Consider the following 107401-nt stretch of genomic DNA (forward strand, 5'->3'; position numbering starts at 1 on the left):
GAGCTGGCGGGGGGTCACCCGGCCCAGGAAGGAGGCGAGCGGCCCGTTGTCCGCCAGGTCCGCCAGCGCCTGCGCCGCCCGGTCCGTCCGCCGGGGAAAAGATCAAGCCCCGCCCGGCAGAGATCGAGCCCCGCCGACGCCGGAGAGTACCAACCCCCTCGGCCCCCACCCCGAATCAACCCTCCACCCGAATCCCCATCTCCGCCGCCAACACCGGTGCCAGATCCACCAGTTGACCCGGACTGATCACGGCCCCCGCCAGCCGGTCCACCCCCCGCGCAATGCCCAGCTCGGCCGCCGCTCTCAGGTCCACGTCCTTCAGAGTCGCCGCGGTGAGGTCCGCCTCCTTCAGGACGCAGTCCACGAACTCCACGCGCTCCAGCCGGGCGCCCCCGAAGTCCGGCTCCACCAGCACGCAGCTCTCGAAGACGACGTCCTTGAGCCGGGCCGCGCGCAGGTTCAGGTAGTCGATCTTGCCGCCGCGGACGACCACCCGCTCCAGGACCGCGCCGTGCAGCTGCACCCCGCCGAGACGGGCGTCGACCAGCTCGACGTCGCGCAGGGTGGCTTCGGCGAGGTTCGTGCCGACCCCGCGCAGCCCGGTCAGGACCGAGTCGAGGATCCGGGCGTGCTGCAGCCCCGTCTCGTCCAGCGCGCATCCCGTCAGCGCGCAGTCCATGAAGCGGGCGCCCCCGCCGTCCTGCCCCGCCAGGTCCGTCTCCCGGAACTCCAGCCCGTCGTAGTCCCCGTCCGGCTCCAACTCCCCGACCCCGAACGGCTCCAGCGCGGGCAGCCGCACCTCCGGCCGCCGCGCCCCCTTCACCGCCGTACCGCTGGAACCGCCCATCCCGCCCGCCTCTCTCCTCGCCATGCCCCCATGGTGCACTCCGCCACTGACAACGACTCTGACCAGGCAGAACGCCACCCATGTCACATTCCGGGGGCCCAATCCGTCGTATGCACAGAAAGGCGGACCCGACACGAGGGAGACCCGGACCCATGCACCGCATCAGCGTCATAGGCGGCGGATTCGCCGGACTGACCGCGGCCGTCACCGCTGCCGAGGCCGGCGCCAAGGTGACCGTGTTCGAAGCCCACCACACCCTCGGCGGGCGAGCACGGACCGCGGAAGGCCCGTACCGGACCAACGACGGACCGCACGCCCTCTACAACGGCGGCCCGCACTGGACCTGGCTCAAGCAGCGGAACCTGATCGGACCGCTCGCCCCGATCCCGCCCCTGGAGGCGGCCCGGCTCCGGCTCCGCCACCAGGGCGGTCTGCGCCGCACGCCACCCTTCGCGATGCTCAAGCTGCTGCGCCCCGGCCTCCAACAGGCGCCGGTCGACGTCGACTTCATGAGCTGGGCGACCGGTGTCGCGGGGGAGGATGCCGCACGCGCGGCCGCCCACTACTCCGCCGTAGCCCTCTTCCATCATGATCCGGGTGCCCTGTCCGCGGCGTTCGTGCAGGAGCGGCTGCGCCGTGCCACCAGGCTCCCGCCGGAGGCGCACTATCCGCGCGGCGGCTGGGCGAACGTCATCGACCGGATGGCCGCCCGGGCGTGGAACCTGGGCGTGCGGATGGAGACCCTGTCCCGCGTCGACTCCCTCGACGCCCTTCCGGCGAACGGCGGCCCGGTCGTCGTCGCCACCTCCCTCGACGCCGCCCGCCGACTGCTCAAGGACGACTCCCTGGCCTGGACGAGCGGCCGTACGACGCTCATCGATCTCGCCGTGCGGACCCGGCGCGGGGACGCCTTCGCCGTGTGCGACCTCGACTCCCCGGGGTGGCTGGAAAGGTTCACGGCGCAGGACCGGTCGCTCGCCCCGGCCGGCGAGCAGCTCGTTCAGGGCCAGATCCCCATCGCCCCGCACGAGACGAAGGCCGACGGCGTCACCCGCGCCGAGGAACTTCTCGACCTGGCCTTCGAGGGCTGGCGCGGACGCGTCACCTGGCGGCGCGAGGCCGTCGCGAACGGCCGTACGGGCGCCGTCGACCTGCCCGGCACCAGCTGGCGCGACCGCCCGGCCATCGACCGCGGTGACGGCGTGTACCTGGCAGGCGACCAGGTCGCGGCCCCCGGCGTCCTCTCGGAGGTCTCCTTCAACAGCGCCCTCGCCGCGGTGTCACTGGCGCTCGGCCGCCGGGCCGTCGGCCCTCTTGACCTCAAGCATGCTTGAGGTTGAAGGCTGGGGTGCCTGACAAGCAATCGCTGGGGGATTTCACCATGCATGCCATCCGGCTCCATGCCTTCGGTCCCGCCGAGAACCTCCGCTACGAGGAGGTGGCGGACCCGTTGCCGGGCCCCGGCCAGGTCCGTATCGCCGTTGCGGCGGCGGGAGTGCACCTGCTCGACACCGCCCTCCGGGAGGGCGAGCAGGGGCCGCTGCCCGAGCCGACGCGGCTGCCCACCGTCCCGGGGCGCGAGGTCGCCGGTGTCGTCGAGTCGCTGGGCGAGGGCGTCGCCGCGCTCTGGCTCGGCAGGCGCGTGGTCGTCCACCTCGGTTTCGCCCCCGGAGGCTACGCCGAGCTGGCCGTCACCGACGTCGACCGCGTGCACGAGATCCCCCCGAACCTGGACTTCGCCGAGGCCGTCGCCATGATCGGTACAGGCCGCACGGCGATGGGGATCGTGCAGTTCGCCGAGCTCGGCCCGGACGCCGTGGCCGTGGTCCCGGCCGCCGCGGGCGGCATCGGCACCCTGCTCGTGCAGTACGCGAAGAACGCCGGCGCCACCGTCATCGGCCTGGCGGGCGGGCCGGAGAAGACGGCACGGGTGGCGGCCAACGGCGCCGACCTCGCCGTCGACTACAAGGAACCGGGATGGCCGGACGAGGTCCGCGCCCAGCTGGGCGAGCTCCCCCAGTCTCGACTTCGCTCGACCGGGGGGACCCCCATCGCCACCGTCGTCTTCGACGGCGTGGGCGGCGAGGTCGCACGCGAGGCCGTGGCCCTGCTCGGCCCCGGCGGCAGACACCTCGTCTTCGGCTGGTCGGCCGCGGGCATCCGCGGCGGCGAGCCCTACCTGGTGGACGGCGTCTCCGAACGGGTCCTGGGCCCCGTGATGATGCAGAAGGCCGGCGGCCCCAACCCCGTACAGACCCTGGAACGGCGCGCCCTCGCCGAAGCAGCCGCAGGCAGGCTGACCCCCGCCGTACAGCGCTTCCCGCTCGCCGACGCAGCGGCCGCGCACCGGGCGCTCGAGACGCGCAGGACAACCGGAAAGGTGGTACTGGAGCCATGACCAGGCACAAGGCATCCGCAGATGCGATACGTGCCGATTCATGGTCTTCTGGCGAAGTGAGCGTCACCCGGTCGGGCGAGGCCGCCCCTCCCGTGGACGCCGACCCCCGCCGCTGGTGAGGCCCGGTGATCATCGCGCTCCCATCAGCACAGCGCGACCTGGGCATGTCCGACGGCAACCGGGCGCCGGCACCGGAGCCCGTCGGACAGGGGGCACAAGAACGGGGAGGGGCCGCACGGACCGCGGGCCCCTCCCCTTCCGCCGCCAGCAGGAGCGCCCCTATAGGGGCGCGGGGAACTGCGCGACAAGCCATGACGACGCCGCAGACGACCAACGACGCATCCGGCCCTCCCCAGCGGAGCGCTACCGCAATCGCCGTACGTCGATCGCCCAGATCCCGCGCCCGTGCGTGGCCGCGTACAGCCGCCCGTCCGGGCCGGTCCGCAGCTGGAGCACCGCGGTGGTCGGCAGGTTGTCGCCGGCCACCTTCCAGCCCTTTGCGCCCGGCGTCCGTACCAGCACCCCGAGATCCGTGCCGAGCGCGATGGTCCCGCCCTTCAGCAGGGCCACCGAGTCGGCCGGTACGTCGGGCAGGTTCCCTGAGACGTCCTTCCAGGTGACCCCGCCGTCCCGGGTCTCGAAGAGGTGCCCGACACCCGCGCCCGGGCCCTCCGTCCACTTCCGTGAGAAGCCGTTGACGGCGAGCAGGACGTGGTCGGAGTTGGCCGGGTCGATCGCCAGACCCGAGAGATAGCGGTTCGGGACGGTCCCGTCGACGGGCAGGCTCAGCTGGTGCCAGCCCGTGCCGTCGGCGTTGCCGACCGCGATGCCGCGCGTGAAGCCCTGGTTGTTGCAGGGCCCGCACCAGGCGGCGTACACCTTGCCGCCGGAGGAGGCCACCGCCGTGGCCGTGTGCCCCGCACCCAGGTCGAACGCGCCGAACCACTCACTGCCGCTGCGGATCGCGTAGCCCTTGCTGTTGATCCACACATGGCGGCCGCCCGCGACCCAGACCTTCGGGTCCTTGATGTCGGCGTTCAGCGGCGCGATGAAGCGTGCCTCGCCGGTCGCGTTGTCGGGCGGGGCGACGGAGTACGTCGTCGCCTTCGACGGGTCGGTGACCCAACTTCCGTCGTTCACCGCGCAGTTGTTGGTCACGGAGACCGCGAGGTAGACGTACTCCTCGGCGATGTTGCACCCGTTCGCCGGGTCGGCGATCGTGTCGCCGCCGTCGCCGCCGAAGTTGGAGCCCATCACGCGGTCACCGGCCCGAAGCTGCGACTGGCCGTTGTCCTGGAGGCCGCCGGTGATCGCCAGACCCCGCCCGGCCGGATCGGCGCCCACGCCCACCGAGTAGTACTGCAGGACGTCCATGGTGCCGTCGTTCAGGGAGGTCCAGTCGGTCGCGTGGCCGGAGGCGTCCGCGCTGCCGTTCAGCGGCCGGCGGAAGGTGCCGCCGTCGTCGCCGACGATCACGTACGGCGCTCCCCCGTTGCTGCCGATCGCCACGGAGTGCTGGTCGGCGTGGACGGTCTGGTGGCAGTCACCGGTCTGCTTGCTCGGGTCGATGGACCAGCAGGGGAACCCGAAGTTCCAGTACGGACCGGGCACCGACCAGGACTTGCCGCCGTCCTTGGTCTCGAAGACCTCCTCCAGACCGGCGTACACATGGTCCGGGTTCTTCGGATCGACGGTGAGGAACTGGTCGTACCAGGCCTGGATCCCGGGCTGGTATCCGTCACCGGTGAGCGCGGAGCCGGAGTCCCGCAGCTGCTTGTAGTCGGCGATCTTCGTCCAAGGGCCGGTCGGGGAACCGGACTTGGAGACGAAGATGCCCGCAAGGCCGCTGTCCGGGTTCTCCGCGGTCTGCTCGGGCGACTGGTCGATGGCGTAGTACCGCGACCCGTCCGCGCTGCGCGCGAAGGTGACGTTGCCGACGTCCTCGGCGTTGCTCGGCAGGTCCCCGAGACCGGTCAGCCGCTGCCAGCTGCCGCCGGACTTGGCGTAGAAGCCGTTGTAGGTGTCCCCGCCGCGCCAGCCCACGGCCAGCACGACCTTGCCCGGGTCCTTCGGGTCGATCGCGATGTCGCTGGTGATGTTCTTGTACGCGGCCGACGGATCGCTCGCCTTCGAACCACCGGGCAGATAGTCCGGGTTGGGCGCGAACTCCAGCTTCCAGTGGCCCTTCAGCGTCTTCGTGGAGTGGCTCCACACGCCCTCGGTGGTCGCGGCCCACACCTTGTCGCCCGCGAAGCGCAGGGCGTTGATGGACTTCGACTCCAGTTCGTCGCCGCCGACCCGGTCGCTCGGGCTGAAGCTGCCCTTGCGCGGATCGTCGAGGACGTAGACGCCGGTCCCGAGGAAGGAGGTCGCGCTGGTGTTCGCCTCACCCGTGGCGTACCAGAGCCGCCCCCAGCCGTCGAGCTGCAGATCGCCCGTCGACAGCGCGGGCAGCCCGTCGGAGATGTTCGTCCAGTGACCGCCGCCGGTTCGCGACCGGAAGACCCCGCCGTTGGCCGAACCCGCGTACACATAGCCGTGCCGGTCGGCCGCGAGCCCGGTGACCCGGCCGGTCACCTTCCCGGCTCCGCCGCTGGAGTTGGAGTTGATGTCCCGGTACCGCGGGTCGTCCGAGTCGTAGGGAAGCCGCGTCAGATCGCTCCAGCTCCCCTTGGTGTGCGGCAGGTCCACCAGAGCGTCGTACGCCGCCCCGTACGCCCCCGGTGCCACGATCCCCGGCGAGGTGCGCGCCTCGGCGTACTGGTCCGCCTGCTCGGCCTCCTCCTGCGCCTCTCCCCCGTCATCGTCGTCCCCCGCCTGCGCGAAAGCCGACAGGCCCTTCTGCTGCTGATGCAGAAGGGCCTGTCTGTGAAGTTCCCGCACGCCGAAGGGGTCGCGGCCACCGTGCGCCGCCTGTGCCTGAGTGACCGTCAGGCCCAGCGCGGCGGTGGTGGCCAGCACCGCCCACACCCGTCTTCTTCGCCAGCCATTGGCTGCCATCGATTGCCCTCCCCTGGGAGCAGTGGCGTACATGACACGAGCTGGCCAACAGCTTCGACGGGAAGGCAGTACTGAGAGATCCCTGTGAGCGCAATCAGATGGCAAAAAATCGTCAGTGCCGCCCCGCCACCCGGTCCGCGAACTGCGCCAGCTTCGACGACTCGGCGCTGTACGTGGCGCGTTCCCGCCGGTCCGCGGCCCGGTAGGTGGCGTACATCCCCTGCACCCCGAGCCACCGCAACGGCTCCGGCTCCCACTTGCGCACCTTGTGCCCGACCCACGGCAGATCCGTCAGCTCGGTCCGGCCGCCCTGCCCCGAGTCGAACTGCACCAGGTCCCTGAGCGTCCGCGCCGCGAGATTCGTCGTCGCCACCCCCGACCCGACATAGCCGCCCGCCCAGCCGAGCCCCGTCGACCGGTCCAGGGTCACCGTCGCGCACCAGTCCCGCGGCACCCCGAGCACCCCCGACCAGGCACGTTCGATCCCCACCCCCGCCAGCGAGGGGAAGAACCGCACCAGGATCTCCCGCAGCGCCTCGACCGTCTCCGCCTGCGTCCGCCCGTCGTTGTCGGTCTTCGACCCGAAGCGGTACGGCACTCCGCGCCCGCCGAGCGCGATCCGCCCGTCGGCGGTCCGCTGGGCGTACATGTACGCGTGCGCCATGTCCCCGAGCGTCTCCAGCCCGTCCCAGCCCACCGACTCCCACTGCTCGGCGGTGAGCGGCTCGGTCGCGATCATCGAGGAGTTCATGGGCAGCCAGGTGCGCCGCTGCCCCTTCAGACTCGCGGTGAACCCTTCCGTGCAGCGCAGGACGTAGGGCGCCCGGACCGTCCCGTACGGCGTCACCGCATGCTTCGGCCGGATCTCCGCCACCGGCGTCAGCTCGTGAATCGTCACCCCGAGCGCCTCGACGGCGGCCGCCAGCCCCTTCACCAGCTTCACGGGGTGCAGCCGCGCCCCGTGCGGGGTCCAGGTCGACCCGACCGCGTCCGCGACCCGGATCCGCTCGGCGGTCTCCCCGGCGCCGTACAGCTCACGGTCCTTCTCCCCGTACGACAGCTCCAGCTCATGGAAGGCCTTGAGCCGCGCCAACTGGGCAGGGGTGGTGGCGACTTCCAGCACCCCGCCCTTGTGGATGTCGGCGTCGATGCCTTCCGCTTCCGCGGCCCGGACGACCTCGTCCACGGTCTCGTTCATGGCCTTCTGCAGCCGTACCGCGGCCTCGTGCCCGTGCAGCTTCGCGTACCGGTCGCGCCCGGCGATCCCGTTGTACAGCCAGCCGCCGTTGCGCCCCGAGGCCCCGTACCCGCAGAACTTCTGCTCCAGGACGGTGATCCGGAGGAAGGGCGCCGCCTTCTTCAGGTAGTACGCGGTCCACAGCCCCGTGTACCCGCCGCCGACGATCACGACGTCGGCGGACGCGTCACCGCCGAGCGGCTCCCGCACCGCGGGGAAACCGTCGTCCGCGTACCAGTGGGAGATACCGCCGTTCACGACACTGCTCACCGAGCTGCTCATGGCCGGAAAGCTAACCCCTCAGGGCCGAAACTGTCTCCCTCGGATCCCATGCCTTCCCCCGCCCCCTGACCAGGGGATAGCACGCGAGCCCGATCAGCACCGACAGGGAGTGCCCGAAGTCGGTGAAAGTCGGCGAGCCCAGGAGCGGGGTCCCGTACACGAAGACCACGGCCGCCAGATACCCGTACCGCCAGGGCGCCGCGATCCGGTACGTCAACACCCCGACCACCCCCGCCAACGCATAACTCACCCCGAAATCAAGGGTGTTGACGACCGAGTGTGACACCGTCCCGTCCCGCACCCGCTTCAGCAGCGCGGCCTCGCTGATCAGCGTCGCCAGCACATGCGCGGCCACGCACACCATCAGCCACCGCACCGTCCCCAGCCACCGCTCGGCCTGCGCATGGAAGACGGTGTACTGGAACGCGGTGTAGAGGAACGTATACGGAAACCAGTCGCCCCCGTCGATCCACATCGCGCTCTGCACCAGCACCCGCACGGGGTCGTTCGACAGCTCATGGATGTTCGTGGACCGCTGCCGCATGAACTCCTGCTCGAAGTGCGGCGACATGCGGTGCAGCGCGAAGGTGGTGACGAACAGAATGGCCAGCCAGACGTACGTGCCCGGAGCACTGCGGACGTACGCCCACACCCTCTCGCCGAGCCCCCGGTCAATTCGCATGAAGCGATTCACGCACGCAAGTATCGTCGACTCGGTGATCGACATTCCGGGCGAGCTCGCGGCGGCACAGGAGAAGTTCAACGGCGAGGCGGGCCGGACCTTCATCGCGGGTCTGCCCCACCTGGCGCAGGAGTTCCTCGATCGCTGGGAGCTACGACTCGACGGCGACGGCATGCACGGAGTCAGCGCCCTCGTCCTCCCGGTCCTGCGCTCCGACGACACCCCGGCCGCGCTGAAGCTGCAGCTGCTGGACGAGGAGAGCGAAGGCGAGCCGGTGGCCCTGCGCCTGTGGGACGGCGACGGCGCGGTCCGTCTTCTCGCCCACGACGAGACGACCCACACCATGCTCCTGGAACGCCTCGACGAGACCCGCGTGCTCTCCCACCTGGAAGACACCCGCGAGTCCGTCCTGATCATCGCCCGCCTGCTCGCCCATCTGACGACCACCCCGGCCCCGGAAGGCATGCGCCGCCTCGGCGACATCGCCCAGGCCATGCTGGACCGGACCCCCTGGGCACTTGGGCGCATCCCGGACCCCGAAACCCGCAGCCTGATCGCGGACTGCGCAGCCGCCGTACGAGAAGTCGTGGACGAACCGGGCGACCGCCTCCTCCACTGGGACCTGCACGACGAGAACGTCCTGTCCTCCGACCGCGCCCCCTGGCTCGCGATCGACCCCAAACCCCTGTCGGGCGACCCCGGCTTCGACCTCTGGCCGGCCCTCGCCAACCGCTTCGAGCCCGACGACACCCTCTGGCGCTTCGACGCCATGACGGACGTACTCAGCCTGGACCGCCCCCGAGCCCGAGCCTGGACCCTGGGCAGACTCCTCCAGAACACCCTCTGGGACATGGAGGACGGCCGCGCCCCGGACCCCCGCGACCTGGAAATAGCCAGACGCCTGCGCTAAGCGAAGTGCGCGAAATCCTCTACGGTGCGACAGCGCCCTTAAGGGGCGCGGGGAACTGCGCGACCAGCCACAACGGCGCAGCAGACAAAAAACACCCCACCCGGCTAACCTCACGGGAGTGATCCGCACAGCAACCCCCGCCGACATCCCCGTCATCCACACCCTGATCCGCGAACTCGCCGCCTACGAGAAGGCCCCGCACGAGGCAAGGGCCACCGAGGCCCAGCTCCACGAGGCTCTCTTCGGCGACCGCCCCGCCGCCTACGCCCACATCGCGACCGACGACACCACCGGCACCCCGGTCGGCTTCGCCCTCTGGTTCCTGAACTTCTCCACCTGGCGCGGCGTGCACGGCATCTACCTGGAGGACCTCTACGTCCGCCCCACCGCCCGAGGCACCGGCCACGGCAGAGCCCTCCTCACCGAACTCGCCCGCATCTGCACGGAACGCGGCTACGAGCGCCTCGAATGGTCCGTCCTGAACTGGAACACCCCGGCCATCGCCTTCTACGAGTCCCTCGGCGCCCGCCCGCAGGACGAGTGGACGGTGTACCGACTGACGGACGGCCCGCTCAAGGACCTGGCTGGACAGACCGACTGACGGTGTGAAGCCGAAAACGCCACGAAGCGGATGGCGCCGTGAACGTGTGAAGGCATCCCGCATGCCCCTCACCGAATGGGCACGGCTTCCCGGTATGAGCACTACGAATGCGCCGCCCTTCGTCCCCCGCCTCGACTCTCCCGCCGCCTCTACATCGAAGCCGTCCGCTCCTTGCTCGATGAGGCCGCCCCCGGCATCCCCCACTCGGCCGCCCGGCTGGGCAGCGGTTCCGGACACATCCTCGCCGCGCACCTGCCGAAGACCTTCCACGGTCATCCCGTCCGCCACGAGGTCGAAGTCACCCACATCCCGGCGTGGTTCACCACCGAACTCGGCTCACTCCCACCCCCGACATCACCCCGGCGGACTGGCTCGCCACCCCCACCCAGCTCCTCGCCGAGGTCACCGCGGGCGCGGTCCTCCACGACGGCCTGCGCGAACTCACCCCCATACGGCACGCACCTCCGCAGGCCACCACCTCACCCCGGCCCTCACCGCCACCCTCGTGGCGACGGACTGGCGCACCCGTGAGAAACATCTCGCGAGGCGTACGAGAGCGTCACGGACCCCGCCCCGCCCAGAGGTCGCCCGTGCCGTCCACCGGGAAGCGCAAAAGCCCAGGCCGGATTGCTCCTGACCTGGGCGAGAAGCGGCAGCGCGGCTGCTCAGAGGGCCTTGCTGTTGCAGCCCATGTCCGCACCGAGGTGGCTTTCCTGGGCACCCGGGTTGCCTTCGCCGTTCAGCGCGCCGCCCAGCAGGCCGTTGATGGCACCGACATCGCCGAGAACGTCGATGTTCATGTCGTGCGAGCGGCACTCGATGCCCTGCGTGATGTCGATGTCGTGCCCCGGCTCGCCGTGTGCGAAGGCCGGGCCGACCCCGAAGGAGCCGATGCTGCCGAGGACAGCGGCGCCCACGATGGCGACCTTCTGAAGCTTGCGCATTTCTTCTCCATTGATCGAGCGGAAGTGATCTGCAGCAGATCGAGTTGGGACGAGGGACAACTGCCGGGAGGCCATCAGCCGAGTCGGGGCAGACCCAGGTTCCCGACGGGAGGCGCCGCGACCTGTCCGAGACCGAGCCCGGGCACCTGCGGTGCCGCGCTGGCGGGCGAGACCAGCGGGTCGATGAGCGGGTTCACCTGAGGGTTCACCTGCGGGTTCACCTGCGGGGCCACGTGCGGCGCGGGCTCAGGGTTGAAGACCTGGGGCATCGCGACCTGCGGGGCGACCTTCGGCATGACCTCGGGCGAGGACTGCGGGGCGACCTGCGGCTGGACCAGCGGCTGCTGCTGCGGCGCGGCCTGCGGGGCGGACGCCGGCGCACCGGCCTGCGCACCACCCACCGAGGAGGCGACGGCGGTGGCCTGGCTGGGCTGCGGCGCGGCCTGCGGGGCGGGCGCCGGGGGCGCGTACTGCGGCGCCGGCTGGGAGTACGACTGCGGGCCGCCCGACTGCGCGGTGCTGTCCGCGGTGGACGCGGCAACGGCCCGCGCCGGAGCGCTCTGCGGGGGCGGCGCCGGGGCCGGGTAGTACTGGGGAGCCGGGGCAGGGGCCGCGTAGTACTGCGGGGGTGGCGCCGGGGCCGGGTAGTACGCGGGCGCCGGGGCCGCGTACTGGGGCGCCGGGTAGTACTGAGGCGCCGGGGCCGGGTAGTAGGGGGCAGCCGGAGCGCCACCGGGGTACCCGGGGTAAGCGTCGGCATGGCTGACGCCGGCGCCGATGGCGGACAGACCGCCGGCCGCTGCTACGACGAGCGCGGCCTTGTGAATCTTTCGCATGGAACCCTCGGCCCTTCAATACCTGTGCAGGGAAATCCGTTGTATTCAGTGCTGTGTTGCGTGCGCTCAGTCTGATGTTCACGCCGGAGCCGACAGCGGATCCCCTTGCCCCTCTCACCGGTTCATGGTCGCTGCCCTCTCCCAGCTGGCAACGACATTTCCTTCCGCACGGTCACGGGATCGAGAATTCCGTCACCCATTTGGAATTGATCCGATTACCGGTCCGCCGGGGGCAAATGGGTGACCGCTCCCCGACTCCCGTGACTGGCCCCGCACTTGCTTCGTTCCCCACGGGGACAGAGCGATGATCCAAAACCCACTGCAGCCGCCCAGGGCAGAAGCAAGAACAGCCACAACTCCACTGGCTCATCTGCTTTTTCAGTACGTTCCATGCCAGGTCAATGAAGGGCCGAAGGTTCCATGCGCAAGTTCCAGCACGTCGCGCTCGTCGTAGCAGCGGCCGGCGGTCTGTCCGCCATCGGCGTCGGCCCCAGTGTCGCCGACACTCCTGTCTCCTACGGCAACAGCGCTCCGCCCCCGGGCCCCGCCGTGGCCGGCGCCTTCACCGCCACCCAGGCCACCGCCCACGCGTCCGGCGGGCCCGTCCAGCGACAGGCGGCCCCCGCGCAGCCCGCCGAGGTTGCCCCGCAGGTCAACCCGCAGATCAACCCGCAGCTCAGCCCGCACATCTCCCCGCAGTCGGCGCCGACGCAGTCCGGCGGCTCGGCCGACCAGTTCAACCTCTTCCGCCCCGCCCAGGAGTGCAGCCCGCAGTCCGTGCTCAACGCGAACCTCCCGGTAGCCGTGCTCGCCGCCGCCGAGACCAAGGGCGTCGCCTGCACCCAGGCCAACAGCCAGGCGAACGCCCTCGCCAAGGCCCACGCCCACTGAGGGCACCTGTACCGACGGACGTACTTCAGGGAGCTGCCGCAACAAGATCACAGGACACGGCGCGTCGCTAGGTGATTGTCGGTTATTTCCTATTATTCTCCGTAACTGTAAGAAGTCGATCTGTTACAGATCGCACCCACTCACTCCACCGGAGATGACATGCACCAGCTTCGCAAGGCTGCCGTCCTGGTCGCCGCCCTCAGCACCGTCGGACTCCTCGGTGCCGGCACCGCTCAGGCTCACGACGACGGGGGCAAGGGCGGCAAGGGTGGCGACAAGTTCAACGTGCTGCAGAGCTCCAACTGCAAGTCGCACGACCTGAACGTCGACGTCCTCGGCCAGGTCGGCATCCTCAACGGCCTGCTCGGCAACGCGCTCAACGGCGAGGGCAACGCCGGAGGCCAGGACACCCACATCGGCTCGAGCATGGGCTGCAACAACAGCGCCTTCTAGTCGATTGACGGCCGCATAGGCGGCCGAGAGCGGGAAGCAGGTCCCGGCACCGAGCTCCAGACTCGGTGCCGGGACCCTTTTTTTGCGTCACGGCAGGGGCATTCACGGGCGTCGACCAGGACAGTGAGGATTCCCCCGAATTCGGCGCGCCGCACAGTCTTTTACGGGTATTTCTTATTAGCCTCCGTAACTACACGAAGTCGATCCGTCACGGATCGCATCCACTTCACTCCACCGGAGATGTCATGCACAAGCTTCGCAAGGCTGCCGTCCTGGTCGCTGCCCTCAGCAGCGTCGGACTCCTGAGCGCCGGCGCCGCCCACGCCGATCAGGGCGGCTTCGGCTCGGGCGAAGGCGGCCATCGCGGCGGTGGCTTCAACATCCTGCAGAGCACCACCTGCCGTTCGCACGACGCCAACGTCGACGTCCTCGGCCAGGTCGGCATCCTCAACGGCGTCGGGGGCAACCTGCTGAACGGCGAGGGCAACCCGGGCGCTCAGGAAACCCACCTGGGCTCGGACGCGGGCTGCAACAACACCGTCGGCAAGTAAGTCGGCAAGCAAGAACCGTCCTTGGTGCCCCGGCCGTTCGGCCGGGGCACCAAGGCTTTCACGGGGACGGCATGCCGAAATGCCGGATCGGGAGCGGCCCCGGTCCGGCACTCGCCGGTCGCGCCTCAGAAATCGAAGAGCGGCGTCGTGACACGGAACGCCTTGACGTGCGGCGCCTTGACGTGCGGCGCCTTGACCTGCGGCGACTTGATGTGCGGCGCCGTGATGTGGGGCCGCTTGAATCCCTTGGGCGTCGGGGCCTTGTTGGAGCAGTCCACCACCGACCCCAGCTTTGTCGACCCGTTGTTGAGCAAGCCGTCCTCGGGCAGCACCAGGCGGGGCCGCGTCGCCGTCGTGCAGCTCTGCATCTGGTTGACGACGATGGTGCCGTGCCTGTCCTTGTGGACGGTCTGGCTCTTGTGCACGCAGGTGGTTTCCCCTGCGGCATTGGTCTTGCAGCCTCGCGGGTTCTCATCCGCCTGCGCGTGCACGGCTCCGACGCAGATCACGGCGATACTTCCGAGGATCCCCGAGACGGTTGCGATTTTCTGCCGACTGAACATGCGCTGTGTTCCTTTGATCGAATACCGGTACAGCCCGGACGCGCACCCTGATGGGTTTGCTGCGCGTCCGGGCTGCCTTTGCCGTTGAGGGTTTTCGTTCAGGTCGTTGCGCCAGGGGCTTCTTTACCTGGAGCCGTACGGGGCGGCGTACTGCGGCGCGTACTGCGGCGCGGGCTGGGGTGCGGCGTACTGGGGCGCGTACTGCGGCGCGGCGATGTACTGGGGGACGATGTACTGAGGCGTGAGGTACTGGGGCGCGGGCTGAGGTGCGGCCATCGGGGCGGCCTGCGGCGCGGCCTGCGGCGCGGCTTGCGGCGCGAAGTTGACGTTCATCGGCGCGAAGTACGGAGCCGCCTGCGGGGCAGCACCGTACGGAGCCGCCTGCGGGGCGTCGTGCGGAGCCCAGCCCCCGCCACCGCCGTAGGCCACGGCGTTCGCCTGCGAGGAAGCCACCGCAGTGGCCCCGCCGCCCCAGCCGTCGGTGGCGCTGCTGACGCCGGCCCCGACGGCGGAGAGCCCCGCGACCGCTGCAATTACTGCCGCGGCCCGCTGAAACTTGCGCATGATTAGACCCTTTCCTAGCTGGGCGGGAAGCCCTGGCTTGACTACTTAATGTGAGCATATACACACGAAACGTAGTCATTTGGGATCTTGGGCCCTTCTGTGCACCGTGTCGGCTTATGCCAAAGCAACCTTCCGCCCGCTCGGCCGCGGACCCGGAGAGGGAAAGGGAAAGGGATGTGGCGGGATGGGCAGTTGATGATGCGGTTCGGTCGCGCACTCGGCGCTCTCCCGTAAAACGACGATTCCCCCGGCCCAAGTCACGGTCGCCGAGCGGCAGTCACCCATCTGCCGCGCACACAGAAAAAACCCGCACAGAAAAACGGACGGCCGGTCCGGGTCGCCCCGGTCCGGCCGTCCGCCGCTTGGAAGTGCGGGCCTCAGCCCAGAATGCCACCGGGCAGTTCCGAGGGGGTGTCCCTGTCGTCGACCCCCGTGTCATTGGGGGAACAGGTCACTGCGGGGCCGATCTTGGTGCTCCCGCTGTTCAGCAGGGGGATGACGGGCAGCTCCATGGGCTTCTGCGGTGTGCAGGTGTTGGCGCGACGGACGATGAAGTCCTCACCGTCGGACGTCTTGCCCGCGAACCGCTGGACGCAGGTGACGTCGCCGGACGCGCTCACCGTGCAGGCCCCCGGGCCCGCTGCCGCATACGCCTGAGCGACTCCGGTACAGGTCACGGCGAGGCCGCACAGAAGCCCCGAGACGGCCGCGATCTTCTTCCTACTGAGCATGTGATCCGTTTCCTTTGTGAGGGGCACCCGGGCGCCGTGCGCCGCGGACCGGCCCGTTTCGCCTACGAAGTGAAGGGCTGACCTGCTGAAGGAACTTCCAGAGCCATCACGAACGCATGCGGGCCACCGGAGCGGCCTCGCGCCCCGGGCGGCCACACGTGAACGGGCCCCTGCGGGGGGTGACCCCGAGGGGCTCGCGGAAAGCGTCGCGCACGATTACGCCGTGAAGGCGTTGTTGAACTGACCGCAGGTGGTGTCGAAGGTCTCGGAGAGACCGAGTACGCCGATGGGGAGGTCACCGTCGGCCACGGTCTGCGGACTGCACTCCTGGTACGGGCGGTACTGCTCCGTCACCTTCGGCTTGGTGTCGCGAACGTGGCCGTGGCCGTGGGCGTAGGCGGTGCCGGCGCCGGCACCGATGACGGAGAGGCCTCCGGCCGCCACTGCTGCTGCGACCATGGCCTTTTGAAGCTTGCGCATGAAACCCTCGGTCCTTCATTGCCTGGATGTCGAGGCAGATTGCCTACTGTGACTGGACGAACACTAGCAGTAACAACCAGGCATTCCACACTGCCGGATATCCCGTGTCCACTCGACGCGCGGCAACTCCGGCTTACGCAAAGTCCGTTCGAAGAAGGGCGTATTCTCCACGTACGAGAACGGGGGCCGCTCGCCCCCGGCCGGGTTGAACTCCGGTTTCTCGAGCGCGACTTGTTCGTATGTTGAAATGCCCGGACCAGTGAATAGCGGTGTTCCGCCAACCGATTGGCTCACATCCGCCGATCACTCAATCCACTCAAAAGTGGGAACACCCCATGTTCCGGGTATCTCCTTTCGCGGTCGCGGCATTCCCTTGATCGGGTCCGCCCGATTCGGGCTCCAACTGCGACAGGAGACGCCCGTGCGAATCACCGACATCCAGCGCTGCGAAGTCCGGCCCGGACGGCTCGTCGAGTGGGCGCTCAGTCCGGCGACCGTCACAGTGGCGGCGGGCCTTCCGGAGGACCCCCGGCCGCCGGCGTACGTCCAGGAGTCGCACATCAGGACCGCCCGATCGGTGCACGAGGACGGCCTGTTCGTGCCGACCTGGGTCGGTACGGCATTCGACATCCCGGGCCGGGTCGACCTCGACGCGCTGCAGGACGCGCTGCGCAGCTGGACGCTGCGGCACGAGACGCTGCGCAGCGGATTCCGCTGGGACGGTGACGAGATGCGCCGTTTCACGCTCGACACCGAGGACGTGTTCCTCCAGCGGGAGGACGTCGGCGACTTCCCCGACCCGGCGCAGCTGGTCCAGCACCTCCAGGACCGCTTCGATTCCTCCGCGAGCGCGCTGAGCTGGCCCAACTTCCTCTACGCGGCGGTCCTCAGGGACGACTGCACGAGCCTGTACATTGCGTTCGACCACAGCAATGTCGACTCCTACTCCATCCAGCGCATGCCCGCCGAGATCAACGAGCTCTACACGGCGGCCGCCGAGGGGCGCCCCGTGGAGGACTCACCGGTCGGCAGCTACGTCGACTTCTGCGAGATCGAGCGGGCGGACGCGGACCGGATCGACGGGACCCACGCCATCGTCGGACGCTGGCGGGACTTCATCCGGCGGTGCAACGGGAAGCTGCCCAACTTCCCCGTCGACCTGGGTCTTGAGCCCGGCGGTGAGCTGCCCAGGCAGAAGCTGATGCGCGAGATGCTCGTCGACGCGGACGCCGCCGCGGCGTTCGAGTCGTACTGCCGGCCCTTCGGCGGCAGCCTCGTCGGCGTCCTGGCAGCGACCAGCCTCATCGTCCACGAGATCGGCGGACAGCCCGTCTACCGGGCCGTCGTGCCGTTCCACACCCGGGTGAAGTCCAAGTGGTCCAACTCCGTGGGCTGGTACGTCGGCGGCGCCCCGATCGAGGTCGCCATCGACGAGGCGCCCGACTTCCCCACCGCGCTGACCGCCGTGCGCGCCGAACTGCAGGCCAACAGGTCGCTGGCGCGTATGCCGCTCGCCCGGGTCCTGCGTCTGCTCGGCGAGGACTTCCGGCCGACCTCGCCCGACCTGTACTCGATCGTCTCGTTCGTCGACGCACGAGGCATTCCCGGCGCCGAGCGCTGGGACGAGCTGGCGGCCTACGGACTGGTGCGGGTGTCCTACGGCGACCAGGTGTGCATCTGGCTGAACCGGCTCCACGAGGGCCTGTGGTTCACCTGCCGCTACCCCGACACCGACATCGCGTACAAGAACATGCGGCTGTACGTCGAGCGGCTGCGGGACGTCATCCTCACCGTGGCCGCCGAGCAGCGCGCCAGCGAGCTCGCACCGCACGAACTCGCCGGGTGAACGGCACGAACAGGGGCGGCCGACCCGGGCTGCCCCTGTTCGGCGTCACACGACGCACGCACTCACCGCCGGGCAGACAGGCATCGACGGACCGCGCCGCGGCGCAGGCCTGCTCAGGGAAGCTCGCGTCATGGCTGACGCCCGGGGCCAGCCGCCAGCCGTCCCCGATCAGGGGGAGCACCCGGTGCCCGGCTGGCGGTCGGGGACCACGACCGTACCGCCTCCTGCGACGGCGATCACGCCGGTCACCCGGCATGCCCCGCTGAGTACGTCGGCTACCACTCGTATCTGCCGGACGTCGTCGAGACCGAGCAACTGATCGACGGAAACGCCAAGTTGGAGCTCGCGCGGTCCGCGTCGCAGTTGACCGGTCCCAGCACGGGCGGCTGACTGATCCCGGTGCTGAGGGCCGAACGGGAGAAACCGGTGACGGAGGGCGGCAGCCGGGCGACCTGGTCGGTCCTGCGGGAACGAGTCGACTGGAGTGATGCCGCAGCGCGTCTTCGGGTCGTCACCGCTGACTGTGATCACGGGCCTCGCTGCCCGCGCCGGCTGCCGCATCAGATCACCCTCATCGCCCGCTGTCTGGCCGAGGCATCGGCCCTGCGGACAGCACGTCGGCTCCAGTCCGGCGCCGATGCGGTGGTGATCCTGACCGCGGGCTAGGCCCTTCACGGGGCCGCCGCACTCCTCGGCGGCATGCCGCACCTGCGGTTCGTTCACGAACAGGTCACCACCGAGGACGCTCCCCTACGGCTCCTCGGGCGCCTTGCCCGCCGCGGCGAGGGGCGTGTGATCGCGGTGTGCCCGACACGGGCGGTAGGCGATCAGATGGCGGCGGCCTTCCCCGAGCTGCCTGCAGTGGTGCGGGCTTTCGCGGTCGACGACGGCCGCCGCCTGACCGAAGCCGAACGCGAGGGCGGCCGGACGGCCTTCGACATCCGCGCCGCCGAGGCCGTGGTGTGCCTGGTGGGCGGCTGGTGGCCCTACAAGGACAGCGCCGTCATCGATGCCGCCCTGGCCCGGCTGAAGGAACCGCTGCACCTCGTGGTCACCGGAGATCCTCTCGACGATGCCGTTCTTGAGCGGTGGCGGGGTCTCCCCGACCTGCATCTGCACACTGTGCCCGGCCCTGTCGCGGACAGCGTGCTGCGGCTGGTCTATGCCGCCGCCGATGCCGCCCCTGGTCGCCCGGCACCCTGGCGTCGGCAAGGAATCCGGGCTCGTGTTGGACGCCGCCCGCGTCGGTGTCCCCCTGATCGTCTCCGACCACGATGACTCCCTCACCAGCCTGCTTCGCGGCCGGCCCTGGGCCCTGGCCTTCCCCGCCGGCGACCCGGACGCCCTCACGGAAACCCTGCACACCGTCGTCCGCCAGCCACCCGAGCGGCCCGGCCCCGAGGCTCCGCGCCTGCTGGGCTATGGCGTGGACTATCCGGAGCGGGACTACTTCGCCTTGGAAGCGCCGGTGGTCGCCGAGGTCCGTGAGCGTCTGGTGGAGCTGGTTGCGGCTGGCCGGGACGCGGTGCTGGATCACGGGCTGTGGCTTCGCTCGGCTCGCGAGGGGTGGAAGAAAGAGGAGAGCGCGGGTGAAGGCGGTGGAACCCTGCCAGGCGGCCGACCGTCGCCCGTCTGATCAAGATCGATATCGAGGGCGGCGAAGCGGCGGCCGTGCGCGGGCTGGCCCCCGTCCTGCACCGGCTACGGCCCGAAGCCGAGCTGGTTATTGAGGTCACCCCCCGAATGCTGGCCGAGCAGGGGCAGCAGGCCGACGATGTCCTTGCACCCCTGCGCGAGCAGGGCTTCCACGTCTACCGGTTGGCCGACGACTACGCCGCAACCAGCTACCCGGCCGCCCTGCGCAGCCCCGCGCCTGCCGTGCGCTGGCATGGGCCCATCACGGAAATGAGTGACCTGATCTTCTCCCGCACCGACGCCGAGACGCTCTCGTGAGCGCCCTGAATCAGACCACAGACGCGCGGACACCAAGTATTGCTTGACGCAGATTGGCCGTCGGCGAGAGCCGACGGCCAATCAAAAAATCGAGCCTTAGAGCAACCCCTAAGGGTCACTTCCAGCGCTGATTCTTACCATCGTTGTCGGGCAGCGTGTAGACAGATCCGGATGAATTGCCATCCAGGATACGTCCGGTTGACTTATTCTTCAGGCGCCATCCGGTAGAGGTCTTCTTTTCGTACCACCTCTGATGGTCATTGCCGTTGCAGGAAATCGCGTAGACAGACCCCGTGGACTTGCTGTCCAGGCAGTGAGATCCGGTGCTGAAGCCGTCCCATTCGAGAGTGAACGTACCGTCGGAGTTCTTGGTTTCAGCCCAGTCATGGCAGCCGTCGAAGCCGGAGTCGTTCGTGAACACCTTGCTCCCGGTGCCGGTTATGCCGGTGTCCACGGCAAGGCAGCGGCCAGTGGCAACGTTCTGCCACGTAACTTTCCTGTCTGCAGCGAAGGCGCTACCTGAAGTCGCCACCAACACTGCGGAGGTCAACGCGGTGGTCGACAGAACCATCGTCAAACGCCTGAGGTTCATAACACATCCCCCATAAAATGACTCTGTTAGCACGCGGCTAACCGGGGCGTCCAGACCTCGCCTCTCCATTGCGGCAGGCGAGATGTTGCATTGCTGGTCAGGCAACGCAGAAAAACTAACAGGACGTGATCACCCTGAGTAAATTCCTTAATGTGTGATTCTACTTACTCCACTTAAGGCAAATTCTTCATGCAGTGTCCAAAAAGTCCTGATTGCGTATCGTCAATCACTCAGGTTGAATCGGCGGTGTCCGGTTCGTTGATCAGCCTGTCGAGATTCAGACCGGTGGTCCGTCACCCGCAGCTCCGCGCCAACCTGCGCCGTGCCGCCCCGGCCTCGATACACCTGGCCGCCTCCACTCGCACGGCCTCACGCTTCTCCTGGTCCGCGGGCGTCAGCCCGCCCCCTTACGCATACCCCATGAGATCGTGAGCAGAGATTCACCACTCGTCACGACCACCCGGACATCACCGATTCAACCTGAGCAGCAGCTCCCCATGCGGGCATTCGGCGGGGCTCCCTGCCCTCCGGTAGCCGATCCACAGCGACATCGGGGCTCTGATAGGATCAAATAATGTCTATTCTCGGACTCGAAAAATCCGAGCTTTAGGTGCCCGAGCTGGAGGCGAAGAAGTGAAAGAAAGCCACCTTGACAAGGTGCTGACAATCCCCAATGCATTGAGCGCCTTGCGTGTCGCCGGAGTTCCGGTATTCCTATGGCTTACCCTTCAGCCCTACTTCGGTAATGCGAATCTTGACAAGTGGGCGATCGCCCTTCTGGCAATAAGTGGCGCGACCGATTATCTCGACGGAAAGCTGGCTCGTCGCTGGAATCAAGTGACCCGACTTGGTCAAATTCTGGACCCGGCAGCTGACCGGCTCTATACGCTTTCGACGCTGCTTGCGCTACTGCTACGGGGCATTATCCCTTGGTGGTTCCTCGTAATACTTCTCGCGCGTGACGTCTTCATGGCCGCCAACATTGCATCCTTGCGCAAGATTGGGCATGGCCCCTCAAAGTGAACTTCATCGGCAAAGCGGCCACCTTTAATCTGATGTATGCATTCCCCCTGCTTCTCTTGGCTGACGGAGGGGACCGGTTGGCTTACGTTGCGCGGACAGTTGGATGGGCGCTAGCGATTTGGGGGGCTGGGCTTTACTGGTGGTCCGCGGGGCTTTACACGACTCAAGTGCGCAGACTGAAGTCATCCGCGCTTGGCGTAGGCGAGACACATAGCGCGGATTCCAACTCAGCGGAAGGCTCCGCTTTTCTGCCGTGATCGTTAAAACTGGAGCCTATTAGCCCTACCCAGAGCCCCCCATGCGCCCTGTTCGCGGGGGTAGCCGCCGGGACAGCCCGCTATCCTCACGACCCCTGGAACCATCCGAGCCCCGTGGACCGGGGCAAGCCGGGTTCCAAGATGCACGTCCTGACGGACGCGAACGGACTGCCCCTTCTCGTCAGCGTCTCGGCCGCCAGCACCAACGACAGCGAAGCACTGAAGCCCATGGTCGAGGGTCACCAAACGAGACACGACCCCCACTGCGGCCGCCACTTCAAGCCTCAGCGCCTGCACGCCGACAAGGCGTCTGACATCCCCCACCTGCGCAAATGGTTACGCGGCAAGCGCATCGGCGTGCGCATCGCCCGCAAAGACATCGAGTCCAGCGAACGGTTTGGTTGGGCCGCCGAAGGCGGGTGATCGAGCGCACGATGTCGTGGCTGTCCGGCTACCGCAGACTCAGCCCACGCTACGAACGCAATCCCAGCAACTACCTGGCCTTTCTCGGCCTGGCCACCGCCCTGGGCTGCTGCAAGCGACTCGCCCGCGTCACCACATAGGGCACCGTCTAAACGTGATCTCGAACACATAGTCGACAGAATCGCGTTTTCCAGACAACCATTCCCGTCTCCTGCGGATCTGGTCACACGAGTCAACCGGCTCCATGACCACTCCATGCGGGGGAACCCACCCATGCGTATCCGAGCCGCCGGCGCCATCGTCACCGGCGCCCTGGCCCTGTCCGCCTTCGCCGTCCCGGCCGCCCACGCCGACGCGGGCCGCGGCGACACCAAGATCTCGAACGTCGTGGTCAACGGGGGCAAGCCCGTCGTCGTCGGCGCGACCGGGAGCAAGACCTTCTCCGTGACCTTCACCGTCACTGACGACTCGGGCGTCGACTGGGCGCAGGCGATCCTGTACCACGGCCCGAGCATCGATGAGTCCGACAGCGGTGCGGTGGCCAACACGAGCGACCACCGGTCCAAGTGCACCGAGGTCAGCGCCACCACGTCGACCTGCACCGCGACCTACACCCTGAAGGCCCACGCCAACCTCATCAACAAGGTGGCCGGCACGTGGAAGGTCTGGGCGGTCGCCCGGGCCAAGGACACCAACTACGTCCAGCGGGACAACGTCAAGACCTTCCAGGCCCAGCGTCAGTCCAAGCTGACGGTCAACGCCGCCCCGGAGCCCGTGAAGAAGGGCAAGACTCTCACCGTCACCGGTGCGCTGACCCGGGCCGACTGGAACGCGGCCAAGTTCTCCGGCTACAGCGGCCAGTCGGTCAAGCTCCAGTTCCGCAAGAACGGCTCCAGCGGCTACACCACGCTGAAGACCGTCAAGACGGACTCCAGGGGCAACCTGAAGGCCACGACCACCGCGACGGCGGACGGCTTCTACCGCTTCTCCTTCGCGGGCAACGCCGGCACCCCGGCGGTCGCCGCCGCGGGTGACTTTGTTGACGTGCAGTAACCGGTGAGCAGTAGGCAGTACCAATCCGGCCCCGGAAGCATCCAGCCTCCGGGGCCGGAACCTTTTGACGTCATGGGGTTTGGACTGCACCGGGATCTGCGGAAGATCCGCCAGGACTTCAGGCGTGCGACTCCACGTTCGACCGATGCCTTTGCCGTGGACAGCGCCCGGTTGACGGTCTTCTCCGTGAGGGTGAGTTCCCGCAGGGGTTTGCACCTGTCCATGGCAGAGGGGCACCGGCGCACTGCGTCACGGCGTCTTGCGGGGCCGGTCGTCCCGTCTCGGGGCGGGTGAGACGGAACGCCCGCTGCCCCTGTCCCAACACCATCCCGGTCGGCAAAGCTCTCCGAGTGGCTGCCGTTCTGGCTCGACGAATACATCCGCCCCAACCGGAAGCGGACGACGTACATCAAGTACGAGATGCACGTGCGGCTGTACCTCGTGTCGCTCCTGGGTAGTCGGCGACTGGAATCGCTCACTACCGCGAACGTCCGGCAGATGCTCTCGAAGGTCACAGCGCAAGCGTCGGCCGCAACCGCGAAGGAAGCGCACCGAGTTCTGCGAACAGCCATCACAGCGGCGTGCCGTGACGAACTGATCAGCCGAAACGTGGTGCAGTTGGTTCCCGCGCCCCGAGTCGAGTCGCGCGAACTGCACCCCTGGTCGCTGGAGGAGACCCTGACCTTCCTGGAAGCTGCGCGCACCGATCCGCTCTACACCGCGTTCGTCCTGGCGGTCGCTCTCGGCATGCGCCGCGGGGAGATCCTCGGATTGCAGTGGCGGCACGTCGACCTTGACCGCCGCACCCTCACCGTGCGGACGACGCTGCACCGTGGCGGCAAGGAGCTGTACCTCGACACGACCAAAGAACCGGCGGGCGCGAGTGATCCCGATTCCGCTGATGTGCGTGGCACGCTCCGGTGGCAGCGTCTGCGGCAAGCAGAGCGGCGTACGGCAGCGGGCAAGGACTGGCACGAGAGTGATCACGTGTTCACCACCCGCAGCGGCCGGCCGATCGAACCTCGGAATCTGTACAGGTCGTTCCTGCGCATCGCAGAGTCCGCCGGCCTCCCGCAGGTTCGTCTGCACGACACCCGCCACGGTTGCGCATCCCTGCTCTTCGCGGCAGGTGTGGCTCCCCGAACCGTCATGGAGATCCTGGGACACTCCCAGATCGAGGTGACGATGAACGTCTACACCCACGTGAGCGACGGCGATCGTCGGGAGGCCATGGGCCACATGGACCGCCTGCTCAAACGGCGCCGTTAAGCGGCACTGCCGTCAAGAACTACCGTCAACGCCCCCGCTGTCGATGACCGCGGGGGCGTTGTCCCAGCTGGGGAAGTGAGCCCCCTGTCGGATTCGAACCGACGACCTTCGCTTTACAAGAGCGGCGCTCTGACCAGCTGAGCTAAGGAGGCCTGCACGCAAGCTTCGCGTGCGTGCCCGTGCAGTGTACCCAGGTCCCGGCCCGCCCCCGTCGAAAATTTCCGCGAAGTTCACAGCCCCGGGGGTACTGACAGATCAGGCGAACGGCAGGTAGCGTCCTGAGCCAGTCCGCTCTCGTGGACTACACCACCACCTTCCTACAACGGATCGTCCGGCACGTTCCTGCCGGTAGAAGGGGGCCCATCACCATGGCCACTGTTACGTTCGACAAGGCGACCCGGATCTACCCGGGCACCGAGAAGCCCGCCGTCGACGGTCTGGAGATCGAAGTCGGGGACGGCGAGTTCCTCGTCCTCGTCGGTCCGTCCGGCTGCGGCAAGTCCACCTCGCTCCGCATGCTCGCGGGGCTCGAGGACGTGAACGCCGGCGCCATCCGCATCGGTGACCGCGACGTCACGCACCTGCCGCCGAAGGACCGGGACATCGCCATGGTGTTCCAGAACTACGCGCTGTACCCGCACATGACCGTCGCCGACAACATGGGCTTCGCGCTCAAGATCGCCGGCGTCAACAAGGCGGAGATCCGCAAGAAGGTCGAGGAGGCCGCGAAGATCCTCGACCTCACCGAGTACCTGGACCGCAAGCCGAAGGCCCTCTCCGGTGGTCAGCGCCAGCGTGTCGCCATGGGCCGCGCCATCGTCCGTGAGCCCCAGGTCTTCCTCATGGACGAGCCGCTGTCCAACCTGGACGCCAAGCTCCGTGTGTCGACCCGTACGCAGATCGCCTCGCTGCAGCGCCGTCTCGGCATCACCACCGTCTACGTCACCCACGACCAGGTCGAGGCCATGACGATGGGCGACCGCGTGGCCGTACTCAAGGACGGTCTGCTCCAGCAGGTCGACTCGCCGCGCAACATGTACGACAGGCCCGCCAACCTCTTCGTCGCCGGCTTCATCGGCTCCCCCGCCATGAACCTGGTCGAGGTCCCGATCACCGACGGCGGCGTGAAGTTCGGCAACAGCGTCGTCCCGGTCAACCGTGACGCCCTGAAGGCCGCCGCCGACAAGGGCGACCGCACGGTCACCGTCGGTGTCCGTCCCGAGCACTTCGACATCGTCGAGGAGGGCGGCGCCGCCGCCACCGCCCTGTCCAAGGACACCGAGGACAAGCCGGCCGGTCTCGCGGTCTCCGTGAACGTCGTCGAGGAGCTCGGCGCCGACGGCTATGTCTACGGCACCGCCGAGGTCGGCGGCGAGACCAAGGACCTGGTCGTCCGTGTCGAGGGCCGCCGGGTCCCGGAGAAGGGCTCGACCCTGCACGTGGTGCCCCGCCCGGGCGAGACCCACGTCTTCTCCACCTCGACGGGTGAGCGTCTCACCGACTGAGGCCACTCGGCCGACCGGCAACTCCCGAAACACCCATCCCGGGTAATTCACCCAGGTTGACGAAGATGGGCCCCGCAGACCCCTGCGGGGCCCATCTTGTTGTCGACATTTACCCCGGCACACCGGTCATTTCGAGCAGCGTGCGTCAACTTCACGCCCAATTCGAAGCGGCTTTCCGTCCCCCGAATTGATTACTAAATGTCGCCAAATCATCACCTGGCGCTACTCTCACTCGCGTGAAGCACTCCACTAACCAACAGACGCGACGCGGCCGGGGCCCCGCCCGCCGTATCGGCCGCACGCTCGCCCTTGTCCTGCCCGTCGTCCTGGTGCTTTCCGGGACCCTCGCGGTCACCCGAGTCAACTGGACGGGGAACCCCTCGGACTCGGTCCTCACCGCCTCGGACGCGTCCGCCATCACCTCGGACGCCAAGGCCGCCCACCGCGCCCCGCAGGACGTGCTGCGCGACAAGCTCCTGGGCGAGCTCCAGGAGGAGGACCCGGGCACGGTCCTCACGCACCTCCAGCAGGCCGTGAACGAGCGCCCGTCGCTCGCCAAGCACTGCGTCTCCATCGCCCGGTCCCTGGGCCGCGCCGCGGTGCGCATGTACGGCCCCACGCGCGCCCAGTCCTACGCCCGCCCGGTCTGCGACACGTCCTTCGCCTCGGGCGTCGCGGCGGCGCTCAGCTGAGCCGGAACCGTCCCTCCTCCGCCGTGGACCCCACGGACGGTTCGGAGGAGGGTAACGGCTGATTAAGGAACGGTTGCAGGCTCCGGACGCGGGCGGGACGCACCGTACAGTTCGGTCATGACCCATCCGAGCGCCGCGTCCCGCCCCGTTCAAGCCGTCGTCCTGGCCGGTGGCCAGGGCTCCCGGCTGCGTCCCTACACCGACGACCGGCCCAAGCCGATGGTCGAGATCCCCGGCACGGGGACTCCGATCATCGGCCATCAGCTTGTCTGGCTGGCCGAGGAGGGTGTGACGGACGTGGTGGTCAGCTGCGGCCATCTCGCCGAGGTGCTGCAGGACTGGCTGAAGTCCGCCGACCTGCCGGTGAAGGTGACGACGGTCGTCGAGACGGAGCCGCTCGGGCGGGGCGGTGGACTGAAGTACGCCGCCGCCCATCTCCCGCACCCGGACCAGCCCTGGTACGCCACCAACGGCGACATCTGGACCCGCTTCTCGCTGCGGGACATGGCGGACTTCCACACGGAGCGGGACGCTGTCGCCACTCTGGCGCTGGCCCGGCCGCGCATCCCCTGGGGTGCGGTGAAGACCGACGGCTTCGGGCACATCACGGACTTCATCGAGGCGCCGCCGTCGACGTTCGAGATCAACGCGGGTGTGTACGTGTTCTCGCCCGGGTTCGCGGATCTGCTCCCGGAGCGGGGCGATCACGAGCGGACGACCTTCCCTCATCTGGCCCGTGAGCGGCGGCTGGCGGGGTTCCCGATTCCCCAGGGTGCGTACTGGCGCGCCATTGACACGGCGAAGGATCTGACCGAGGCCGCGAAGGAGCTGGCCGCTCTGGGGCGGTGAGGGCGCTCTTGGGCGGGTGAGAGCTCGGGGGGTGCGGTCGTCTTCTGACTGCGGGTCGGTGGGGGTTGATCGCGCCCACGCGGCGGAGCCGCACATTGAATACGCCCGGCGCCCCTTCCGAGCGCTGCAGCACCGCATGCTGAAAAGGTCCCGCACGTTTGTGTGCGGGACCTTTTCGTATGGACCCAAGGCTGAGCGGCTCTGGCTACCCCAGCAGGCCGCCCACCAGGCCCGGGTCGCCCGAGGAGGAGCCTCCGGAGCCTGTGCCGCCTTCTCCGCCGCCGGAGGTGGGGCCGGAGCTGGTGCTGGGGGCGCCGCCGGACGGGGAGGAGTGCTGGGGCGGGGTCCGGCCCGCGGTGCCCTGGGTCTGGCTGGGCGCGCCGCCGGTCGCGGTGGCGCCCGGTGTGGTCGCCCTGCCGGAAGGGGTGGAACCGGCGGTGGCGCCCTGGGTCGGCGTGTTCGAGGCCGAGGGCGACTGGCTGTGCCGCTTGTGCGGCTCCTGCGGGAGCGGGGATCCCGGCAGTTCGTTGCGCGGGGCCTCGCCGGGTCCGGGGACGATCACACGGTCGGCGTCACGGACCGCACCGCCGAGCAGCGAGCCGACGAGCAGGGTCAGGCCGGTCACGATCGCCGTGACGAGGGCGCCGCGGCGCAGGACGTAGGCGCGCAGGTCCCAGATGTCGGAGCAGGGTCCCAGGCGCCGCCAGGCGCTGCCGGCGAGGCGGCCGTCGATTGAGTAGACGGGGGCGCCGGCGATGATCAGCGGGGACCAGGCGGCGAGGTAGATGATGTCGGGGGCGTCGTAGGCGGGAACGGTCTTCCAGCTGACGGTGACGATCAGCGCGGCCGACAGCAGTGCGCCGAAGACGGCGGCGACCCGCTGCCAGCAGCCCAGGACCGTGAGCACGCCCACGACGACCTGTGCGAAGGCGATGACGAGACCGGAGCCGACGGGGTGCTGCAGGGCGAACTGCCGCAGCGGCTCGGCGACTTCCCAGGGGTGCAGGGTGTTGAGCCACTTGACCATGGAGCCGCGCTTGCCGCCGTCGAAGTAGACGGGGTCGCACAGCTTGCCCATGCCGGCGTAGATGGAGATGAAGCCGAGGAAGATGCGGAGGGGGAGGAGGACGACGCCGAGGTTCATACGGCGGCCCGGGTAGTAGGCGTGCCGTGCCGGATCGACGCCCTGGCGCCTGGCGGGCCGGTCGGTGTCCTCCTCGTCGAACTCACCGAACTCGTCGGGGTCCTCGAACTCGTCCGAGTCGTCGAACTCGCCGGTCTCGTCGAAGTCCTCGAACTCCTGGGCGCCGTAGGCGTGTTCCTCGTCGTACGTGCTGCCCGCGGTGCGCATGCCGGGGAGGAGGCGGGTGCCGACGATGTCGTCGACGGGGCGGCCGCGCTGGGCGCCGACGATCGGGGTCTCTACGGTCTGTTCCAGCTCGTCGTAGGCCTCGTCGTAGCCGCCGACCTCCACGCGCGGGATGACCTGGGTGGCTCCCGCGTCGACGGACGGGTCGTCGCCGTGCCGGACGCTGCCGCCGCGCACGGCCTGGAGCAGGCGGTGCGCGCCGGTGTCGTCGGGGGCCGACCGGCCGCTCCAGACGACGGGCCGCCGGCGGGCGCCCGCGCCCGCTCTGCTTGCGGCGGTACCGACGGCGGGCGTGCGGGTGGCGTCCTGGGTGGCGGTCAAGTGCCGTGCGATCCGCGGAGATCGGGTGCGGGCCGAGGCGCCGAGCTGCACACGGAAGCTCGCATGATTGACGATGACCTGCGCCGGATCGCTCGGCACCTTCACCATGCTCAGCGCGGGAGCGTCATCGAATCCCGACGGGCCGTCCCCCGGGGGCGTGCGGGGTGTTCTGGTGTCCACACTCATCTAACCGAGTGACGTGTGGTTAGGACACTGCTTTGACCCGCCGGATGTGTCCGGATCGCGTCAACGTTGTCCGGGACGCCCAGATTGACCCGTACGAGTGATGACACGAACGCGCGTTCAGTCGCGCCGACGAGCCGCCACACCCGCATTCAACGACTTCGCCCACCCGGCATCGGAGTCCGCACCCCCAAAGCCACAGGCCCCCTCCTGCCCGCCGCCCTCGCAGCTTCGCGCTTCGGACAGCTGCCCCCGGCCTCCGACCGGCAGGCTCCGGCCTCCGCCGACCGCCCTCAGCCCCGTCGACGAGCCGCCTCGTACAGCACGATCCCGGCGGCCACACCGGCGTTCAGCGACTCGGCACCGCCCGGCATCGGAATCCGTACCCGGAAGTCGCAGGTTTCGCCGACGAGGCGGGACAGGCCCTTGCCCTCGCTGCCGACCACGATCACGACGGGGCCCTCCAGGGCCTGAAGTTCACCGATCTCGTGCTCGCCGTCGGCGGCGAGGCCGACGACCGCGATGCCCTGCTTCTTGTACGCCTCCAGGGCGCGGGTGAGGTTCGTGGCGCGGGCGACGGGGGTGCGGGCCGCCGTACCCGCCGACGTCTTCCAGGCGCCGGCGGTCATGCCGGCCGCGCGCCGCTCGGGTACGACGACGCCGTGACCGCCGAAGGCGGAGACGGAGCGGACGACGGCGCCGAGGTTGCGCGGGTCGGTCACGCCGTCGAGGGCGACGATCAGCGGGTCCTCGCCGTCGTCGTGGGCGGCGTTCGCCAGGTCCTCGGGGTGGGCGTACTCGTACGGCGGGACCTGGAGGACCAGGCCCTGGTGGTTGAGGCCGTTCGTCATGCGGTCGAGCTCGGGGCGGGGGGCCTCCATGAGGTTGATCCCGCCGCGCTCGGCGGCGAGCTGGAGGGCCTCGCGGACGCGCTCGTCGTTGTCGATGAACTGCTGGACGTAGAGAGTCGAGGCCGGTACGCCCTCGCGCAGTGCCTCGACCACCGGGTTGCGGCCGACGACCAGTTCGGACGACGACTTGCCGCCGCGGCCGCGCGGCACCGGACGGCGCTGCGTCTGCTTGGCCTTGGCGGTCGCGATGCGGTTCTTCTTGTGCCCCTTGCGCATCTCGGCGGGCGGGGTCGGGCCCTTGCCCTCCAGGCCCTTGCGCCGCTGGCCGCCACTGCCGACCTGCGCGCCCTTCTTGCCGGACATGCGGCGGTTGTTGGCTGCCATGACCTACCTGTCTGCTCTCAAAAGGGTGAAGCGTGCGTTCGTACGTCTATGAAGTGTGCCGCCCGGACGGCCGGGCGGCACAATCGATCTTCTGATCAGCTGCTGGGTCAGCGCGGGCCGAGGCTCCAGCGCGGCCCCTGCGGGCCGTCCTCGATGGCGAGACCGGACTGGTTGAGCTGGTCGCGGATGGCGTCCGCGGTGGCCCAGTCCTTACGGCCGCGGGCCGCCTCGCGCTGGTCGAGGACCAGGCGTACGAGGCTGTCGACGACGCCGTGCAGATCGTCGCCGCGGTCGGCCTCGCCGGCCCAGTGCTCGTCGAGCGGGTCGAGCCCGAGGACGCCGAGCATGGCGCGCACCTCGGCGAGGCGGGCCACGGCGGCTTCCTTGTCGTCGGCGGCGAGGGCGGAGTTCCCCTGCCGGACCGTGGTGTGCACGATGGCGAGGGCCTGCGGCACGCCCAGGTCGTCGTCCATCGCCTCGGCGAAGGCGGGCGGCACCTCGGCGGACGGCTCGACGGCGCCGGCCTTCTCCACCACCCGCTGCACGAACCCCTCGATGCGCGCGAACGCCGACTCGGCCTCGCGCAGCGACTCCTCGCTGTACTCGATCATCGAGCGGTAGTGCGGGGTGCCGAGGTAGTAGCGCAGCACGATCGGCCGCCACGTCTTGACCATCTCGGAGACGAGGACGCTGTTGCCCAGCGACTTCGACATCTTGTCGCCCGCCATGGTCACCCAGGCGTTGTGCACCCAGTACTGCGCGAAGTCGTCGCCGTAGGCCTTGGCCTGAGCGATCTCGTTCTCGTGGTGCGGGAAGATCAGGTCGAGGCCGCCGCCGTGGATGTCGAAGGCGGTGCCCAGGTACTTGTGCGCCATCGCCGAGCACTCCAGGTGCCAGCCGGGACGGCCGCGGCCCCAGGGCGTCGCCCAGGTCGGCTCGCCCGGCTTGGCCGACTTCCACATGGCGAAGTCGCGCGGGTCGCGCTTGCCGGTCTCGCCGACGCCCGAGGGCTGCTGGAGGTTGTCGAGTTCCTGCCGGGACAGCTCCAGATAGCCAGGGAAGGAGCGCACGTCGAAGTAGACGTTGCCGTCCGCCTCGTAGGCGTGACCGCGCTCGATCAGGCCCTGCATCATCTCGACCATCTCGGTCACATGACCGGTCGCGCGCGGCTCGTACGTCGGCGGGAGGCAACCGAGCGCGGTGTAACCGTCGTTGAACGCGCGCTCGTTGTCGTAGCCGATCGACCACCACGGGCGGTTCTGCTCGGCCGCCTTCGCGATGATCTTGTCGTCGATGTCCGTGACGTTCCTGATGAACGTCACGTCATAGCCGCGGTACTCGAACCAGCGGCGCATGATGTCGAAGTTGAGGCCCGACCGGATGTGCCCGATGTGCGGGGCCGCCTGCACGGTGGCACCACAGAGGTAGATCGAGACACAGCCCGCTGTGAGCGGGACGAAGTCACGGATCTGCCGGGCGTTGGTGTCGTACAGGCGAATGGTCACCACTCCAGGGTAGTGGGCGCCGGGTAGTGCGTTGCGCCCCTTCCGCTCAAGGGGCACGGTTTCGTGACGTTCACCCCCGGTCGGCCCGCACCACCAGCGCCGTTGCCACCGCCATCAGGCCCTCCTCGCGGCCAGGGAACCCGAGCCCGTCCGTCGTGGCGCCCGATACCGACACCGGCGCACCGGCCGCCTCGGACAGCAGTTTCTGCGCCTCGTCGCGGCGCTTGCCGATCTTCGGGCGAGGTCCTACGACCTGTACGGCGATGTTGCCGATGCGGAAGCCGGCCGCGCGGACGATGCGGGCCGCCTCCGTGAGGAGGGTGATGCCGGACGCGCCCGACCACTCGGGGCGGCCCGTGCCGAAGTGCTGCCCCAGGTCACCGAGGCCGGCGGCGGAGAAGAGGGCGTTGCATGCGGCGTGTGCGACGACGTCCGCGTCGGAGTGGCCGGCCAGCCCGGGGCCCTCGCCCTCCCACTTCAGGCCCGCGCACCACAGCTCGCGGCCCTCCTCGAAGGCGTGGATGTCGGTGCCGATGCCGACCTGGGGCAGCGGCATGTCGAAGGAGTCAGAAGCCATCGTTCAGCCTCCGGCGGGCCAGGACCGCCTCTGCCAGGACCAGGTCCAGCGGGCGCGTGACCTTGAAGGCCTCCTCGTGGCCGGGTACGACCACGACCTGCAGGCCCAGCTGCTCGATCATGCTGGCGTCGTCGGTGACGTCGTCGGTCACGGTCTCGTGGGCACGGACGAGCGTGGCCCGTGCGAAACCCTGGGGGGTCTGCACGGCGCGGAGGCGGGAGCGCTCCGGGGTGGCCACCACCGGCTCCGGGTCGCCCGGTGCCGCCGCCGGCTCGACCTCCTTGACGGTGTCGGCGAGGGGCAGTGCGGGCACGACCGCCGGCGCACCTTCCCGTACCGCCTCGATCACCGCGTCCACCGTGTCCACCGGGACCAGCGGCCGCGCGGCGTCATGCACCAGCACGATGTCGAAGTCCGGCGGCAGCGCGTCGAGGCCGAGTCTCACGGACTCCTGGCGCGAGTCGCCGCCCGGTACGACGAGGAAGTCGGTCCGCTCGGGCAGCGCGTGGGCGTCGAGAAGCGACTTGACCTCGGGCGCGCCGTCGGGCGGTGCCACCACGACGACCAGGGAGACCGCGCGGGACGCGGCCATCGCCCGCACCGCATGGATCAGCATGGGGGTGCCGCCCAGCGCGCGGAGCGCCTTGGGGGCGCCCGGACCGAGGCGTACGCCCCGTCCGGCGGCCGGAATCACCGCGGCCGTGCGGGTTCCGGCGGGCGAAGGGCGCGAATCGTCAGACATCGGTTCCTGTCAGGTTTGTGTGCTGGCCTTGCGTGGGTATGGCCTGGGAAGTGCCGGGCGCGACGCCTTGACCGGACCCTTCCGTGACACCGGTCGAGCCAGCTGCCCGGGCCCGGCACGCCAAGTATCGCGGGGGAACCTCCCCGCCAGTGACGGCGTACGCAAGGCGTGCCTGGGTATGGACATGCCGCAGCGCCCGGCGACAGAAAATACGTCATCGGGCACCGCGGCATTTCAATGTACTGAGTGCTGAAGCGGGCTTGCGCCTGCTGTCAGGTTCAGGACGCGAGAACCTCGTCGAGCAGGGCCTCGGCCTTGTCCTCGTTCGTGTTCTCCGCGAGGGCGAGCTCGCTCACCAGGATCTGGCGGGCCTTGGCGAGCATCCGCTTCTCACCCGCGGACAGTCCGCGCTCACGCTCACGACGCCACAGGTCACGCACCACTTCCGCGACCTTGATGACATCGCCGGAGGCGAGCTTCTCCAGGTTTGCCTTGTATCGACGCGACCAGTTCGTGGGCTCCTCGGCATACGGCGCGCGCAGCACCTCGAAGACCCGGTCCAGCCCGTCCTGACCGACCACATCACGTACGCCGACGAACTCCGCATTGTCCGCTGGCACACGCACCGTCAGGTCACCCTGGGCGACCTTCAGCACCAAGTAGGTCTTGTCCACGCCTTTGATCTGGCGAGTTTCGATGGCCTCGATCAGCGCGGCCCCGTGATGGGGATAGACCACGGTGTCGCCAACCTTGAACGTCATGTGACAGGTACCCCTTCCGTGGCTATCCAGAGTAACACGGAAACCGCGGGTTCTGAATGGCGTTTTCGCAGGTCAGGGCATATCTCGGGGCTTGACAACAGCAACAGGAACGTGCTGCGCGGCCCCAGCGGAAGAAGGTATTCGCAGGTCGGAGCGGCTCTCCGGGGGAGGTGAAACCCGTACGTTACACACATCCGGAGGCCCACCCAAGGGGACGAACGTCCACATATGTCCGGTTCCAAGTGTGCGACTTCCGCTACTCCGTTCGGTGCCAGGAGTCACTTCCGCGTCGATTCCGGAATTGATCACAGGCGCCCGACTACGTGGCCTGTTGTTCTGTGGCTTGTTCCGCGTCGTGATCAATTCCGGGGGCGGTCGCGCATTCCTTCACGGAAATTTTGCGCCCCGCCGGACGGGGTATGCCAGGGGGACTTATGTGAATGCCGGACGGGCGTGGCTACCCCCTGTGGACTACTCCCTGGTGAGCCATGCCGGGGCCAGAGGGAGGGTCGGGTGCGGCGACTCGGGAACGGCTCGGTAACCTAAGGCCGCTGACAGACACTTAGGGCGGCTTTATCGGTCGCCACGCTCGAGTCAAGGAGTTGCCGCCGCCGTGAGCAGCAGCCTTCGACGCGGTGCCCTCGCCGCCGCCGTCATCGCGTTCTCGATCGCCTCGCTCGCCGCGTGCGGTGCGGGCGGCGACGCTCAGACGCTGGAAATCAAGCCGGACAACGCGGCGACCAAGGTCGGCGACATCAAGGTGCAGAACGCCCTGGTCATCACCCAGCCGGACGTCCAGGCTGCCGGTCCGGCCGTGATCTCGGCGACCCTGTTCAACAACGGTGGCACCGCGCAGACGGTGGACTCGATCACCCTCCCGAACGCCAACGCGACCGCCGAGATCAAGCCGGCCAAGGGCAGCGGCAAGCTCGTCGTGCCGGCCCACGGCTCCTTGGTGATCGGCGGCAAGGGCAACGCGAGCGCCGTGCTGGCCAACGGACGCGAGGCGGTCCAGGACGGCAGCGTCCGCAAGGTCACCTTCACCTTCAGCAAGACCGGCGACGTGAGCCTGAGCGCCTTCGTGGTCCCGGCCAAGAGCTACTTCGAGTCGTGGGGCCCGAGCGAGATCCCGTCGGCCCCCGCCTCCCCCACCCCCAAGCCGGGCAAGAGCACGACGGCGTCCCCGAACCCGTCCACCTCGGCCTCGAAGCCGTCCACGTCGGCCACCCCGACCGACGCGGCCTCCGCGAGCGTGTCGCCGTCGAAGTCGACCGCCGGTCACTGAGCAGCAGTCGTTACGACGAAGGGCGGGACCTCTCCAGGAGGTCCCGCCCTTCGTCGTCACGACGTAAGGCCCGGTGGCCGGCCTACGGCTCAAATTTGTAGCCGAGACCGCGGACCGTCACCAGGTACCGGGGCGCACCCGGGTCCGGCTCGATCTTCGCGCGCAGGCGCTTGACGTGGACGTCCAGGGTCTTGGTGTCGCCTACGTAGTCGGCGCCCCAGACGCGGTCGATGAGCTGCATGCGGGTCAGGACGCGGCCTGCGTTGCGCAGGAGCATCTCCAGGAGGTCGAACTCCTTGAGGGGGAGGTCGACCTTGGAGCCGGAGACCGTGACCACATGGCGGTCCACGTCCATACGGACCGGGCCGGCCTCCAGGGCGGCCGGGGTGACCTCCTCGGGCTCGCCGCGGCGGCGCAGGACGGCCCGGATGCGGGCGACCAGTTCGCGGGACGAGAACGGCTTGGTGACGTAGTCATCGGCTCCTATCTCCAGGCCTACGACCTTGTCGATCTCGCTGTCCTTGGCGGTCACCATGATGACGGGGACGTTGGAGCGGCCGCGCAGCTGACGGCACACCTCTGTGCCCGGCAGCCCGGGCAGCATCAGGTCGAGGAGGACGAGGTCGGCGCCGTTGCGCTCGAACTCGTCGAGTCCGTCGGGGCCCGTGGTCGCGATGGCGACCTCGAAGCCCTCCTTGCGGAGCATGTACGACAGGGCGTCGGAGAAGGACTCCTCGTCCTCGACGACAAGCACTCGGGTCACGGAAGGACCTCCGGGGCGGGAAGCGGTTCGTACGGGGATGACTGGGGGGTGGTTCGGCCGGCCTCGTCGTCGAGATCGTCCGGGTCGGGGTGGTGGTGCGCGCGGTCGCGGGCAACCCCCGCCTCCGGCAGCCTCAGGGTGAAAGTGGAGCCCTGACCCTCGGAGCTCCACACCGTGACCTCCCCGCCGTGCGAGGCGGCCACGTGCTTGACGATCGCGAGTCCCAGGCCCGTGCCGCCGGTGGCACGGGAGCGGGCCGGGTCCACGCGATAGAAGCGCTCGAAGATGCGCTCCTTGTCCTTGTCGGAGATGCCGATGCCCTGGTCGGTCACGGCGACCTCGATGTGGTCACCGCCGGGTGCGGTCACCCGGCGGGCGGCTATGCCCACGCGAGTGCGTGCGGGCGAGTAGTTGACGGCGTTCTCGACAAGGTTGCCCAGGGCGGCGGCCAGCTGACCCCTGTTGCCCCAGACGTACAGGTCGGCGGTGCCGCCTGCGGCCATGGTGATCTGCTTGGTGCCGGCCTGGTGGCGGCAGCGGTCGATGGCCTCGGCGACCAGTTCGTCCACCCGGACGGGTTCGGCGTCCTCCAGGGGGTCGTCGTTCTGCACCCGGGACAGGTCGATGAGTTCCTGCACCAGGCTGGTGAGCCGGGTGGCCTCGATCTGCATACGGCCGGCGAAGCGCTCCACCGCCTCCGGGTCGTCCGAGGCGTCCATGACGGCCTCGGAGAGGAGGGAGAGAGCGCCGACCGGGGTCTTCAGCTCGTGGCTCACGTTCGCGACGAAGTCGCGTCGTACCGCCTCGATGCGGCGGGCCTCGGTGAGGTCCTCGACCAGCAGGAGCACCAGGCGGGAGCCCAGTGGGGCCACCCGCGCGGAGACGGCGAGCGCCTCGCCGCCCCGCCCTGTGCCCCGCCGCGGCAGGTCCAGCTCGACCTGGCGTATCTCCCCGTCCCGCCGGGTGTCCCGGGCCATCTGGAGCATCGGTTCCACGGAGAGCCTGCCGCCGCGGACCAGGCCCAGGGCGTACGCCGCGGAGCTCGCCTTGACGACCGCGTCGGCCTCGTCGAGGACGACGGCCGAGGAGCGGAGCACGGACAGGACGGTGTCCACTCCCGGCGGAAGCACCGGGTCCGTATGCAGGGAGGTGCGGGTGGGGCGCTTCTGCTCCCGCTCGCTCCAGCGGAACGCCAGCATGGCGATCACGCCGGTGAGCACCCCGGCGATCGCTGCCGCTGCGGCGACCGCCGCGTTCACGTCCATGCAAACAGGTTAGGCATGGGGTAGGACATCCCCACAGCCGTCGAGGTGCGAGCTCGAACACTCGTCGCCCAGAGTTCACCTTGGAGCCAGTGATGGTTCATTTGGGGTGACGGAAACGGACGCGTACGGGCCGGAACGTGGGAGCGTGGGGTGCGAAGCGCCGTTTCTGGACGGCCGGTTTCGGCCGACGGACGCACGGGCCCCTGCCCCGGCAGCCCCGAAGGACACGTAAGAGAGGGATCCCTGATGCGGGACGCGTACCACGAGGAACTGGATTCGATCGGCGACGGTCTGGTGGAGATGGCCCGGCTGGTCGGGTCGGCGATCGGGCGCGCCACGACCGCCATCCTCGACTCCGACCTCAAGCTGGCCGAGAGCGTCATCGAGGCCGACAAGAAGGTCGACGACCTCCAGCACGATCTCGAAGCCCGGGCCATAGCCCTGCTGGCCCGTCAGCAGCCGGTGGCCACGGATCTCCGTATCGTCGTCACCTCGCTCCGTATGTCGGCCGACCTGGAGCGTTCGGGCGACCTGGCGCAGCATGTCGCGAAGCTCGCCCGCCTCCGCTTCCCGGAGCGTGCGATCCCGCACGACCTGCACGCGACCATCCTGGAGATGGGCCAGCTCGCGCAGCGACTGATGGCCAAGGCGGCCGAGGTGATCATCACGAAGGACGTCGACCTCGCGCTCCAGCTGGAGCAGGACGACGACGAGATGGACCTGCTGCACCGCACCCTCTTCCAGCACCTGCTGGACGATCGCTGGAAGCACGGCATCGAGACGGCGGTGGACGTCACCCTCATCGGCCGCTACTACGAGCGGTTCGCCGACCACGCGGTGTCGGTCGCCAAGCGCGTGGTGTTCCTGGTGACGGGTGAGCACGCGGACGAGCTGCAGGGCGACGTCCAGCCGGAGATCCAGCCGGTGGCCGGGGGCGACGGGGCGTAAGGCCAAGGGGATCCCGGGGGGCGTACACCCTGACGGCGGGGCGTGTGGACGCCACAGTGCGCCGTTGATGCGCCCAGCCCAGCGGGCATGCAATGGGCACAGGCACCAGCCTCTAGGCCTCCAGGAGGACCCATGGCCGAAGCCCCGACCACGCCCGACCCGACGCAGGAGCGCGAGACGGACCAGCCCGCCGAGATCAAGAGCCTCCCGCTCTTCGGCGCGTGCGGCTGCGGCTCGGGCTGCGGCTGCGGGTGCCAGTCGGGTAATCCCTGTCAGTGCGGCTGACCGCTCCGGTTGATTTCGAACGACTCGTACGACCGACTCGTAACGAAGGTGAAGGGCCCCGGTGCCAGTGCCGGGGCCCTTCGTCATGAGCGCCGAGGTCGCCCCGGACTCCCTACGAGCGCAGCATGGAAGCGGAAGGAGGTGCGATGCCATGGCGCAGTTCATGGACGTACACCACGGGATGAAGGGCATCACGGCCGAGCAGCTGCAACAGGCCCACCAGGCCGACCTCGACATCGAGAAGGAAGAGGGCGTCCACTTCGAAAGGGCCTGGGCGGACCCCGAGTCGGGCACGGTCTACTGCCTCTCGGAGGCCCCCTCGGCGGAGGCGGTCCAGCGCATCCATGAGCGGACGGGTCACAAGGCGGACGAGGTGCACGCGGTACCGCTGTCGGTCTGACGGCACGGCTCGCCATCCGTGAACGGCTCCCTGCCCGCGGGAGTACGCGGGCAGGGAGCCGGAACAGCAGGGGGGTGCCCCCGGATGAAGGCGCGGCTCATTCGGCCTTCCGGGTGAACATGGCGATCAGGTCGCGGGCGTTGTTGGTCTCGGAGTCGATCCCGGGCATCTCTCCGCCCTCGAAAGTGGCGGCCTCGGCACTGCGGGGGAACATGGCCTGCTCGTACTCGGCGAGCGCGGCCTCGGTGTCGTCGGGGTGCGCGGCTATGGCCACGGCGAGTTCGGCGCCGTCGAGCATGGCGAGGTTGGCGCCTTCGCCGTTGGGGGCCTGGAGGTGGGCGGCGTCGCCGAGCAGGGTCACGCCCGGCACCCGGTCCCACCGGTGCCCGGTCGGCAGGGCGTGGATCGAACGCAGAACCGGCGCGGTGTCGCTCTCGGTGATCAGCGCGGTGAGTTCCGGTGCCCAGCCCTCGAACTCCGCCGCGATCCGCGCGGTCGCCGCGGCGGCATCGGTGAAGTCGATGGCGGCGAACCAGTCCACCGGCTTGGACAGCGCCACGTAGGCGTGCAGGGTGTCGCCGCTCTCCCGGTGGGCGAAGATCTCCCTGCCCGGCGAGGGCGCGATGAGCATGCCGCCGCCGACCGCCTTCGCGGCGGCGGGGTGCCGGGTGTCGGCGTCGTACAGGTAGGTCTCGACGACCGACTGGCCGGTGTACGCGGGTGTGGCGTCGGAGAGCAGCGGCCGGACCCGTGACCACGCGCCGTCCGCGCCGACCAGCAGGCTCGTGACGACGGTGGTGCCGTCGGCGAAGGCCACCTCGTGGCGCCCGTCGCCGAGGGCACGTGTGCTGCGGACCTTGTGCCCCCACCGGACGGTGCCGGCCGGGAGCGAGTCGATCAGTATCTGCCGCAACTCGCCGCGCATCGCCTCGGGGCGTCCGCCGTCGCCGTCGTCGGGCTTGTCGAGCAGGATGGTCCCGTCCGTGTCGAGGACCCGCATCGCCTCTCGGCCCTCCAGGACGATGGCGCGGAACTCGTCCATCAGCCCTGCCGCCTGGAGGGCGAGCTGTCCGTTGTAGTCGTGGATGTCGAGCATCCCGCCCTGCGCACGCGCCGACGGGGAGGCCTCCGCCTCGTAGACGGTGGCCTGGATGCCGTGGACATGCAGAACGCGGGCGAGGGTGAGTCCGCCGAGTCCGGCGCCGATGATCGTGACAGGTGTGTTCATGGTGGCTCCTCAGGGACTTGGGCCGTCCGGCGAGCTCCGGCCGGCCCGTCCCTGGAAGGTGTCAGCCACCACCGACGGGCCACCTATATCCACCCGACAGCCCCTGTCGGTCGCCGACATCCGACCGACACCCCGATGTGAGTGGCCTCAGAAATCGAACACATGCTTGAATTCGGCCATGCGACCGTTCCCCGACGACCTCGCCCAGGCCCAGCAGGACTGGACTGCCACCTACCGCCGGCTCGCCGAGCAGCCCGGCCGCACCGAGCTGCGCCGGCGCCTGCACCGGCTCTCGGCCCAGCTGTACTTCCACTCCTACTGGCAGCAGCGGCGCCCCAGCCCTGCGGCCTGGTGGGAACTCCGTGACCTGGGACGGTCGGACGGAACCGGTAGTGAGCGGCTCCCTCGATGACGGGCTGGAGTGCAGGCCGGCACATACCGGATGATCCTGAAGACATGTCCGGACCGATTCGCGTGATCGTCCATCCGCCGTCCCCCACCGGCGGCCGACGCGTGCGCGTGGACGGCGAGATCCTCGGGCTGGCGCACAACGTGGCCGATGTCGCGGAGTTCCTCCGCCGGGCCGGACTGGAGATCGATCCGGCGGACGTGGCGCAGTCGCCGTGGATCGACTGGCGAGGGGTGGGGCCGGAGCGCTGGGGCCCGGAGACGTGACGGTCGAGAAAGTCTGACCGGCAAGGCAGTCGAACTCCCTTCCGTACCCGTCTTTACAGGGGAACGAGGGAGGGCGCATTGAACGCCGACGAGGAACGCCAGTTCCGCGAGTTCGTGGCGGCGCGGTCGAGATCGCTGCTGCACACGGCCTACCTGCTGACCGGGGACTGGGAGCAGGGCCGGGACCTGCTCCAGACCGCGCTTGCCTCCACCGCTCGGCGTTGGTCGAAGCTGCGCGACCGGGAGCAGCCGGAGATCTATGTCCGCAGGGCTCTCTACCACGCCCAGGTGGATCGCTTCCGGCTCCTCAGCTGGAAGCGAGAGACGGTCACGGACACCCTGCCGGACCAGCCGTCCGGGCAGACCGCCGACTGGGCCGACACCGTGGTCCAGCGGCAGGACATCATGGCCGCGCTGCGGCGGCTGCCCAAGCGCCAGCGTGCGGTGATCGTCCTGCGCTACTTCGAGGACCGGCCGGACCACGAGATCGCCGCGATTCTGGGCGTCGCCCAGGGGACGGTTCGCAGCCAGACCCACAAGGCCCTCGCCTCTCTCCGCACCACCCTGGCCGAGGCAGGGCCGTCGGCCGCCTCCTCCACCGCCGCCGGAAGGGGCACCATCGCATGAACGACTCGGCCGAACACCCGCTGCACGATGCCCTGCACGCCCATGTCCGGGAGAGCGGCAGGGACACCGCCGGTGCCCATCTGGTCGGCCTGGCCGACGGCGCGTTGCGGGTCGCCCGGCGGCGGCAGTGGCTGGCCCGCGCCGGCGTCGGCGTCGTCGCAGCCGCCGTGGTCGCCACCGCCTGGGTGGCCGTCGCGGACGGCGCGACCCCCCGCGCGCACGTGGTTCAGCCCGCCACCGGGGGCGGCACCCACAACACCGGGAAGGCGATCCCGGTCTCCCTCCTGCCGGTCACCTCGTCCGTGGAGCGCGTCTGCACCCAGGAGAGCGGCGGCTACACCGTGCCCGCGACCGCGACCCAACCGGCGTTCTGCGTCCACACCGACCGGGCCAAGGGCATGACCGACGTCCGCGCCACCTCCGCGAAGGCCGAGAAAAGCACCATCGACGGCACCTGGCAGGTCGAGGTGACCCTCAGCCCCGCCGACCGGGCCCGTTTCGCCGCCCTCACCGGCTCCATTGCGGCGGCCCCGATCCCGCGCAACGAATTCGCCATCGTCATCGACGGCAAGCTCTGGGGCAACCCCCACGTGGCCTCCTCGATCACCGGCGGCCGCTTCGAGATCGTCGGGGCCCACGTCGGGGACCTCACCAGCGCCACCGCCCACGATCTCGCCCACCGGCTGGATCCCGGCAGGTAAGTGGCCGACTGCCGCTACGGCGTCGGCACGGCGAAAGGCCCCTGCCTGCGGGAAATCCGCAGGCAGGGGCCTTCATCGGTGCTGCTTACTTCTTCTTGCCCTGGTTCTTGACCGCCTCGATGGCCGCAGCGGCCGCCTCCGGGTCGAGGTACTTGCCGCCGGGGGTGACCGGCTTGAAGGCGGCGTCGAGCTCGTAGTAGAGCGGGATGCCGGTCGGGATGTTCAGGCCCGCGATGTCCGCGTCCGAGATGCCGTCCAGGTGCTTGACCAGGGCGCGGAGGCTGTTGCCGTGGGCGGCGACGAGGACCGTGCGGCCGGCCAGGAGGTCCGGGACGATGCCGTCGTACCAGTACGGGAGCATGCGGACGACGACGTCCTTCAGGCACTCCGTGCGGGGGCGCAGCTCCGGCGGGATCGACGCGTAGCGCGGGTCGTCCGACTGGGAGAACTCCGTGCCGTCCTCAAGGGGCGGGGGCGGGGTGTCGTACGAGCGGCGCCACAGCATGAACTGCTCCTCGCCGAACTCCGCGAGGGTCTGCGCCTTGTCCTTGCCCTGGAGGGCACCGTAGTGGCGCTCGTTCAGGCGCCAGCTGCGGTGGACCGGGATCCAGTGGCGGTCCGCGGACTCCAGCGCGAGCTGCGCGGTGCGGATCGCGCGCTTCTGGAGGGACGTGTGGACCACGTCGGGGAGAAGGTCGGCGTCCTTCAGAAGCTCGCCACCGCGGACTGCCTCCTTCTCGCCCTTCTCGTTGAGGTTCACGTCCACCCAGCCGGTGAACAGGTTCTTCGCGTTCCACTCGCTCTCGCCGTGGCGGAGGAGGATCAGCTTGTACGGTGCGTCGGCCATGTCCCAGAGCGTAATCCACGCATTAGGGCCACAGGAGGCCCGCCCAGCAAGCGGACAGTTGACGGCATCTGTTAATTGAGTGGCCGCACCCCTCAGCCCGTGCGTAAGTTGTGCCTGCCACCTGCGCCACTTACGTCCATGGGGGATTTCCGATGTCAGTCGCCAGTCTGAGACGCGCCGCCCGGGAGACCGTCTCCGGACTGCCCCGCGAGTTCTGGTGGCTGTGGACCAGCACCCTCGTCAACCGGCTCGGGGCTTTCGTCGCCACCTTCATGGCTCTGTACCTGACGATCGACCGCGGGTACTCCGCCTCCTACGCCGGTCTCGTCGCGTCCCTGCACGGGCTCGGCGGGGTCGTCTCCTCGCTCGGGGGCGGAGTCATGGCCGACCGGCTCGGGCGGCGGCCCACCCTGCTGATCGCCCAGTCCTCGACCGCCGCCTCCGTCGCCCTCCTCGGGTTCGTGCACGATCCCGTCGCCATCGCCGCCGTCGCGTTCCTGGTGGGCATGGCGTCCAACGCCTCCCGGCCCGCCGTCCAGGCGATGATGGCCGACATCGTGCGGCCCGAGGACCGGGTGCGGGCGTTCTCCCTCAACTACTGGGCGATCAACCTCGGGTTCGCCGTCTCCTCCATGGCCGCCGGGTTCATCGCCGAGTTCAGCTATCTCGCCGGGTTCCTGATCGAGGCCGGGATGACGGCCGTCTGTGCGGTCGTCGTCTTCCTGAAGCTGCCCGAGTCCCGGCCGGTCGCCGGCGTCTCCAAGGGGGCGAAGGAGGACGCCGTCGGTCTCGGTGCGGTCGTCCGCGACAAGCGGTACATGGGTGTCGTCGGGCTGTCCTTCCTGGTCGCGCTCGTCTTTCAGCAAGGGTCCGTCGGACTGCCCGTCGCGATGGGGCAGTCCGGGTTCACCCCTGCCGACTACGGCATGGCCATCGCCGTCAACGGCGTACTGATCGTCGCGCTGCAGATCCCTGTCACCCGGTTCATCGAGCGCCGGGACCCCCGGCGACTGCTCGTCGTCTCGTCCCTGCTGGCCGGGTACGGCTTCGGGCTCACCGCCTTCGCCGGGTCGGTCGGCGTCTTCGCGCTGACTGTGTGCGTGTGGACGCTCGGCGAGATGGTCAACGCTCCGACGCAGACGGGGTTGGTCGTTCGGCTGTCGCCCGTGCACGGGCGTGGGCGCTACCAGGGCGTGTACACGTTGTCCTGGTCTCTTGCTGCGCTGGTCGCTCCGCTGATGTCCGGTGTCGTCATCGACCGGTTCGGGGCGGAGTGGTTGTGGGGGATGTGCGCGCTCGTCGGCACGGTGGCCGCTGTCGGGTACGGCGCGCTCATGCGGCGCCTTCCGGCAGCGGAGGAGGCGGCTACGGTTCCGGCCGCCGCCGGGGCGGAGGTGGCGGCGGGGTGAACTGTCCAACGCCCGGGCTGGGTCAGGCTTCGGAGGCGTACGTCACGAAGTCGGCCCAGGCCTGGGGGGCGAGGGCGAGCTGCGGGCCGTCCGTGGTTTTGGAGTCACGGACGTGGATGGTGCCGGGGGTGGTGGCCACTTCGACGCAGGAGTCGCCTTCGCTGCCGCTGCTGTAGCTGCTCTTGGACCAGTCCAGCGCGACTTCGACGCAGGAGTCGGCTTCACTGCTGCTGTAGCTGCTCTTGAACCAGGCCACGGCCACTTCCACACAGGAGTCGCCATCAGGCCCGCTGCTGTAACTGCTCTTGAACCACGCCAGTTCGGAGGCGTCACCGGCAGTGGACTTGCGGATCATGTTTCTCCCAGCAGTTGCTCGATGAGAGCCAGTGACTCTCCTGGTGGCAGAGCCAGGGCCCGGATGGTGCCATACCTCAGCTCAAGGATGCGCAACTGCTTCAGGTCGGAGACCGGACGGCCGTTGAAAGCCCCGTCGGAACGTCCAACGGCTCTGCCGTCCTCGAACTTCAGCAGTTCGATCCTGCCGCTCATGCCTGGGTGCGCCGCGCTGTTCATTGGCATCACCTGGAGCGTGACGTTGTTCAACCGCCCCACCTCCAGCAGGCGCTCGAACTGTTGTCGCCGCACCATTGTGCCTCCAACGTTGCGATGCAGCGTTGCTTCTTCGAGCACGAACCCGAGGGCCGGTGCCGGCAAGCGCTCGAACACAGACTGCCTGGCAATGCGAGCAGCCACCCTGCGTTCCAAGTCCTCGGGCGAGTAGGCAGGTTGCCACGACTCCAAGAGGGCTCGCACATACTCAGGTGTCTGCAAGAGACCGGCGATGTTGGTGCACTCGTACACCCCGATCTCAACCGCCTTGGCCTCCATGGCGGCCAGGTCCCGCACCTTCTTCGGGTACCGAACCTTCTTCACGTCCTCCCACGTCGCGGAAATGAGCCCACCCGCCCCCAGCACCTCGTCCGCCGTGTCCAAGTACTGCTGACGCGGAATCCGCCTCCCCGCCTCGATCTTGTAGACCATGTCGTCGCCGTACCCGACCGCCGCCCCGAACTCGGGTACCCGCATCCCCACCGCCTCCCGCCGCAGCCTCAACTGCCGCCCCACGGTGGCGATGACGGCCACGCCCCACTCGTCGTCCGGGTCCACCTCCCAACCCGGCTCGTCCGCCTCGGTCCTGAGCCGTACCGCCTCGCCGTCCACCGACATCCCGCACCCCTCCGTCGTACGACCGTGCCGCGACGCCCCTACCCGTACGCACCGCCCCGACAGCTTGGACACCCTGGACAAGCCCTGGACAGTCGCTCTACGCAACCGCGTCGTCACTGTTCACGGTAAACAGATGCGGCCACGCTGAGTGATGTGAATCAAGAAACCGCCACCTCCATCCGCAACTTCAGCGTCCTCCTCTCCCCGACGCCCCGCGGAGCCCGCCTCGCCCGTCTCCTGGCCACCGAGCAACTCCGCACCTGGGAGCTGCCGTTGGACCCGGGGGCACACATCGTGGCGGAGCTGGCGGCGAACGCGGCAACGCACGGCCGCGTACCGGGACGCGACTTCCGGCTCACGCTCTACGTCGTCGGCGGCACCCTCCGTATCGAGGTCACCGACACGCGCGGTGACCGGCCACCGTGCGCCCAACTTCCCTCCCCCGACGCCGAGTCCGGCCGGGGGCTCGTCCTCGTCGACGCGCTGGCCGACCGCTGGGGCGCCGCACCGGGACCGTATCCGCGTAAGACCGTCTGGGCCGAAGTCGCTCTCCCGGAACCGGTATTGGTACCGGAACCCGGCCGCCCGTGCTGCGGTGCCACGGGCGGTCTTTTCCAAGGAACTCAACGGTGAAAGAACCCCACCAAGCCCCACCCCTCCCGCCCACGGCGCACGCTCACCCTCGCGAGTGAACATCGCCAACTCAGCTGGATTTCGGCCCGGTTGCCTGCTCTACGCTCAGCGCGACACAGCACAACCGCAGACATGCGACGGCCCCCGCCGGGACTGCAATCCCAATGGCGAGGGCCTGACCACCGAGGAAGTTAGGGCCTTCCCGATGGACACCGAAAACACTAGCGCGCCCACGCGCGCCCGGTCCCGTATCCCGGGCAAAAACCACCCCCACCGGGACTCCCCGTCCGGCGGCGGCCTCACCCACGACAACACCCGCCACACCACCCGCTTCACGGTGATCGGCAACCACCTCACCCAACACGCCGAACTCTCCCTCCTGGCGATCGGCCTGGCCTGCCACATCCAGTCGCTACCCAAAGGCTCCCGCGTCGACATCAAGACCCTCGCCGCACGCTTCCCCGAGGGCGCCACCCGCATCGCCGCCGCCCTCCGCGAACTCGAAGCCCACGGCTACCTGCGCCGCGAACGCACCCGCGCCCCCAACGGCCGCATCGTCACCCGCACGGTCTCCTGCAACCAGCCCGGCCATCACCGCCGGGCCGCCGAGAACCACGGATCCGCGACCCCGAAGAAGCCGAGGCCACTCCGCAAGAAGGCCCTCCCCGCCGTACCGCAACCGGCCTGCCCGGCCCCCGCCCTCCTCCAACAGGCCACCGACCTCCTCGCGGACCTCCGCCGCCACGACCCCCGCCTGCTGCTCTCCACCAGCGACGCAGCCCATCTCGCGCCGGGCGTGGCCGCCTGGCTGGAACGCGACGTCAGCCCCACGGCCGTACGTCACGCGCTGACCGCGGACCTGCCACCCGAACCCCTGCACCGCCCGGCGGCCCTCCTGGCCCACCGCCTCGCAGCCCAGCTGCCACCACCGCCACCGTTCCGGGCCCCGGCACCACCGCCGACCGTCCGTCACCCGCTCCGAAACTGCGACGGCTGCGATCGCGCCTTCCGCTCCCCCACCCCAGGACGTTGCCATGACTGCCGCACTCCCGTTGCGCCGAGCGGGTCGCACTGGTCGCCTGCCTGACCGGTGATCCTCCGGCTCGTTTCGGGCATGGTGAACCGGCCGGCATCTCACGGAAGAGCCCTCGGGCGGCCACCGGTGTTCTCCGGTGGCCGCCCGAGGGCCGACGCATCAGCCGTCCAGTGCGCGGATCGCGAACGCTGATGCTGAGCACAGAGGCTGTCAGGTTGACTTGTACAACAGCATGAGGAAGTAGATGGCCGCGGTGTTGGCGAGTGTCTGGAAGTTGTACCGGCCGATCGAGGCGGCCGGCTGTACAGTCTGGTCCCGGAGTCGCCGCTGGAAGTTGTCGCCGATCGCCTGCCAGTTGGTTGTCAGGCCGTCGTCGGCCCAGTCGAAGCTGTATCCCCAGTCGTCGTTCCACGCGTTGATGATCCGGTCGGAGATGGCGTTGAACCGGGCGCCCTCGGCGACAGCTTCAACGAACCACAGGAGCGCTCCGGCCCTGTTGCTGTCTGCTTGGTTCGTGTCAGCGAGCACGTTCGCGTTGTCGCGGGCATAGCGGGTGCAGAATATCGGGCTCGTTTTGCTGTTGCCGGAGAAGTTGGTCAGGCCCTGCGCCGTCCCGCCACCCGGCACCTGGGTCGTGCCGGCGTAGTTGCCCGAGAACGGGAGTTGGATTGCAATCGGCCGGGTCGACGACGTGGACGGCAGCCAGTTCGCGTCTCGGAGGTCCGCGGTCGCGGTGTAGCGGTAGGTGCTGTCGTTGGGGTTGTAGTAGCCCTGCACATACAGGTTGTGGGCGTTCAGGACGAGCCGGGTCAGCAGGTTGGGCCCGTCGAACACGTTGACGAGGAAGTAGTCCCCGGCGTTGGACTCGGTGGTGAACACCGTCCCCGGCGAGCCGTTTCCGTAGATCGCCTGCTGCTCGACTCGGCCGCGGACATCTCTGATCATCTGCGCGTAACCGGACCGACCTTGGCTGATGTCCCAGGTGACGTCACGCGCGTCATCGATCGCGAAGGCTTTCGCGGCACCGAGGGGGCTGAGCAGGGCCAGGCACAGTGCGAGCAGTACCGCGCCGACGGTGGCTATGGTCATTCTGCTGCGTCGGCCGCGCAGAGGGCTGCCGACTGCGATCTCAGTACTCATGTGCTCCTCCTGATGTGCGGTGGCGCACCGTGCCCGCGTTGTCCTGCGCTTGCCCGGACGTGCGGCAGCAGGACTTGGTGTGCGACAGCACGACTTGGCGTGCAGCGCTGACATGGGCACCACGTGTGGGGGGACCGGATCCTTCCTGTGTCGGATGGGACCCTGGTGTTGCACGGCGGTGGCCTCAGCGTGGGGGGCGAGGCGGGCCGGCGTCTTGAGCAGTTCCGCTCAAGGTGGACATCTGCTCCCTTCTGTCCGGTGGGTACGCAACCGACTTTCCGGCGGGAGCGGGTTGATCGGCGAGCCGAATCGGGGAGCCAATCAAATTCCGAGCGCCCCAATCAACGGGTTCAGCACCTGTACGTAGTTGATTGATCACATTCGGTCGGGAGAATCAGCCGGCTGCGGTGGCCTCGTCAAGGAACGGCGTCCTGCGCGTGCTCTGGAGGTACCCGTGGAAAATCCTCCGCCCCACACCATGAACGTCACGGTGCGGGGCGGGGTGAGGCGGTGCGGGGTGGGGTGGGGCGATAGAAATTACGGCCCGGCGCTCAGGGCGCGGAAGCCTAGTTGAAAGTCCCCTCGAACTTGCCGAAGTCGGGGTCGCCGTTGACCTTGGCCACGTCGTTGAGCGGGTCGTCGTCGGGGCCGTCGGCGAGGGCCTGGGCCGCGCCTCCCAGCAGGACTGCCCCGGCGAGCGCGAGGGCGGCCAGCACGGCACGTGCACGCATAAGCGTCTCCTTCGGTAGGGGTGTGCTTGCCGGAGGTATGCCGCCCCGCCCCCGTGCCAGAAGCACCGACGCACACACAAGCACCCGAATGCAGCGCACATGGCGGCGCCCGCATGGGCGTAGGGGAAGGCATGACAAAGCCCCCCACCTGCGGTTGTCCGCCGGTGGAGGGCTTGTCGCCGTGGCTGTCGACCGGTGCCGGCGCTGTCAGGTCGCCGGCCGGGCGATCAGAAGCTGCCCGGCGATCAGAAGCTGGCGCTCAGGCCGACCTGGTGCGGGAGGGCACCGAGGGTGCCGCCGAGGGTCCCCAGGGCCGTGGCCTTGAGCGTGTCGAGCTCGGCCAGGGCGTCAGCGCTGCTGAGCGTCGTGGAGCCGGCGGTGAGGGAGACCTGCGGGGCCAGACCGCCGGAGACGGCGTCGAGGTCGGCGTCGGAGATCTCGGCGGTCTGAACCTGGGGAGCGGAGTTCATGGTGAAACTGCCCTTCGCATGGATGTGCCAGAGGGGGGAGCAGCCCCGCAGGGGGGACAGAAGGCGGGGCTCGGTGCGGAGGATCAAACCACGGTGCGTGCCCGGCATCCAGTGCGAAGGCGCCCGGAGCCGGGCCGTTGAAACGGCCGGCCACCGAAGCGTGTGGGTATGCACACGGATCGGTGGCAGCTTCTCTACACCGAGCGCCGCACAGGAAGCCGACAGGTATTGCCCCGGCTGCCGCGAACAGGACAACTCCGCATCAACAGAACTCACTCGGCACTCACTCGTACCGAGGTTGCGCATTGAGTGTGCAGATTCGGTCAGGGATGCATCCGCGCCCCTTTCAGCACCTTGTCCACGGCGTTCCTCGGCCCGTGGACCGCCATCCCCACCAGGTCCAGATCACCGGTCCGCACGGCCCGTACCGCCGCCCGGTTGTCGCGGTCGTTGCCCGTGGCGAACAGGTCGGACGTGAAGACCGACCGCGGGAGGGCCCGGGACAGCGCGCGCCCGTGGGCCGCCGTCAGCGTCTCCTTCGTACCCTCGAAGACCAGTACCGGCTGACGGAACATGGGCAGGTACCGGACGCCGTCCGCGTCCTCGTACGGCTCGCCGATCACCTCGGGAACCGCCGTCCCCAGGCCGCTGACCAGGAACGCGGTCACGTTCAGCCGCTGCCAGGGCTCCAGGTCCTCGCGCAGCAGGACGGCGATCTTGGTGTCGAAGCGCATCGGTTCAGTGCTCATGCACCGAGACTGCCGACCGCCGTACGAGCCCGTCTTGTACGTTCTTTGCATGGCCGCTCAGCGCCCCCGGCAGGAGGTCTCCGCCTGGCGCCCCCGGATACCCGGCGTCGTGGAGGTCTTCCACGCGCACTTCACCGAGTACGCCTACCCGATGCACGTCCACGAGGCGTGGACGCTGCTCATCGTGGACGACGGCGCCGTACGGTACGACCTCGACCGGCACGAGCACGGCACCCCGCACGACACGGTCACCCTCCTCCCGCCGCACATCCCGCACAACGGCTCCCCCGCCACCCCGCACGGCTTCCGCAAGCGCGTCCTCTATCTCGACGGAACGCACCTGAGCGACGATCTCATCGGGGCCGCCGTCGACCAGCCGGACCTGCGGGATCCCGTGCTGCGGCGGCGCGTCGCACAGTTGCACACGGCCCTCGCGCACGCCGGGGACGAGCTGGAGGCCGAGAGCAGGCTGACGTTCATCGGGGAGCGGCTGCGGTCCCAGCTGCGGCCGAGTGCCCCTCCCACCAACTCCCGGCCCGATCCCGCCCTGGCCCGCCGTCTGCGCGAACTCCTCGACGAGCGCGTGGTCGACGGCCTCACCCTCGACGAGGCAGCGGGGCTCGTGCACGCCCATCCCGCGCATCTCGTAAGGGCGTTCAGCACCGCCTACGGCATCGCACCGCACCAGTACCTGAACTCCCGCCGCGTCGACCGGGCCCGACGGCTCCTGCTCGACGGCCGGTCGCCGGGGGAGGTCGCGTCCGCCACCGGGTTCTTCGACCAGTCCCATCTCACCCGGCACTTCAGGAAGTTGGTGGGGGTGACCCCGGGGCGTTATGCGAAGAAGGTGTGACAAGGCCACCCATGCCCGACCCGCGGCCGTATCTTCCGGCTCATGGACTGGCATGAGTGGCACGACGCGTACGACTCACCCGACTCCTATCTCGGCCGGCGCCTGGCCCTTGTCCAGGAACGCATCCGGCTCGCTCTCGACGAGGCCCCGCCCGGCCCGCTCACCGCGGTCAGCCTCTGCGCCGGACAGGGCCGCGACCTGATCGGTGTGCTCCACGACCACCCCCGGCGGGCCGACGTCCGGGCCCGGCTGGTCGAACTGGACGAGCGGAACGTCACGGTGGCGCGGGCCGCGGCGCTGGCCGCGGGGCTGCCGGACGTCGAAGTCCTCGCCGGGGACGCCTCGTTGACCGACCACTACGCCCCGCTCGTGCCCGCCGACCTCGTCCTGGTCTGCGGGGTGCTGGGCAACCTGGTCGACGCCGACGTCGAGCGGACGATCGACCACCTCGCACAGCTCTGCCGGCCCGGCGGCACGGTCGTATGGACCCGTACCCGGCACTTCGAGCCCGACCTGGTCCCCCAGATCTGCGCATGGCTGGAGGAGCGGGACTTCCAGCGGCTGTGGGTGTCCGACCCCAGCCTCGGCTACGGCGTCGGGGCCCACCGATTCGCGGGTGAACCCCAGCCGCTGAGGCCCGGGCAGCGCATGTTCGACTTCATCGGCTACGACGCCCTGCGCCGCGCCTTGGTCACAGCTCCCGCTGCGCCTCGTACAGGTTCCGAGGCCGGACCTGGTCCGTCGTGGGATACAGCTCCAGCGCCGCATGCAGGTCCCCGGTGAAGTCAGGCACGTCGATCTGATCGAACTCCGTGACCTCGTTGACGCCGACGGTCGCGGAGTACGGCGCGAGTCCGTCGATCTTCACCAGGCCCGCCCTGCCGTTCGTCACGCGGATGTTCCAGTGGGTGAAACGGGCGCCGTAGAGGGGGCCGGCGTTCGCGTCGCCGCCGTGGCGGCCGTTGTTGTCGACGGTGATGTCAGTGCGGACGTTCGCGAAGGGCAGGCCCCGGTGGGAGTCGAAGGTGCCCATCTGCATGTCGCCGCGCGACCAGACGTTGTAGGAGGACAGGCCCTCGACGTTGATGCCGTGCAACTGCGTCCCCTCCGGGGCCGGGACCGTGCGCTGTTCGATCGTGAAGTCCTCGATGAGGTTGTCGTGCGAGCCCTCGCGGCAGAAGTAGGGGTGGTGCTCGCCGCGACCGCCGACCCGTGTGCGGCGCAGGGTGCAGGAGGACGCGGCGATCAGGCCGAACCCGTTGTCGACGTTGCGTACGGTCACGTCGTCCACCCAGCAGTCGTAGGCGCACTGCAGCGCGACTCCGTTGTAGCCCTTGTCGAGGAGGTGCGGAGACTGGGGGGTGTCCATGACGTCGAGGGTGAGGCCTTCGACACCTGATCCGGTCAACTCGCGTACATGTGTGGTGAATTGGGGGTTCCATTCGGGGCGCAGGTCGAGCGGGAGCGGGCGCTCCAGGGTGACCCTGCGGCCGCGGACGCGGGCCACCCGGACCGGCCACTCATAGGGGACGTACGACAGCAGCTTGGTCTTGTCCTGCCAGGAGTACGCCGCCGGGCCGGGGCCGCCGCCCGACATGTGCTGGAGGAGGGTGTGGCCGGCGTCGTCGGCGATGCGGAGCAGGACCAGGCGGCCGGGGCGCAGCCGTGACGGGTCGGCGACCGTCACCGTCCAGTCCCCTTGCCGCGCGGGCTCCACGGCCGTCAAGAGCTCCCACTCGTCCCGCTTGTTGCCGGTCCAGCCCTCGAAGGGCCAGGCCTGAGCCCTGATGGCGGCGACGAGTGAGTCCCAACGGGCCGTGGGCGCCAGCCAGATGAGGCCTCCCGCCCAGGACCAGGCCGACTTGGTGCCGCCGTATCGGGAGCCGTAGACGCCGATCAGCTCGGTGAGGCTCTTCGTCGCGTACAGCGTCGTACGGCCGCTTCCGGCACCCCGCAGCACGACGTTGTCGTACCCGATATGGATGAGGCCGTCGATGCGGAAGGTCCCCGGCGGGATGGTGACCGTGCCGCCGCCGGCCCTCCCGACGGCGGCGAGGGCACGGTTGATCGCGGGGGCGCAGTCGGTCGAACCGCCCGCCTCGGCGCCGTGGTCGCGTACGTCGGCCACGGCGGGGCGGCGGGGGAAGCGCGCCGCCCCGCGCAGGCAGCCGGCCCGGCCGACGTACGGGATCTGCGGGTGGGTGAAGGGGGTGCGGGTGAACTCCCGCCAGATGCCGGGGATCTGGCTGCCGGTCGGGTCGGCGGAGGCGGGGGTGCCGGTGACCGCGGCGGCGGCCACAGCGGTGGCGCCGGCGAGAAGGCTCCGTCTGGTCATGCCCTGGTGCGCCGTGCTCATTCCGTACGTCCTTTCCATGTGACTCTTCATGGATATGAACGACGTTCAGATCTGCGTCGGGCGTGAGCATGCCACGGAGCTCGGTGGTCGAGAAGGGGGTGTGCAGGAGTTATTCGGCAGAGCGCTGGGTCAGATGTGTGAACGCGTCCAGGTTCCGCGTCGACTCTCCCCGCGCCACCCGCCACGCGTACTCCTTGCGGATGGCGGACGCGAAGCCGAGTTCCAGGAGGGTGTTGAAGCTGCCGTCCGCCGCCTCCAGGACCTGGCCGAGCAGGCGGTCGATCTCGTCGGGGGCCACGGCGGAGAGGGGGAGCTTGCCCGCGACGTAGATGTCGCCCAGCTGGTCGACGGCGTAACTCACGCCGTACAGCTTGAGGTTGCGCTCCAGGAGCCAGCGGTGGACGCCGGGCTCGTTCTCGTCGGGGTGGCGGATGACGAAGGCGTTGAGGGAGAGCGAGTGGCGTCCGACGAGGAGGGAGACGGTCGTCTTCAACTTGCGGGTGCCGGGGAGCTGTACGACGTAGTTGCCGGGAGCGGGGCTCTCCCATTCGAGCTCGGCGTCCTTCAGGACACCCTCGATCACCTGGGCCGCTTTCTCTGCATCAGCCATGGTGGGAGCGTACGCGACGCCGGTACGACTGCATCGCGGCCGTATAGACGTCCGCCGTCGCGGCGGCCGCGGTGTCCCAGCCGAAGGACTGCGCGTGCCGGGCGGCGGCCGCGCCCATGCGGGACGCGAGTGTGGGGTCGTCGGCGAAGTCCGACAGCACGCGCGCGTAGTCGGCCGGATTGTGGCCCCGTACAAGGAATCCGGTCTCCCTGTCGCTCACGGCCACCGGCAGTCCGCCGACCGAGGCCGCGAGGACCGGAGTACCGGCCGCCTGCGCCTCGATGGCGACCAGGCCGAAGGACTCGCTGTAGGACGGCATGACGAGGACGGACGCGGCCCGGAACCAGTCCGCGAGCTGCTCCTGGCCGACCGGGGGACGGAAGCGCACCACGTCCGCGATACCCAGACGGGAGGCCAGCTTCTGCAGGCCCTCGGGCTTGGCGAGGCCGCTGCCGCTGGGGCCGCCGACGATCGGGACGACTATGCGGGAGCGCAGCTCGGGGCGCTCGTCCAGGAGGACGGCGACCGCACGCAGCAGCACGTCCGGGGCCTTCAGGGGCTGGATACGGCCCGCGAAGAGGGGGATCAGGGCGTCCTGCGGGAGGTCGAGGCGGGCGCGGGCGGCGGCGCGGCCGTCGGCGGGACGGAAGCGGTCCAGGTTGACGCCCGGGTGGACCACGGCGACCTTGCCGGGGTCGGCGCTGTAGTGCCGTACGAGCTCGTCGGCTTCCTCGGCGGTGTTGGCGATGAGCCGGTCGGCCGCCTCGACGATCTGGGTCTCGCCGATCACACGGGCCACGGGCTCGGGGGTGTCACCGTCGGCCAGGTTGGCGTTCTTGACCTTGGCCATGGTGTGCATGGCGTGGACCAGGGGGGCGCCCCAGCGCTGGGCGGCGAGCCAGCCGACATGGCCGGAGAGCCAGTAGTGGGAGTGCACGAGGTCGTAGTAGCCGGGGCGGTGGCCCGCCCAGGCCTGCATCACGCCGTGCGTGAAGGCGCACAGCTGGGCCGGGAGCTCCTCCTTGGCCAGGCCCTCGTACGGGCCCGCGTCGACATGGCGGACGAGGACGCCCGGGGCCAGCTCGACGCTCGGCGGGAGGGCGGCCGTGGTCGCGCGCGTGAAGATCTCGACCTCGATGTTGATCGCGGCGAGGCGCTGCGCGAGCTCCACGATGTAGACGTTCATGCCGCCGGCGTCGCCCGTGCCGGGCTGGTGGAGCGGTGAGGTGTGCACGGAGAGCATGGCGACGCGGCGGGGGCGGCGGTGCAGCCTGAGCCGAGGGGGCGTTGCCTGGGAGCGTCGCCCGAGCCTGCTGACGTACTGGCTCACGTGGCGTTCCTCCTTGTGCGGGCATGCCTGGGCGAGGGTGTGGGGCGCCCTCCAAGGGAGGCAACATCGCAGGGATGTGTTCCCATCCCCGGCGAAGGGGATTTTGCCGAGGCATTACCGGAGATCGCTCAACCGTTCGACACGCGTGTGCGTTGACCGCGTACCGTCCGCATACCCTCGTACGCATGACTTCCCGCGCCACGCCCCGCCCTGTGGGAACCGTGACACGCGGGACGACCAACCCCAACCGGCTGCGCCGCATGGACCGCTGGATCGCGGCCACCCACGGCGCCGAACTGCGCCGCGCCGCCGATCCCGTCGCCGTCGACCTCGGCTACGGCGCCGCCCCCTGGACGGCCGTCGAGCTCCTGACCCGGCTCCGCACGGCGGCCCCCCGCACGCGCGTGGTGGGCGTCGAGATCGAACCGGCCCGGGTGACGGCGGCCAAGCCGTACGAGCGCGACGGACTCGCCTTCCGGCACGGCGGGTTCGAGATCCCGGTCCCGCAGCGGCCGCATCTGGTCCGCGCGGCCAACGTGCTGCGCCAGTACGACGAGGCCGAGGTCGCCGCGGCGTGGCAGCGGCTGTGCGCCCGACTGGCCCCGGCGACCGAGCATTCCCGCGGCGGACTGCTGGTCGAGGGGACCTGCGACGAGATCGGGCGTCGGCACGTATGGGTCGCGCTCGGTCCCGAGGGGCCGCGGACGGTCACCTTCGCGACCCGGCTCGGCTCCCTGGACCGGCCCTCGGACCTCGCCGAACGCCTCCCCAAGGCGCTCATCCACCGCAATGTCCCCGGCGAACCCGTGCACGCCTTCCTGCGCGACTTCGACCGTGCCTGGTCCGCCGCCGCGCCCTACGCCTCCTACGGCGCCCGCCAGCGCTGGATCCGTGCGGTGCGGGATCTGACGTCCGACTGGCCGGTGACGGACGCGGCCGGGCGGTGGCGGCAGGGTGAAGTGACGGTGGCCTGGGAGGCGTTGGCGCCCCGCAGCTGACCGGCCGCCGCCCTTGACCTGCGGGGAACGATCTCCGTGAGTCGTTCGTCACAAAGGCGGGGAGATCGCGTACGGCAACGGCGAGGGGGGAAATCCGACTGGCGTGCAGCTCTGTCGCTTTGCGCGTCGGCGTGGCACGATCCCCCAGGCGTCGTAAGTTACTGACGGTAAATCAGATTTGGGGGTAGCGGTATGGGTCTGGGCAAGCGCGGCCTCATCGCGACGGCCGTGACCGTGGCCTGCGCGGTCACCGTGCTGGCAGCGCCGGGGACGGCGTTCGCGAATGCCGGCCGGACGCCCTCCCCCAGCACGTCTCCCTCTCCCAACACGTCCGCCTCCGTGACTCCCGCGGCCGACAAGGACCTTGAGGCGATCCGCGAGAAGCTCGACCAGCTCTACCACGACGCGGCCGTCGCCACGGACGCGTACAACGCGGCCGAGGAGAAGGCCAAGCAGCAGTCCGCCGCGATCGTCGACCTGGCGCAGAAGATCGTCAAGGGCCAGCAGAGGCTGGACGAGTTGAAGCAGCGGGCGGGCGCCGCGGCCGCCGCCCAGTACCGCACCGGCGGACTGCCCGACGAGGCACAACTGCTGCTCAGCAACAACCCGCAGCAGTTCCTCGACGGCGCGGGCCGGGTGCTGCAGGGCGAGCGCGCGACCAAGGGCCTGATCGTGGAAATGACCCGCACCCAGCAGGACTTGAAGCAGTACGCCGCCGACGCCGCCGACCAGTGGAAGAAGCTGGAGGCGGGCCGCAAGGCGAAGGACGCCGCCCGAAAGAGGATCAAGCAGCAGATCGCGGCCGCCGAGAAGCTGGAGAGCCGGCTGGAGAAGAAGGAGAAGGAGCGGCTCGCCAAGCTGGAGCAGGAGGCCGCCCTCCAGGCACAGACCGCCTGGCTCGACTCCGGGATCCTCGACGAGATCAACGGCAAGGCTTCCGAACTGGGCAAGAAGGCGGTCGCGTACGCCACGGCGCAGATCGGAAAGCCGTACGAATGGGGCGCCGAGGGCCCGAAGAGGTACGACTGCTCGGGGCTGACCTCACAGGCCTGGGCGGCTGCGGGGCACGGCATTCCGCGCACCTCGCAGGAGCAGTGGAAGCAGCTGAAGCACGTCGACATCAAGGACATGCGGCCCGGCGACCTCATCATCTACTTCGACGACGCCAGCCATGTCGGGATGTACATCGGCGACGGCGCGATCGTGCACGCCCCGCGGCCCGGGCGGACGGTGACGATCACGGGGGCGGGGTCGATGCCGATCCTCGGGGTGGTGCGGCCGGACGCGTGACGCTTCACGGGATGGGCGGCCACAGGTGAAGCCCGTCACGTGACCCACCGCACGCTGAACCCCCGGCAAACCCACGGCGGACGTGACGTTCGTCATTCCTGCCCCGCGCCCCTCCTGTCCAACTGCGGCACCAATCGCGGCATATGACAGTGACGCCTCACCAAGCAGCGTGTCTCACGTCATTCCTTTACCGCCCGGCCACCCGCTATGGTCCCCGTCGGTGGATCGAGATCTCTCGCTCCGCGTGCCCTCGGGGGGAGGGAAGGAACTCAACAAGATGCCCGTACCCATACCGCGGCAGAGAGCGATCCCGGCCGCGGAGAGTGGTCAGGCGCAGGCCGCGCAAGAAGGCGGCACCTCCACGAACCAGACCCCGCGCAAGGAAGCCACGGTCGACAAGAACGCCGCCACCACCACAAACCTGACGCTGCTGCTGATCGAGGACGATCCCGGCGGCTCCACCGTCATACCCGAGCTGCAGGACTCCGCCGGCCGTCCGATCCGCGTCCGCACCGCCCGCAACCTCACCGAGGCCGCGCGGCTGCTGACCGACGACGTCCACTGCATCCTGCTGGACCTCGCGTTGCCGGCCCCCGGCCGCGGCGATGACGACGACGAGCTCGCCGTGCTCAAGCACGTACTGGAGCTCGCGCCTCGGCACGCCGTCCTCGCGCTCACCGCGTCCGGCGACGCCGAGCGCGGCGCCGAGGCCGTGCGGGTCGGCGCCCAGGACTACCTCTTCCGGGACGAACTGGACGGACGGCTGCTGAGCCGGGCGATCCGCTACGCCGTGGAGCGGAAGCGTTCCGACACGGCCGAGCGGCGACTTGCCGAGGGCCGGGTGCGGGCACAGGAGAACCGGCGCCTGGAGCGGGGGCTGCTGCCGACGCCGCTGCTGGAGGGTTCCTCGCTGCGGTTCGCCGCGCGGTATCGGCCGGGCCGGTCGCGGGCGCTGCTCGGGGGCGACTTCTACGACGTCGTACGGACGCCGGACGGCACCGTGCACGCCATGATCGGCGATGTCTGCGGGCACGGTCCGGACGAGGCGGCGCTCGGCGTGGAGCTGCGGATCGCCTGGCGGGCGCTCACCCTGGCGGGGCTGTGCGGTGACGAGCTGCTCGGGACGCTGCAGCAGGTACTGGAGCACGAGCGGTCCGACGACGAGATCTTCGCGACGCTCTGCACGGTGGACATTTCACCGGACGGGCGGCGGGCCGGGCTGTGTCTGGCCGGGCATCCATCGCCACTGGTCGCCCGGCCGGGGCGGACGGCCGAGCTGCTGCCGTACGACAACAACGGGCCTGCCCTCGGGCTGCTGCCGGGTGCGCGGTGGCCTCGGATGCAGGTGGAGTTGGGGCGGGAGTGGAGTCTGATGCTCTACACCGACGGGCTGATCGAGGGGCGGGTCGGTGAGGGGCGCCTTGAGCGGCTGGGGCAGGACGGGATGGTGGAGATGGTTCGGCGGCAGTTGGCTGAGGGGTTGCGGGGCGAGGCGCTGCTGCGGGCTGCGGTGAACGAGGTTCGTGAGCTCAATGGGGGCGAGCTGACGGATGACGTTGCAGTGCTGCTGCTGGACCGCGGGGCTTGAGCGGGAATCCGCCGTTTTGGGTTCTGCCGTACGCCGACTGCCAGTCCGTTGTGGCTGATCGCGCAGTTCCCCGCGCCCCTAAAAGCAGGCGGTGCACCCGCCGACCGTATTAGCGGCCGCCGTTGTACGGGCCGTAAGGGCCGTCGCTGCTTGAGCCCCTGCGGTTGCGGCCGCCGCCGGCGAGGCCTCGGAGGGCCGGGCGGACGTCGACCATGTAGACGATGCTGGCCACCAGGCCTATGGCGGGCAGGAAGGACAGGATCGGGAAGATGAGGTTCACCACGAAGGCGATGGCGAGGATGATCAGCCAGAACGGCTTGGTCTGCTTGCCGACTGCGCGGTAGGCGTCCTCGCGGCGGATGGCCGCGTCGATCAGCGCGAAGCCGCTGAAAAGGATGAGGGCCATGCTCAGCAGCCACATCAACCCTGCGAATCCCTGCATCAGCACTACGTCCACCACCAGACTCGGCTTGTTCCTACGCGGTCACCGTACCCGTTCCCGAACACCGGCTACCCGCACAACGGGCCGGGCGCTCCAGGAGTGCCCGACCCGTTACCGATCACCCGTCCGTGTCACTTCGCGGGCGGCGTCGTCTTCTTCGCGGTGGTGGTCTTGCGGGCCGGCGCCTTCTTGGCGGCGGTCTTCTTCGCCGGAGCGGCGTCGGCCGTGGCCGGGGCCGGCTTGGCGGCGTCTTCCTTGACCGCGACCGGCTCGGCCTTCGGCTCGACGGCGACGGCCAGCTCCTCGATCTCCTCGGCCGCCTCGCCGCGCCAGGTCTTCACGGCCTGCTCGCCGTGCTCGGCGACCTTCTCGTAGGTCTCGCGGGCCTTCACGGCGTACTCGGCGGCGACGCCGACACCGCGCAGCGCGAGGTCCTGGGCCGACTCGCCGATCTTCTTCAGGTCGGCGTCGATGGTGGAGCCGAGCTTCTTGATGTCACCGTCGAGGGTCGCCAGGAACTCGGTGACCTTGGCCTGGAGGTTCTCCTGGGTCTCCTTGACCTTGGCACCGGCCTCCTTGGCACGGGCCTGGGCCTTCTCCTGGACGGCCTTCGGGTCGGTGGTGCGGACGGCCTCGAAACGGGCCGGGGCCTCGGCGCGCAGCTGCTCCACGAGACCGGGCACCTTCTTGGCCTGCTGAAGGGCCAGGTCGGCGGTGCCGGCGGCGAAGTAGAGCGGCGTCGGGTCGCTGAGGGTCTTACGGAGGTCGTCGGTGATGGCCATGGTGATGGTCCTCCCGGGTCGCTTGCAGCTGAGGGTTTTGGTTCCCGCGGGCAGCGTGGCCGGTCTGCTCAACCGGTGGGCCGCTGCGGGTCGTGCGGTTCGGCATCGTTGCCGTCGGACGTGCGGGGGCGGCGCGCGGCGGACTTTCGTCCGCCGGCCGTGCGGGTCTTGCGGGTACGGCGCTCACCGGTCAGCTCGCCGTCGTCCCCGCGGGGGCGGCGTACAGCGGTGTCGCTGTCCTGAGCGTCCTGTGTGTCCGTGGTGCCCGGCCTGGGCTCGGCGGTCAGGACCACCGCGCCGGCCTCCGGGGCCGCCTCGGTCATCTCGGCCGCCTCGCCGGCGATCCCGAACCCGTTCTCCTTGCGGAAGGACTCGTAGATCTGGAGCAGCACCTGCTTCTGCCGCTCGTTCAGCGTGGGATCGGCGAGGATGACGGCTCGCGTCTCCACCTCGTCCCGGTCCCGCTCGGCGTCGAGGATGCCGGCGCGGACGTACAAGGTCTCGGCGGAGATCCGCAGCGCCTTGGCGACCTGCTGCAACACCTCCGCGCTCGGCTTGCGCAGCCCGCGCTCGATCTGGCTCAGATACGGATTGGACACCCCGGCGGCGTCGGCGAGTTGCCTGAGCGACAACTGCGCGGTGCGCCGCTGCTCGCGCAGGTACTCGCCGAGATTGCCGACGTTGAGCGATGCCATGCCTCCACCTTGCACCACCCTCGCTAACTATTGCAAGCAGCCGCTTGCAATAGTGCGCCACGCCACTCGGGCGGGTGCAGCGCGGCTACCGCGCGGGTCCTACCGCGCGAGTTCGGCCGGTGTCTCCAGCCGGGTCAGCTTCCGGGGGTTTCTCACCACGTAGATCCGGGCGACCCGGCCGTTCTCCACTCCGAGGCTCACCGTGGACGGTTCGCCGTCGAAGTCGATGCGGCCGGCAGGTGCGCCGTTGAGCCATACGGTCGTCGTCCTGAGTGCCGCCACCTTGCGGTTCGCGCCCGCGAGCAGCCTCGCCACCGCCTCGGCCCCGTGGATCGGAGCCAGCGCTGCCGCCACGACCCCGCCGCCGTCGGCGATCATGACGACGTCCGGCGCCAGAAGCTCCAGGAGCTCCTGCAGCTGCCCGGTCCGCAGCGCTGCCAGGAACCGTTCCACCACGGCCTGCTGCTCGGACCGGCTGACCCGCACCCGCGGGCGCCGGGCCGCCACGTGCTCGCGGGCCCGGCGGGCGATCTGCCGTACCGCGGCCGCGGACTTGCCCGTCGCCTCGGCGATCTCGCCGTACGGCAGCTCGAAGACCTCGCGCAGCACGAACACCGCCCGCTCCGTCGGCCCGAGCGTTTCGAGGACGGTCAGCATCGCGATCGAGACGCTCTCCGCGAGTTCGACGTCCTCGGCGACGTCCGGGCTGGTCAGCAGCGGCTCGGGGAGCCACTCGCCGACGTAGTCCTCGCGGCTGCGCGACAGCGTCCGCAGACGGTTGAGCGCCTGCCGGGTCACGATCCGGACGAGGTACGCCCGCGGGTCACGCACCTGCGCACGCTCGACGCCGGCCCACCGCAGCCAGGACTCCTGCAGCACGTCCTCCGCATCGGCCGCCGACCCGAGCATCTCGTAGGCGACCGTGAACAGCAGGCGGCGATGGACGACGAAGGGGTCCTCGGTCATGCCGTGGTCACTTCCCCGAGGGCCGCTTCTCCGAGGGCCACTTCTCCTGGCGTCCCGGGACGCGCGGCCAGCGGGATCTCGCAGGCGTCGGAGAAGCCCTGCGACCTGACCCCGAGCGCCGTGTTGCTCCTGGCCGCGAGGTTGGCGAAGGCGATACAGCCGGTGAGTTCGACCAGCGCCGGCGCGCCCAGTTCTGCCAAGAGGCGTGCGGACAACTCGTCGGTGACGGTCGGCGGCGTGTTCGTCATGGCCTCGGCGTACGCCAGCACATCCCGCTCCAGCGGCGTGAACACCTCCGACTCGCGCCAGCGCGGCACCTGGCTCGCCTTGGCCAGATCCAGGTCCTTGTTCTGCGCCTGGAAGTAGTTGATGTCGAGGCACCAGCCGCAGCCGACCTGCGCCGCGACGGCCATGTGGGCGAACGACTTGAGGCTCTCGTCCGCCGCGTCCCAGCCGGCCACCCTGGCCCCCATCTCGGAGGAGGCCTCGGCGACCGGGGGGTTGTGCCAGGTGGCCTCCAACGGTTCGGGCACGACCCCGAACCGCTCGATCATGCTGTCGACGACCTCACTGCTGATCTCGGCCTTCGGAACGCGGAGCGCCATGGTGTTCTCCCTGTACATCGGAGTGTTTGCCATGAAGACACCGCCGGTCCCGTCACTGTGACAGCCACTCCTCCAGTACGGCGAAGTCCGCGTCGGTGAGCCCGTGGCGGGGGTCGACCCGGTGCAGCAGGGCGGGCGCCGGATGGTGTGCGGCGACCCAGGCACGGTCGGCGGGGGTGATCTCGTCGTCGACCCAGACGAACGGACGGCCGTCCGCCCAGGCCACGAGCGGCCGGGTCTTCCAGTGCAGCGGCGTCGGCGGTTCGTCCTCGTCGGGCCAGTCCACCGACGGCAGCGGGGGCAGGCCCAGCCAGGGCGCGACGCACACGTTCGCGTCGTCCAGCCAGGTCGTCGCCCACACCAGTTCGCAGTCCAGCGCCACCAGCCGCGCACCGAGCGCGGGGTCGATGCGGTTCAGCAACGGCTGCCCGGCGACCGCCGCCTGCGGCAACGGAAAGCGCGGTTCGTACGACGGGTACGGGTGCGCCGAGCCGAACGGGATCAGCGTTCCGTCGATGTCGAGGAAGAGAAGCATCAGGGACAGGATCAGCCCTCGAAGCCCTGCTCCGCCAGGATCTTGTCGATGCGCGCCCGGTGCGTGGTCTCCCACTGGTCCAGCGACTCCTCGGCCTCCTTCGCGAGCTTGGCCCGGGCCGCCGCGAGCACCTCGTCGCGGCGGGCGGCGGGCACGGCGACGACGCCCTCCTCGTCGGCCACGACGATGTCACCCGCCTCGACCCGCACGCCCCCGCACGTCACCGGCTCGCCCAGCGGCCGTACGACCGACTTGGCGCCCGGGATCGGGATGACGCCCCGGGCGAACACCGGGAAGCGTGCCTCCCGCACCTCGGCGAGATCGCGGATCAGCCCGTCCAGCACGAAGGCCTCGACGCCTCGCCGCTGGGCGACGGCACAGACGTTGCCGCCCGCGAGCGCCCAGTCCAGGTCTCCGGACTCCACGACGACGACCGATCCCGGCTCGGCGCGGTGGATGGCCGCGTGCAGCATCAGGTTGTCGCCGGGCGGGCAGCTGACGGTGAAGGCCGGTCCGGCCATCCGGCCGTGCGGTCCCCACAGGGGGCGGATCCCGATGTCCATGACCTGTCCGCGGCCCAGGAGGTCGGCGAGGGTGGTGGTGGGGATGGTCCGGAACTCGATGGCGTCAGTCATACGTCGGACGTTATCGTCCAGTACATGACTGCCGGGTCGGCCTTGTGCCGTGAGCGAGTTGGGTGCCCGGCCTCTGAGTGAGGCCAGGGCGGGCGCGAAGCCCGCCTCTTTCTCTGCGCCGCCTTCGAACCTTCGGAAGACACGAGTCCTTCGGAAGACACCAGCTGCAGAGAAAGAAGAGAATGCCCAACGACGACAACAAGAAGTTCATCGACTTCAACCAGCAGGTCATCGACGAGTTCCGCGCCCACCACGGCCACGTCGGCGGCCCCTTCGAGGGTGGCCGGCTGCTCCTGCTGATCACCACCGGCGCCCGCACCGGCACCCCGCACACCACTCCCGTCGGCTACTTCCCCGACGGCGGCGAACGCGTGCTGGTCATCGCCTCCGCGGCCGGCTCCCCCAAGCACCCTGACTGGTACCACAACCTCCTCGCCCACCCCCGAGTCACCGTGGAGAGCGGTGTGTTCACGTACGAGGCCGAGGCCGTCGTGCTGGCCGGCGAGGAGCGGGAACAGGCCTGGGCGCGGGCGGTGGAGGCCGACCCCGGATGGGCCGAGTACCAGAAGAAGACCGAGCGGATCATCCCGGTGGTCGCCCTGCACGCGATCACGAACGGCGGCCCGGGGAGGATCAACGCCTCCTCGCCCGGCGAGGCGATCAAGGTGGTGCACGACGCGTTCCGCCGTGAACTCGCCCTGATCCGAAAGGAGATGGCGGCCGGCAACGGCACCCTCGGCGCCCAGCTGCGCGTCAACTGCCTGACCTTCTGCCAGGGGCTGCACAACCACCACACCGGCGAGGACACGATGATGTTCCCGTACCTCGCCGACCGTCACCCCGAAGCGAACCCGGTGTTCGAGCGCCTGGGCGAGGAGCACGAGAAGATCGCCGACCTGGTGGCGGAGCTGCGCCGCGTGCTGGCCGACGAGGACCCGGCCGCGGCCCGCGCCGAGGTCGAGCGCCTCACCCTCGACCTCGAAGCCCATCTGACGTACGAGGAGGAGGAGTTGATTCCCCTCCTCGACGCCCCGGCCTGACCGGCGGGCGGCCGCGACCGTTCTCGGGGACCGGGTCTCCGGGCTAGAACGGCAGCGGCCGCCCGTGCACCACCTCCAGCCGCGAGACCGCCCGGGTCAGCACGACGTACAGCCGGTGCAGCCCGCGCGCCTCCGCCTCCGCGATCGCCGCGGGCTCGACGGCGACGACGTGGTCGTACTCAAGTCCCTTGACGAGCGCCGCCGATACGACGGTCACGCGGGAACCCAGCTCGTCCGGTCCCGCGGTCGGGATCCCGGCCGCGGCGAGCGCCCGTGTCACCCGGTCCACGTCGGCGTCGGCGGCGACAACCCCGACCGAGCCCTCATGCGCGAGCGCATCGCGTACGGCGTCCACGACCGCACCCGGCAGATCGGCTCCCGCCTCCCGCACCCTCAACTCGCCGTCCCTGCGCAGCGACCGCCCCGCCGGGACGTCGACGTCCAGCCGCTCCAGCAGCCGGTTGGCGAGCGTGACGACGGCCCTCGGCACCCGGAACCCCGTCGTCAGCGGCACCACCGCCGCGTCCGGTTTCCCCAGGTGCCGCAGGGCCGTGTCCCAGGACCGCGCCGCCCAGGGAGTGGTGCCCTGCGCCAGGTCACCGAGCACGGTGAGGGAACCGAAGGCTGCGCGTCGCGCGATGGCACGGCACTCCATCGGGGAGAGGTCCTGCGCCTCGTCGACGACGACATGGCCGTAGCCCTCGGGGTGCTCGACGAGCCCGGAGACCTCGTCGAGGAGCACCAGGTCGGCGGCCGACCAGCGAGCCGACTTCCACGACCGCGGAGGCTTGGCCCACAGCAGTGCCCGCTGCTCGTCGGCGTCCAGCAGCCCGTCGGCGGCGACGGCCAACGCCCCTGCATCCGCGAGCAGTCGGGCAACGACCTCCTCGGGCCGTACCCGCGGCCACACTTGGTCGACGTACTCCCGGACCGCCCGCGCCCGCGAGATCCTCTGCACCCAGGCGTTCGACTGCGGCCCGGCCCGGCGCTCGGCCTGCGCCTGAATGCACCGCACGACCCGCATCCGCACCCGCTCGCGCCCGATCCCGTACGGCGGCTCCTCACTCCGCACGCCCTCGACGATCCGCACGAGTTCACCGGCCTCGACCCGCCACCGGTACGAACCGTCATCCACGGTGACGGGGTCGATCCCCTCGCTGGAGACATGCGCATACAACGCCCGGCGCAGTACCTCAGCCATCCGGGCGTCGTGCTTGACGACGGCGGCCCGCTCGCTGTCGGTCCCCCCGACCGGGTGCGCGGCGATCTCCTCCTGGAGGGTCGACTGCCGTACGCCGGTCTCGCCGAGGGCGGGGAGCACCTGGGAGATGTAGGAGAGGAAGGTCCGGTTGGGCCCGAGGATGAGCAGTCCGCCGCGCTTGATGCGCTGCGGGTGGGTGTAGAGGAGGTAGGCGGCCCGGTGCAGCCCGACGGCGGTCTTGCCGGTGCCGGGAGCGCCCTGCACGCACACCGAAGCGCCCAGGTCCCCTCGTACGAGATCGTCCTGCTCGGGCTGGATGGTCGCCGCGATGTCCCGCATGGGGCCGACGCGGGGCCGTTCGATCTCCCGGGCGACGATGTCGCTCGCCCGGGACTCGCCCCGGTCCAGGTGCTCGTCCTCGAGACCGGTGAGGTCGGCGGAGTCGCCGCTGCTGCCGGGGGCCCAGCCGAACCGGCGCCGGACCGCGACGCCCTGCGGGTCGCCGGCGCTCGCCTGGTAGAAAGCGCGGGAGACGGGCGCCCGCCAGTCGACGACCAGCGGCGGGGCGGCGATGTCCTCGCTGATCCGCAGCCGGCCGATGTGCAGTGACTGCTCGGCGGTGTCCAGCCGCCCGAAGAACAACGGCCCTTCGGGCAGCTCGCGCATCTCCTTCGCCCGGCTGCGCAGCCGGTACCCGAGCACTTCGGCGTCGGCACCGGAGGCGGAGACGTCCTCGCCGGTGACGACGTGCTCCTGGGCACCGTCCACCATGGCGGCGAGGGCGGTGCGGCAGCGGTCGTGGTGGGCTCGTTCGTGATGGAGGGACTCTTTCAGGGCGGGCGGGGCGGGCTCGGCTGACGTCATGGGGAGGAGACTACCCAATTAACGTAACCGAGTTAAATATTTTACTCAGTCTCACCTATGCGAGATGCGGCATACCTGCCGCCAGCACCCCGAACGCCCGCTCCGCCGCGACCACGGCATCCGCCCGTACGTCCTCCACCCGCTCCCCCTCGGAGATCCGCCGCCAGTTCTCCATCGCGAGGATCCGCTGCACGGCAATGATCTGCCCGGCGGCGAGCCGCGCCTCCAGCCCACCACCGAGGACCTCGGCGAGCGCGGCCTCGGACCGCTGCTGGTAGGCGTACACGCGGGCGACGAGGGCGGGGGTCCCGTAGAGGAGGGAGTGAAAGGCGAGAACCTGCGGATGATCGTTCAGCCCGGTGACCGGATCGCCCCGCTCCAGCCCGTCGAGAAAGTGCCGCCGCAGCGCGGCGAGCGGCGTAGGCCCCCCGGCCACGACCCGCGCGGCCTCCGCCTCGTGATCGGCGATCCGGTGCAGGACCAGATCCTCCTTGGCCGGGAAGTACCGGAAGAGGGTCGGCTTGGAGATCTCGGCGGCGGCGGCGATCTCGGCAACGGACACTGCGTCGAAGCCACGCTCCAGGAACAGCCGGATGGCGATCTCGGAGACGTCTTGGTACATCCGCTGCTTTTTGCGTTCACGCAGGCCGGGCTCGGTCATGGCGGTGAGCCTACGCACTGGGTCAGTTCATGGGCCACGTTCCAGAGCGTCTCGAAGAACTCCCTGCGGCGCCGGATGATCTCGCGGGCGCGGTCGCCGCCGTCCAGGGACCAGCGGGTCAGCAGGGAATCGTAGCCGACGAGGTCCAGGAGATTGCCGTCGTCGGCCGCAGGGGCGGTGGTCGACGGGTCGGGGCGCAGATCGAGCTTGTCGTAGATCCCCTCATACACCACGTCGTTGTTGATGAAGTAGAGCTTGAGCGAGGGCGACATGTGCAGGACACGGAATTCGACCTTCAGCGTCCCCCGTCTGGCGACGGCCATCCGGCCTATCTGAGATTTCAGACTGCTCGCGTGCTCAGCGATCTGACGCCCCAGGTGTTCGCGGAAGTCCGGAGCATCGGAGATCTTGCCGCCCGAGCCCACCTGGCCGGGGACCTCGATCTCCTTGGTGAAGTCCGGTACCAGAACTCGGAGGCTCACGGTGCGCAGTGGATCCGCGCCCAGGCTCTGGAGAATGTTCTTCAGCGGGACGGCGAACGTCTCTCCGGTGAATCCCATCGCTGTGAGCCGGACCTCTCCCCCGGCCTCAAGTGCCTCCTTGAATTCCCGCTCCAACTCGCTCGGCGTGACCCCCTCTCCCCCTCGCGGGCGCAGCACCGTGTTCAGGCGCTGCACCTCGTCGTCGAGCCGCCGCATCAGCTGGTCCAGGGCGTCCCCGTTCTCCCGCTGCGTCGCGTGCGCCGCGTTGAGGCGCTGCACCTCGGAGTAGAGCACGTAGCCCACCACTGTGAGCAGGGCTCCGCCCAGGTAGGCCTTGTCCTCAAGCGCGTCGCCGATGGGCTTCACGAACTGTGCCAAAAGTCCGAGTGCGAAGACGGCGCCCAGAAAGAGCCTCGTGACCGTGGACTCCGCACGCCCCCATCCGGCAGCCAGTCTGTCGCTCCAGGACGGTCTTGTGTCCGACACTGATTCCCCCCGCCAGTCGGCGACTTGAACCGAGCCTGTTCATGGTGCCCGGATGGACAGACCGTCAGGAAGAGGGCAGTTCCAAGTCCAGTGCCTCATCGAGGTCCAGGGAATCAGCCCGGTTGACCGGGTTCCGTAGCGCGCCGCCGGCGCATGAGGGCCGCCATGATCTCCGTCTGGCTCGGCACTTCGGCAAGATCGAGCGGCCCGGCCGCGGCGACCAGGACGCTCTGCAGTTTCCGAGCGGCCAACGGCAGCGCCGCCCAGTTGAACCCCATCCCGTCGCCCAGCGACATCGACACACGGATGACGTCGGTGAAGACCGACTGCGCCTTCTTGAAGTCGAGGAGCACATCCAGGTCGTCCGCCCAGCCGTACGAACCGCCGGGGTTGGCGCTCTCGACCACCCGACACCATTCCGTGGCCATACGGCGTTGTTGATTTTCCGGATAGCGCATCAGGTACAGATGGGTGGCGAGGTCGTAGAGGGGATCGCCAAGCATCGCCAACTCCCAGTCGATGGTCCAAAGTTGACCGCGGGAGTCGACGATGAAGTTCTTGCGGTGCAGATCCGCGTGCAGCAGGCAGAAAGGGCGCTGCCGCAGCCTGGACATCTTCTTCTTCAGGCGGGTGAACGATTCACTGCCCACGCCGAGCTGGTCGAAGAGGTCCCCGAATTCCGCAAGGTTCCTCTCGTAGACCTGATCCTCTATGAAGACGATCAGACGCTCCAGGAATCCGCCCGTGTCACGGTCTGCGGCACGGTCCTTCGGCAGACAGCGCCGCGGCACACTCTCGAGCATGGCGGGTCTGATCAGCGCCATCTGCCGGAAAAGCTCGACGATCTGGTCGAAGACGGCGTCGGAGACGCGTCGGCCCGCCCAGCGTCGCGTGGGGAGGGTGCGCCCTTCGATGAATCCCTGGAACCCCATGCCCGCGACGTCGAGGACATCGGGGATCCGCTCGACCTTCCCCTTGAGAGTGCGGAGCAGCTTCTCCTCCGACCCGAAGCACCGCCGATCGAACCAGAGGATCTCGGCACGCGGCTCACGGACCTTGACGATCTGCGTACCGCCGTCCAGCCACAGCACATAGGTCTCGTGGTGGTACCCCTTGAGCGGGCCCTTGATCACACCCCGTTCCGCACCGGGCACTTGGACGGCGCGTTGTCTGGCGTCAGAGGCTACTTGGGGTGGCATTTCTGGGTTCAGCTCGTTCCGGTGGAGCCCATGGGGTAAGAGGGGACGCACGTTACTCCACAGGCACCCGGCGGAGTGGTGCGAACCCGGTAATCAAGAGCTGCCGTCCCTGACATGGGCGAACCTGCGCACGCGCGAACGCACTGAAGACGCACTGAAGACGCACTGAAGACGCACTGAAGACGCACTGAAGACGCACTGAAAAGGTACCCGTAGCCGCACACCGACCGCCTCGTTGAGATCCGCGAACCCCCGAGGGCACACCCGGGTGCGGATGAACACGAGGAATCCCATGACGGACACCATCGACGATCAGGAAGCGCTACTGCAACTGCTCGCCCGCACAAGCGCCGTACTGTTCGACTTCGACGGACCTGTCTGCCGTCTCTTTCCCCACCCCACTACGGAGATTGCGCGGCACATCAAACGGACGGCGGAGGCGCACTGGGGCGCCCTCGATCCCGACGTCCGGGAGTGCCACGACTCTCACCACGTCCTTCGGCCGTTGTGGCGCATGTACGAGCGGCTTTACGAGGAGCAGGTCCCGGAGCGGCCGCCCAGCCGCCATCCGCTCGAGTTCGCCGAGATGACCGTCGCCGAGGCGGAGCTCGCAGCCGCCGCCAATGCCGTCCCCGCGGAGCACATTGACGAGCTGCTGACGCACCTGCGCAAGCTCCGCATGCGTCTGGTCGTCGTGAGCAACAACGCCGAGCGCGCTATCCAGAGGTGTCTCGAAGGCATGGGCCTGACGGAGTTCGAGGCGGTGTTCGGCCGGGACCCGCATGACGCCCGGCTCATGAAACCGCACCCCCACTGCGTCCGCCGCGCCCTCGCCCACCTCGGGGTTCCCGCCCGCGACTGCCTGCTGGTGGGGGATCAGATCACCGATCTCACCGCGGCCCGGACGGCCGGGACACGTTTTCTCGGCTGGACGCAGGACGAGATCCAGGCCAAGGAGATGGAGCGCGACGGATCGGACGCCGTCGTCTCCTCGCACCTGCCGTTGGCGGCGGCAGCCCGGAGGCTCTTCGAAACCGGGCATTCCGCGGAGTCGGTCAACGGCCGAGCAGTTCCCACACGGACGTGAACCAGGCCTGTTGCTTCTCCACGAACTCCGTGCCCTGGGAGGAGGGGTCCTCGTCCTTGACGTAGTGCGTGAGACCGGCGCCCAGGCCGATCACGTCAAGGCCCTCGACCTCCAGGCCGCCGTCCAGTTCAAAGGTGCGGATGTAGACCTCGTACGGGCCCTCCAGAGCCTGAGCCCCGTTCACCAGGTAGAGCTTGGAGTACGGAACCAGTCCAATGTGACGGATCTGGAACTCCACCGAGGGGACCAGTTTCATGGCTCGCAGATCGCTCGCGAGGGTGCGCAGTGTCGCCGTGAGCCCACGCCTGAAGTCCAGATAGCGCTCCTTCAGGACCTCGTCGTGGGTGGGGTCGCCGGTGCGCCAGTACGGCATGTCGACCGACTCGGAGGGCAGCAGCACGCGCAGGGCTATCCGCTGCGGGGAGATGTGCCGTGCCTGGATCCGCTCCGCCTGCGTGCGAAGGTGCGCGCCCAGGGACTCCGATGTCAACGTGAAGACGTCCAGGGTCACTTCGGTCTGCTCGAACGCCTCACCGATGAGCTCCCCCAACGTCACCTGGTGGTCGGGATCCTTCGCGCTCCTCGGCGAGTGGATGTGCTGCTTCCAGATCACCCGGGAGCCGCTGCCCTGACGCGACTCGATCCAGTGCTCGCTCTTGAGGTCCCTGAGTACCCGCTGCACGGTGTCGCGGGAGACCTCGAACTCGTCGGCCAGTTCACGCTGCGACGGCAGGCGCCCGTTCCACGGATATACGCCGCTGGTGATGCGGGCCCGCAGCGCCTCGGCGACGCGGTCGTACTCCTTGCCGCCCCGCTCACCGGTGGGAGTGGTGCCAGTCACACTGCGACCCTACTCCAACTTGCCTGCCCGCGTTAAGCGATCAGCAGACAAGGGCATACCCCGATTAGTCAACCAGTCCAATTGGACTGGAAGTTGATCGCTTGCAGGAAAGCGACAGCTAGGGGGAGTACTGGTGATCACGAACACGATCATTGAACTGGGGATCGGTATCTTCTTCATGGGCCTCGACCAGCTGGCCCAGTCGCAGTTCGGCGGACTCGGACTGCTGCTCCTGCTCCTCGTCGGAGTGGGCATCCGGACCCGCAACGGAACCTGTCTGTCCGTCGCGGCCGTACTCCTCGTCCTCGTGCTCCCGATGATCTCTGCCTAGCAGCGCTTCGTCGGCGGCTGGTTCGAGTGCAGGCTGTGCCACTTCCGCAGAGCTTCGACGATCTGCTCCGAGTCCGGTACGTGATAGAGGTGCAGGGGCTCACGGGCCCGGTGCATGGCCCGGCTCACCCGCTCTCCCGCCGCCCGGAAGTGCTGCTCCCCGGCATCGGCCGGGAGGGCGAGCGCGGCCCGCATGACGTCCGGGAACACCGACTGTGCGTACTCGAAGTCCAGGTAGGTGCCGAGATCCTCGTCCAGGCCCGCGGTGAGAGAGCCGAGGCCGGCTTCCTCCATGGCCTTGGCCCACAGGGTGATCATCCGCTGCTTTTCCTCTTCGCCGTACCCCATCCGCACGATGTGCGTCGCCAGGTCGTGCAGCGGATCGCCGTACATCGCCAGCTCCCAGTCGATCACCGAGATCCCCTTGGGGCGGAGGAGGACGTTGAAGCCGTGGAGGATGATGTTGGCGCGGTGGACATCGGTGTGCAGGAGGACGAACGGGCGGGAGGCCAGGCCGCAATGGTTCCTCTTGAACGCCGTCATCGCGCCAAGGGGAATCCCCACAGCGTCGAACAGGTCACCGAATCGGTCCCGGTTGGGCAGATGCACTCGGTACTCGGTGAAGTCGACGAGCCAGTGCAGGAATTTGTCACTCTCGCCGTCAGTCGGCCAGCCCTCGGGGCACGCCGGGAGTTCCTCCGCCGGCACCGCGGCAGTCCGGACGAAGAACGCCGCGAACTCGTCCAACAGCCTGGTGGGGATACGGCCGTGGGGATTCCACTGGCTGAGCGGGATACCGCTGCAGTACCGGTGCAGGGATCGGTCGCCTGATACGGCCAGACCGCGCGGCACTTCGCGCAGATACCGGCAGACGACCTCGAGCACATCGACCTCACGGGGCCAGATGCGCGGAGCCACCTCCATCGCCTCCAACGGCACCCGGTACTTGAACCGCACGAAGGGCGCGATGCCGAGCAGCAGAGCCAGGAACAGACCCACACGAAGGACATAGTTGGTGTTGTGGTGGCCTGTCAGCACAGTGGCCGAGCCTCGGCGGCGGCGGGCCTCCAAGAGGTGATGCGCCAGGCGATGCGCCAGGGGATGCACTGACGTTTGACATCTTTGGTGAGCATGCTGGGGCATGGTGGGCGAGGTTAGCGGCTCCCTCTCAAGGACATGCTAACGAGCTCATAACCTTCCATAGCCGACGGAGTCACCCCCGCAACGCCTCCAACAGCGGCTCCAGAGACCCCACGATGTCCGTCGCCCCGGCGACCTGGAGCAGCTTCTCCTTGTGCTCGTTACGCGCGTATCCGAGAAAGGGAACGCCCGCCTTGCGGGCCGCCTCGCAGTCCGTGGGCGTGTCGCCGATGAACAGGGCGCCGGTGGGGGCCACGCCCATGGCTGTCAGGGCGCGGTTGAGGTAGTGGGGGTGGGGCTTGAGGTACTGGAGGTCGTGCGTGCGGCCGTAGATGTGCGGCAGGAAGCAGTCGAGCAGGCCGCGGCTGGTCAGGTAGGCGTGGACGACCTTCGGGGAGTTGTTCGTGGCTATCGCCAACCGTGCGCCGACCGCCTTCCAGGTGCGGATCAGCGGGTCGGCGTAGGGGGTGGGCTGAGCCTTGGGCACCGCCCGCAGTTCCTCCTGGGTGAGACGTTCCTCCACCTCCACCACAAGGTCGCTGGCGGGGTGCCGGCGGTCGACCGCGCGCAGCACCGCATGGGGGTCCTCGGTGTCCCGCTCGTCCTCCGTGAGGAGATCGTGCAGCCCCCGGCCTTCGAGCCAGTCCACCAGGTCGGTCGCCACGCCCTCCGCCGAGTGCCCGGCGAACAGCCTGCAGATCGGTCCGTCGAAGTCCCAGAGCACGACGCGGGCGCGCCCGATCAGCTCCTGCAGTCGCTCGGTCTGTGCCGCCATCGGATCAGTCTGCGTCGTATCACTAGTCACTAGGAGAGTGTCAGGTCCGTGGTGATGGTTTCCCAGAGGGCGTCGAACCACTTCTGGGATTCCTCCACGAACGCGGCGTCGCGATGGCCGGCCCTTTTGACGAAGGAGAAGAGGACGGATGCGGAGCCGAGGGCGTCGTACATCTCCAGGGTCTGGCTCTGCCACTCCTCGGCCCGCTTGGTGGGGATGTAGTAACCGATCAGGGCCTCCTCCCCGTTGAGCATGTACAGCTTCACGGGCGGGGTGAAGGGGAGGGCGCGGAAGGTGACCTGTACGTCGATGCCGTGAGTGGACCGTATGGCCTGCAGGTTGTGGCGCAGCACCCGTGCCTGTGCGTCGCGCATCGACAGCCATCGCTGGTGGACCATGTCGTCGTCGTCGCTGCCCTCGACCAGCACGGGAAAGGCGAGGTTGATCTCGCGGCTCGGCAGCAGGATGCGGAAGGTGATCGACTCGGGGCGTATGCGGCCTTCGTGGATCAGGCGGACGGGCTCACTGAGGGCCAGCAGCAGCGTCTCGGACGTATGGCAGACAACGTCCACATGCACGTGCTCCGCCGAGAACGCCTCCGTCAACCGCGGCGCCAGCCCCACCATCGTCGGCTGCGGCTCCCCCCGAGCAGGCGCCGGTGGCTCCGCGATCCGTGGTGGGCTTCCCTTGCTGACATTGCTGAGCAACCCGTCTTGCTGGAGGGCGCGCAGGGCCTGGCGGACGGCGCCGCGTTCCACGCCGAACTCGTCTGCCAGTTCGGCCTGGGTGGGCAGGCGGTCTCCGGCCTTGAGGTCGCCGTTGTTGATCCGTTCCCGCAGGATGTCGGCGATCTCCTGGGGCGAAAGCCTTCTGCTGCCGTTCACTGCCACGTTCTCCTGGGTCACGACCAAACGCTACAACTCGGATCCATCTATCGGGAGTTGTTTGTGACTTGTTTATGAGTAGGTGCCAAGTGGGGATAACTTAGTTGAAGTTGGTTGCCAACTTGGTCCAGTTGGCGGAAGTTTTGCTTCCTTGGATCCGTTTCACCCCCCACGCACCGTCCCGCCCGCGAAGCCTGAAGGGGGAACCACCATGCCCGTCCTCGCCCTCCTCTCCGCCGTCTTCGTCGTCGGCATCGAGCAGACCGTTCAGTGGAAGTACGGCGTCACCGGCATCATCGGTCTGCTGCTGCTCACCATAGGCATCAAGGCGAAGAACCCGGCCGTCAGTTCCATCGGGGCCGTCGTGCTCGCCCTGCTGGTCGCGGGCCCCGCTCTATGAGCGGAAGGCGACCTGCGGCCCGGCCGGCCGCTGCCTCAGTCGCTGTGGGAGACGTCAGCTCGTGAGCACAAGCTCCGAACTGATCGTCTCCCACAGTGCGTTGAACCACAGGTGCGACTGCTCGACGAAGGTGGTGTCGCGCAGGCCGGCGCCCTGTTCGAAGGCGAACAGCATGGACTGGGTGCCCTCGGCGTCGTACATCTCCAGGTGCTCGTGGTCGATCTCCTCCTCGCGCCGCGTGAGCGTGTAGTACGCGAAGAGCGCCTCCTCCCCGTTGAGCAGGTACAGCTTCACGGGCGGGGTGAAGGGCAGGGCGCGAAAGGTGACGTTCACGTCGATGCCGTGCGTGGCGCGCAGGGCCAGCAGGTTGTGCTGGAGCACCTGGCCCTGGGCATTGCGATTGGCCAGCCAGCGGCGCTGCAGCCGGCCGTCGACGGACGGGTCAACCGGGATCGGGAAGGCCAGGTCGATGTCGCGGCTCGGCAGCAGTACGCGGACGTCCACCTTGGCCGGTTTCAGCTGTCCGGCGTGGATCCGGCGCAGCGGTTCGCCGATGGCGAGGGTCAGCGAGACGGCGGTCAGACAGAGGGCGTCTATCTCCACGTGATGCGCGGCGAAGGCGTCCGCTATGCGTGGGGCCAGAGCCACCATGGTCGGCAGCGGCGGGGCTCCGGGGCCGGTCAGGGCCTTGCTCAGGCCCAGGTCGGGGGCGACGGTGGCGGGGGCACCCTTCGACACATTGGTCAGCAGGTGCTCCGACTGCAGGATGCGCAGGGCCTGGCGTACCGCGCCGCGTTCGACGCCGAACTCGTCGGCCAGTTTTGCCTGCGTGGGCATGCGTTGACCCGGTTGGAGCTCGCCCGACCTGATGCGGGCGCGCAGCTCGTCTGCCACGTCTCGGTGCGACGTCTGTGACGTCTGTGGCCGCTGCGACCTCTTCCGCCCATTGGCGGAGGCGTGTTTCGGGTCCACGACCAAACACTACAACTTCCCGCCATCTTTGGGCAGTTCCAGGGAAGGTGGTTATAAGCCGCTTCCAAGCGGAGATAAGTACAGAGAAGTTGGTCACCAACTTCAACAACATGGTCAAACTTCAGGAGGGTTGGCCGCAACCAGGGGTCCGCCTCCCCGTCCCGAAGGAGGGACCGCCATGCCGCTCGTCGCCCTCGCCGTCGCCGCCCTCGCCATCGGATTCGAGAACCTCGTCCAGTGGAGGTACGGGCCGATGGGCATCATCGCCTTCGCCGCCCTGTCCATCGGACTCAAGGCCAGGAACGCCACGATCGGCGGCATCGGAGCGGTCATCCTCGTGATGCTGCTCGCGCAGTCCGGCTGAGTCCGGCCCGACCGAGCCCGACGGGTTCGACGGGTTCGCCGAACCAGGATCCGGCTGGCCGGGCTCCCTTCCGGAGGGGAGCCGGGAGCCCGGTCAGTCTGCACCAAGCGCACAGCCACAACTGAACAGTTTCACCGGTACAGCCACAACTGAACAGCTCCATCAGCACAGTCACAACTGAAGAGCACAGCTACGGATGAGTCATCAGTCGTCGTCGGAAGGAAGGGGGCTCAGAACATGTCCGGGCACCAAGGCCGCCTGGACGTACGCAGCAGGGCGTCGGCCACTCGGGCGGCGCCCGCTCGTTCTTCCCGCACCCGGCCCAGGGCCGCCAGCCGCACGACCGACTCGTCGCCCAGCCACAGCTGCCCCAACTCGGCGATGTCCAGCGTGAGTTCGGCGCTCTCGGTGGTCGGCGTGCAGGACGCGCCCTGCGCCGACGCCTCCAGCCGGTAGCGGCCGCCCGCCAGGCCGGCGCGGTCGGTGACCTCCAGCACCAGGGAGCCCGACCCCTCGTACGTCCGCGACTCCAGCGCCCGTACGACATCCAGGATCCGCACCCACAGCCAGTCGGCCTGCGAAGTGATACGGGCGGCCCTCGGGTCGGGGAGGAAGAGGGGGAGCAGGTCGTCGGGGGCCCGATGGCCGCTCTTGACCTGGGTGACCCAGTCGATGGAGCACAGGTAGCTCCACAGGGCCCGCTCGGCGGCCGGGGTCGCCGCGATCAGGCTCCGCACGGTCGCCGTGTCCAGCGGCTGCCCCGCGTCGCCCCACTTGTCGTCGACCTCGTACGCGACCAGGCCCTCGACCTCGCCGTCCGCTGCGCGGTACAGGGCGAAGAACGGCTCGGTCCACTTCGGGTCGACCTGCACGGCACCGGTGTTGAGCTGCCACCACCAGTCGCCGCGGGTGACGGCGCCGGGGGTGGTGCGGCGGACGCGGTCGTGGAGTTCGGGTCCGAGTTTGCGTATGTCCTCGGGGTCCACGAGGTCGATACGGCCGCCGTCGGCCGGGCCGGACCAGCGGGGGTCGAGGCCCGTGCGCGGGACGTCCACGGTCCACTCGGCGGCCGAGGTGGCGGGGCCGAAGCCGTAGCGGCCGTAGATCGGGTACTCGGCGGCGATGAGCGTGGCCACGGTGTCGCCGCGCTCCTTCGCGGCCGCGAGGTCCCGGTTCATCATGCGGGTGAGGAGGCCGCGGCGGCGGTGGGTGGCGGTGACGGTGACGGCGGAGATGGCGTTGGCGGTGACGGGGGTGCCGCCTACTGCGGTGACCTCCTGGGCGAAGGAGCGGAAGGTTGCCACGCAGCGGGGGCCGTCGAAGGCGCCCAGGTATCTGTTCGGCTCGAACTGGGGGCGGCGGGCTTCGAGTTCGGGCTGCCAGACCTGGGGCTGCTGTACGAATCCGACTTTCACGGCGCGGAGCCACTCGGGGAACTCGGGCTCGGTGATCGGGCGGATGTCGATGTGGGGGTGCGCCTGGGTCATGGGATCACGGTATGTGCGGTGTGGGGTGGTGTCGCGCGGATTTTCCTCGCCCCCGCCGCCCCTACCCGTCCCGTCCCCAGGGGCTGCCGCCCCTTCGACCCCGCCAGGGGCTGCGCCCCTGAACCCCGGCGGGGGCTACGCCCCCTGAACACCCCGGCTGGGACTGCGTCCCCTGCACCCCTCGCAGGGCTCCGCCCCTGCACCCCGTTTCGGGGCTCCGCCCCGGACCCCGATCGGCCTGAACGGCCTCGTCCTCAAACGCCGGACGGGCTGAGGGGGCACGGCCCGGCCCTACGACGACCACACCCCGCGGGTGGGCGAGGGATCGGGACGGCACCCCCGAACCCAAACACCCGGCCAGGCTGAGGGCACCGACCGGCACCACGACGACCACACCCCACGAGTGGGCGAGGGATCGGGACGGCACCCCCGAATCGAAACACCGGCCCGGCTGGAGGGCACCCCAAACCCCGCAGCAGCCCGGCAGGGCGCCCCAGGGCTCAGGTCAGCAGGTCTTCGACCTGGGCCTCGCCCTCGCGGTAGCGGCGGGCGATCTCGCCGCTGCAGTCGTCCGTTGTGCGTTGGAGGCGTTGGCGCCTGAGAGAGACCTGCTGTTCGTAGCGGACCAGTCGGCCCATCGCCGTGTTCAGTTCCAGGTCCGTGCGGGCGGCCAGGTCGGAGAGTTCGACCTCGGCGAGCATGTCCGCGGCCAGTTGGCCGTACTCCTCGTTGTACGGCGTGCCCAGCGTCACATGGCGGGCGGAGGAGCGGTGGCGGGCCGGGGCGTCCGTGAGGATCTCCGGGAGCCGTTCGACCACGGAGCCCGCACCCGCCGGGGACCGGTGGGCCAGTTCCGCCCGCAGGATGTCGATACGGCCCTGCAGCAGCCGCCGTACATAGCTGAGGTCGGCCTCCTCGCGCTGGGCGTCCCGGCGCAGGGTGCGCAGCTCGGGCAGGCTCAGCACGGCCAAGTCGTGCTCCGGCGGGCCGACGGGCAGGTGCGGGCCTCCCGGGCCGTCACCAAGGTCCCCGCCGGTCACGATGTCCGGGCTGTCCGGGCTGTCCGTGCGCTGAGTGGGCGGACGCAACGGCGCCCGCTCTCCCGTACGAATCAGCGAGACTGCCCCAGGAGGCTGCCCAATACTCGGTGTGCTCATGTGCCTCAACCGTCCCCTCGACCGGCGTGTGGAAGCATCGTGCCACCCCAAGTGGCCGCTATGTGACCGAGTGCCCCCGATCAGCCCCAGATGGGGGGTTAAGGATCAAAAGGAAGGTCCAGTCAGACACCCTTCGGGCGCACGGCATCATGGGTTCATGCGTGCAGTGGTGCAGAGAGTGGACGGCGCGAGCGTCGTCGTCGAGGGCGAGACGGTCGGGGAGATCATCGGCGAGGGGCTGTGCGTCCTCGTCGGGGTGACGCATGAGGACACCAAGGAGAAAGCGGCCCAGCTCGCGCGCAAACTCTGGTCCCTCCGCATGCTGCAGGACGAGAAGTCCTGCAGTGATGTCGATGCGCCGCTGCTGGTCATCAGCCAGTTCACCCTGTACGGCGATGCCCGCAAGGGGCGTCGACCCACCTGGAACGCCGCCGCGCCCGGCCATGTCGCCGAACCCCTCGTCGACGAGGTCGTCGCCCAGCTGCGCTCCCTCGGTGCGACCGTGGAGACGGGGCGATTCGGCGCGCAGATGCGGGTGTCCCTGACCAACGACGGACCGTTCACCGTCCTCGTCGAGATCTAGGGCCCGGAGACGACGTCTACGGCTCTACGACCGTCTCCTGCGCCGCCGCCGTGTCCCCCGCCACCAGCCGCGCGTCCACCGGCACGTTCCGCTTCACCAGGGCCAGCGCGACCGGGCCCAGCTCGTGGTGGCGCACGGAGGTCGTGATGAAGCCGACCTTGCGGCCGTCGGGGTCCTCGTCCGCGAGGCGGAGCTCCGTGCCGGGGGTGGGGAGGTGGACCTCGCTGCCGTCCAGGTGCAGGAAGACCAGGCGGCGCGGCGGCTTCCCGAGGTTCTGGACACGGGCGACCGTCTCCTGGCCTCGGTAGCAGCCCTTCTGCAGGTGCACCGCCGTGCCGATCCAGCCCAGCTCGTGCGGGATGGTGCGGTGGTCGGTCTCGAAGCCCAGGCGGGGGCGGTGGTGTTCGACGCGGAGGGCCTCGTAGGCCAGGATCCCGGCCGGAGGGCCGGCCTTCTCCGCGTACGACTCTAGGTCCGCGCGCGGGAGGAACAGGTCGCGGCCGTACGGCGTCTCACGTACGGCGACGCCCTCCGGCACTTCCGCGATCGAACCGGCTGGCAGGTGCACGACCGCGAACTCGGCCGTGCGGTCGGCGACTTCGACCTTGTAGAAGAACTTCATCGACTCCAGGTACGCGATCAGCGCGTCCTGGGTGCCCGGTTCGACATGGACCCACACCGTCTCGCCGTCGTCGACCAGGTAGAGCGCGTGCTCGATGTGGCCGTGTGCGGAGAGGATCAGCGCCTCGGTGGCCTGGCCGGCCGGGAGGTCGCTGACGTGCTGGGTGAGGAGCAGGTGCAGCCAGTTCAGGCGGTCCTCGCCGGTGACGGTGACGACCCCCCGGTGCGAGAGGTCGACGAAGCCGGTGCCGTCGGCGAGGGCGCGCTGCTCACGGAACAGTTCGCCGTAGTGGGCGGCGACGCCTTCGTCCACGCCCTCGGCGGGGACGGCGCCGGGCAGGGACAGGAGGGGGCTCTTCATATGCACAAGCCTACGACTCGGTAGTTGAACTCTTCAGCGAACTCTTCTGCGAACAGTCCCGGCATCTGCCGAAGATCGCGAAGTGCTTCATGTCCGTCTCGAAGCCGAACTCCCGCCGCAGCTTCGCGGTGAACTCGGCGGCCACCGACACATCGGCCTCGATCACGTTCTGGCAGTCCCGGCAGACCAGGTGGATGTGGTGGTGACGGTCCGCGAGATGGTACGTCGGCGCGCCGTGCCCGAGGTGGGCGTGGCTGACCAGTCCCAGCTCCTCCAGCAGCTCCAGCGTCCGGTAGACGGTGGAAATGTTGACCCCCGACGCCGTCTTCTTCACTTCCGTGAGGATGTCGTCGGGGGTCGCGTGCTCCAGTGCGTCCACGGCTTCGAGCACGAGTTGCCGCTGCGGCGTCAGCCGGTAGCCGCGCTGCCTGAGGTCGCTCTTCCAGTCGGTGCTCACCACACCGAAGAGTCTAGAACTACTTGTACTTGTCAGAACTACCTGAAAACGCGACCGGACTACTTGAAGAACGCGATGCCGTCGTCCGGCATGTCGTCCGGCAGGGCCTTGGCCCAGCGCTCGACGTCCTCCGGGGTGACGACCTTCTTCAGGTGCGCCGACATGTAGGGGCGCAGCTCGACCTCGGGGGTCTGCTTCTCGCCGACCCACATGAGGTCGCTCTTGACGTAGCCGTACAGGCGCTTGCCGCCGCTGTACGGGCCGGAGGCGGCCGTCCGGGCGACGGCGTCCGTGACCAGGTCGATCTGCGGCTTCTTGTCGGCCATCTCGCCGTACCAGATCTCGACGACGCCGTCGTCGCGGACCATCGTCACCTCGACCTTGCGGTCGGCGTCGATGCGCCAGAAGCCGTGCTCGGTCTCCAGGGGCCGGACCTTGTTGCCGTCGTTGTCCAGCACCCAGGTGCGGGACCGGTACTCCAGGAAGTCCCGGCCGTCGTGGCTGAAGGTCACCTCCTGCCCGAAGTTGCACTTCTCGGCACCGGGGAAGTCGTGCACGCCCGCGCCTGCCCAGTTGCCGAGCAGGAAGGCAAGGGGGACGAGGTCCTTGTGGAGGTCGGACGGGATCTCGATCATGGGATCGGCTGTTCCTTTATGCCTTTACGGGGGTCAGCGCTGGCCCTGGTACAGCTTCTTCACGGTCAGCCCGGCGAAGGCGAGGACGCCGACGCAGACCAGGACCAGCAGGGCTTCGAAGAATGCCTCAAGCACGGGGTGCTCCTTGATGAGCTGAGGGTGGGCGGTACACAAAGGCCGGGCCCCAGCTTACGCGGCCGGGGCCCGGCACTCCTTGTGAGGTACGCCCAAGCGGGACTCGGGCGGACGTCAGCCGAGCAGCTCGCTCTGCAGGGCCATCGTCTGCCGGAACGGCACGGCCTTCGCCTCACCCTCCCTGGACTGCACGATCACCGCGAGGACGTCACCGGCGGAGAGGTACCCCTGCCGGGTCTGCTCGGCGCCGTGCGGCCTCTTCTCGATGTAGGCGGAGTACTGGACGTTGTCGTTGTGGGCCTCGGACGGGAAGTCCGTGTCGAAGACGGAGCCGTCCGTGCCGCGCAGCTGCTGTTTGGGGCCGTCGGCCGGGGCCACGTGGGAGAACAGATCGTCGACGACCTCCGCCGTGCCGAACTGCAGCAGGTAGACGCGGGTGCGCGTGCCGTCCGGAGTGGTCCAGCCGCGGGCCGCGATGTGCCGCAGACCGTCGTCGACGAACTCCTGCCGCAGGTCGGCGCGGGCGGCCCCCGGCGCGTACTCGGCCAGGAAGTCCTCCGTCGCCAGCCAGCCGTCCTTGCCGCGCAGCTTCTCGTCCTGCACCGCTCCCTCGGGTGCGGGCAGGACGAGTTCACGCAGGTCGGCGTAGTGGGCGGCGGCGGTGTTGGTCACGGCGAAGGGCTCCGGGCTGCCGGAGGGCAGCGGCGGCTTGACCAGCGTCGGGTAGTCCCAGCGCCCGTCCGACTGCGTTGCCAGTCCCGGTACGTCGGTCCGCTTCATGGCCGTGATGCCGTACGCCGTCCCCGCACCGGCCGCCGCGAACACCACGACAGCGGCGGTCCAGCGCAGGGCCGCCCGCAGGACGCGGCGGTTCTTCTTCACCGGGGCCGGGTCCGGGACGGGGGCCGGGACGGGGTCCTGGCTCGGGGCCGGAGGCTGGTGGGGCGGCTCCACGACGATCTGCGGCTCGGTCTGCACTGCGGGCTCGGCCTGCACGGTCGGCTCGGCCTGCACGGTCGGCTCGGCCTGCACTGTGGGTTCGGTCTGCTCGGTCATACGGCCTCTCCCGGCTCGGCGATGCGGTCGAGCTGGTCCTTCAGGAGCTCCGCGATGCCCTTGGCGTCGAACGGCTTGACCCCGTCAGCGGTGACGGTGACCAGGACGTTTCCGCGGTAGGCGGAGCAGAGCATCGCATCGAGGTCCTCGTGGGAGTCCTTGGGCGGCAGGAAGCACGCGGCGTCCTTGTAGCCCTCGATCTTCGGGCCCTTGCGGAAGACGTCGAGCCTGTCGAAGAACTCGTTCTGGGACGCCGAGATGTTCCGGACGGCGGCCCTGTTCTTCATCTGGGACAGCTGGATGTTCACGGCGAGGGCGCTGTCCGTGAAGAACGCGGCGCCGGCCTCCCTCACATAGCTGCGCATCGCCATGCCTTGGATGTGCTGCTTGTCGATCAGCTTCTCCAGCTGTCTGCGCTGGGTGCGCGGCAGGTCCCGCAGCGACTCCTTGCGCTTGGCGGTGGCCTGGGCCCCGGTGAGCTCGGTGTCGGCGGCGAAGTCGCCGAGGTCGGGACCGCGCTTCCAGCCGTTGGTGTAGGTCAGGAGCATCCCGGAGAGGCCTTTGGCGCGGGCTTTCTTCTCGTCGTCGGCGCTCTTCGGCTTCGGGAACTTCCAGACGGCCGCACCGGCGTCGCGATCGGCGCCGTTCACGGTGACGACGGTGTAGCCGACCCCGGCGGCCACTGCCACGGCGAGCAGAGCGGACCCGGCGATGGCGGCGACACGACCGCGACGGCGGGGCTTGCCGGCGGGGGCGTCGGGCTCCGTGGAAGCGACTGTGGGCTCGACAGGCCCAACCGACTCGACCGGCTCGACCGGCTGCTCGTTGACGTTCTCGCTCACAGCCGCTCCATCTGCCGCTTGGCCAGATCCATGATCCTGGCCTTGGTGATCGGCTTCGAGTCGTAGATCCAGACCTCCATGGCGATGTCACCGCGGTAGGCGTGGGCCTCCGCGCTGTACAGCGGCACGGAGCCGAGGCTGGTGTCAGGTCGGTTGTGGACGTACGCCATGCCGCTCCCCGTCCCGGGAACGGACCAGCTGTCGGTGTCGGACTTCCGGTCCGCCCAGTACTGGCCGTTGTCGCTGGAGTCGGAGGCCTCCATGGACTCCTGCTGGCGGAACTGGACCAGCCGGATCTCCACGGTCTGTCTGCCTTCGGTCTCCCAGCCGGTGACGGCCGCGCGGCGGAACTCGTCGCGGACGAGGTTGCCGAACATGGTGCCGGGCTTCTCGAAGTCCTCGGCGTACTCGGTCAGGTTCATCCAGCCGTCGCTGCCCAGCCATGCCGCCTTCTTCGCGCCACCCGGCTTCTTCAGCAGCAGCTTGCGCAGGTCGCCGTCGGTCTTCACCTGACGGTCCTGGGCGGCGGACAGCGGCTCGGGGGCCTTGCCCGTCGCCTGTGCCAGCTCGGGCTGGGACAGCGGGGGCAGGGCCGTCGGGCTGCGGTCGGCCTGGATCAGATAGCCGGTGCAGGTGCCGGCGACCACGCCGAGGAGTGCGGCGCAGGCGATGAGCGCAGCGGTGCGGCCGCGGCGGCCGGGCACGGCGGGCGCATCCGGCGCAACCTCCGCAACCGGTGCTTCAACCACCTCTTCGGTTACTTCCAACACGTCCCCCCACAAACTTGAAGCGCGCATTCCGTACGCGCGCTCACAGGAGACCCATGGCCGACACTGCTGGTTGTAAGGGAGTTGATTACGATTCAGCCATGGCGAAGAAGCTCGTGATCAAGGTGACGGCGGGGGCCGATGCGCCCGAGCGGTGCTCGCAGGCGTTCACGGTGGCGGCGGTGGCCGTGGCCAGCGGTGTCGACGTCTCCCTGTGGCTGACGGGCGAGTCCGCGTGGTTCGCCCTGCCGGGCCGCGCCGCCGAGTTCGAACTCCCGCACGCGGCCCCGTTGCCCGACCTGCTCGACGCGATCCTCGCCGCCGGGCACGTCACGCTGTGCACCCAGTGCGCGGCCCGCCGGGACATCACGGAGAAGGACGTCATCGAGGGCGTACGGATCGCGGGGGCGCAGGTGTTCGTCCAGGAGTCCCTGGGGGACGAGACGCAGGCGCTGGTGTACTGAGCCGGGCGCTTTCTCGCCCCCGCCGCCCCTACCCGTCCCATCCCCAGGGGCTCCGCCCCTTCGACCCCGGCGGGGACCGCGTCCCCTGCACCCCGCCGCTCCTCAAACGCCGGAGAGGCTGACCTGGCTCCCTAGCGGGGGCGCTTCTTGCCGTCCAGTTCGTCCCACCACTCGTCGGACTTCGGGTCCCCGGACGGGTCGTCCCACCAGCGGTCGTCGGGGCCGCGGCGGTTGGCGACCATGGCGGCGACAGGGGGGATGACCATCGCCACCACGCACATGCCCACGGCAGCCGGGATCGACCAGATGCGCACGACTCCCCAGGCCAGGACGAACAGCGTGATGCAGGTGCCCATCATGGCGAAATAAACGCGACGCCGACGTGCCAGCATGCCTCCAGCGTAGGCCCGCACACACCGGTTCGGCGCGAACGCCGAGACCCCACACACCCCCACCGGCACCGGCCCACCACCGAAGCGGCGCGAAGTGCGCAGCGTGTCGGCATGCCTTCAGCCCGGGCCCGGGTGCCGGGCACGGCGAAGGGCCGCACCTCGGGAGGTGCGGCCCTCGGCCAGGCAGGTGCTCAGACCGCGATCGCGACCTCCGCGAGGCCGCCCTGCTCGGCGACGACCGTGCGGTCCGCGGTGGCGCCGGGGACGAGGGCACGGACGGTCCAGGTGCCCTCGGCGGCGTAGAAGCGGAACTGTCCGGTGGCGGAGGTCGGGACCTCCGCGGTGAACTCGCCGGTCGAGTCCAGGAGGCGGACGTAGCCGACGACGGGCTCGCCGTCCTTCGTCACCTGGCCCTGGATGGTGGTCTCACCGGGCTTGATCGTCGAGGCGTCCGGGCCGCCGGCCTTCGCTCCACACATGTCTTTCTCCAGATTCAGAGGGGTCTGACCGGAAGGAAGGCCGGTCGGGATGAGGGGTTTTCGGGGCTTACTTGTTGGCGCCGAGCTCGATCGGGACGCCGACGAGGCTGCCGTACTCGGTCCACGAGCCGTCGTAGTTCTTGACGTTCTCGACACCGAGCAGCTCGTGCAGGACGAACCAGGTCAGGGCCGAGCGCTCACCGATGCGGCAGTAGGCGATGGTGTCCTTGGCGAGGTCCACCTGCTCCTCGGCGTAGAGCTCCTTGAGCTCGTCGTCCGACTTGAAGGTGCCGTCGTCGTTGGCGTTCTTCGACCACGGGATGTTGCGGGCGGTCGGGACGTGACCCGGACGCTGAGACTGCTCCTGCGGCAGGTGCGCGGGGGCCAGCAGCTTGCCGCTGAACTCGTCGGGCGAACGGACGTCGACCAGGTTCTGCGAACCGATGGCCGCCACCACGTCGTCACGGAAGGCGCGGATCGCCTTGTTCTGCGGCTTCGCCTTGTAGGTGGTCTCGGGACGCTCCGGGACCTCCTCGACCAGCTCGCGGGCGTCCAGCTCCCACTTCTTGCGGCCGCCGTCGAGGAGCTTGACGTTCTCGTGGCCGTAGAGCTTGAAGTACCAGTAGGCGTAGGACGCGAACCAGTTGTTGTTGCCGCCGTAGAGGATCACCAGCGTGTCGTTGGCGATGCCCTTCGCCGACAGGAGCTTCTCGAAGCCCTCCTGGTCGATGAAGTCGCGGCGGACCGGGTCCTGCAGGTCCTTGGTCCAGTCGATGCGGATCGCGTTCCTGATGTGGTTCTTCTCGTAGGCGGACGTGTCTTCGTCCACCTCCACGATCGCGATGTTCGGGTTGTCGAGGTTGGCCTCGACCCAGTCGGCGTCGACCAGGACGTCGCTGCGGCTCATGCTCTTTCTCCTCCGGGGCAGTTGCGGCGGGGCGTGCGAGTGTGAGGGGTGCGCGCGCTCGTGCAGGGCGGCACACGTGTGCCCTGAGCAGGGCGGGGGATTGCGGAGCTGTGCGCTTCCGCTCAGAAGGTGCGACAGAGCATGGCGGCGACGCGGCACAGGTCGACTGCCCGCCGCTTCGTGAGATCCGCATGTCGCTTCATGGGGTCGATCGTAGGGACGGACAGCCGGACGTGTCACCGGCGTGTCGTATCTTGAGACGCGATCGTCCGGGATATGGGATGCGATCAGCGGCCGCCGCGCGTCCGCGCGGCTTCCGGGCCCATGTATCCGTCGTCACAGCTGCGGTGCGGACGATGCCGTCTCACCTTTCGGACTCCGTCGTTCCATCGCCGGTCGTATTACCCCGCGAGCCGCACGTTCGAACCCTTCACCGTGATCTCCACACCGTTCTGCGCAGCCTGCACACTGTCCAGCTTCACACCGCCCGGGAGCTGGTGGATGGCCTGCTGGAAGTCGGTGATCGACCGGATGCGGGAGTCCGCGAGGTCGACGACCAGCTTGGGCAGGTTGTCCGCGTGCACCTTGACGGTGTCGCCGTCCACGGTCACCGAGCTGAGCACGGGATACGTCTGCGTGGCGCCCGCGGCGGAGACCTTGACGTCCACCTTGATCTTGCCGTTGCCGCCGTCGGAGAGGCCGACGACCTGGGCATTGACCCCGGGGATGATCCGCGTCGGCTCGGACTTGGCCGCCTTGAGGAGTTCGTCGTAGGCGATGGTGGCGGTGCCCGTCGCGGTGGCCGCGGTGGCCGAGCTGTAGTCGCCGGAGAACTTGACGCCCTTCATGTCGGCCTTCAGATCGTCGATACGGATCGTCTTCGGGCCGCCGTTGCCGCTGGTACCGGTGCCGGTGTCGGCCTCGTAGTCCTTGATGCCGATCTCGACGTCGTCCAGCTCGCCGGAGGCGGCCTGGGTGAGGAAGGGGAAGCCCTTGATGGACACGTCCGGGGTGGTGGCGAGGTTCTCGGTGGTCTTCACCTTGTCCGCCGCCTCGTTCTCGGCGAAATGGACCGCGACACGGTCCGCGATCACGAAGAGGCCGCCCAGGACCACGACGAGGATCAGAAGTATTCGCAGGGCGCGCATTCGGTGTTTCCCCCACCTGGCCGGACGACGACGGTCACGACGGCCGGGTGGCCGTCCAGCGCGAGACTAACCCTGCGGCGGGCTTTGGCCGGGGAATTGTCGATCAGCTGTGACAGGGATGCCGGGGCCTCGTCCTCAAAGCCGGACGGGCTGGACTACGCCAGCGCCCGGCCCAGTACGAACACCACCGGTGCCACCGCCGTCAGTGGCAGGGCCACGCCCGCCGTGAAGTGGACGAACCTCGACGGGTAGTCGTAGCTCGCCACCCGGTGGCCGATCAGGGCGCAGACCGCCGCGCCCGCGCCGAGCACCGCGCCCTTCGCGCCGTAGCCGGTCATCCCGCCGACCGCGATGCCAGCCCCCGCCGCGGCGAGCAGCGAGACCACGATCGACGCCGGGGTGGGCAGCGGCAGGGCGCGAGCGAGGACGGCCACCGCCACGGCGGCCGCGCCGACGGTCACCGCGTCCGGCTCGGCCGCGAGGTATCCGGCCGCAAGGACGGACAGCGCCGCCGAGGCGACGGTCGCCATCAGGCCGTACATCCGCTCGTCCGGGTCCGCGTGCGAGCGCAGCTGGAGGACCAGGGAGAGCAGGACCCAGACCCCGAGGGTGCCCAGGATCGCGGCGGGGGCGTTCTCCCGGCCCGCCACCAGCAGCGCGACATCCGCGGCCAGCGCGCCCAGGAAGGCCAGCGCGATGCCCTGCCGGGCCGGCCACATACCGTTCAGCCGGAACCAGCCCGCGGCGGTGACCGCCTGCAGCGCGATGAGCGGGACGAGCAGGGCGTACGAGTTGATCGCCGCCGCTCCGGACACGAGCAGACCCAGCAGCGCCGTGAGCCCGGCGGGCTGCATACCCGGCTCGATGATCGGGGAACGCCCCTCCTCACGGGCACGCTGAGCGTCCGTGATGCGGGAGTTCCCGGCGAGGGTGGCGGGCCCGTAGTCGGAGTCCGCGTCAGGATCCTCCCCGCCTTGGGCAGTCGTCCCTCCCCCAGTGCCTGAAGGGCCTGGGGGGACCCCCAGGCCGGACGGGTGGGCAAGGCCACCACCGCCGGGCACCTCGTATCCGGGGTCGACTGCAGCGCCGGCATACCCCTGCTGCGCCACCTGCGGCTGTGCCGCCTGTGCCGCCTCCCACGTCTGCCCCTGCCACGGCTGCGTGTGCTGCTGGTACTGCTGAGCCTGGGCGGCATGCGCGTCGTCGTACCCCTGGTACCCCTGATACCCCTGATACGGCTGCTGGTGCTGCTGGTGCTGCTGGTGCTGCTGCTGATACGGGTCGTACCCCTCGTACGAACCCTCGTACGGCTGGTCGGTCATCGTCACCCTCCTGCGAACGGCGGGAGCACCTCGACCGTGCCGCCGTCGGCCAGCCGTACCGTCTCATGTCCGCGGGTGCCCACGGGATCACCGTCGATGAGGAACGAGCATCGCTGCAGGACGCGCGTGAGTTCTCCGGGGTGTCGCGCGCGCACGGCGTCGAGCGCATCGGCGAGGGTGGCCGCGTCGTACGGCTCCTCGGCGACCCCGGCCGCGGCCTTCGCGGCGGCCCAGTAGCGCACCGTGACCTTTGGCATCCGGTTCCTCAAGTAGTGGATCGCCGAGTGTGCATCGGCGTTGTACACGGTCAGGCTAGCCCGCCTGCGCGGCACCCCAGGCCCCGATACGGGCCAGCAGGTCGTCGGTGGCCGCGTGTTCCGCGTGGCCCATGCCGGGCTCCAGCCAGAGTTCGCCCCGGTCACCGGCCGCATCGGCCAGCATGCGCGGGTGGTCGACCGGGAAGTAGCCGTCCCGGTCGCCGTGCACGATCAGCAACGGCGTGGGCGCGATCCGCGGAACGGCCTCCACGGGGGACAGCGGCACCGGATCCCACTCCCGGTGGTGGATCCGGGTACGGAATCCGTAGCGGCCCACCAGCCGGCCCTCGGGTCGCGTTACCAGCCAGTGGAGCTTCCGCATAGGGGCGGTGCCCCGGTAGTACCAGCGGGCGGGGGCACTTACCGAAACCACGGCGCCCGTCGCCGCCTCCGTGCGCCCCTCGCGCCCCTGTCCGTACAGCGCCGCGTGCCGCAGCACCACGGAGCCGCCCATCGAGAACCCGACGGTCACCACGCGCGCGTGCCCGAACCCCCGCGCCCACTCCACCGCGGCGGCCAGATCCAGGACCTCCCGGTCGCCGACCGTGGAGCGCCCGCCGGAGGCTCCGTGGCCGCGGAAGGAGAACGTGACCACGGCCCCGTACTGCGCGAACGCCTCCGCCACCCGCCGGACATGCGGCCGGTCCACATCGCCCGTGAACCCGTGGGCGACCACGAACACCGGGACAACGGAAGGTGGCGTGGAGGCGTCGTATACGACCTCGCCCGGGTCGTATACGGAATCGATCGCAACCCCGTCGTCCGTGCGCAGAAACGTACGGAAAGGCCCCCCTCTGCCCGTCTCAGTACTCGGACGAACGATGGATCGCGCCACATGACCTGCCGGAGTGATGCTCATGTGGGCTATTCTGCTGGGCAGAGGACTCGGGCAGCGACGCCCCCGGGTCCTTTTGTGCTTTCGGAAGCGTTGTATACGAAGCGGGAAACGCAAGTTGACCGCAGGTGTACGGGGCCCCGGGATCGCAGAGCAGTGCCGCACCGCACACGTCCTCGCAGGGACCGAGGAGGAACCAGACGTATGAGTTCTCTGCTGCTCCTGACCAATGCCCTCCAGCCGTCTACGGAGGTGCTCCCCGCCCTCGGCCTGCTCCTGCACAACGTGCGAGTGGCTCCGGCGGAGGGCCCCGCCCTCGTCGACACCCCCGGTGCCGACGTCATCCTCGTCGACGGCCGCCGTGACCTGCCCCAGGTCCGCAGCCTCTGCCAGCTGCTGCGCTCCACGGGCCCCGGCTGTCCGCTCGTCCTCGTCGTCACCGAGGGCGGCCTCGCGGCCGTCACCGCCGACTGGGGCATCGACGACGTACTCCTCGACACCGCCGGTCCGGCGGAGGTCGAGGCGCGACTGCGGCTGGCCATGGGCCGGCAGCAGATCGTCAACGACGACTCCCCCATGGAGATCCGCAACGGCGACCTGTCGGTCGACGAGGCGACGTACTCCGCGAAGCTCAAGGGGCGGGTCCTCGACCTCACCTTCAAGGAGTTCGAGCTCCTCAAGTACCTCGCACAGCACCCGGGCCGCGTCTTCACGCGCGCGCAGCTGCTGCAGGAGGTCTGGGGCTACGACTACTTCGGCGGCACCCGCACGGTCGACGTCCACGTACGACGCCTGCGCGCCAAGCTCGGCCCCGAGCACGAGTCACTGATCGGGACCGTCCGGAACGTCGGTTATCGATTCGTTACTCCCGAGAAGGCCGATCGCGTCTCCGACGACGCAAAGGCCAAGGCAGAACGGGCAAAGCCGGAGGATGCGGACGAGACCGTCGCTCTGGATGCGGCCGAGGTGTCGGCCGAGGCATAGCGGACCGCCGGAAGGGGCATTGCTTCCGCACAGAAGGCGTGGGAGCAAGCTCCTTCTCGCCCTGCCCAGGGCCGGTATATCCGCGTAGACTCCGCGCGTGGCCAAGGTGACTAGGGATGATGTGGCGCGGCTGGCGGGGACTTCGACCGCCGTCGTCAGTTACGTCATCAACAACGGACCCCGGCCGGTCGCCCCGGCCACGCGCGAGCGTGTCCTCGCCGCCATCAAGGAGCTGGGGTACCGGCCGGACCGGGTCGCCCAGGCGATGGCGTCCCGACGCACGGATCTCATAGGCCTGATCATCCCGGACGCGCGCCAGCCCTTCTTCGGGGAGATGGCGCACGCGGTCGAACAGGCCGCCTCCGAGCGCGGGAAGATGGTGCTCGTCGGCAACACCGACTACGTCAGCGAGCGCGAGGTCCACTACCTGCGCGCCTTCCTGGGCATGCGGGTCTCGGGGCTCATCCTCGTCTCGCACGCCCTCAACGACCAGGCCGCCGCGGAGATCGACGCCTGGGACGCCCGGGTGGTCCTGCTGCACGAGCGGCCCGAGGCCATCGACGACGTCGCCGTCGTCACCGACGACCTGGGCGGCGCCGAACTCGCCGTACGCCACCTCATCGAGCACCGCTACGAGTACGTCGCCTGTATGGGCGGCACCGCCGAGACCCCGGCGGTCGGCGACCCGGTCTCCGACCACGTCGAGGGCTGGCGGCGCGCGATGGACGAGGCCGGGATCTCCACCGAGGGGCGGCTCTTCGAGGCGCCGTACAACCGCTACGACGCGTACCGCGTGGCTCTGGAGATCCTCTCCGGGCCGCGGCGCCCGCCCGCGATCTTCTGCTCCACCGACGACCAGGCGATCGGCGTGCTGCGGGCCGCCCGCGAGCTGCGGATCGATGTGCCGGGGGAGCTGGCGGTCGCCGGGTTCGACGACATCAAGGAGGCTGCGCTGGCGGATCCTCCGTTGACGACTATCGCCTCGGACCGGTCCGCGATGGCCCGTGCGGCCGTGGACCTCGTACTCGACGACGGGCTGCGGGTCGCCGGCGCTCGGCGGGAGCGGTTGAAGGTGTTCCCCTCGCGGCTGGTGGTGCGGGGTTCCTGCGGGTGCCAGTAGCGCCCCGATCGGGCGGCGTAGCTCCAGGTAGCGTCTTTATATCGGGCAAACGAGGTTCTGCCGGGCTTCTCAGCCGGCACTCAGGAAGCTCTCATGGTTGCGGTTCAAGCTCAGTGTCATGACCGAGAGCTTCCGCCGCAGCGGCGAGTACGAGAGCTATGACGGCTACGGGAACCCTCAGCAGGGCGCCCCGCAGTACGCCTCCTCCCCTGTGAACCCCGAGTGGCCGCCCCCGCCGGCGCAGCCGCCGGTGCAGCAGGTCATGGCCGAGCCGGTCGCTCCGGCGCCGAAGAAGCGGGCCCGGGGCCCCCTGGCCCTGCTGGCCGCCGTGGCGATCGTCGCCGCGGCGATCGGCGGCGGCACCGCTTACGCCTTCCAGGAGCTGACCGGCAACGACACTGTCGCCACGAGCAGCACGAGCACCCATGTGGTGCCGGCCGGCAAGAAGGGCGACGTCGCCACCATCGCCGCGGCCGTCAGCCCGAGCGTGGTCGAGATCAGCGCCACCCTGAGCAACGGCTCGTCGACCGGCTCCGGCGTGATCATCACCAGCAACGGCGAGATCGTCACCAACAACCACGTCATCTCCGGCGCCTCGTCGATCAAGGTGACGACCAGCAGCGGGAAGTCGTACACCGCGAAGGTGGTCGGCACCGACAGCAAGAAGGACCTGGCCCTGATCAAGCTGGAGGGCGCGTCCGGGCTGAAGGCCGCGACCCTCGGCAACTCCTCCGGCGTCCAGGTCGGCGACACGGTGGTGGCGATCGGCTCCCCCGAGGGCCTGAGCGGCACGGTCACCAGCGGCATCGTCTCGGCCCTGAACCGCGACGTCACCGTCTCGACCGACGAGGGCCAGAGCCAGGGCCAGGGCGGCGGTGACGGCAGGTGGCCGTTCTCCTTCGGCGGCCAGCAGTTCAACGGCGACACGGGGTCGTCGACCACGACGTACAAGGCGATCCAGACCGACGCGTCCCTCAACCCGGGCAACTCCGGCGGCGCGCTGATCGACGCCGCGGGCAACATCATCGGCATCAACTCCGCGATGTACTCGGCCAGTTCGCAGTCGTCCTCGGGCTCGTCGGACGCGGGCAGCGTCGGCCTCGGCTTCGCCATCCCGATCAACACCGTCAAGTCCGACCTGGCCACGCTGCGGTCCGGTTCCACCAACTGATCCCGCACCCCACCAGCAGGGAGTACGTCATGATCATTCAGGTTTGCCACACGGACGCCGGCACCGACCCGGCCGGTCTCCCCCTGGCCCTCGCGGTGGCGTACGAACTGCACGCACCGGAGACGCGGGCGCCCGAGGTGGCTCCGCAGATGATGGGCCTGCACACCACGGCCGCGCGCCCGCACCGACGCAAGGTGCCGCTGAAGCGGATCGCGGCGATGCGTGGCTGATATGCGAGGCTGAAGGCGTTCAGCACGTTCAGCATCTTCCGCTGGTTCAGGCCCTTGTCGTCCCACCGCACCGAGGAACCCGAAGCCCATGAGCCCCGCCGATGGCGACCGTGACCCGCAGCGCATCCTGATCGTCGACGACGAGCCGGCGGTGCGCGAAGCACTCCAGCGCAGCCTCGCCTTCGAGGGCTACGAGACGGAGGTCGCGGTCGACGGTGCCGACGCCCTGGAGAAGGCGACGGCATACCAGCCCGACCTGGTCGTCCTCGACATCCAGATGCCGCGCATGGACGGCCTGACCGCGGCACGCCGTATGCGGGGTGCGGGTACGACGACACCCATCCTGATGCTGACGGCGCGCGACACGGTCGGCGACCGCGTGACCGGCCTGGACGCCGGTGCCGACGACTACCTGGTGAAGCCCTTCGAGCTGGACGAGCTGTTCGCGCGCGTCCGTGCCCTGCTGCGGCGCAGCTCGTACGTGGCCGCCGCGGCCGCCGGGGCCCTCCAGGAGGACGAGGCGCTGACCTTCGCGGACCTGCGGATGGATCTGGCGACGCGGGAGGTGACGCGGGGCGGGCGCCAGGTGGAGCTGACCCGCACGGAGTTCACCCTCCTGGAGATGTTCATGGCACACCCGCGTCAGGTGCTGACCAGGGAGCAGATCCTGAAGGCGGTGTGGGGCTTCGACTTCGAGCCGAGCTCCAATTCCCTGGACGTGTACGTCATGTACCTGCGCCGCAAGACGGAGGCGGGCGGCGAACCGCGCCTCGTGCACACCGTGCGGGGCGTGGGGTATGTGCTGCGGCAGGGCGGCGCGGAGTGAGGAGGGTCCTGCGCCGCTTCCAGACGCTGCCGATCCGCTCGCGGCTGGCGATGCTGGTGGCTGCGGCGGTGGCTTTTGCGGTGGCGGCGGTTTCGGTGACGTGTTGGTTCATCGTGCAGGGGAAGCTGTACGAGCAGGTCAACGCCGACCTCAGGAAGATGTCGCAGCCACAGCGGCTCGGCCAGGTGGCGGAGCTCCTCGATGCCTGCCCCCACACGGTCGAGAACGACCAGAACGACCCGGGCGGCCAGACCGGCACCAGTGGCCTGCGGACGCAGAGCAGCTACATTCAGCTGGTCAAGGCGGACGGAACGCCCTGTGTGTCCTCGACCTCGACCGGTACCGTCAAGGTCACCAGCGCCGACACGAATGTGATCAAGGAAGCGGTCAGCGGCAAGGGGAACCTTCTCGACGGGATCATCCGCAATGGCACCGACAGCGACGGCAACACCGTCCGCGTGTTCACCACGCCTCTGCTCGTCAGCCAGGGCCCGGGCCTCCCGCCCCAGCTGTACCCCGACACCGCACTCCTCATCGCGGTCCCCCTCAAGAACACCGAGAAGACCCTCAACGACCTGGCCCTGATCCTCCTCCTGGTCTCCGGCATCGGAGTGATCGGCGCCGGAGCAGCCGGCCTCGCGGTGGCCCGCGCCGGTCTGCGCCCTGTCGACAAGCTCACGGAAGCCGTCGAACACGTGGCCAGAACCGAGGACTTGAGCATCCGTATCCCCGTGGACGACGACACCGAGGACGAAGTCGCCCGGCTCTCCCGCTCGTTCAACTCGATGACCGCGTCCCTGGCCAGCTCCCGTGACCTGCAGCAACAGCTCATCGCCGACGCCGGTCACGAACTCCGCACCCCCCTCACCTCCCTCCGCACCAACATCGAACTCCTCAACCGCAGCGAGGAGACCGGCCGCCCCCTCCCCCCGGCCGACCGCAAGGCGCTTCTCGCCTCCGTGAAGGCGCAGATGACCGAACTGGCAGCCCTGATCGGCGACTTGCAGGAGCTGTCGCGGTCGGAGGGGCAACGAGGCGAGAGCGTGCAGGTGGTGGCGCTTCAGGACACGGTCGAGGCCGCGCTGCGTCGGGCGCGGTTGCGTGGGCCGGAACTCACGATCAACGCCGACCTCCAGCCCTGGTACGTCCGCGCGGAGCCGTTCACCTTGGAGCGGGCGATCATCAACATCCTCGATAACGCGGTGAAGTTCAGTTCAGAGGGCGGAACCATCGACGTCCAGCTCAACGAGGGCGTGCTGACCGTCCGCGACCACGGTCCCGGCATCGACCCCGACGAACTCCCGCGCGTCTTCGACCGCTTCTGGCGCTCTCCGAGCGCCCGCGCCCTGCCAGGATCAGGTCTCGGTCTGTCAATCGTGTCCCGCACGGTCAAGCAGGCGGGCGGCGAGGTCAGCCTCGCGCGTGCGGAGGGCGGCGGGACTGTCGCAGTGGTCCGTCTACCTGGAATGCCGACGGCCACGCCCGTGATGCAATGACCCTACTCCACGGAATACAAACTCGCATATGCGAGGAGACTATCCCCCAATAGCTAGTGATGCCCACCAGGTATTGGTGGGCATCACTAGCTAAATATGAGGCATGACCATCGATTGCCCAACGCAATTAATTGCGCTAAGCGGTCACCAAATGCATCTCAATCTTGGTCTCAACGCAGCCGGTGCAGGTTCGGTAAACATCTATCCAGTACTGCTTGCCTTCGGTGAGGTTACCCGTGCTCCACCCAGAGCAGTAACCGGCTCCGTGCCCCCTAGTACTTACCTCGCGACTAGTTCCACGCAATACCGCCCGCAAGGCCCAGCCATCAGAGACAGTGTCACAGATCCGAAAGGAATCACCAGTGGGCAAGCAGCCGGTCGGATCCTGAACCCAGTCCAGGCGACCCCTCAAATGGCTACCATCATAAACATCGCGACCCTCATAGCATGAGGCCTGCGCGGCAGCATGAGCCGAAGCCATCGGCAAGGACGAGATGACCAACGCGGCAGCAACCATGACAGATCGAAACAATTTCGACAAAGGAATTACCCCTCTTTCGAGATTCAGGCGATCAAATTCGATCCAATCATACTTGCCTGGCGCCAGCCGCATGAAGAGATGACGAAAACGCTACATCGTGAGGCCGAAAACCGACCTCCATGACTTCGACCATTTCTGGCGCTCACCGAGCGCCCAGGTGCTGCCCGGCTCGGGCCTGGGCCTGGGCCCCGCCCTGGCCGCGGGCGTTCTCGATGGTGGTGCGGCGCAGCTGCTATTGGAGGGTGGCCGACGGGACGGCTGCTGGCGGCTATGCGTCCGCCGGAGGTTCCGTAGGCGGTTCGAATCCCAGCCAGAACAGCTCTTCCACAATGATCTGGGGGTCTGCGATGCGGGGTACGAACGTGTACTTGAGCCAGCCGTGCTCATCGTCGAAGAGAAGCAGACGAGCGCCCTTCGGATCACTGGATCGGACCGGCATGACCTGCATTCCGTCAGGAAGGCATGTACCCATCTTGATGCCTCGGAAATAAGGGTCCTTCGCCGTGACCAGCTCGACCCGCGCGGCCTGGACCATCTCACGGACGTGGCCGGGCAGTGCCTCGAAGGCAGCGCGGGCCTCAAGCCTCCAGTCCATCTGCCAAGGCGGCCCCATAAACCCGTCGGTCACTCGCCGGGCTCCAGTTTTTGCATTCGGTGACGAATCTTCGAGGCCTCTTCGAGGAGGGCCCTGGCTTCGGCGCCGTCGGTGGACTCCGAAGCCCGGATTTCGAGATCGTGCACATGCGCGTCCAACTTGGGATCGCGGGCAAGGGCGTACTCGCCCCACCAGAGGGCCATGAACGCCGGCACAGGGCCGAGATTGAAGGTATCGGCGATCGCCCTTTTCCAGTGCCTGTCGAAGTCGGGGAGCAGCACGGGGGCGTGCTCTGCGATGGCCGCACGCAGCGCCTGTGGCGTCCGCTCCGGCATGGGCGGGATGACCTGGTCGTTTTCCGTGGCGTGAGCAGTCATGGCCGATGCCCTCCTTCGACGCTTCGTCTCTACGACCATAGCCGCCTCGCACCTCGTGGATCAGTCGTTCGTGTGGTGGTCACGAGATCCAGCGTGGTGGCGGTGGCGCCTCGAACATCAGGGCTTCTGGCCTATGTCACCCGAACGTGCGCACGCCTCCATCGCCCTTGACCCCGTCGACGAACACGGACCAGGAGGCGGCAGAGAAGAGCAGCGGGCGGGCTGCGGGGGTCTTGCTGTCGCGAACAGGGACGGTACCGGGGTGGCCGTCGGCGACCTCGACGCAGTCGTTGGCTCCCCCTTCGCTGTAGGACGACTTGCGCCACACGGCGGTGCTGAGGTCCGGGATCACGCGGTTCCCTTCACGTCACGCACGAACGCGGACCAGGAGGCGGCGGAGAAGACCAGCGGGCTGGCCGCCGGGGTCTTGCTGTCCCGGACCGGGACTATGCCGGGGTAGCCGTCGGCGACCTCGACGCAGTTGTTGAGTCCCCCGTCGCTATAGGACGACTTGCGCCAGGTGGCGGTGCTGAGGTCAGGGGTGTGCTTCATGATCTGTGCTCCTCCAGTACGTCCCTGATGAACGTCAGCGAGTCCGACGGGGACAGCGCCAGATCCCGGAGCCGATCGTAGGACAAACGGTGACGGAGGACGTCCTCCGAATCGTTCGTCAGCAGACCGCTACTGTCACCTTCCGTGTAGGCAACGGCACTTCCGTTCTCCTGCCACAGCAGGGTCAGTGATCCTCTCCCCATGAGATGGTGGACACCTGCCGAGAACGGCAGCACCTGGACGACGACGTTAGGCCGCTGCGCAACGGCCTCAATGTGCAGCAGTTGGCCTTCCCAAGTCTCCGCACTGGCCGAGGGTCGGCGAAACGCAACCTCGTCAATGACGAAGCGGACGCTGGGAGCTGGGTTCTTGCGCAGCAGAAGTTGTCGCCCCATGCGCGCAGCTACCTGTTCCTCGATCGCCTCGACGTCCTTTGCCGTTGCCTGGGGCCCAGACAACACCTCCCGGGCGAAGTCCTCGGTTTGCAGGAGCCCCGGCACGCCCGGCGTGAACGCCCTCATCACCCGAGCTGTGGCCTCTAGCCTCACGACGCTCTTGTACTGATCCTTGAACGCCTCCAGCCGCGCGATCTTCCAGTGACTCAACAGCAGGTCATCAGTGCCGTAGTAGACGTCCAGGTCTTCCATCACAGCCATCTTGGACAGCCGCTCACCCGACTCCATACGGCTCAGATAGCTCTTGTCGTACCCCGTCTCGTCGGCCAGTTGCCCCAGTGACTTGCCCGCCTTCTCGCGGAGGAACTTCAGCGTCCGCCCCAGCACGGCCCGACCTGAATCCCGTTCCACGTCAATGACTTCGCCCACGTCACCCCTCCCCGTTGCCCGGCGCGCCAGACAACACCGAACCTCTTCCGCAGCGTACGCCGCACCTGTGACGATCGAGGCACGAACGGTAATCACCGCTCGTCAGACCCCTGCCATGCCAAAACCCCCGCAACCGATGCACCGGTCCGGGGGCGTGGCCGACGCGTATCCCAAGGAGCGCCGACATGCGCGAACGTACCGCCGGATTCCTCGAATTGCTACTGCTCGCCATCGTCCGGGCCCTGCTGCCCGCCCGCGGACGGCACCGAGCAGCCCCCGCCGCCCAACTCCCGCCCGCGGAACAACCGTTGGCCGCCCCCGGAACCCACCACCCCCTCGACGTATGGCCCTTCGAGCCCGACACCCACCTCGTACGCCCGTACCTCCTCACCCCGCACGAACGCCACGAACGCCGGCTGCAGCGCAGGCGCCGCCGTGCCCTCTGGCTCGCCGCCTACGGCATCGACGTCGGCCCGCGCCGTATCCACGGAGTGGAGGTGTCCGCGTGAGCGCGACCGAAGAGATCCCCACGCTCGGAAAGCTGCGGCTGCTGCCCTGGACCACCCCCGAAGGCAAACCCTGCTACCTCAGCGCCGACGGGGACGACAGCAGACTCTCCCTGCTCGCCGACGACGTAGAGGCTGCTCAACTGGACTCCGGGGAACAGGTACTCGCGGGCGCCAGGGCCGTGCTCGCCGACTCGAAGGCGGGTGAGCGGGCAGTGCGCTTCGCGCTCACCAGGGCGGCCGAGTCGCTGGAGGACGTGATCCGCGTCGCGGTCAGCCGAGGCGGGCGGGTGACGCCGGACTGATCACCCGTTGCGCACCAGGGTCCACCGATCCCCGTGATCACTGCGGCAGACCGACCTCTGCCGCCCGGCGGAACGCGTCCCCGCACGTGGGGCACGGTACCGGCGCGCGTTCGGCGAGGACGATCAGCGCATGGTGCGCTTCCGCTCCCAGCTGGTAGAGCCGGTAGCTGTCCTGTCCACCCTTGTAAATGCACAGACGAAAGACGCTGACGGCCAGTCCGTCACGGTCGTCGGCGAGGGTGTCCGGGAGCCCGGCGAGCAGTTCGTAGTCCTGCTTGCCGGTCGCGGCCTCTGCCACGGCCTTGAGGGGCAGAGCGTCGAACTCCCCGGCGGACAGGGAAGCGTCGACTGCGACGGCGTGGGCAGCCAGGGCCACGAAGATCTCGATCAGCCGCTCACCGGTCACCGTCGATACACCCCGGGCCCACAGGATCTCGCGGCGCCGGTCCTGTCGCCATGGCTCCTGGTCCACCAGCGGCAGCAGGACACGGCCCAGGAGCGCGCAACGGCGCCACAGCATGTGCTGGTCCGATCCCACGGTCGATCCTCTCTGCGTAGCTCCCCGTGACGCGCAGGCCGCGGACCAGGAGGTCGCGGACTGGCTGGGCGACTGGACGCCTTCCGCGTCCTGACGACTTCCTGACGCCTCCCCCGTCCCGACGTCCACAGTCCCCGCCCTACGATCACCTCGGACACGGATGCCGGGGAGGGCACATGGGCGGGGACGAGGTCGGGGACACGAGCGGGATCGAGCGGGTGTACCGAAGACGGCGCAAGCCGCCGTTGCAGTATCTCGGTCTGATGGGGCTGCTCGGCGTGAACGGCTTGTTCCAGGCCGGCCGCTTCTCCGATCCGTACGCCTATCCCGACGGACCGCCCGTCTGGGAGCCGTTGGCTGTCGGGCTGCTCCTGGCGGCGGCCTTCGCCCGGCTCGCCCTGGAACAGCTGCGGGCGCACACCCGCGTCACGGCCGCGGGCATCACCGTCCAGGGGCGGCTGCGGTCGCGCTCCTGGACCTGGGGCGAGGTGTACGACATCCGGGTCGAGCGCGCCCCACGCGGTACGGGACCGCAGGGTGGTGCGCAGTGGCTCACCTATCTGTACGACTTCGAGGGCCGTCGGCGCCTGCTCTGGCATCTCGACGACTGGCAGCTGGCCGACCCGTACGCCGAGGTCTCGGAGCTGTGCCTGTCGGCCGCCCCGTACCGCAGTCTGGCCTGGGAGCCGCGCCCTCAGGTCGAGGCGCTGATCCTGCGGGGTGCGGCTCGGCGCAAGGCGTGGACATGGGCCCTCTGGGGTGCGCTCGGGGTGCTGGCCGCCATGTTCGTGGTCGACTTCGGGGAGATCATCGACGGGCGGCCGGACCACCCGTTCCTGCTGCTCGTCTGCGTACCGCTGGCCTCCTTCGCCGTCCTGGGCGCCGTACTCGACCGCTACTGGACCACCCGCCCTCCGGGCTCCCTCGCAGGGCAGCCGTAGCTCACGCCTGTCCGTCTGCCGCCTCCGGTCCGGCTGTTCGCCTTCCGATCGCCCGATCGAGTGATCCCACGACAACGCCCCAGGTCATCCCCATAGCCGTCGTTACGGTGATCGCGTTGCTTGTGCCGCAGGCACACCCAGCCCAGACTTGAGGAGGAGGTGCCACCTTGACCGCTCTCGCACACGAGAGGCCCGAGACCATGTCCCACGCTCCCGCTGAATCCCTGAACGGACCCGACCTGGACGAGGTCCTATGGCAGGCCTGGAAGGCCATGGAACTCCCCGAGGGCTACCGCGCCGAGATCATCGAGGGAGCCATCGAGGTGTCGCCCACCGGCCGCTTTGCCCATTCCCAGGTCGTCAATCGTCTCCGGGACGCCCTGACGATCTATTTGAAGGACAGCGAGTACGGCGCCTGGAACGACACGAACGTGATCCACGCGCGCAGGGCGTGGATTCCAGACGGGCTCGTCGCACCTCGAGACGCGGAGCTGATCGAAGATGAGGACGGCCTCGGGATCAAGGCTTCCGCTCTCTCGGTGGTCGTCGAAGTCGTCTCCCCCGGCAAGAGCAACCAGGACCGCGACCGCATCCGCAAGCGCCGTGAATACGCCCGTGCCGGCATCCCCATGTACGTCCTCATCGACGACTACGACGGCCAGGGTGCGGTCACCCTCTTCACCGGCCCCCGCCCCGACAAGGCCGACTGGGACGACATCCACCGCGTCCCCTACGGCACCGACGTCACCATCCCCGAAGGCCCCGCCAAGGGCTTCGTGATCGGCGAGGCGATCACCGGCCCCAAGCGGGGGTGAACCGGGCGGCGGACGTCAGGTCCACCACCAGCTAGCCGGTCCGGCCGACAGCCAACCCCGCCCCCTCGATCCGCACCCTGATCCCGTCCTTCTGCACCCGTACGTCCCTGAGCCGCAGCTCACCACGGTGCGGTGTGGGCAGGTGGAAGCCCAGGGACAGACGGTCGGCCAGCACCGGGCGGGTGAGCCGGGGCAGGGCGTCCAGCAGCGACGGGTCGAAGCCGAGCCGTTTGAGCAGGGCCGGGTGTTCCAGGGCCAGGTCGATCAGGTTGAGCCGCATGGCCCGGTGGATGAAGCGTGGGGAGCCTGTCACGCGCGCCAGTTCGGTGTCGGAGCGCAGGGCCGCGCGTACGGCGGAGTCGGGTACGCCGAGCCGCCGCACCACCGCCGGGACCGCGAACAGCGCCTTCAGCTTCTTCGTCTCGCGGGTGAGGCGGGCGGCCGAACTGCGGGTCAGATGCAGGCCCTCGGAGGCACGGGTGCCGGGCCGGTAGGTGGCCAGGTCCCCGATGTCCAGGCGCATTCCGTCGATCTGTGTGGCGATGCCGTGCTCGCCGTCGCGGCCGATACGGGCGTCGGCCCGCAGCCGGAGGTCGTGTCCGGCCACCGGGAGCGTGCCGCGCGCCAGCACCCGGTCGTGGCCGTGTCCCGTGAACGTCACCTGGGACGCGCCGAGTTCGCGGTTGAGGTCGTCGAAGGAGAGCAGTACGTCGCCGTCGAGCCGGGGAATCCCCGCGCCTCGTAGGGAGGTCGGCCCGTCCGGCGCGATCAGCCGTACGTCGTGCGCGGTCGCCGTCACCCTCGCCAGCGAGACCCGGTCGGCCGCCACGTCCGGCACGGTGACCTTCACCGACTTCAGCCTGCCGTCGGCGAGTTGGGTGAGGAAGGGGAAGCCGTCGATGTCCACTTCGGGCGCCGCGCTCAGGTGCATCCGGTCCTTGAGCTCATCGGCCGCCCGGCGCTCGGCGTACAGCAGCGCCCAGCGGTCGGCGAGGGTGAGGAAGGCGGCGAGGACGACGACGCCCACCACCGCCTTCAGTGCGAGCGGGAGACCCGCGAAGCGGTTTCGCCTGCGGCGGCCGCCGCGGCGGTGGTTGGGCGGAGCCCAGGGCTCGTCCTCCTCTTCCTCGGCCTCGCTCGCGACAAAGGAGCCCGCGAAGAAGTCGTTGATGTTTGTACCAGGATGCGTCGTTATGTGGTGGGGGGCACGCATCGAGCCATCCGACCATGCGAACGCCCCCCACCCGCAAGCTCTACCTCAGGTATGCGATCTAGCTCACGATCGTGATCCGGCCGGCCGCCGGAGGCGAAATCGGGCTGGTGGCTGAGGAGTTGGCGGTCAGGTACTTCTCCAGGGCCGCCAGATCGTCGGTCCCCACCAGGTCGCCCGTACCCTGCCCGAGCGTCGGGAAACCGTCGCCGCCGCCCGCGAGGAAGCTGTTGGTGGCGACGCGGTAGGTGGCGGCCGGGTCGATGGCGGACCCGTTCAGCTTGATGGAGTCCGTCACCACCCGGTCCGCGCCGGTCTTCGTCAGGTCCAGGGTGTACGTCAGCCCCGACGACGGCTGCAGAATCTTCGGCGCGGCGGCGTTCGTACCGCTCACCTGCTCCTTCAGGATCTGGATCAGCTGGGCGCCGGTGAAGTTCTGCAGATTCACGGTGTTGGAGAAGGGCTGGACGGTGAAGCCCTCGGCGTAGGTGACCACTCCGTCGCCCTCGCTGCCCTTGGCCGCGTAGGTGAGACCCGCCCGCACACCGCCCGGGTTCATCAGCGCCAGGTCGGTCTCCGGGTCGAGCTCCTTGCCGTACGCCAGCTGCGCGTCGGCGATCAGGTCGCCCATCGGGGACTCGGTGCCGGTGTTGGTGATGTCCGCGGAGATGTAGCCGATCGCCCGGTTGCCGATGGGCGCGGCCAGGGTGTTCCACTTGCCGATCAGCTCGGTCATGTCCGGCGCCTTGGCGACGGTCCGGGTGACCACGTGGTTCGCCGACTTGACCGCCGTACGGGCGATGTCACCGGTGACGCGGTCGTACGTCAGCGTGGTGTCCGTGTAGAGGCGACCGAAGGACGCGGCCGAGGTGACCATGCGGGGCTTGCCCGCCGGGTCGGGGACGGTGCAGACGTAGGCCGCGTGCGTGTGGCCCGTGACCAGGGCGTCCACCGCCGGCGTGATGTTCTTCGCGATGTCGACGATCGGTCCGGAGATGCCGCTGCCCGCGCCCGCCGAGTCGCAGTTGTAGTTGTACGCGCCGGAGGCGGGGAGACCGCCCTCGTGGATCAGCGCGACGATCGACTTCACGCCCTGTGCCTGGAGCACGCGCGCGTACTTGTTGATCGTCTCGACCTCGTCCTTGAACTTGAGGCCCTTGACTCCCTCGGCGGAGACGACTCCCGGGGTGTCCTCCAGCGTCACACCGATGAAGCCGATCTTGACGTCCCGCTTCTTCCAGACCCAGTAGGGCTTGAGGATCGGCCTGTTCGTCTTCTCGTCGAGGACGTTCGCCGCCAGGTAGGGGAAGTCGGCGCCCTCGAACTCCTCGTCCGTGTAGCAGCCGGCCGTGGGGTGGCAGCCGCCGTACTGCAGCCGGGCCAGTTCCCTGGCACCCTCGTCGAACTCGTGGTTGCCGACGGACGTGACGTCCAGGTCGAGCTTGTTCAGCGCCTCGATGGTCGGCTCGTCGTGGAACAGGCCCGAGATCAGCGGGGAGGCGCCGACCATGTCGCCGCCGGCCGCGGTGATGGAGTACGGGTGTCCCTGGCGGGCCTCGCGCAGATGGGTCGCGAGGTACTCGACACCGCCCGCGTCGATGGTCTTGGTCGTACCGTCGGCCTGCAGCTCGGTGACCCGGCCGGACGAGCCCGACGGCGGCTCCAGGTTGCCGTGCAGGTCGTTGAAGGACAGCAGCTGTACGTCCTGGTAGCGGCTCGGGTGGTGGCCGCCGCCCTTCGTCTCGTGCGCGTCCGCCGGGAGCGCGGCGGCGAGGGCACCGGCGGTGGCGAGTCCGGCGGCCGCGGCCACGAGACGGAACGTCCGTCTGCGGCGCGGGTACGGCTGGGAAGTGGCTGGCATGCGCCCCCCTGTGGGTCCGTTGAGGCCTGCGGGTCTGCTGGATGTCATGGCCTCGTCGGGCGCAGCCTAGGGTCAACGCGCGTAGCACGAAAAGGGATTCGCGGTTACATCCTGGTTTCCCTTTGCCCTTCCGTTGACCCCCACTTTGCGGGGCGCTCCGCTTACCCTCGTACGCATGACCAGCGACGACACCGTCCGGCCCGGCCGGAACCGCTCCATCGAGACCTACTCCGCGCTCTCCCCGGAGCAGACCGAGGCCGTGCTCGCCCTGCTCGCGGCGGCCGCCCAGGACGACGGCCAGCAGGCAGTGTCCGAGCAGGGGCGGCTGCAGCTGCGCGGCGGCGAACGCGAGGGCGTGTCCCATCTGCTGCTCAGCGTCGGCGAGGAGCTGGTGGGTTACGCGCAGCTGGAGGACACCGACCCGGTGGAGGCACCGGCCGCCGAACTGGTCGTGCACCCCGCGCACCGCGGGCACGGGCACGGGCGGGCGCTCGGCTCGGCGCTGCTCGCGGCCTCCGGCAAGCGGCTGCGGGTGTGGGCGCACGGCGGGCACTCCGCCGCCCGGCATCTCGCGCAGGTCCTCGGGCTCACACTCTTCCGCGAACTGCGGCAGATGCGGCGGCCGTTGACGGACCTGAACCTGCCCGAGCCGGTGCTGCCTGCGGATGTGACGGTCCGTACCTTCGTCCCCGGCGAGGACGACGCCGCCTGGCTCGCGGTGAACGCCGCCGCGTTCGCGCACCACCCCGAGCAGGGCTCCCTCACCCAGCGCGACCTCGACGACCGCAAGGCCGAGCCGTGGTTCGACCCGGCGGGCTTCTTCCTCGCCTTCCGCGGGGGCGAACTCATCGGCTTCCACTGGACGAAGGTGCATGCGGCCGACCGGCTGGGTGAGGTGTACGTCCTCGGGGTGCGGCCCGGTGCGCAGGGCGGGGGGCTGGGCAAGGCCCTCACCACGATCGGGCTGCGGCACCTGGAGGCGCAGGGGCTGCCGACCGCGATGCTGTACGTCGACGGGGACAACAAGGCGGCGGTGTCGGTGTACGAGCGGCTCGGTTTCACCACGTACGAGACGGACCTGATGTACCGCACCGAGACGTGACCCCTGGGGGCTACGCCCCCAGACCCCCATCGGCCTGTGGCCTCGTCCTCAACCGCCGGACGGGCTGAAGTTTCCGCAGCGGCTCCGGCAAGCACACCCCCCAAGCCACCGCCCCGACCCCCAGCAGCACCCCCCACCGCTCGTGCGCGGCCGCCCAGCGGGGATCGCCCGTCGCGGCCAGCAGGGTCCAGCGGGCCGGGATCAGCAGGGCCCCCAGGGTCGCCGTGGTCAGGACGGCGGCCGCCACCGACGGGCCCGGCTCGGGCTCGTCCGTGAGGCGTACGGCGGTGGCCGCCGCGGCCAGGGCGAGGGCCGCGGTCGCGCCGGCCTCCAGGGTGACGGCTCCGACCGGGGGACGTACGCCGTGCGGTACGAGGGCCAGGGCGACCGTCCACCACAGTGCGGCCACCGGCACCACCAGGACCACCCGCAGGCACGTGCGCACCCAACGCGGAGTGGTGACGGGTGTGGTGAGGTGCCGGGCAGG

120 protein-coding genes, 1 tRNA gene and 3 pseudogenes (1 of these 124 cut by a window edge) are annotated in these 107401 nt (G+C 69.2%); 50 read left to right on the forward strand and 74 right to left on the reverse strand.

Features of this window, described 5'->3' with window-relative positions; translation table 11 throughout:
- Window positions 1-175: 175 nt before the first annotated feature.
- A complete protein-coding gene (locus ACWDAG_RS30575) occupies window positions 176-871 on the reverse strand; it encodes a pentapeptide repeat-containing protein (RefSeq protein WP_450698765.1) in 696 nt (231 codons plus the stop codon).
- Between the two features lie 128 nt (window positions 872-999).
- Between ACWDAG_RS30575 and ACWDAG_RS30580 the strand changes: the two genes are divergently transcribed.
- The gene (locus ACWDAG_RS30580) at window positions 1000-2181 is read left to right on the forward strand and encodes an NAD(P)-binding protein (protein WP_450698766.1); all 1182 of its coding nucleotides are present in this window, start codon (window positions 1000-1002) and stop codon (window positions 2179-2181) included.
- Window positions 2182-2228: 47 nt separating this feature from the next.
- Window positions 2229-3245 carry a zinc-binding dehydrogenase gene (locus ACWDAG_RS30585; protein WP_450698767.1) on the forward strand — a complete coding sequence of 339 codons (1017 nt, stop codon included), beginning with the start codon at window positions 2229-2231 and terminating at the stop codon, window positions 3243-3245.
- Between the two features lie 363 nt (window positions 3246-3608).
- Here the strand turns inward: ACWDAG_RS30585 and ACWDAG_RS30590 are convergent, their stop codons facing one another.
- From ACWDAG_RS30590 to ACWDAG_RS30600, 3 genes are all read right to left on the reverse strand, one after another.
- Window positions 3609-6245, reverse strand: a complete 2637-nt coding sequence (locus tag ACWDAG_RS30590) for a glycosyl hydrolase (protein ID WP_450698768.1) — start codon at window positions 6243-6245, stop codon at window positions 3609-3611.
- A 112-nt stretch (window positions 6246-6357) separates the two neighbouring features.
- Entirely contained in the window at window positions 6358-7764 is a 1407-nt protein-coding gene (locus ACWDAG_RS30595) for an NAD(P)/FAD-dependent oxidoreductase (RefSeq protein ID WP_450698769.1), read from the reverse strand.
- 10 nt (window positions 7765-7774) lie between these two features.
- A complete protein-coding gene (locus ACWDAG_RS30600; RefSeq protein ID WP_450698913.1) occupies window positions 7775-8446 on the reverse strand; it encodes a rhomboid-like protein in 672 nt (223 codons plus the stop codon).
- On the opposite strand from ACWDAG_RS30600, the gene ACWDAG_RS30605 reads away from it, so the two are divergent.
- Both ACWDAG_RS30605 and ACWDAG_RS30610 read left to right on the forward strand, forming a co-directional pair.
- Complete coding sequence (locus ACWDAG_RS30605) at window positions 8445-9356, forward strand: aminoglycoside phosphotransferase family protein (RefSeq protein WP_450698770.1); 912 nt, start codon at window positions 8445-8447, stop codon at window positions 9354-9356. The genes ACWDAG_RS30600 and ACWDAG_RS30605 overlap by 2 nt on opposite strands.
- Window positions 9357-9474: 118 nt before the next feature.
- The gene (locus ACWDAG_RS30610; protein ID WP_450698771.1) at window positions 9475-9957 is read left to right on the forward strand and encodes an N-acetyltransferase family protein; all 483 of its coding nucleotides are present in this window, start codon (window positions 9475-9477) and stop codon (window positions 9955-9957) included.
- A 665-nt stretch (window positions 9958-10622) separates the two neighbouring features.
- On the opposite strand, the gene ACWDAG_RS30615 is transcribed toward ACWDAG_RS30610, so the two are convergent.
- The gene (locus ACWDAG_RS30615; protein WP_450698772.1) at window positions 10623-10901 is read right to left on the reverse strand and encodes a hypothetical protein; all 279 of its coding nucleotides are present in this window, start codon (window positions 10899-10901) and stop codon (window positions 10623-10625) included.
- 74 nt (window positions 10902-10975) lie between these two features.
- Window positions 10976-11737 carry a hypothetical protein gene (locus tag ACWDAG_RS30620; protein ID WP_450698773.1) on the reverse strand — a complete coding sequence of 254 codons (762 nt, stop codon included), beginning with the start codon at window positions 11735-11737 and terminating at the stop codon, window positions 10976-10978.
- Between the two features lie 420 nt (window positions 11738-12157).
- Between ACWDAG_RS30620 and ACWDAG_RS30625 the strand changes: the two genes are divergently transcribed.
- From ACWDAG_RS30625 to ACWDAG_RS30635, 3 genes are all read left to right on the forward strand, one after another.
- Window positions 12158-12628 carry a hypothetical protein gene (locus tag ACWDAG_RS30625; protein ID WP_450698774.1) on the forward strand — a complete coding sequence of 157 codons (471 nt, stop codon included), beginning with the start codon at window positions 12158-12160 and terminating at the stop codon, window positions 12626-12628.
- 159 nt (window positions 12629-12787) lie between these two features.
- Window positions 12788-13081, forward strand: coding sequence for a hypothetical protein (locus tag ACWDAG_RS30630; RefSeq protein ID WP_030941334.1), 294 nt, complete (start codon window positions 12788-12790; stop codon window positions 13079-13081).
- A 245-nt stretch (window positions 13082-13326) separates the two neighbouring features.
- Entirely contained in the window at window positions 13327-13632 is a 306-nt protein-coding gene (locus ACWDAG_RS30635; protein ID WP_450698775.1) for a hypothetical protein, read from the forward strand.
- A gap of 125 nt (window positions 13633-13757) precedes the next feature.
- Here the strand turns inward: ACWDAG_RS30635 and ACWDAG_RS30640 are convergent, their stop codons facing one another.
- From ACWDAG_RS30640 to ACWDAG_RS30655, 4 genes are all read right to left on the reverse strand, one after another.
- Entirely contained in the window at window positions 13758-14195 is a 438-nt protein-coding gene (locus tag ACWDAG_RS30640; protein ID WP_450698776.1) for a hypothetical protein, read from the reverse strand.
- Window positions 14196-14318: 123 nt separating this feature from the next.
- Entirely contained in the window at window positions 14319-14759 is a 441-nt protein-coding gene (locus tag ACWDAG_RS30645) for a hypothetical protein (protein WP_450698777.1), read from the reverse strand.
- 377 nt (window positions 14760-15136) lie between these two features.
- Window positions 15137-15490 carry a hypothetical protein gene (locus ACWDAG_RS30650; RefSeq protein ID WP_450698778.1) on the reverse strand — a complete coding sequence of 118 codons (354 nt, stop codon included), beginning with the start codon at window positions 15488-15490 and terminating at the stop codon, window positions 15137-15139.
- A gap of 216 nt (window positions 15491-15706) precedes the next feature.
- Window positions 15707-15970 (reverse strand): hypothetical protein, encoded by a 264-nt coding sequence (locus ACWDAG_RS30655; protein WP_450698779.1) that lies wholly within the window; start codon window positions 15968-15970, stop codon window positions 15707-15709.
- A 421-nt stretch (window positions 15971-16391) separates the two neighbouring features.
- Here ACWDAG_RS30655 and ACWDAG_RS30660 point away from each other — a divergent pair, with 421 nt between their 5' ends.
- On the forward strand, window positions 16392-17816 hold the full coding sequence (locus tag ACWDAG_RS30660) for a condensation domain-containing protein (protein WP_450698780.1): 1425 nt from the start codon (window positions 16392-16394) through the stop codon (window positions 17814-17816).
- 750 nt (window positions 17817-18566) lie between these two features.
- Here ACWDAG_RS30660 and ACWDAG_RS30665 read toward each other — a convergent pair.
- A complete protein-coding gene (locus tag ACWDAG_RS30665; protein WP_450698781.1) occupies window positions 18567-18929 on the reverse strand; it encodes a hypothetical protein in 363 nt (120 codons plus the stop codon).
- A 61-nt stretch (window positions 18930-18990) separates the two neighbouring features.
- On the opposite strand from ACWDAG_RS30665, the gene ACWDAG_RS30670 reads away from it, so the two are divergent.
- Entirely contained in the window at window positions 18991-19452 is a 462-nt protein-coding gene (locus tag ACWDAG_RS30670) for a hypothetical protein (RefSeq protein ID WP_450698782.1), read from the forward strand.
- 35 nt (window positions 19453-19487) lie between these two features.
- Window positions 19488-19769 (forward strand): hypothetical protein, encoded by a 282-nt coding sequence (locus ACWDAG_RS30675; RefSeq protein ID WP_450698783.1) that lies wholly within the window; start codon window positions 19488-19490, stop codon window positions 19767-19769.
- A 115-nt stretch (window positions 19770-19884) separates the two neighbouring features.
- On the opposite strand, the gene ACWDAG_RS30680 is transcribed toward ACWDAG_RS30675, so the two are convergent.
- Window positions 19885-20346, reverse strand: coding sequence for an RICIN domain-containing protein (locus tag ACWDAG_RS30680; RefSeq protein ID WP_450698784.1), 462 nt, complete (start codon window positions 20344-20346; stop codon window positions 19885-19887).
- 612 nt (window positions 20347-20958) lie between these two features.
- Here ACWDAG_RS30680 and ACWDAG_RS30685 point away from each other — a divergent pair.
- The 3 genes and pseudogenes from ACWDAG_RS30685 (at window position 20959) to ACWDAG_RS30695 (ending at window position 23117) form a co-directional block, all read left to right on the forward strand.
- Window positions 20959-21641 (forward strand): annotated as a pseudogene (locus tag ACWDAG_RS30685) (CDP-alcohol phosphatidyltransferase family protein).
- Window positions 21642-21746: 105 nt separating this feature from the next.
- Window positions 21747-22204, forward strand: a pseudogene (locus tag ACWDAG_RS30690) (transposase); the annotation flags it as partial.
- Window positions 22205-22337: 133 nt separating this feature from the next.
- On the forward strand, window positions 22338-23117 hold the full coding sequence (locus ACWDAG_RS30695) for a DUF5707 domain-containing protein (protein ID WP_450698785.1): 780 nt from the start codon (window positions 22338-22340) through the stop codon (window positions 23115-23117).
- Between the two features lie 65 nt (window positions 23118-23182).
- On the opposite strand, the pseudogene ACWDAG_RS30700 reads toward ACWDAG_RS30695, so the two are convergent.
- A pseudogene (locus ACWDAG_RS30700) lies at window positions 23183-23329 on the reverse strand (IS5/IS1182 family transposase); the annotation flags it as partial.
- A 142-nt stretch (window positions 23330-23471) separates the two neighbouring features.
- On the opposite strand from ACWDAG_RS30700, the gene ACWDAG_RS30705 reads away from it, so the two are divergent.
- Window positions 23472-24386: a tyrosine-type recombinase/integrase gene (locus ACWDAG_RS30705; protein ID WP_450698914.1), complete on the forward strand. Its 915-nt coding sequence runs from the start codon at window positions 23472-23474 to the stop codon at window positions 24384-24386.
- A 78-nt stretch (window positions 24387-24464) separates the two neighbouring features.
- Here ACWDAG_RS30705 and ACWDAG_RS30710 read toward each other — a convergent pair.
- Window positions 24465-24538: transfer RNA gene (locus ACWDAG_RS30710), tRNA-Thr, on the reverse strand.
- A 216-nt stretch (window positions 24539-24754) separates the two neighbouring features.
- On the opposite strand from ACWDAG_RS30710, the gene ACWDAG_RS30715 reads away from it, so the two are divergent.
- From ACWDAG_RS30715 to ACWDAG_RS30725, 3 genes are all read left to right on the forward strand, one after another.
- Window positions 24755-25891 carry an ABC transporter ATP-binding protein gene (locus ACWDAG_RS30715; protein ID WP_450698786.1) on the forward strand — a complete coding sequence of 379 codons (1137 nt, stop codon included), beginning with the start codon at window positions 24755-24757 and terminating at the stop codon, window positions 25889-25891.
- Between the two features lie 236 nt (window positions 25892-26127).
- Window positions 26128-26583, forward strand: coding sequence for a hypothetical protein (locus ACWDAG_RS30720; protein ID WP_450698787.1), 456 nt, complete (start codon window positions 26128-26130; stop codon window positions 26581-26583).
- A 117-nt stretch (window positions 26584-26700) separates the two neighbouring features.
- Window positions 26701-27432, forward strand: a complete 732-nt coding sequence (locus tag ACWDAG_RS30725; protein WP_450698788.1) for a nucleotidyltransferase family protein — start codon at window positions 26701-26703, stop codon at window positions 27430-27432.
- A 205-nt stretch (window positions 27433-27637) separates the two neighbouring features.
- Here ACWDAG_RS30725 and ACWDAG_RS30730 read toward each other — a convergent pair whose 3' ends face one another.
- The 6 genes from ACWDAG_RS30730 to ACWDAG_RS30755 form a co-directional block, all read right to left on the reverse strand.
- The gene (locus tag ACWDAG_RS30730) at window positions 27638-29308 is read right to left on the reverse strand and encodes a DoxX family membrane protein (protein WP_450698789.1); all 1671 of its coding nucleotides are present in this window, start codon (window positions 29306-29308) and stop codon (window positions 27638-27640) included.
- A gap of 290 nt (window positions 29309-29598) precedes the next feature.
- Entirely contained in the window at window positions 29599-30540 is a 942-nt protein-coding gene (gene rlmB / locus ACWDAG_RS30735; RefSeq protein ID WP_450698790.1) for a 23S rRNA (guanosine(2251)-2'-O)-methyltransferase RlmB, read from the reverse strand.
- 107 nt (window positions 30541-30647) lie between these two features.
- Entirely contained in the window at window positions 30648-32045 is a 1398-nt protein-coding gene (gene cysS / locus ACWDAG_RS30740) for a cysteine--tRNA ligase (protein ID WP_450698791.1), read from the reverse strand.
- 70 nt (window positions 32046-32115) lie between these two features.
- Window positions 32116-32622: a 2-C-methyl-D-erythritol 2,4-cyclodiphosphate synthase gene (gene ispF / locus ACWDAG_RS30745; protein WP_450698792.1), complete on the reverse strand. Its 507-nt coding sequence runs from the start codon at window positions 32620-32622 to the stop codon at window positions 32116-32118.
- A complete protein-coding gene (ispD, locus tag ACWDAG_RS30750; protein WP_450698793.1) occupies window positions 32612-33364 on the reverse strand; it encodes a 2-C-methyl-D-erythritol 4-phosphate cytidylyltransferase in 753 nt (250 codons plus the stop codon). The genes ispF and ispD overlap by 11 nt, the downstream gene beginning before the upstream one ends.
- Window positions 33365-33642: 278 nt before the next feature.
- On the reverse strand, window positions 33643-34125 hold the full coding sequence (locus ACWDAG_RS30755; RefSeq protein WP_003953493.1) for a CarD family transcriptional regulator: 483 nt from the start codon (window positions 34123-34125) through the stop codon (window positions 33643-33645).
- A gap of 613 nt (window positions 34126-34738) precedes the next feature.
- On the opposite strand from ACWDAG_RS30755, the gene ACWDAG_RS30760 reads away from it, so the two are divergent.
- Window positions 34739-35410: a DUF461 domain-containing protein gene (locus ACWDAG_RS30760; RefSeq protein WP_450698794.1), complete on the forward strand. Its 672-nt coding sequence runs from the start codon at window positions 34739-34741 to the stop codon at window positions 35408-35410.
- A gap of 82 nt (window positions 35411-35492) precedes the next feature.
- Here the strand turns inward: ACWDAG_RS30760 and ACWDAG_RS30765 are convergent, their stop codons facing one another.
- On the reverse strand, window positions 35493-36173 hold the full coding sequence (locus tag ACWDAG_RS30765; RefSeq protein ID WP_009340348.1) for a response regulator transcription factor: 681 nt from the start codon (window positions 36171-36173) through the stop codon (window positions 35493-35495).
- Window positions 36170-37438, reverse strand: a complete 1269-nt coding sequence (locus tag ACWDAG_RS30770; protein WP_450698795.1) for a sensor histidine kinase — start codon at window positions 37436-37438, stop codon at window positions 36170-36172. Before ACWDAG_RS30770 ends, ACWDAG_RS30765 begins: the two co-directional genes overlap by 4 nt.
- A gap of 246 nt (window positions 37439-37684) precedes the next feature.
- Between ACWDAG_RS30770 and phoU the strand changes: the two genes are divergently transcribed.
- Together phoU and ACWDAG_RS30780 are read left to right on the forward strand one after the other, a co-directional pair.
- A complete protein-coding gene (gene phoU / locus ACWDAG_RS30775) occupies window positions 37685-38386 on the forward strand; it encodes a phosphate signaling complex protein PhoU (protein WP_450698796.1) in 702 nt (233 codons plus the stop codon).
- 436 nt (window positions 38387-38822) lie between these two features.
- Window positions 38823-39071, forward strand: a complete 249-nt coding sequence (locus tag ACWDAG_RS30780) for an SCO4226 family nickel-binding protein (RefSeq protein ID WP_450698797.1) — start codon at window positions 38823-38825, stop codon at window positions 39069-39071.
- A gap of 97 nt (window positions 39072-39168) precedes the next feature.
- Here ACWDAG_RS30780 and ACWDAG_RS30785 read toward each other — a convergent pair whose 3' ends face one another.
- Window positions 39169-40299, reverse strand: a complete 1131-nt coding sequence (locus tag ACWDAG_RS30785) for an FAD-dependent oxidoreductase (protein ID WP_450698798.1) — start codon at window positions 40297-40299, stop codon at window positions 39169-39171.
- Window positions 40300-40477: 178 nt separating this feature from the next.
- Here ACWDAG_RS30785 and ACWDAG_RS30790 point away from each other — a divergent pair, with 178 nt between their 5' ends.
- From ACWDAG_RS30790 to ACWDAG_RS30805, 4 genes are all read left to right on the forward strand, one after another.
- Window positions 40478-40711: a hypothetical protein gene (locus ACWDAG_RS30790; RefSeq protein ID WP_450698799.1), complete on the forward strand. Its 234-nt coding sequence runs from the start codon at window positions 40478-40480 to the stop codon at window positions 40709-40711.
- Between the two features lie 44 nt (window positions 40712-40755).
- The gene (locus ACWDAG_RS30795; protein ID WP_099929770.1) at window positions 40756-40974 is read left to right on the forward strand and encodes a hypothetical protein; all 219 of its coding nucleotides are present in this window, start codon (window positions 40756-40758) and stop codon (window positions 40972-40974) included.
- 78 nt (window positions 40975-41052) lie between these two features.
- Window positions 41053-41601 (forward strand): SigE family RNA polymerase sigma factor, encoded by a 549-nt coding sequence (locus ACWDAG_RS30800; RefSeq protein ID WP_450698800.1) that lies wholly within the window; start codon window positions 41053-41055, stop codon window positions 41599-41601.
- Entirely contained in the window at window positions 41598-42302 is a 705-nt protein-coding gene (locus ACWDAG_RS30805) for a SecDF P1 head subdomain-containing protein (protein WP_450698801.1), read from the forward strand. The genes ACWDAG_RS30800 and ACWDAG_RS30805 overlap by 4 nt, the downstream gene beginning before the upstream one ends.
- An 85-nt stretch (window positions 42303-42387) precedes the next feature.
- On the opposite strand, the gene ACWDAG_RS30810 is transcribed toward ACWDAG_RS30805, so the two are convergent.
- Window positions 42388-43149: a phosphoglyceromutase gene (locus tag ACWDAG_RS30810; RefSeq protein ID WP_389087096.1), complete on the reverse strand. Its 762-nt coding sequence runs from the start codon at window positions 43147-43149 to the stop codon at window positions 42388-42390.
- Between the two features lie 152 nt (window positions 43150-43301).
- On the opposite strand from ACWDAG_RS30810, the gene ACWDAG_RS30815 reads away from it, so the two are divergent.
- Window positions 43302-44558: an MDR family MFS transporter gene (locus tag ACWDAG_RS30815; protein WP_450698802.1), complete on the forward strand. Its 1257-nt coding sequence runs from the start codon at window positions 43302-43304 to the stop codon at window positions 44556-44558.
- Between the two features lie 22 nt (window positions 44559-44580).
- On the opposite strand, the gene ACWDAG_RS30820 is transcribed toward ACWDAG_RS30815, so the two are convergent.
- On the reverse strand, window positions 44581-44913 hold the full coding sequence (locus ACWDAG_RS30820; RefSeq protein WP_450698803.1) for a DUF397 domain-containing protein: 333 nt from the start codon (window positions 44911-44913) through the stop codon (window positions 44581-44583).
- Window positions 44910-45785: a helix-turn-helix domain-containing protein gene (locus ACWDAG_RS30825; RefSeq protein ID WP_450698804.1), complete on the reverse strand. Its 876-nt coding sequence runs from the start codon at window positions 45783-45785 to the stop codon at window positions 44910-44912. Before ACWDAG_RS30825 ends, ACWDAG_RS30820 begins: the two co-directional genes overlap by 4 nt.
- A gap of 153 nt (window positions 45786-45938) precedes the next feature.
- On the opposite strand from ACWDAG_RS30825, the gene ACWDAG_RS30830 reads away from it, so the two are divergent.
- On the forward strand, window positions 45939-46418 hold the full coding sequence (locus ACWDAG_RS30830; protein WP_450698805.1) for an ATP-binding protein: 480 nt from the start codon (window positions 45939-45941) through the stop codon (window positions 46416-46418).
- Window positions 46419-46623: 205 nt separating this feature from the next.
- Window positions 46624-47505 (forward strand): helix-turn-helix domain-containing protein, encoded by an 882-nt coding sequence (locus tag ACWDAG_RS30835; RefSeq protein ID WP_450698806.1) that lies wholly within the window; start codon window positions 46624-46626, stop codon window positions 47503-47505.
- Between the two features lie 159 nt (window positions 47506-47664).
- Here ACWDAG_RS30835 and ACWDAG_RS30840 read toward each other — a convergent pair whose 3' ends face one another.
- From ACWDAG_RS30840 to ACWDAG_RS30855, 4 genes are all read right to left on the reverse strand, one after another.
- Window positions 47665-48594: a ribosome-inactivating family protein gene (locus tag ACWDAG_RS30840; RefSeq protein WP_450698807.1), complete on the reverse strand. Its 930-nt coding sequence runs from the start codon at window positions 48592-48594 to the stop codon at window positions 47665-47667.
- Between the two features lie 566 nt (window positions 48595-49160).
- Window positions 49161-49325, reverse strand: a complete 165-nt coding sequence (locus ACWDAG_RS30845) for a hypothetical protein (RefSeq protein WP_450698808.1) — start codon at window positions 49323-49325, stop codon at window positions 49161-49163.
- Window positions 49326-49570: 245 nt separating this feature from the next.
- Window positions 49571-49795, reverse strand: a complete 225-nt coding sequence (locus ACWDAG_RS30850; RefSeq protein ID WP_450698809.1) for a hypothetical protein — start codon at window positions 49793-49795, stop codon at window positions 49571-49573.
- A 323-nt stretch (window positions 49796-50118) separates the two neighbouring features.
- Window positions 50119-50544: a DUF2000 family protein gene (locus tag ACWDAG_RS30855; RefSeq protein WP_450698810.1), complete on the reverse strand. Its 426-nt coding sequence runs from the start codon at window positions 50542-50544 to the stop codon at window positions 50119-50121.
- Window positions 50545-50593: 49 nt separating this feature from the next.
- Here ACWDAG_RS30855 and ACWDAG_RS30860 point away from each other — a divergent pair, with 49 nt between their 5' ends.
- Together ACWDAG_RS30860 and ACWDAG_RS30865 are read left to right on the forward strand one after the other, a co-directional pair.
- Window positions 50594-51397, forward strand: a complete 804-nt coding sequence (locus ACWDAG_RS30860; protein WP_450698811.1) for an AraC family transcriptional regulator — start codon at window positions 50594-50596, stop codon at window positions 51395-51397.
- 42 nt (window positions 51398-51439) lie between these two features.
- The gene (locus ACWDAG_RS30865) at window positions 51440-52180 is read left to right on the forward strand and encodes a class I SAM-dependent methyltransferase (protein ID WP_450698812.1); all 741 of its coding nucleotides are present in this window, start codon (window positions 51440-51442) and stop codon (window positions 52178-52180) included.
- Here the strand turns inward: ACWDAG_RS30865 and ACWDAG_RS30870 are convergent.
- The 3 genes from ACWDAG_RS30870 to mshA all read right to left on the reverse strand — a co-directional run bounded on the left by ACWDAG_RS30870 (window position 52089) and on the right by mshA (window position 55693).
- Window positions 52089-53753, reverse strand: a complete 1665-nt coding sequence (locus tag ACWDAG_RS30870) for a glycosyl hydrolase family 28-related protein (protein ID WP_450698813.1) — start codon at window positions 53751-53753, stop codon at window positions 52089-52091. The two genes, ACWDAG_RS30865 and ACWDAG_RS30870, sit on opposite strands and share 92 nt — an antisense overlap.
- Window positions 53754-53862: 109 nt before the next feature.
- On the reverse strand, window positions 53863-54363 hold the full coding sequence (locus tag ACWDAG_RS30875; RefSeq protein ID WP_450698814.1) for a YbjN domain-containing protein: 501 nt from the start codon (window positions 54361-54363) through the stop codon (window positions 53863-53865).
- Window positions 54356-55693 (reverse strand): D-inositol-3-phosphate glycosyltransferase, encoded by a 1338-nt coding sequence (mshA, locus tag ACWDAG_RS30880; protein WP_450698815.1) that lies wholly within the window; start codon window positions 55691-55693, stop codon window positions 54356-54358. Before mshA ends, ACWDAG_RS30875 begins: the two co-directional genes overlap by 8 nt.
- A gap of 185 nt (window positions 55694-55878) precedes the next feature.
- Here mshA and ACWDAG_RS30885 point away from each other — a divergent pair, with 185 nt between their 5' ends.
- From ACWDAG_RS30885 to ACWDAG_RS30895, 3 genes are all read left to right on the forward strand, one after another.
- Window positions 55879-56691, forward strand: a complete 813-nt coding sequence (locus tag ACWDAG_RS30885) for a class I SAM-dependent methyltransferase (protein WP_450698816.1) — start codon at window positions 55879-55881, stop codon at window positions 56689-56691.
- A gap of 192 nt (window positions 56692-56883) precedes the next feature.
- Complete coding sequence (locus ACWDAG_RS30890) at window positions 56884-57981, forward strand: NlpC/P60 family protein (RefSeq protein WP_450698817.1); 1098 nt, start codon at window positions 56884-56886, stop codon at window positions 57979-57981.
- A 277-nt stretch (window positions 57982-58258) separates the two neighbouring features.
- On the forward strand, window positions 58259-59569 hold the full coding sequence (locus ACWDAG_RS30895; RefSeq protein ID WP_450698818.1) for a PP2C family protein-serine/threonine phosphatase: 1311 nt from the start codon (window positions 58259-58261) through the stop codon (window positions 59567-59569).
- Between the two features lie 109 nt (window positions 59570-59678).
- On the opposite strand, the gene ACWDAG_RS30900 is transcribed toward ACWDAG_RS30895, so the two are convergent.
- From ACWDAG_RS30900 to ACWDAG_RS30930, 7 genes are all read right to left on the reverse strand, one after another.
- Window positions 59679-60011 carry a DUF2516 family protein gene (locus ACWDAG_RS30900; protein ID WP_450698819.1) on the reverse strand — a complete coding sequence of 111 codons (333 nt, stop codon included), beginning with the start codon at window positions 60009-60011 and terminating at the stop codon, window positions 59679-59681.
- A gap of 131 nt (window positions 60012-60142) precedes the next feature.
- A complete protein-coding gene (locus ACWDAG_RS30905) occupies window positions 60143-60793 on the reverse strand; it encodes a hypothetical protein (RefSeq protein WP_450698820.1) in 651 nt (216 codons plus the stop codon).
- Window positions 60794-60861: 68 nt separating this feature from the next.
- Complete coding sequence (locus ACWDAG_RS30910) at window positions 60862-61488, reverse strand: helix-turn-helix domain-containing protein (RefSeq protein WP_450698821.1); 627 nt, start codon at window positions 61486-61488, stop codon at window positions 60862-60864.
- 99 nt (window positions 61489-61587) lie between these two features.
- The gene (locus ACWDAG_RS30915; protein ID WP_450698822.1) at window positions 61588-62454 is read right to left on the reverse strand and encodes an RNA polymerase sigma-70 factor; all 867 of its coding nucleotides are present in this window, start codon (window positions 62452-62454) and stop codon (window positions 61588-61590) included.
- The gene (locus ACWDAG_RS30920) at window positions 62451-63059 is read right to left on the reverse strand and encodes a carboxymuconolactone decarboxylase family protein (RefSeq protein WP_450698823.1); all 609 of its coding nucleotides are present in this window, start codon (window positions 63057-63059) and stop codon (window positions 62451-62453) included. Before ACWDAG_RS30920 ends, ACWDAG_RS30915 begins: the two co-directional genes overlap by 4 nt.
- A gap of 52 nt (window positions 63060-63111) precedes the next feature.
- Complete coding sequence (locus ACWDAG_RS30925) at window positions 63112-63594, reverse strand: HAD domain-containing protein (RefSeq protein WP_450698824.1); 483 nt, start codon at window positions 63592-63594, stop codon at window positions 63112-63114.
- Between the two features lie 11 nt (window positions 63595-63605).
- On the reverse strand, window positions 63606-64229 hold the full coding sequence (locus tag ACWDAG_RS30930) for an RraA family protein (protein WP_450698825.1): 624 nt from the start codon (window positions 64227-64229) through the stop codon (window positions 63606-63608).
- Window positions 64230-64411: 182 nt separating this feature from the next.
- Between ACWDAG_RS30930 and ACWDAG_RS30935 the strand changes: the two genes are divergently transcribed.
- Window positions 64412-65269 carry a nitroreductase/quinone reductase family protein gene (locus ACWDAG_RS30935; protein ID WP_450698826.1) on the forward strand — a complete coding sequence of 286 codons (858 nt, stop codon included), beginning with the start codon at window positions 64412-64414 and terminating at the stop codon, window positions 65267-65269.
- A 43-nt stretch (window positions 65270-65312) separates the two neighbouring features.
- Here the strand turns inward: ACWDAG_RS30935 and ACWDAG_RS30940 are convergent, their stop codons facing one another.
- From ACWDAG_RS30940 to ACWDAG_RS30955, 4 genes are all read right to left on the reverse strand, one after another.
- Entirely contained in the window at window positions 65313-67334 is a 2022-nt protein-coding gene (locus tag ACWDAG_RS30940; RefSeq protein ID WP_450698827.1) for a HelD family protein, read from the reverse strand.
- A 55-nt stretch (window positions 67335-67389) separates the two neighbouring features.
- The gene (locus ACWDAG_RS30945) at window positions 67390-67995 is read right to left on the reverse strand and encodes a TetR/AcrR family transcriptional regulator (RefSeq protein ID WP_450698828.1); all 606 of its coding nucleotides are present in this window, start codon (window positions 67993-67995) and stop codon (window positions 67390-67392) included.
- The gene (locus tag ACWDAG_RS30950; protein ID WP_450698829.1) at window positions 67992-68855 is read right to left on the reverse strand and encodes an ATP/GTP-binding protein; all 864 of its coding nucleotides are present in this window, start codon (window positions 68853-68855) and stop codon (window positions 67992-67994) included. Before ACWDAG_RS30950 ends, ACWDAG_RS30945 begins: the two co-directional genes overlap by 4 nt.
- 221 nt (window positions 68856-69076) lie before the next feature.
- Window positions 69077-70096: a phosphotransferase gene (locus ACWDAG_RS30955; RefSeq protein ID WP_450698830.1), complete on the reverse strand. Its 1020-nt coding sequence runs from the start codon at window positions 70094-70096 to the stop codon at window positions 69077-69079.
- Between the two features lie 358 nt (window positions 70097-70454).
- Between ACWDAG_RS30955 and ACWDAG_RS30960 the strand changes: the two genes are divergently transcribed.
- Window positions 70455-71249 (forward strand): HAD family hydrolase, encoded by a 795-nt coding sequence (locus ACWDAG_RS30960; protein WP_450698831.1) that lies wholly within the window; start codon window positions 70455-70457, stop codon window positions 71247-71249.
- On the opposite strand, the gene ACWDAG_RS30965 is transcribed toward ACWDAG_RS30960, so the two are convergent.
- On the reverse strand, window positions 71218-72090 hold the full coding sequence (locus ACWDAG_RS30965) for a GntR family transcriptional regulator (protein WP_450698832.1): 873 nt from the start codon (window positions 72088-72090) through the stop codon (window positions 71218-71220). The two genes, ACWDAG_RS30960 and ACWDAG_RS30965, sit on opposite strands and share 32 nt — an antisense overlap.
- A 133-nt stretch (window positions 72091-72223) precedes the next feature.
- Here ACWDAG_RS30965 and ACWDAG_RS30970 point away from each other — a divergent pair, with 133 nt between their 5' ends.
- Window positions 72224-72421: a hypothetical protein gene (locus tag ACWDAG_RS30970; RefSeq protein WP_450698833.1), complete on the forward strand. Its 198-nt coding sequence runs from the start codon at window positions 72224-72226 to the stop codon at window positions 72419-72421.
- On the opposite strand, the gene ACWDAG_RS30975 is transcribed toward ACWDAG_RS30970, so the two are convergent.
- The 3 genes from ACWDAG_RS30975 to ACWDAG_RS30985 form a co-directional block, all read right to left on the reverse strand.
- Window positions 72418-73419 (reverse strand): aminoglycoside phosphotransferase family protein, encoded by a 1002-nt coding sequence (locus ACWDAG_RS30975; RefSeq protein WP_450698834.1) that lies wholly within the window; start codon window positions 73417-73419, stop codon window positions 72418-72420. The genes ACWDAG_RS30970 and ACWDAG_RS30975 overlap by 4 nt on opposite strands.
- 214 nt (window positions 73420-73633) lie before the next feature.
- Window positions 73634-74416 carry an HAD family hydrolase gene (locus tag ACWDAG_RS30980; RefSeq protein ID WP_450698835.1) on the reverse strand — a complete coding sequence of 261 codons (783 nt, stop codon included), beginning with the start codon at window positions 74414-74416 and terminating at the stop codon, window positions 73634-73636.
- Window positions 74365-75246: a FadR/GntR family transcriptional regulator gene (locus ACWDAG_RS30985; RefSeq protein ID WP_450698836.1), complete on the reverse strand. Its 882-nt coding sequence runs from the start codon at window positions 75244-75246 to the stop codon at window positions 74365-74367. The genes ACWDAG_RS30980 and ACWDAG_RS30985 overlap by 52 nt, the downstream gene beginning before the upstream one ends.
- Before the next feature lie 184 nt (window positions 75247-75430).
- Between ACWDAG_RS30985 and ACWDAG_RS30990 the strand changes: the two genes are divergently transcribed.
- A complete protein-coding gene (locus ACWDAG_RS30990) occupies window positions 75431-75619 on the forward strand; it encodes a hypothetical protein (protein WP_030941504.1) in 189 nt (62 codons plus the stop codon).
- A gap of 54 nt (window positions 75620-75673) precedes the next feature.
- On the opposite strand, the gene ACWDAG_RS30995 is transcribed toward ACWDAG_RS30990, so the two are convergent.
- Window positions 75674-76597, reverse strand: a complete 924-nt coding sequence (locus tag ACWDAG_RS30995) for a GntR family transcriptional regulator (RefSeq protein ID WP_450698837.1) — start codon at window positions 76595-76597, stop codon at window positions 75674-75676.
- Between the two features lie 172 nt (window positions 76598-76769).
- On the opposite strand from ACWDAG_RS30995, the gene ACWDAG_RS31000 reads away from it, so the two are divergent.
- Window positions 76770-76955, forward strand: coding sequence for a hypothetical protein (locus ACWDAG_RS31000; RefSeq protein WP_450698838.1), 186 nt, complete (start codon window positions 76770-76772; stop codon window positions 76953-76955).
- Window positions 76956-77185: 230 nt separating this feature from the next.
- On the opposite strand, the gene ACWDAG_RS31005 is transcribed toward ACWDAG_RS31000, so the two are convergent.
- Both ACWDAG_RS31005 and ACWDAG_RS31010 read right to left on the reverse strand, forming a co-directional pair.
- Window positions 77186-78442 (reverse strand): GNAT family N-acetyltransferase, encoded by a 1257-nt coding sequence (locus ACWDAG_RS31005; RefSeq protein ID WP_450698839.1) that lies wholly within the window; start codon window positions 78440-78442, stop codon window positions 77186-77188.
- Between the two features lie 500 nt (window positions 78443-78942).
- Window positions 78943-79599, reverse strand: a complete 657-nt coding sequence (locus ACWDAG_RS31010; RefSeq protein WP_450698840.1) for an RsiG family protein — start codon at window positions 79597-79599, stop codon at window positions 78943-78945.
- Between the two features lie 157 nt (window positions 79600-79756).
- Here ACWDAG_RS31010 and dtd point away from each other — a divergent pair, with 157 nt between their 5' ends.
- A complete protein-coding gene (gene dtd, locus ACWDAG_RS31015) occupies window positions 79757-80182 on the forward strand; it encodes a D-aminoacyl-tRNA deacylase (RefSeq protein ID WP_450698841.1) in 426 nt (141 codons plus the stop codon).
- A 16-nt stretch (window positions 80183-80198) separates the two neighbouring features.
- On the opposite strand, the gene ygfZ is transcribed toward dtd, so the two are convergent.
- The 6 genes from ygfZ to ACWDAG_RS31045 form a co-directional block, all read right to left on the reverse strand.
- Window positions 80199-81164 (reverse strand): CAF17-like 4Fe-4S cluster assembly/insertion protein YgfZ, encoded by a 966-nt coding sequence (gene ygfZ / locus ACWDAG_RS31020; RefSeq protein WP_450698842.1) that lies wholly within the window; start codon window positions 81162-81164, stop codon window positions 80199-80201.
- A gap of 10 nt (window positions 81165-81174) precedes the next feature.
- Window positions 81175-81624, reverse strand: coding sequence for a Fur family transcriptional regulator (locus ACWDAG_RS31025; RefSeq protein WP_450698843.1), 450 nt, complete (start codon window positions 81622-81624; stop codon window positions 81175-81177).
- Between the two features lie 56 nt (window positions 81625-81680).
- On the reverse strand, window positions 81681-82256 hold the full coding sequence (locus ACWDAG_RS31030) for an FABP family protein (RefSeq protein WP_450698844.1): 576 nt from the start codon (window positions 82254-82256) through the stop codon (window positions 81681-81683).
- Window positions 82257-82505: 249 nt separating this feature from the next.
- On the reverse strand, window positions 82506-83447 hold the full coding sequence (locus ACWDAG_RS31035) for a hypothetical protein (protein WP_450698845.1): 942 nt from the start codon (window positions 83445-83447) through the stop codon (window positions 82506-82508).
- A complete protein-coding gene (locus ACWDAG_RS31040) occupies window positions 83444-84289 on the reverse strand; it encodes a hypothetical protein (protein WP_450698846.1) in 846 nt (281 codons plus the stop codon). Before ACWDAG_RS31040 ends, ACWDAG_RS31035 begins: the two co-directional genes overlap by 4 nt.
- The gene (locus tag ACWDAG_RS31045) at window positions 84286-85086 is read right to left on the reverse strand and encodes a hypothetical protein (RefSeq protein WP_450698847.1); all 801 of its coding nucleotides are present in this window, start codon (window positions 85084-85086) and stop codon (window positions 84286-84288) included. The genes ACWDAG_RS31040 and ACWDAG_RS31045 overlap by 4 nt, the downstream gene beginning before the upstream one ends.
- 71 nt (window positions 85087-85157) lie before the next feature.
- Here ACWDAG_RS31045 and ACWDAG_RS31050 point away from each other — a divergent pair, with 71 nt between their 5' ends.
- The gene (locus ACWDAG_RS31050; RefSeq protein ID WP_450698848.1) at window positions 85158-85520 is read left to right on the forward strand and encodes a DsrE family protein; all 363 of its coding nucleotides are present in this window, start codon (window positions 85158-85160) and stop codon (window positions 85518-85520) included.
- A gap of 131 nt (window positions 85521-85651) precedes the next feature.
- On the opposite strand, the gene ACWDAG_RS31055 is transcribed toward ACWDAG_RS31050, so the two are convergent.
- The 8 genes from ACWDAG_RS31055 to ACWDAG_RS31090 all read right to left on the reverse strand — a co-directional run bounded on the left by ACWDAG_RS31055 (window position 85652) and on the right by ACWDAG_RS31090 (window position 90944).
- Complete coding sequence (locus ACWDAG_RS31055; protein ID WP_450698849.1) at window positions 85652-85912, reverse strand: DUF3099 domain-containing protein; 261 nt, start codon at window positions 85910-85912, stop codon at window positions 85652-85654.
- Window positions 85913-86103: 191 nt separating this feature from the next.
- Window positions 86104-86391, reverse strand: coding sequence for a DUF1416 domain-containing protein (locus tag ACWDAG_RS31060; protein WP_030052146.1), 288 nt, complete (start codon window positions 86389-86391; stop codon window positions 86104-86106).
- 67 nt (window positions 86392-86458) lie between these two features.
- Complete coding sequence (locus tag ACWDAG_RS31065) at window positions 86459-87298, reverse strand: sulfurtransferase (RefSeq protein WP_450698850.1); 840 nt, start codon at window positions 87296-87298, stop codon at window positions 86459-86461.
- Window positions 87299-87420: 122 nt separating this feature from the next.
- Window positions 87421-87501, reverse strand: a complete 81-nt coding sequence (locus ACWDAG_RS31070) for a putative leader peptide (protein ID WP_450698915.1) — start codon at window positions 87499-87501, stop codon at window positions 87421-87423.
- A 198-nt stretch (window positions 87502-87699) separates the two neighbouring features.
- Window positions 87700-88446 carry an LmeA family phospholipid-binding protein gene (locus ACWDAG_RS31075; RefSeq protein ID WP_450698851.1) on the reverse strand — a complete coding sequence of 249 codons (747 nt, stop codon included), beginning with the start codon at window positions 88444-88446 and terminating at the stop codon, window positions 87700-87702.
- Between the two features lie 155 nt (window positions 88447-88601).
- The gene (locus ACWDAG_RS31080; protein WP_450698852.1) at window positions 88602-89768 is read right to left on the reverse strand and encodes a hypothetical protein; all 1167 of its coding nucleotides are present in this window, start codon (window positions 89766-89768) and stop codon (window positions 88602-88604) included.
- Between the two features lie 2 nt (window positions 89769-89770).
- Window positions 89771-90025, reverse strand: coding sequence for a MoaD/ThiS family protein (locus ACWDAG_RS31085; protein ID WP_450698853.1), 255 nt, complete (start codon window positions 90023-90025; stop codon window positions 89771-89773).
- A 55-nt stretch (window positions 90026-90080) separates the two neighbouring features.
- Window positions 90081-90944 (reverse strand): alpha/beta hydrolase, encoded by an 864-nt coding sequence (locus ACWDAG_RS31090; RefSeq protein ID WP_450698854.1) that lies wholly within the window; start codon window positions 90942-90944, stop codon window positions 90081-90083.
- 180 nt (window positions 90945-91124) lie between these two features.
- On the opposite strand from ACWDAG_RS31090, the gene ACWDAG_RS31095 reads away from it, so the two are divergent.
- The 6 genes from ACWDAG_RS31095 (at window position 91125) to ACWDAG_RS31120 (ending at window position 96747) form a co-directional block, all read left to right on the forward strand.
- Window positions 91125-91904: a winged helix-turn-helix transcriptional regulator gene (locus tag ACWDAG_RS31095; protein WP_450698855.1), complete on the forward strand. Its 780-nt coding sequence runs from the start codon at window positions 91125-91127 to the stop codon at window positions 91902-91904.
- A 97-nt stretch (window positions 91905-92001) separates the two neighbouring features.
- Complete coding sequence (locus tag ACWDAG_RS31100; RefSeq protein WP_450698856.1) at window positions 92002-93024, forward strand: LacI family DNA-binding transcriptional regulator; 1023 nt, start codon at window positions 92002-92004, stop codon at window positions 93022-93024.
- Between the two features lie 118 nt (window positions 93025-93142).
- Entirely contained in the window at window positions 93143-94195 is a 1053-nt protein-coding gene (locus ACWDAG_RS31105) for a S1C family serine protease (protein ID WP_450698857.1), read from the forward strand.
- Window positions 94196-94224: 29 nt separating this feature from the next.
- On the forward strand, window positions 94225-94425 hold the full coding sequence (locus ACWDAG_RS31110; RefSeq protein ID WP_450698858.1) for a hypothetical protein: 201 nt from the start codon (window positions 94225-94227) through the stop codon (window positions 94423-94425).
- Window positions 94426-94513: 88 nt separating this feature from the next.
- Complete coding sequence (locus ACWDAG_RS31115) at window positions 94514-95251, forward strand: response regulator transcription factor (protein ID WP_450698859.1); 738 nt, start codon at window positions 94514-94516, stop codon at window positions 95249-95251.
- Window positions 95248-96747: a sensor histidine kinase gene (locus ACWDAG_RS31120; RefSeq protein WP_450698860.1), complete on the forward strand. Its 1500-nt coding sequence runs from the start codon at window positions 95248-95250 to the stop codon at window positions 96745-96747. The genes ACWDAG_RS31115 and ACWDAG_RS31120 overlap by 4 nt, the downstream gene beginning before the upstream one ends.
- A gap of 809 nt (window positions 96748-97556) precedes the next feature.
- Here the strand turns inward: ACWDAG_RS31120 and ACWDAG_RS31125 are convergent.
- From ACWDAG_RS31125 to ACWDAG_RS31145, 5 genes are all read right to left on the reverse strand, one after another.
- Entirely contained in the window at window positions 97557-97916 is a 360-nt protein-coding gene (locus tag ACWDAG_RS31125) for a hypothetical protein (protein ID WP_450698861.1), read from the reverse strand.
- Window positions 97913-98260, reverse strand: a complete 348-nt coding sequence (locus ACWDAG_RS31130) for a DUF6247 family protein (RefSeq protein WP_450698862.1) — start codon at window positions 98258-98260, stop codon at window positions 97913-97915. Before ACWDAG_RS31130 ends, ACWDAG_RS31125 begins: the two co-directional genes overlap by 4 nt.
- Window positions 98261-98396: 136 nt before the next feature.
- A complete protein-coding gene (locus ACWDAG_RS31135; protein WP_450698863.1) occupies window positions 98397-98612 on the reverse strand; it encodes a DUF397 domain-containing protein in 216 nt (71 codons plus the stop codon).
- Window positions 98609-98812 carry a DUF397 domain-containing protein gene (locus ACWDAG_RS31140; protein ID WP_450698864.1) on the reverse strand — a complete coding sequence of 68 codons (204 nt, stop codon included), beginning with the start codon at window positions 98810-98812 and terminating at the stop codon, window positions 98609-98611. Before ACWDAG_RS31140 ends, ACWDAG_RS31135 begins: the two co-directional genes overlap by 4 nt.
- On the reverse strand, window positions 98809-99636 hold the full coding sequence (locus tag ACWDAG_RS31145) for a helix-turn-helix domain-containing protein (RefSeq protein ID WP_450698865.1): 828 nt from the start codon (window positions 99634-99636) through the stop codon (window positions 98809-98811). The genes ACWDAG_RS31140 and ACWDAG_RS31145 overlap by 4 nt, the downstream gene beginning before the upstream one ends.
- Before the next feature lie 185 nt (window positions 99637-99821).
- Here ACWDAG_RS31145 and ACWDAG_RS31150 point away from each other — a divergent pair, with 185 nt between their 5' ends.
- Both ACWDAG_RS31150 and ACWDAG_RS31155 read left to right on the forward strand, forming a co-directional pair.
- A complete protein-coding gene (locus ACWDAG_RS31150) occupies window positions 99822-100145 on the forward strand; it encodes a hypothetical protein (protein WP_450698866.1) in 324 nt (107 codons plus the stop codon).
- A complete protein-coding gene (locus ACWDAG_RS31155) occupies window positions 100142-100447 on the forward strand; it encodes a hypothetical protein (protein WP_450698867.1) in 306 nt (101 codons plus the stop codon). The genes ACWDAG_RS31150 and ACWDAG_RS31155 overlap by 4 nt, the downstream gene beginning before the upstream one ends.
- Window positions 100448-100484: 37 nt before the next feature.
- Here ACWDAG_RS31155 and ACWDAG_RS31160 read toward each other — a convergent pair whose 3' ends face one another.
- Window positions 100485-100985, reverse strand: coding sequence for a hypothetical protein (locus ACWDAG_RS31160; RefSeq protein WP_450698868.1), 501 nt, complete (start codon window positions 100983-100985; stop codon window positions 100485-100487).
- Window positions 100986-101161: 176 nt separating this feature from the next.
- Here ACWDAG_RS31160 and ACWDAG_RS31165 point away from each other — a divergent pair, with 176 nt between their 5' ends.
- The gene (locus ACWDAG_RS31165; protein WP_450698869.1) at window positions 101162-101926 is read left to right on the forward strand and encodes a PH domain-containing protein; all 765 of its coding nucleotides are present in this window, start codon (window positions 101162-101164) and stop codon (window positions 101924-101926) included.
- A 167-nt stretch (window positions 101927-102093) separates the two neighbouring features.
- A complete protein-coding gene (locus tag ACWDAG_RS31170; RefSeq protein ID WP_450698870.1) occupies window positions 102094-102741 on the forward strand; it encodes a Uma2 family endonuclease in 648 nt (215 codons plus the stop codon).
- A gap of 31 nt (window positions 102742-102772) precedes the next feature.
- On the opposite strand, the gene ACWDAG_RS31175 is transcribed toward ACWDAG_RS31170, so the two are convergent.
- Together ACWDAG_RS31175 and ACWDAG_RS31180 are read right to left on the reverse strand one after the other, a co-directional pair.
- Window positions 102773-103954, reverse strand: a complete 1182-nt coding sequence (locus tag ACWDAG_RS31175; protein WP_450698871.1) for an LmeA family phospholipid-binding protein — start codon at window positions 103952-103954, stop codon at window positions 102773-102775.
- Window positions 103955-104012: 58 nt separating this feature from the next.
- Window positions 104013-105812: a bifunctional metallophosphatase/5'-nucleotidase gene (locus tag ACWDAG_RS31180; protein ID WP_450698872.1), complete on the reverse strand. Its 1800-nt coding sequence runs from the start codon at window positions 105810-105812 to the stop codon at window positions 104013-104015.
- A gap of 175 nt (window positions 105813-105987) precedes the next feature.
- Between ACWDAG_RS31180 and mshD the strand changes: the two genes are divergently transcribed.
- Window positions 105988-106914: a mycothiol synthase gene (gene mshD / locus ACWDAG_RS31185; protein WP_450698873.1), complete on the forward strand. Its 927-nt coding sequence runs from the start codon at window positions 105988-105990 to the stop codon at window positions 106912-106914.
- 10 nt (window positions 106915-106924) lie between these two features.
- Here the strand turns inward: mshD and ACWDAG_RS31190 are convergent, their stop codons facing one another.
- On the reverse strand, window positions 106925-107401 hold the 3' portion of the coding sequence (locus tag ACWDAG_RS31190; protein WP_450698874.1) for an ABC transporter. 195 nt of this gene lie beyond the right edge of the window; only the last 477 of its 672 coding nucleotides appear in the window; the start codon falls outside the window, past its right edge — the gene reads right to left on this strand; its stop codon occupies window positions 106925-106927.

Source organism: Streptomyces sp. NPDC001157, assembly GCF_053598255.1.

Excerpts from the sequence above, each read along its gene's own strand:
- ACWDAG_RS30575 (WP_450698765.1), bottom strand. The coding sequence starts at position 871 with ATGGCGAGGAGAGAGGCGGGCGGGATGGGCGGTTCCAGCGGTACGGCG.
- ACWDAG_RS30810 (WP_389087096.1), bottom strand. The coding sequence starts at position 43,149 with ATGGCCGACGCACCGTACAAGCTGATCCTCCTCCGCCACGGCGAGAGC.
- ACWDAG_RS30935 (WP_450698826.1), top strand. The coding sequence starts at position 64,412 with ATGCCCAACGACGACAACAAGAAGTTCATCGACTTCAACCAGCAGGTC.
- ACWDAG_RS30835 (WP_450698806.1), top strand. The coding sequence starts at position 46,624 with ATGGACACCGAAAACACTAGCGCGCCCACGCGCGCCCGGTCCCGTATC.
- ACWDAG_RS31055 (WP_450698849.1), bottom strand. The coding sequence starts at position 85,912 with ATGCTGGCACGTCGGCGTCGCGTTTATTTCGCCATGATGGGCACCTGC.
- dtd (WP_450698841.1), top strand. The coding sequence starts at position 79,757 with ATGCGTGCAGTGGTGCAGAGAGTGGACGGCGCGAGCGTCGTCGTCGAG.
- ACWDAG_RS30820 (WP_450698803.1), bottom strand. The coding sequence starts at position 44,913 with ATGATCCGCAAGTCCACTGCCGGTGACGCCTCCGAACTGGCGTGGTTC.
- ACWDAG_RS30655 (WP_450698779.1), bottom strand. The coding sequence starts at position 15,970 with ATGCGCAAGCTTCAAAAGGCCATGGTCGCAGCAGCAGTGGCGGCCGGA.
- ACWDAG_RS30605 (WP_450698770.1), top strand. The coding sequence starts at position 8,445 with ATGAAGCGATTCACGCACGCAAGTATCGTCGACTCGGTGATCGACATT.
- ACWDAG_RS30900 (WP_450698819.1), bottom strand. The coding sequence starts at position 60,011 with ATGCAGGGATTCGCAGGGTTGATGTGGCTGCTGAGCATGGCCCTCATC.
- ACWDAG_RS30595 (WP_450698769.1), bottom strand. The coding sequence starts at position 7,764 with ATGAGCAGCTCGGTGAGCAGTGTCGTGAACGGCGGTATCTCCCACTGG.
- ACWDAG_RS31095 (WP_450698855.1), top strand. The coding sequence starts at position 91,125 with ATGAGTTCTCTGCTGCTCCTGACCAATGCCCTCCAGCCGTCTACGGAG.
- ACWDAG_RS31175 (WP_450698871.1), bottom strand. The coding sequence starts at position 103,954 with ATGCGTGCCCCCCACCACATAACGACGCATCCTGGTACAAACATCAAC.
- ACWDAG_RS30925 (WP_450698824.1), bottom strand. The coding sequence starts at position 63,594 with ATGCTTCTCTTCCTCGACATCGACGGAACGCTGATCCCGTTCGGCTCG.
- ACWDAG_RS30615 (WP_450698772.1), bottom strand. The coding sequence starts at position 10,901 with ATGCGCAAGCTTCAGAAGGTCGCCATCGTGGGCGCCGCTGTCCTCGGC.
- ACWDAG_RS30960 (WP_450698831.1), top strand. The coding sequence starts at position 70,455 with ATGACGGACACCATCGACGATCAGGAAGCGCTACTGCAACTGCTCGCC.
- ACWDAG_RS30755 (WP_003953493.1), bottom strand. The coding sequence starts at position 34,125 with ATGACGTTCAAGGTTGGCGACACCGTGGTCTATCCCCATCACGGGGCC.
- ACWDAG_RS31130 (WP_450698862.1), bottom strand. The coding sequence starts at position 98,260 with ATGACTGCTCACGCCACGGAAAACGACCAGGTCATCCCGCCCATGCCG.
- ACWDAG_RS30990 (WP_030941504.1), top strand. The coding sequence starts at position 75,431 with ATGCCCGTCCTCGCCCTCCTCTCCGCCGTCTTCGTCGTCGGCATCGAG.
- ACWDAG_RS31050 (WP_450698848.1), top strand. The coding sequence starts at position 85,158 with ATGGCGAAGAAGCTCGTGATCAAGGTGACGGCGGGGGCCGATGCGCCC.
- ACWDAG_RS30890 (WP_450698817.1), top strand. The coding sequence starts at position 56,884 with ATGGGTCTGGGCAAGCGCGGCCTCATCGCGACGGCCGTGACCGTGGCC.
- ACWDAG_RS30630 (WP_030941334.1), top strand. The coding sequence starts at position 12,788 with ATGCACCAGCTTCGCAAGGCTGCCGTCCTGGTCGCCGCCCTCAGCACC.
- phoU (WP_450698796.1), top strand. The coding sequence starts at position 37,685 with ATGCGGGACGCGTACCACGAGGAACTGGATTCGATCGGCGACGGTCTG.
- ACWDAG_RS30910 (WP_450698821.1), bottom strand. The coding sequence starts at position 61,488 with ATGGCATCGCTCAACGTCGGCAATCTCGGCGAGTACCTGCGCGAGCAG.
- ACWDAG_RS30640 (WP_450698776.1), bottom strand. The coding sequence starts at position 14,195 with ATGTTCAGTCGGCAGAAAATCGCAACCGTCTCGGGGATCCTCGGAAGT.
- ACWDAG_RS30920 (WP_450698823.1), bottom strand. The coding sequence starts at position 63,059 with ATGGCGCTCCGCGTTCCGAAGGCCGAGATCAGCAGTGAGGTCGTCGAC.
- ACWDAG_RS31075 (WP_450698851.1), bottom strand. The coding sequence starts at position 88,446 with ATGCGCGCCCTGCGAATACTTCTGATCCTCGTCGTGGTCCTGGGCGGC.
- ACWDAG_RS31000 (WP_450698838.1), top strand. The coding sequence starts at position 76,770 with ATGCCGCTCGTCGCCCTCGCCGTCGCCGCCCTCGCCATCGGATTCGAG.
- ACWDAG_RS30865 (WP_450698812.1), top strand. The coding sequence starts at position 51,440 with ATGGACTGGCATGAGTGGCACGACGCGTACGACTCACCCGACTCCTAT.
- ACWDAG_RS30875 (WP_450698814.1), bottom strand. The coding sequence starts at position 54,363 with ATGGCTGATGCAGAGAAAGCGGCCCAGGTGATCGAGGGTGTCCTGAAG.
- mshD (WP_450698873.1), top strand. The coding sequence starts at position 105,988 with ATGACCAGCGACGACACCGTCCGGCCCGGCCGGAACCGCTCCATCGAG.
- ACWDAG_RS31140 (WP_450698864.1), bottom strand. The coding sequence starts at position 98,812 with ATGAAGCACACCCCTGACCTCAGCACCGCCACCTGGCGCAAGTCGTCC.
- ACWDAG_RS30635 (WP_450698775.1), top strand. The coding sequence starts at position 13,327 with ATGCACAAGCTTCGCAAGGCTGCCGTCCTGGTCGCTGCCCTCAGCAGC.
- ACWDAG_RS31080 (WP_450698852.1), bottom strand. The coding sequence starts at position 89,768 with ATGACCGACCAGCCGTACGAGGGTTCGTACGAGGGGTACGACCCGTAT.
- ACWDAG_RS31045 (WP_450698847.1), bottom strand. The coding sequence starts at position 85,086 with ATGCGCGCTTCAAGTTTGTGGGGGGACGTGTTGGAAGTAACCGAAGAG.
- ACWDAG_RS30650 (WP_450698778.1), bottom strand. The coding sequence starts at position 15,490 with ATGCTCAGTAGGAAGAAGATCGCGGCCGTCTCGGGGCTTCTGTGCGGC.
- ACWDAG_RS30885 (WP_450698816.1), top strand. The coding sequence starts at position 55,879 with ATGACTTCCCGCGCCACGCCCCGCCCTGTGGGAACCGTGACACGCGGG.
- ACWDAG_RS30940 (WP_450698827.1), bottom strand. The coding sequence starts at position 67,334 with ATGACGTCAGCCGAGCCCGCCCCGCCCGCCCTGAAAGAGTCCCTCCAT.
- ACWDAG_RS30770 (WP_450698795.1), bottom strand. The coding sequence starts at position 37,438 with ATGGACGTGAACGCGGCGGTCGCCGCAGCGGCAGCGATCGCCGGGGTG.
- ACWDAG_RS30930 (WP_450698825.1), bottom strand. The coding sequence starts at position 64,229 with ATGACTGACGCCATCGAGTTCCGGACCATCCCCACCACCACCCTCGCC.
- ACWDAG_RS31115 (WP_450698859.1), top strand. The coding sequence starts at position 94,514 with ATGAGCCCCGCCGATGGCGACCGTGACCCGCAGCGCATCCTGATCGTC.
- ACWDAG_RS30860 (WP_450698811.1), top strand. The coding sequence starts at position 50,594 with ATGGCCGCTCAGCGCCCCCGGCAGGAGGTCTCCGCCTGGCGCCCCCGG.
- ACWDAG_RS30915 (WP_450698822.1), bottom strand. The coding sequence starts at position 62,454 with ATGACCGAGGACCCCTTCGTCGTCCATCGCCGCCTGCTGTTCACGGTC.
- ACWDAG_RS30825 (WP_450698804.1), bottom strand. The coding sequence starts at position 45,785 with ATGTCGGTGGACGGCGAGGCGGTACGGCTCAGGACCGAGGCGGACGAG.
- ACWDAG_RS30840 (WP_450698807.1), bottom strand. The coding sequence starts at position 48,594 with ATGAGTACTGAGATCGCAGTCGGCAGCCCTCTGCGCGGCCGACGCAGC.
- ACWDAG_RS30855 (WP_450698810.1), bottom strand. The coding sequence starts at position 50,544 with ATGAGCACTGAACCGATGCGCTTCGACACCAAGATCGCCGTCCTGCTG.
- ACWDAG_RS30620 (WP_450698773.1), bottom strand. The coding sequence starts at position 11,737 with ATGCGAAAGATTCACAAGGCCGCGCTCGTCGTAGCAGCGGCCGGCGGT.
- ACWDAG_RS30790 (WP_450698799.1), top strand. The coding sequence starts at position 40,478 with ATGCGACCGTTCCCCGACGACCTCGCCCAGGCCCAGCAGGACTGGACT.
- ACWDAG_RS31180 (WP_450698872.1), bottom strand. The coding sequence starts at position 105,812 with ATGCCAGCCACTTCCCAGCCGTACCCGCGCCGCAGACGGACGTTCCGT.
- ACWDAG_RS31005 (WP_450698839.1), bottom strand. The coding sequence starts at position 78,442 with ATGACCCAGGCGCACCCCCACATCGACATCCGCCCGATCACCGAGCCC.
- ACWDAG_RS31090 (WP_450698854.1), bottom strand. The coding sequence starts at position 90,944 with ATGAGCATCACTCCGGCAGGTCATGTGGCGCGATCCATCGTTCGTCCG.
- ACWDAG_RS31085 (WP_450698853.1), bottom strand. The coding sequence starts at position 90,025 with ATGCCAAAGGTCACGGTGCGCTACTGGGCCGCCGCGAAGGCCGCGGCC.
- ACWDAG_RS30600 (WP_450698913.1), bottom strand. The coding sequence starts at position 8,446 with ATGCGAATTGACCGGGGGCTCGGCGAGAGGGTGTGGGCGTACGTCCGC.
- ACWDAG_RS30785 (WP_450698798.1), bottom strand. The coding sequence starts at position 40,299 with ATGAACACACCTGTCACGATCATCGGCGCCGGACTCGGCGGACTCACC.
- ygfZ (WP_450698842.1), bottom strand. The coding sequence starts at position 81,164 with ATGAAGAGCCCCCTCCTGTCCCTGCCCGGCGCCGTCCCCGCCGAGGGC.
- ACWDAG_RS31030 (WP_450698844.1), bottom strand. The coding sequence starts at position 82,256 with ATGATCGAGATCCCGTCCGACCTCCACAAGGACCTCGTCCCCCTTGCC.
- ACWDAG_RS31035 (WP_450698845.1), bottom strand. The coding sequence starts at position 83,447 with ATGACCGAGCAGACCGAACCCACAGTGCAGGCCGAGCCGACCGTGCAG.
- ACWDAG_RS30850 (WP_450698809.1), bottom strand. The coding sequence starts at position 49,795 with ATGAACTCCGCTCCCCAGGTTCAGACCGCCGAGATCTCCGACGCCGAC.
- ACWDAG_RS30695 (WP_450698785.1), top strand. The coding sequence starts at position 22,338 with ATGCGTATCCGAGCCGCCGGCGCCATCGTCACCGGCGCCCTGGCCCTG.
- ACWDAG_RS30645 (WP_450698777.1), bottom strand. The coding sequence starts at position 14,759 with ATGCGCAAGTTTCAGCGGGCCGCGGCAGTAATTGCAGCGGTCGCGGGG.
- ACWDAG_RS30730 (WP_450698789.1), bottom strand. The coding sequence starts at position 29,308 with ATGAGTGTGGACACCAGAACACCCCGCACGCCCCCGGGGGACGGCCCG.
- ispD (WP_450698793.1), bottom strand. The coding sequence starts at position 33,364 with ATGTCTGACGATTCGCGCCCTTCGCCCGCCGGAACCCGCACGGCCGCG.
- ACWDAG_RS31010 (WP_450698840.1), bottom strand. The coding sequence starts at position 79,599 with ATGAGCACACCGAGTATTGGGCAGCCTCCTGGGGCAGTCTCGCTGATT.
- ACWDAG_RS30845 (WP_450698808.1), bottom strand. The coding sequence starts at position 49,325 with ATGCGTGCACGTGCCGTGCTGGCCGCCCTCGCGCTCGCCGGGGCAGTC.
- ACWDAG_RS30895 (WP_450698818.1), top strand. The coding sequence starts at position 58,259 with ATGCCCGTACCCATACCGCGGCAGAGAGCGATCCCGGCCGCGGAGAGT.
- ACWDAG_RS31110 (WP_450698858.1), top strand. The coding sequence starts at position 94,225 with ATGATCATTCAGGTTTGCCACACGGACGCCGGCACCGACCCGGCCGGT.
- ACWDAG_RS30795 (WP_099929770.1), top strand. The coding sequence starts at position 40,756 with ATGTCCGGACCGATTCGCGTGATCGTCCATCCGCCGTCCCCCACCGGC.
- ACWDAG_RS30945 (WP_450698828.1), bottom strand. The coding sequence starts at position 67,995 with ATGACCGAGCCCGGCCTGCGTGAACGCAAAAAGCAGCGGATGTACCAA.
- ACWDAG_RS31165 (WP_450698869.1), top strand. The coding sequence starts at position 101,162 with ATGGGCGGGGACGAGGTCGGGGACACGAGCGGGATCGAGCGGGTGTAC.
- ACWDAG_RS30905 (WP_450698820.1), bottom strand. The coding sequence starts at position 60,793 with ATGGCCATCACCGACGACCTCCGTAAGACCCTCAGCGACCCGACGCCG.
- ACWDAG_RS30585 (WP_450698767.1), top strand. The coding sequence starts at position 2,229 with ATGCATGCCATCCGGCTCCATGCCTTCGGTCCCGCCGAGAACCTCCGC.
- rlmB (WP_450698790.1), bottom strand. The coding sequence starts at position 30,540 with ATGGCAGCCAACAACCGCCGCATGTCCGGCAAGAAGGGCGCGCAGGTC.
- ACWDAG_RS30805 (WP_450698801.1), top strand. The coding sequence starts at position 41,598 with ATGAACGACTCGGCCGAACACCCGCTGCACGATGCCCTGCACGCCCAT.
- ACWDAG_RS31065 (WP_450698850.1), bottom strand. The coding sequence starts at position 87,298 with ATGAGCCGCAGCGACGTCCTGGTCGACGCCGACTGGGTCGAGGCCAAC.
- ACWDAG_RS31060 (WP_030052146.1), bottom strand. The coding sequence starts at position 86,391 with ATGTGTGGAGCGAAGGCCGGCGGCCCGGACGCCTCGACGATCAAGCCC.
- ACWDAG_RS30725 (WP_450698788.1), top strand. The coding sequence starts at position 26,701 with ATGACCCATCCGAGCGCCGCGTCCCGCCCCGTTCAAGCCGTCGTCCTG.
- ACWDAG_RS30815 (WP_450698802.1), top strand. The coding sequence starts at position 43,302 with ATGTCAGTCGCCAGTCTGAGACGCGCCGCCCGGGAGACCGTCTCCGGA.
- ACWDAG_RS30870 (WP_450698813.1), bottom strand. The coding sequence starts at position 53,753 with ATGAGCACGGCGCACCAGGGCATGACCAGACGGAGCCTTCTCGCCGGC.
- ACWDAG_RS31150 (WP_450698866.1), top strand. The coding sequence starts at position 99,822 with ATGCGCGAACGTACCGCCGGATTCCTCGAATTGCTACTGCTCGCCATC.
- ACWDAG_RS30665 (WP_450698781.1), bottom strand. The coding sequence starts at position 18,929 with ATGCAGGTCGGGGAGACCCCGCCACCGCTCAAGAACGGCATCGTCGAG.
- ACWDAG_RS30780 (WP_450698797.1), top strand. The coding sequence starts at position 38,823 with ATGGCGCAGTTCATGGACGTACACCACGGGATGAAGGGCATCACGGCC.
- ACWDAG_RS30670 (WP_450698782.1), top strand. The coding sequence starts at position 18,991 with ATGCCGCCCCTGGTCGCCCGGCACCCTGGCGTCGGCAAGGAATCCGGG.
- ACWDAG_RS30625 (WP_450698774.1), top strand. The coding sequence starts at position 12,158 with ATGCGCAAGTTCCAGCACGTCGCGCTCGTCGTAGCAGCGGCCGGCGGT.
- ACWDAG_RS30580 (WP_450698766.1), top strand. The coding sequence starts at position 1,000 with ATGCACCGCATCAGCGTCATAGGCGGCGGATTCGCCGGACTGACCGCG.
- ispF (WP_450698792.1), bottom strand. The coding sequence starts at position 32,622 with ATGGCTTCTGACTCCTTCGACATGCCGCTGCCCCAGGTCGGCATCGGC.
- ACWDAG_RS30715 (WP_450698786.1), top strand. The coding sequence starts at position 24,755 with ATGGCCACTGTTACGTTCGACAAGGCGACCCGGATCTACCCGGGCACC.
- ACWDAG_RS30590 (WP_450698768.1), bottom strand. The coding sequence starts at position 6,245 with ATGGCAGCCAATGGCTGGCGAAGAAGACGGGTGTGGGCGGTGCTGGCC.
- ACWDAG_RS31105 (WP_450698857.1), top strand. The coding sequence starts at position 93,143 with ATGACCGAGAGCTTCCGCCGCAGCGGCGAGTACGAGAGCTATGACGGC.
- ACWDAG_RS31070 (WP_450698915.1), bottom strand. The coding sequence starts at position 87,501 with ATGAAGCGACATGCGGATCTCACGAAGCGGCGGGCAGTCGACCTGTGC.